General features: G+C 44.7%; 90 protein-coding genes, 3 tRNA genes and 2 pseudogenes. 29 read left to right on the top strand and 66 right to left on the bottom strand.

Features of this window, described 5'->3' with window-relative positions:
- Positions 1 to 348: 348 nt before the first annotated feature.
- Positions 349 to 1,152, bottom strand: a complete 804-nt coding sequence (gene pssA, locus KUL49_RS14400) for a CDP-diacylglycerol--serine O-phosphatidyltransferase (protein ID WP_014950059.1) — start codon at positions 1,150 to 1,152, stop codon at positions 349 to 351.
- A gap of 375 nt (positions 1,153 to 1,527) precedes the next feature.
- Between pssA and xdp1 (KUL49_RS14395) the strand changes: the two genes are divergently transcribed.
- The 3 genes from xdp1 (KUL49_RS14395) to prsT all read left to right on the top strand — a co-directional run bounded on the left by xdp1 (KUL49_RS14395) (position 1,528) and on the right by prsT (position 6,400).
- Positions 1,528 to 2,463, top strand: a complete 936-nt coding sequence (gene xdp1, locus KUL49_RS14395) for an exosortase-dependent surface protein XDP1 (protein WP_131137739.1) — start codon at positions 1,528 to 1,530, stop codon at positions 2,461 to 2,463.
- A gap of 187 nt (positions 2,464 to 2,650) precedes the next feature.
- On the top strand, positions 2,651 to 3,481 hold the full coding sequence (gene xdp1 / locus KUL49_RS14390; protein ID WP_131137738.1) for an exosortase-dependent surface protein XDP1: 831 nt from the start codon (positions 2,651 to 2,653) through the stop codon (positions 3,479 to 3,481).
- Between the two features lie 105 nt (positions 3,482 to 3,586).
- Complete coding sequence (prsT, locus tag KUL49_RS14385) at positions 3,587 to 6,400, top strand: XrtA/PEP-CTERM system TPR-repeat protein PrsT (protein WP_131137737.1); 2,814 nt, start codon at positions 3,587 to 3,589, stop codon at positions 6,398 to 6,400.
- A gap of 18 nt (positions 6,401 to 6,418) precedes the next feature.
- On the opposite strand, the gene dld is transcribed toward prsT, so the two are convergent.
- Together dld and KUL49_RS14375 are read right to left on the bottom strand one after the other, a co-directional pair.
- Positions 6,419 to 8,122, bottom strand: a complete 1,704-nt coding sequence (gene dld, locus KUL49_RS14380) for a D-lactate dehydrogenase (RefSeq protein WP_131137736.1) — start codon at positions 8,120 to 8,122, stop codon at positions 6,419 to 6,421.
- Between the two features lie 37 nt (positions 8,123 to 8,159).
- The gene (locus KUL49_RS14375; protein WP_131137735.1) at positions 8,160 to 9,869 is read right to left on the bottom strand and encodes an L-lactate permease; all 1,710 of its coding nucleotides are present in this window, start codon (positions 9,867 to 9,869) and stop codon (positions 8,160 to 8,162) included.
- Positions 9,870 to 10,029: 160 nt separating this feature from the next.
- Between KUL49_RS14375 and KUL49_RS14370 the strand changes: the two genes are divergently transcribed.
- Positions 10,030 to 10,935: a LysR family transcriptional regulator gene (locus tag KUL49_RS14370; protein WP_110289192.1), complete on the top strand. Its 906-nt coding sequence runs from the start codon at positions 10,030 to 10,032 to the stop codon at positions 10,933 to 10,935.
- A 62-nt stretch (positions 10,936 to 10,997) separates the two neighbouring features.
- Here KUL49_RS14370 and KUL49_RS14365 read toward each other — a convergent pair whose 3' ends face one another.
- The 5 genes from KUL49_RS14365 to rluD all read right to left on the bottom strand — a co-directional run bounded on the left by KUL49_RS14365 (position 10,998) and on the right by rluD (position 17,441).
- Entirely contained in the window at positions 10,998 to 12,125 is a 1,128-nt protein-coding gene (locus KUL49_RS14365; RefSeq protein WP_131137734.1) for a DcaP family trimeric outer membrane transporter, read from the bottom strand.
- 180 nt (positions 12,126 to 12,305) lie between these two features.
- Positions 12,306 to 12,626 (bottom strand): hypothetical protein, encoded by a 321-nt coding sequence (locus KUL49_RS14360; RefSeq protein WP_014950067.1) that lies wholly within the window; start codon positions 12,624 to 12,626, stop codon positions 12,306 to 12,308.
- 231 nt (positions 12,627 to 12,857) lie between these two features.
- The gene (clpB, locus tag KUL49_RS14355) at positions 12,858 to 15,434 is read right to left on the bottom strand and encodes an ATP-dependent chaperone ClpB (protein WP_131137733.1); all 2,577 of its coding nucleotides are present in this window, start codon (positions 15,432 to 15,434) and stop codon (positions 12,858 to 12,860) included.
- Between the two features lie 251 nt (positions 15,435 to 15,685).
- Positions 15,686 to 16,441 (bottom strand): peptidoglycan editing factor PgeF, encoded by a 756-nt coding sequence (gene pgeF, locus KUL49_RS14350; protein WP_131137732.1) that lies wholly within the window; start codon positions 16,439 to 16,441, stop codon positions 15,686 to 15,688.
- Positions 16,442 to 16,457: 16 nt separating this feature from the next.
- Complete coding sequence (rluD, locus tag KUL49_RS14345; protein WP_131137731.1) at positions 16,458 to 17,441, bottom strand: 23S rRNA pseudouridine(1911/1915/1917) synthase RluD; 984 nt, start codon at positions 17,439 to 17,441, stop codon at positions 16,458 to 16,460.
- A gap of 186 nt (positions 17,442 to 17,627) precedes the next feature.
- On the opposite strand from rluD, the gene KUL49_RS14340 reads away from it, so the two are divergent.
- Entirely contained in the window at positions 17,628 to 18,392 is a 765-nt protein-coding gene (locus KUL49_RS14340) for an outer membrane protein assembly factor BamD (protein ID WP_014950072.1), read from the top strand.
- A gap of 110 nt (positions 18,393 to 18,502) precedes the next feature.
- Here the strand turns inward: KUL49_RS14340 and KUL49_RS14335 are convergent, their stop codons facing one another.
- The 3 genes from KUL49_RS14335 to KUL49_RS14325 all read right to left on the bottom strand — a co-directional run bounded on the left by KUL49_RS14335 (position 18,503) and on the right by KUL49_RS14325 (position 20,544).
- The gene (locus tag KUL49_RS14335) at positions 18,503 to 19,246 is read right to left on the bottom strand and encodes a ChrR family anti-sigma-E factor (protein ID WP_131137730.1); all 744 of its coding nucleotides are present in this window, start codon (positions 19,244 to 19,246) and stop codon (positions 18,503 to 18,505) included.
- The gene (locus KUL49_RS14330) at positions 19,239 to 19,850 is read right to left on the bottom strand and encodes a sigma-70 family RNA polymerase sigma factor (protein ID WP_014950074.1); all 612 of its coding nucleotides are present in this window, start codon (positions 19,848 to 19,850) and stop codon (positions 19,239 to 19,241) included. The genes KUL49_RS14335 and KUL49_RS14330 overlap by 8 nt, the downstream gene beginning before the upstream one ends.
- Before the next feature lie 118 nt (positions 19,851 to 19,968).
- Positions 19,969 to 20,544 carry an LON peptidase substrate-binding domain-containing protein gene (locus tag KUL49_RS14325; RefSeq protein WP_014950075.1) on the bottom strand — a complete coding sequence of 192 codons (576 nt, stop codon included), beginning with the start codon at positions 20,542 to 20,544 and terminating at the stop codon, positions 19,969 to 19,971.
- Between the two features lie 255 nt (positions 20,545 to 20,799).
- Between KUL49_RS14325 and KUL49_RS14320 the strand changes: the two genes are divergently transcribed.
- From KUL49_RS14320 to KUL49_RS14300, 5 genes are read left to right on the top strand one after another with little or no spacing between them, the layout of a single operon-like run.
- The gene (locus tag KUL49_RS14320; protein ID WP_131137729.1) at positions 20,800 to 21,255 is read left to right on the top strand and encodes a nuclear transport factor 2 family protein; all 456 of its coding nucleotides are present in this window, start codon (positions 20,800 to 20,802) and stop codon (positions 21,253 to 21,255) included.
- Positions 21,252 to 21,971, top strand: coding sequence for an SDR family NAD(P)-dependent oxidoreductase (locus KUL49_RS14315; RefSeq protein WP_014950077.1), 720 nt, complete (start codon positions 21,252 to 21,254; stop codon positions 21,969 to 21,971). Before KUL49_RS14320 ends, KUL49_RS14315 begins: the two co-directional genes overlap by 4 nt.
- Positions 21,972 to 21,981: 10 nt before the next feature.
- Positions 21,982 to 23,247, top strand: a complete 1,266-nt coding sequence (locus tag KUL49_RS14310) for an NAD(P)/FAD-dependent oxidoreductase (protein ID WP_014950078.1) — start codon at positions 21,982 to 21,984, stop codon at positions 23,245 to 23,247.
- The gene (locus KUL49_RS14305) at positions 23,244 to 23,987 is read left to right on the top strand and encodes a DUF1365 domain-containing protein (protein WP_131137728.1); all 744 of its coding nucleotides are present in this window, start codon (positions 23,244 to 23,246) and stop codon (positions 23,985 to 23,987) included. Before KUL49_RS14310 ends, KUL49_RS14305 begins: the two co-directional genes overlap by 4 nt.
- A 2-nt stretch (positions 23,988 to 23,989) precedes the next feature.
- A complete protein-coding gene (locus KUL49_RS14300; RefSeq protein ID WP_014976979.1) occupies positions 23,990 to 25,246 on the top strand; it encodes a cyclopropane-fatty-acyl-phospholipid synthase family protein in 1,257 nt (418 codons plus the stop codon).
- 87 nt (positions 25,247 to 25,333) lie between these two features.
- Here the strand turns inward: KUL49_RS14300 and KUL49_RS14295 are convergent, their stop codons facing one another.
- On the bottom strand, positions 25,334 to 26,263 hold the full coding sequence (locus tag KUL49_RS14295) for a flagellar motor protein MotB (RefSeq protein ID WP_014976980.1): 930 nt from the start codon (positions 26,261 to 26,263) through the stop codon (positions 25,334 to 25,336).
- Positions 26,263 to 27,024 (bottom strand): flagellar motor protein PomA, encoded by a 762-nt coding sequence (gene pomA, locus KUL49_RS14290; protein WP_014950082.1) that lies wholly within the window; start codon positions 27,022 to 27,024, stop codon positions 26,263 to 26,265. The genes KUL49_RS14295 and pomA overlap by 1 nt, the downstream gene beginning before the upstream one ends.
- Positions 27,025 to 27,434: 410 nt before the next feature.
- Between pomA and xseB the strand changes: the two genes are divergently transcribed.
- From xseB to dxs, 3 genes are read left to right on the top strand one after another with little or no spacing between them, the layout of a single operon-like run.
- Positions 27,435 to 27,677, top strand: coding sequence for an exodeoxyribonuclease VII small subunit (gene xseB, locus KUL49_RS14285; RefSeq protein WP_014976981.1), 243 nt, complete (start codon positions 27,435 to 27,437; stop codon positions 27,675 to 27,677).
- Between the two features lie 29 nt (positions 27,678 to 27,706).
- Entirely contained in the window at positions 27,707 to 28,597 is an 891-nt protein-coding gene (locus KUL49_RS14280) for a farnesyl diphosphate synthase (RefSeq protein ID WP_014950084.1), read from the top strand.
- 32 nt (positions 28,598 to 28,629) lie between these two features.
- Positions 28,630 to 30,510: a 1-deoxy-D-xylulose-5-phosphate synthase gene (gene dxs / locus KUL49_RS14275; protein ID WP_014976982.1), complete on the top strand. Its 1,881-nt coding sequence runs from the start codon at positions 28,630 to 28,632 to the stop codon at positions 30,508 to 30,510.
- Positions 30,511 to 30,645: 135 nt separating this feature from the next.
- On the opposite strand, the gene KUL49_RS14270 is transcribed toward dxs, so the two are convergent.
- The 10 genes from KUL49_RS14270 to lpxD all read right to left on the bottom strand — a co-directional run bounded on the left by KUL49_RS14270 (position 30,646) and on the right by lpxD (position 39,335).
- Positions 30,646 to 31,146, bottom strand: coding sequence for a phosphatidylglycerophosphatase A (locus KUL49_RS14270; RefSeq protein ID WP_014950085.1), 501 nt, complete (start codon positions 31,144 to 31,146; stop codon positions 30,646 to 30,648).
- 41 nt (positions 31,147 to 31,187) lie between these two features.
- Positions 31,188 to 32,153 (bottom strand): thiamine-phosphate kinase, encoded by a 966-nt coding sequence (gene thiL / locus KUL49_RS14265; protein ID WP_131137727.1) that lies wholly within the window; start codon positions 32,151 to 32,153, stop codon positions 31,188 to 31,190.
- A gap of 48 nt (positions 32,154 to 32,201) precedes the next feature.
- On the bottom strand, positions 32,202 to 32,624 hold the full coding sequence (gene nusB, locus KUL49_RS14260) for a transcription antitermination factor NusB (protein WP_012518940.1): 423 nt from the start codon (positions 32,622 to 32,624) through the stop codon (positions 32,202 to 32,204).
- A gap of 12 nt (positions 32,625 to 32,636) precedes the next feature.
- Positions 32,637 to 33,110: a 6,7-dimethyl-8-ribityllumazine synthase gene (gene ribE / locus KUL49_RS14255; protein ID WP_014950088.1), complete on the bottom strand. Its 474-nt coding sequence runs from the start codon at positions 33,108 to 33,110 to the stop codon at positions 32,637 to 32,639.
- Positions 33,111 to 33,353: 243 nt separating this feature from the next.
- A complete protein-coding gene (gene ribBA, locus KUL49_RS14250) occupies positions 33,354 to 34,454 on the bottom strand; it encodes a bifunctional 3,4-dihydroxy-2-butanone-4-phosphate synthase/GTP cyclohydrolase II (RefSeq protein ID WP_014950089.1) in 1,101 nt (366 codons plus the stop codon).
- Positions 34,455 to 34,474: 20 nt separating this feature from the next.
- Positions 34,475 to 35,137 (bottom strand): riboflavin synthase, encoded by a 663-nt coding sequence (locus KUL49_RS14245; RefSeq protein ID WP_014950090.1) that lies wholly within the window; start codon positions 35,135 to 35,137, stop codon positions 34,475 to 34,477.
- A 20-nt stretch (positions 35,138 to 35,157) separates the two neighbouring features.
- Positions 35,158 to 36,297 (bottom strand): bifunctional diaminohydroxyphosphoribosylaminopyrimidine deaminase/5-amino-6-(5-phosphoribosylamino)uracil reductase RibD, encoded by a 1,140-nt coding sequence (gene ribD / locus KUL49_RS14240; protein ID WP_131137726.1) that lies wholly within the window; start codon positions 36,295 to 36,297, stop codon positions 35,158 to 35,160.
- Positions 36,298 to 36,347: 50 nt separating this feature from the next.
- Complete coding sequence (nrdR, locus tag KUL49_RS14235; RefSeq protein ID WP_131137725.1) at positions 36,348 to 36,797, bottom strand: transcriptional regulator NrdR; 450 nt, start codon at positions 36,795 to 36,797, stop codon at positions 36,348 to 36,350.
- A gap of 98 nt (positions 36,798 to 36,895) precedes the next feature.
- Positions 36,896 to 38,152, bottom strand: coding sequence for a serine hydroxymethyltransferase (gene glyA / locus KUL49_RS14230; RefSeq protein ID WP_014950092.1), 1,257 nt, complete (start codon positions 38,150 to 38,152; stop codon positions 36,896 to 36,898).
- A gap of 154 nt (positions 38,153 to 38,306) precedes the next feature.
- Entirely contained in the window at positions 38,307 to 39,335 is a 1,029-nt protein-coding gene (gene lpxD, locus KUL49_RS14225) for a UDP-3-O-(3-hydroxymyristoyl)glucosamine N-acyltransferase (protein ID WP_014950093.1), read from the bottom strand.
- Between the two features lie 355 nt (positions 39,336 to 39,690).
- Between lpxD and ettA the strand changes: the two genes are divergently transcribed.
- A complete protein-coding gene (gene ettA, locus KUL49_RS14220) occupies positions 39,691 to 41,358 on the top strand; it encodes an energy-dependent translational throttle protein EttA (RefSeq protein ID WP_014950094.1) in 1,668 nt (555 codons plus the stop codon).
- A 210-nt stretch (positions 41,359 to 41,568) separates the two neighbouring features.
- Positions 41,569 to 41,976 (top strand): PilZ domain-containing protein, encoded by a 408-nt coding sequence (locus tag KUL49_RS14215; protein ID WP_131137724.1) that lies wholly within the window; start codon positions 41,569 to 41,571, stop codon positions 41,974 to 41,976.
- A gap of 108 nt (positions 41,977 to 42,084) precedes the next feature.
- On the opposite strand, the gene radA is transcribed toward KUL49_RS14215, so the two are convergent.
- Entirely contained in the window at positions 42,085 to 43,452 is a 1,368-nt protein-coding gene (radA, locus tag KUL49_RS14210) for a DNA repair protein RadA (protein WP_014950096.1), read from the bottom strand.
- Positions 43,453 to 43,642: 190 nt separating this feature from the next.
- Here radA and KUL49_RS14205 point away from each other — a divergent pair, with 190 nt between their 5' ends.
- Positions 43,643 to 46,168, top strand: coding sequence for a PilZ domain-containing protein (locus tag KUL49_RS14205; RefSeq protein ID WP_131137723.1), 2,526 nt, complete (start codon positions 43,643 to 43,645; stop codon positions 46,166 to 46,168).
- Positions 46,169 to 46,339: 171 nt separating this feature from the next.
- Here KUL49_RS14205 and serB read toward each other — a convergent pair whose 3' ends face one another.
- Positions 46,340 to 47,323 (bottom strand): phosphoserine phosphatase SerB, encoded by a 984-nt coding sequence (serB, locus tag KUL49_RS14200; RefSeq protein WP_131137722.1) that lies wholly within the window; start codon positions 47,321 to 47,323, stop codon positions 46,340 to 46,342.
- 118 nt (positions 47,324 to 47,441) lie between these two features.
- On the opposite strand from serB, the gene KUL49_RS14195 reads away from it, so the two are divergent.
- Positions 47,442 to 48,158: a hypothetical protein gene (locus KUL49_RS14195; protein WP_014976990.1), complete on the top strand. Its 717-nt coding sequence runs from the start codon at positions 47,442 to 47,444 to the stop codon at positions 48,156 to 48,158.
- A 17-nt stretch (positions 48,159 to 48,175) separates the two neighbouring features.
- On the opposite strand, the gene KUL49_RS14190 is transcribed toward KUL49_RS14195, so the two are convergent.
- The 10 genes from KUL49_RS14190 to rpoE form a co-directional block, all read right to left on the bottom strand.
- Complete coding sequence (locus KUL49_RS14190; protein ID WP_131137721.1) at positions 48,176 to 48,997, bottom strand: TatD family hydrolase; 822 nt, start codon at positions 48,995 to 48,997, stop codon at positions 48,176 to 48,178.
- A 115-nt stretch (positions 48,998 to 49,112) separates the two neighbouring features.
- Positions 49,113 to 49,751 carry a pyridoxamine 5'-phosphate oxidase gene (gene pdxH / locus KUL49_RS14185; protein ID WP_014979782.1) on the bottom strand — a complete coding sequence of 213 codons (639 nt, stop codon included), beginning with the start codon at positions 49,749 to 49,751 and terminating at the stop codon, positions 49,113 to 49,115.
- Positions 49,752 to 49,990: 239 nt separating this feature from the next.
- Positions 49,991 to 50,902 (bottom strand): GTPase Era, encoded by a 912-nt coding sequence (gene era / locus KUL49_RS14180; protein ID WP_131137742.1) that lies wholly within the window; start codon positions 50,900 to 50,902, stop codon positions 49,991 to 49,993.
- Positions 50,903 to 50,921: 19 nt separating this feature from the next.
- Complete coding sequence (rnc, locus tag KUL49_RS14175; RefSeq protein ID WP_014950103.1) at positions 50,922 to 51,608, bottom strand: ribonuclease III; 687 nt, start codon at positions 51,606 to 51,608, stop codon at positions 50,922 to 50,924.
- The gene (gene lepB, locus KUL49_RS14170; RefSeq protein WP_131137720.1) at positions 51,608 to 52,510 is read right to left on the bottom strand and encodes a signal peptidase I; all 903 of its coding nucleotides are present in this window, start codon (positions 52,508 to 52,510) and stop codon (positions 51,608 to 51,610) included. The genes rnc and lepB overlap by 1 nt, the downstream gene beginning before the upstream one ends.
- Positions 52,510 to 54,306, bottom strand: coding sequence for a translation elongation factor 4 (gene lepA / locus KUL49_RS14165; protein WP_101565230.1), 1,797 nt, complete (start codon positions 54,304 to 54,306; stop codon positions 52,510 to 52,512). The genes lepB and lepA overlap by 1 nt, the downstream gene beginning before the upstream one ends.
- A gap of 354 nt (positions 54,307 to 54,660) precedes the next feature.
- The gene (locus KUL49_RS14160; protein ID WP_131137719.1) at positions 54,661 to 55,122 is read right to left on the bottom strand and encodes a SoxR reducing system RseC family protein; all 462 of its coding nucleotides are present in this window, start codon (positions 55,120 to 55,122) and stop codon (positions 54,661 to 54,663) included.
- An 18-nt stretch (positions 55,123 to 55,140) separates the two neighbouring features.
- Positions 55,141 to 56,325 carry a MucB/RseB C-terminal domain-containing protein gene (locus KUL49_RS14155; RefSeq protein WP_131137718.1) on the bottom strand — a complete coding sequence of 395 codons (1,185 nt, stop codon included), beginning with the start codon at positions 56,323 to 56,325 and terminating at the stop codon, positions 55,141 to 55,143.
- Positions 56,326 to 56,449: 124 nt separating this feature from the next.
- Entirely contained in the window at positions 56,450 to 57,031 is a 582-nt protein-coding gene (locus KUL49_RS14150) for a sigma-E factor negative regulatory protein (protein WP_014976995.1), read from the bottom strand.
- A gap of 99 nt (positions 57,032 to 57,130) precedes the next feature.
- Positions 57,131 to 57,709 (bottom strand): RNA polymerase sigma factor RpoE, encoded by a 579-nt coding sequence (gene rpoE, locus KUL49_RS14145; protein WP_012518957.1) that lies wholly within the window; start codon positions 57,707 to 57,709, stop codon positions 57,131 to 57,133.
- Between the two features lie 197 nt (positions 57,710 to 57,906).
- On the opposite strand from rpoE, the gene nadB reads away from it, so the two are divergent.
- Complete coding sequence (gene nadB, locus KUL49_RS14140) at positions 57,907 to 59,559, top strand: L-aspartate oxidase (protein ID WP_131137717.1); 1,653 nt, start codon at positions 57,907 to 57,909, stop codon at positions 59,557 to 59,559.
- 275 nt (positions 59,560 to 59,834) lie between these two features.
- Here nadB and KUL49_RS14135 read toward each other — a convergent pair whose 3' ends face one another.
- The 3 genes from KUL49_RS14135 to KUL49_RS14125 form a co-directional block, all read right to left on the bottom strand.
- Complete coding sequence (locus tag KUL49_RS14135) at positions 59,835 to 60,707, bottom strand: MaoC/PaaZ C-terminal domain-containing protein (RefSeq protein WP_131137716.1); 873 nt, start codon at positions 60,705 to 60,707, stop codon at positions 59,835 to 59,837.
- A 13-nt stretch (positions 60,708 to 60,720) separates the two neighbouring features.
- Positions 60,721 to 61,116, bottom strand: coding sequence for a hypothetical protein (locus KUL49_RS14130; protein ID WP_131137715.1), 396 nt, complete (start codon positions 61,114 to 61,116; stop codon positions 60,721 to 60,723).
- 121 nt (positions 61,117 to 61,237) lie between these two features.
- A complete protein-coding gene (locus KUL49_RS14125) occupies positions 61,238 to 61,489 on the bottom strand; it encodes a succinate dehydrogenase assembly factor 2 (protein WP_014950112.1) in 252 nt (83 codons plus the stop codon).
- Positions 61,490 to 61,676: 187 nt separating this feature from the next.
- On the opposite strand from KUL49_RS14125, the gene KUL49_RS14120 reads away from it, so the two are divergent.
- Together KUL49_RS14120 and KUL49_RS14115 are read left to right on the top strand one after the other, a co-directional pair.
- Positions 61,677 to 62,723 carry a folate-binding protein YgfZ gene (locus tag KUL49_RS14120; RefSeq protein ID WP_049586589.1) on the top strand — a complete coding sequence of 349 codons (1,047 nt, stop codon included), beginning with the start codon at positions 61,677 to 61,679 and terminating at the stop codon, positions 62,721 to 62,723.
- Positions 62,724 to 62,782: 59 nt separating this feature from the next.
- The gene (locus KUL49_RS14115; RefSeq protein WP_014979789.1) at positions 62,783 to 63,298 is read left to right on the top strand and encodes a peptidylprolyl isomerase; all 516 of its coding nucleotides are present in this window, start codon (positions 62,783 to 62,785) and stop codon (positions 63,296 to 63,298) included.
- A gap of 67 nt (positions 63,299 to 63,365) precedes the next feature.
- Here the strand turns inward: KUL49_RS14115 and KUL49_RS14110 are convergent, their stop codons facing one another.
- Both KUL49_RS14110 and nadE read right to left on the bottom strand, forming a co-directional pair.
- A complete protein-coding gene (locus KUL49_RS14110) occupies positions 63,366 to 63,704 on the bottom strand; it encodes a P-II family nitrogen regulator (protein ID WP_014950115.1) in 339 nt (112 codons plus the stop codon).
- A 2-nt stretch (positions 63,705 to 63,706) separates the two neighbouring features.
- Complete coding sequence (nadE, locus tag KUL49_RS14105; RefSeq protein WP_131137741.1) at positions 63,707 to 64,543, bottom strand: ammonia-dependent NAD(+) synthetase; 837 nt, start codon at positions 64,541 to 64,543, stop codon at positions 63,707 to 63,709.
- A 413-nt stretch (positions 64,544 to 64,956) separates the two neighbouring features.
- Between nadE and KUL49_RS14100 the strand changes: the two genes are divergently transcribed.
- Positions 64,957 to 65,502: a GspH/FimT family pseudopilin gene (locus tag KUL49_RS14100; protein ID WP_131137714.1), complete on the top strand. Its 546-nt coding sequence runs from the start codon at positions 64,957 to 64,959 to the stop codon at positions 65,500 to 65,502.
- Between the two features lie 38 nt (positions 65,503 to 65,540).
- On the opposite strand, the gene KUL49_RS14095 is transcribed toward KUL49_RS14100, so the two are convergent.
- Positions 65,541 to 65,933, bottom strand: coding sequence for a type IV pilin protein (locus KUL49_RS14095; protein WP_131137713.1), 393 nt, complete (start codon positions 65,931 to 65,933; stop codon positions 65,541 to 65,543).
- Positions 65,934 to 66,011: 78 nt separating this feature from the next.
- Here KUL49_RS14095 and KUL49_RS14090 point away from each other — a divergent pair, with 78 nt between their 5' ends.
- Genes KUL49_RS14090 through KUL49_RS14075 form a run of 4 tightly spaced genes read left to right on the top strand, consistent with a single transcriptional unit; the run spans position 66,012 to position 68,464 of the window.
- Positions 66,012 to 66,566: a prepilin-type N-terminal cleavage/methylation domain-containing protein gene (locus KUL49_RS14090; RefSeq protein WP_131137712.1), complete on the top strand. Its 555-nt coding sequence runs from the start codon at positions 66,012 to 66,014 to the stop codon at positions 66,564 to 66,566.
- The gene (locus KUL49_RS14085; RefSeq protein WP_131137711.1) at positions 66,560 to 67,198 is read left to right on the top strand and encodes a potassium:proton antiporter; all 639 of its coding nucleotides are present in this window, start codon (positions 66,560 to 66,562) and stop codon (positions 67,196 to 67,198) included. Before KUL49_RS14090 ends, KUL49_RS14085 begins: the two co-directional genes overlap by 7 nt.
- Positions 67,185 to 68,156 carry a hypothetical protein gene (locus tag KUL49_RS14080; RefSeq protein ID WP_131137710.1) on the top strand — a complete coding sequence of 324 codons (972 nt, stop codon included), beginning with the start codon at positions 67,185 to 67,187 and terminating at the stop codon, positions 68,154 to 68,156. Before KUL49_RS14085 ends, KUL49_RS14080 begins: the two co-directional genes overlap by 14 nt.
- A gap of 47 nt (positions 68,157 to 68,203) precedes the next feature.
- Complete coding sequence (locus KUL49_RS14075) at positions 68,204 to 68,464, top strand: hypothetical protein (RefSeq protein ID WP_061486156.1); 261 nt, start codon at positions 68,204 to 68,206, stop codon at positions 68,462 to 68,464.
- 81 nt (positions 68,465 to 68,545) lie between these two features.
- On the opposite strand, the gene KUL49_RS14070 is transcribed toward KUL49_RS14075, so the two are convergent.
- The 11 genes and pseudogenes from KUL49_RS14070 to murJ form a co-directional block, all read right to left on the bottom strand.
- The gene (locus KUL49_RS14070) at positions 68,546 to 69,010 is read right to left on the bottom strand and encodes a type IV pilin protein (protein WP_014950123.1); all 465 of its coding nucleotides are present in this window, start codon (positions 69,008 to 69,010) and stop codon (positions 68,546 to 68,548) included.
- 2 nt (positions 69,011 to 69,012) lie between these two features.
- Positions 69,013 to 73,083, bottom strand: coding sequence for a PilC/PilY family type IV pilus protein (locus tag KUL49_RS14065; RefSeq protein WP_131137709.1), 4,071 nt, complete (start codon positions 73,081 to 73,083; stop codon positions 69,013 to 69,015).
- Positions 73,084 to 73,091: 8 nt separating this feature from the next.
- Positions 73,092 to 73,655 carry a PilX N-terminal domain-containing pilus assembly protein gene (locus tag KUL49_RS14060; protein WP_014950125.1) on the bottom strand — a complete coding sequence of 188 codons (564 nt, stop codon included), beginning with the start codon at positions 73,653 to 73,655 and terminating at the stop codon, positions 73,092 to 73,094.
- Positions 73,652 to 74,509, bottom strand: a complete 858-nt coding sequence (locus tag KUL49_RS14055) for a PilW family protein (RefSeq protein WP_131137708.1) — start codon at positions 74,507 to 74,509, stop codon at positions 73,652 to 73,654. Before KUL49_RS14055 ends, KUL49_RS14060 begins: the two co-directional genes overlap by 4 nt.
- On the bottom strand, positions 74,506 to 75,156 hold the full coding sequence (locus KUL49_RS14050; protein WP_131137707.1) for a pilus assembly protein PilV: 651 nt from the start codon (positions 75,154 to 75,156) through the stop codon (positions 74,506 to 74,508). Before KUL49_RS14050 ends, KUL49_RS14055 begins: the two co-directional genes overlap by 4 nt.
- A 394-nt stretch (positions 75,157 to 75,550) precedes the next feature.
- The gene (gene ispH / locus KUL49_RS14045) at positions 75,551 to 76,495 is read right to left on the bottom strand and encodes a 4-hydroxy-3-methylbut-2-enyl diphosphate reductase (RefSeq protein WP_014977011.1); all 945 of its coding nucleotides are present in this window, start codon (positions 76,493 to 76,495) and stop codon (positions 75,551 to 75,553) included.
- A 2-nt stretch (positions 76,496 to 76,497) separates the two neighbouring features.
- On the bottom strand, positions 76,498 to 76,965 hold the full coding sequence (gene fkpB, locus KUL49_RS14040) for an FKBP-type peptidyl-prolyl cis-trans isomerase (RefSeq protein WP_014950129.1): 468 nt from the start codon (positions 76,963 to 76,965) through the stop codon (positions 76,498 to 76,500).
- A gap of 14 nt (positions 76,966 to 76,979) precedes the next feature.
- The gene (gene lspA / locus KUL49_RS14035; RefSeq protein ID WP_049586575.1) at positions 76,980 to 77,528 is read right to left on the bottom strand and encodes a signal peptidase II; all 549 of its coding nucleotides are present in this window, start codon (positions 77,526 to 77,528) and stop codon (positions 76,980 to 76,982) included.
- Complete coding sequence (ileS, locus tag KUL49_RS14030; protein WP_131137706.1) at positions 77,521 to 80,340, bottom strand: isoleucine--tRNA ligase; 2,820 nt, start codon at positions 80,338 to 80,340, stop codon at positions 77,521 to 77,523. Before ileS ends, lspA begins: the two co-directional genes overlap by 8 nt.
- Before the next feature lie 270 nt (positions 80,341 to 80,610).
- Positions 80,611 to 81,531 carry a bifunctional riboflavin kinase/FAD synthetase gene (gene ribF / locus KUL49_RS14025; RefSeq protein ID WP_014950132.1) on the bottom strand — a complete coding sequence of 307 codons (921 nt, stop codon included), beginning with the start codon at positions 81,529 to 81,531 and terminating at the stop codon, positions 80,611 to 80,613.
- A 121-nt stretch (positions 81,532 to 81,652) separates the two neighbouring features.
- Positions 81,653 to 83,213, bottom strand: a pseudogene (murJ, locus tag KUL49_RS14020) (murein biosynthesis integral membrane protein MurJ).
- 450 nt (positions 83,214 to 83,663) lie between these two features.
- On the opposite strand from murJ, the gene rpsT reads away from it, so the two are divergent.
- The gene (rpsT, locus tag KUL49_RS14015) at positions 83,664 to 83,927 is read left to right on the top strand and encodes a 30S ribosomal protein S20 (protein WP_014950134.1); all 264 of its coding nucleotides are present in this window, start codon (positions 83,664 to 83,666) and stop codon (positions 83,925 to 83,927) included.
- A 173-nt stretch (positions 83,928 to 84,100) separates the two neighbouring features.
- On the opposite strand, the gene KUL49_RS14010 is transcribed toward rpsT, so the two are convergent.
- The 4 genes from KUL49_RS14010 to KUL49_RS13995 all read right to left on the bottom strand — a co-directional run bounded on the left by KUL49_RS14010 (position 84,101) and on the right by KUL49_RS13995 (position 88,024).
- A complete protein-coding gene (locus KUL49_RS14010; protein WP_039216949.1) occupies positions 84,101 to 84,853 on the bottom strand; it encodes an SDR family oxidoreductase in 753 nt (250 codons plus the stop codon).
- Positions 84,853 to 85,983: a phosphotransferase family protein gene (locus tag KUL49_RS14005; RefSeq protein ID WP_131137705.1), complete on the bottom strand. Its 1,131-nt coding sequence runs from the start codon at positions 85,981 to 85,983 to the stop codon at positions 84,853 to 84,855. Before KUL49_RS14005 ends, KUL49_RS14010 begins: the two co-directional genes overlap by 1 nt.
- Positions 85,984 to 86,166: 183 nt before the next feature.
- Positions 86,167 to 86,997 carry an SDR family oxidoreductase gene (locus KUL49_RS14000; RefSeq protein WP_131137704.1) on the bottom strand — a complete coding sequence of 277 codons (831 nt, stop codon included), beginning with the start codon at positions 86,995 to 86,997 and terminating at the stop codon, positions 86,167 to 86,169.
- A gap of 127 nt (positions 86,998 to 87,124) precedes the next feature.
- Positions 87,125 to 88,024, bottom strand: a complete 900-nt coding sequence (locus KUL49_RS13995) for a bile acid:sodium symporter family protein (protein WP_075177073.1) — start codon at positions 88,022 to 88,024, stop codon at positions 87,125 to 87,127.
- A gap of 119 nt (positions 88,025 to 88,143) precedes the next feature.
- Between KUL49_RS13995 and KUL49_RS13990 the strand changes: the two genes are divergently transcribed.
- The 3 genes from KUL49_RS13990 (at position 88,144) to KUL49_RS13980 (ending at position 91,902) form a co-directional block, all read left to right on the top strand.
- Positions 88,144 to 89,049, top strand: coding sequence for a LysR family transcriptional regulator (locus KUL49_RS13990; protein ID WP_131137703.1), 906 nt, complete (start codon positions 88,144 to 88,146; stop codon positions 89,047 to 89,049).
- A 103-nt stretch (positions 89,050 to 89,152) separates the two neighbouring features.
- Positions 89,153 to 89,950 carry a UDP-2,3-diacylglucosamine diphosphatase gene (locus KUL49_RS13985; protein WP_014979808.1) on the top strand — a complete coding sequence of 266 codons (798 nt, stop codon included), beginning with the start codon at positions 89,153 to 89,155 and terminating at the stop codon, positions 89,948 to 89,950.
- A 164-nt stretch (positions 89,951 to 90,114) separates the two neighbouring features.
- On the top strand, positions 90,115 to 91,902 hold the full coding sequence (locus KUL49_RS13980; protein ID WP_278186894.1) for a lysophospholipid acyltransferase family protein: 1,788 nt from the start codon (positions 90,115 to 90,117) through the stop codon (positions 91,900 to 91,902).
- 79 nt (positions 91,903 to 91,981) lie between these two features.
- Here the strand turns inward: KUL49_RS13980 and dapE are convergent, their stop codons facing one another.
- From dapE to KUL49_RS13930, 10 genes and pseudogenes are all read right to left on the bottom strand, one after another.
- Entirely contained in the window at positions 91,982 to 93,154 is a 1,173-nt protein-coding gene (gene dapE, locus KUL49_RS13975; RefSeq protein WP_131137702.1) for a succinyl-diaminopimelate desuccinylase, read from the bottom strand.
- 533 nt (positions 93,155 to 93,687) lie between these two features.
- Complete coding sequence (locus KUL49_RS13970; protein ID WP_131137701.1) at positions 93,688 to 95,580, bottom strand: SurA N-terminal domain-containing protein; 1,893 nt, start codon at positions 95,578 to 95,580, stop codon at positions 93,688 to 93,690.
- A 313-nt stretch (positions 95,581 to 95,893) separates the two neighbouring features.
- A complete protein-coding gene (gene hupB / locus KUL49_RS13965; protein ID WP_012518978.1) occupies positions 95,894 to 96,166 on the bottom strand; it encodes a nucleoid-associated protein HU-beta in 273 nt (90 codons plus the stop codon).
- 322 nt (positions 96,167 to 96,488) lie between these two features.
- Positions 96,489 to 98,839: pseudogene (gene lon / locus KUL49_RS13960) on the bottom strand (endopeptidase La).
- 340 nt (positions 98,840 to 99,179) lie between these two features.
- Positions 99,180 to 100,454, bottom strand: a complete 1,275-nt coding sequence (clpX, locus tag KUL49_RS13955; protein WP_014950146.1) for an ATP-dependent protease ATP-binding subunit ClpX — start codon at positions 100,452 to 100,454, stop codon at positions 99,180 to 99,182.
- Between the two features lie 75 nt (positions 100,455 to 100,529).
- Positions 100,530 to 101,159 carry an ATP-dependent Clp endopeptidase proteolytic subunit ClpP gene (gene clpP / locus KUL49_RS13950; protein ID WP_014950147.1) on the bottom strand — a complete coding sequence of 210 codons (630 nt, stop codon included), beginning with the start codon at positions 101,157 to 101,159 and terminating at the stop codon, positions 100,530 to 100,532.
- 98 nt (positions 101,160 to 101,257) lie between these two features.
- The gene (gene tig / locus KUL49_RS13945; protein WP_131137700.1) at positions 101,258 to 102,562 is read right to left on the bottom strand and encodes a trigger factor; all 1,305 of its coding nucleotides are present in this window, start codon (positions 102,560 to 102,562) and stop codon (positions 101,258 to 101,260) included.
- A gap of 347 nt (positions 102,563 to 102,909) precedes the next feature.
- Positions 102,910 to 102,986, bottom strand: a tRNA-Pro gene (locus KUL49_RS13940).
- A 41-nt stretch (positions 102,987 to 103,027) separates the two neighbouring features.
- Positions 103,028 to 103,112 (bottom strand) — tRNA-Leu (locus tag KUL49_RS13935).
- 7 nt (positions 103,113 to 103,119) lie between these two features.
- Positions 103,120 to 103,195, bottom strand: a tRNA-His gene (locus KUL49_RS13930).
- Positions 103,196 to 103,345: the final 150 nt, after the last annotated feature.

Raw genomic sequence — 103,345 nt, 5'->3', positions numbered from 1 at the left:
GTTACTAGCTTTTGCTAGCTGCCTCTCCCGAAGCGGATGCGTATCTTACAGCGCATCTTTTTTTTGTCAACAACTTTTGTTTATTTATTTTTAAACTTGGTTTTTGACATCCTCATCAGTTGTTAGCGTTTTGCTGTTCCCTGTTGAGGAGGCGCGCATTCTACGCATTCCTGCAGCATCGTCAACACCCTTTTTTTAAAATAAATACAAAAAAAGCGACCGTTCGGTCGCTTTTTTGATCTATTAGTACATTAAGCATGCGTTTACGCTTGTATATCCTTATTCTATCAGCTCAAAAAGGCATATCCTCTTTATATTGAGCGAAGACATTTGATTATTGCTACGTAATCATTCCTGCTTATTGTCTACACTTTCATTGCTTTTCTTTTTATCGGCATTGAAGTCTGCATCTTCTTCATGATCGCCCACTACATCGTCTAACGTTACTTTCTCAACGGTACGGAAAGTATTGATAGGCCCAGCTAACGCATATAGTGCAAAAACAAGGAACAATACTAAAGCGGGTTCTGTTGCAACAACAACGAATATCAAGAGAACTAAAAGAAGACCTACAAATGGAACCTTACCGTGCCAATTAACTTCTTTGAAAGAATTGTACTTAAAGTTACTCACCATCAGCAAACCTGCCAAGCCAGTTACTGCAGCAACGATTAAACCATAGTCGGTACCAACAGCGTCATACTCAACTCCAACCCATACAAGACCAGAGACAACTGCAGCTGCTGCCGGACTAGCAAGACCTTGGAAGAAACGCTTATCGGCAATACCAACTTGCGTATTGAAGCGAGCTAAACGAAGAGCTGCACCCGCTACATATATAAAGGCCGCTAACCAGCCTAACTTGCCCAGCTCAGTTAACCCCCAATTATAAGCAACAAGTGCAGGTGCCATTCCAAATGAAACCATATCTGCCATTGAGTCATACTCAGCACCAAAGTCGCTTTGCGTGTTCGTCATTCTTGCCACACGCCCATCTAAGCCATCAAAAATCATAGCAACAAAGATAGCCACTGCCGCGGCTTCGAACCTGCCGTTCATTGACGAAACCACAGCAAAGAAACCCGAAAACAACCCTGCTGTTGTTAATAAGTTGGGAAGTAAGTATATCCCTTTACGTTTTTGATCAGACATATGTCCTCATACTTCTACATATACAATTGCGTTAATTATTTCACAGATATCTAGGAACGCATAGCAAAGTAAAAAGACTGCCTCGTTCCTTTACATAACGCCGTTGCAAAACGTTATTAGCTTTGCATTGATTACACGTACTCCTACCACAATGCCGGCGCTTGGCTTCTATTTATTCAGGCCGCGTATGCTCACGATTAAACAAACAACTAATAACTAGGTATACGGTTACATACCTTAAATAGCTCACCGTTCATATATCATACAAGTCCATGTTGAAATTAGGTACTACCAAGTTTGTGTTCGCATAATGTGCGCACACATCACTCGGCTTGTACTTGAAGTGCTTTGCGCTTCATATATAGGAAAGCAATTATGCGAACGCTACAAAAAACGTTTTCTTTGCAAACTGTACTATTACTTTCCACAGCTTTGCTATCTACCCTGAGTGCGAATTCAGCATTCGCTACCTACTATAAAAAGCAAAGTTATTCTCACTGTGGGTCATCGAGCCAAAGCAACGAACAAAGCAATGTATGTAACTCTCCGTTGGGAGAATACACCTACGATCTAGTCGATGACAAAGTGACACAAACCAATCAGACGAATAATTCCTTTGTTCAAATAGACGGATTAAATATTAGTATGTCCGCCTTTTCTGACACACAAGGAGTTACCGGCGAAACAGTCGTTGGCGCCAAGTTAGAAAAAATCTCAGATAAATGGGCTTACGGCATAACAAACAATGATGAAGCGTACTATCGCGGCGGTGCCGATCACGCTATTGATAACCTCAATTACTTCTCTAGCGGCAGCGATAACTCGAAAAACTACCGCTTCACAAATGTAGAAAGAGATTATGATTTTATATTGCTCTCATTTGATTATGCGGTAACACTAACTGGCGCCAGTTTTTCTTGGCTTTATGACAGTAGAGATAGTCAAGTGTCTGTGGCTGCGCTTAGTAACACCTCTAAACTAACGTCTGGCGTTAACACATGGAGTCATATCGTTGAAGATGCACTAACGTCAGCTTCATTCGACATTGAGAGTTGTGAATATTTAGATCACCGTGCAGATTTCACGTTTACTGAGTCAGCACAATATTGGCTTGTAGGGGCATACAATACAGTATTTGGAAATATTGGTGGAGAATTTAACAATGACGCTTTCAAACTCGCCAACATTGGGTTTTCAATTACAGAAACTGCGGGTACACCAGATCCAACCGAAGTCTCTGAGCCTGGCACTATTGGGCTACTTATGGCATGTTCACTTTTCGTAATGTGGCGCCGTAAAAAAACCATTTGAAGAAATTAGACTTTAGATCACTGACAGGTGGTACAACCTGTCAGTTTTTTTTACTCACTTCCTTTCCCTCGCACCTTAATACAACAAAAAACCCATAAAAACAAACACTTGAAAAATTGGCACAATTCCAGCTTGGAGAAAAAATAATTTGCCTCTTTGTTGAATTTAAGCTGTAAGGCCAATAACTATGAACAAGCTGTTAAAATTTTCATTTTCGTCGTTGCTTTTAATCTGTACGTCAGCGTCTTACGCTGGTGATTCAATGCTCGAATACTACAACTACGATATGATTGCTCAGAAAGTTAGCAAAGGATTTGAGCCTACAACTAACTCAATTAAAATCGATAATTCTGATATCTACGTTTCTTATACGACTTGGGCGGACACAGAATATTCTGACACCGACGGTGATGACCGTGTAGTGAGACAAAACGGCCTTAGTTATTCGAAGACATACGGCTTGTCAATGCGCAATAGAGACCATGGTGGCAACCTTACTGATTGGCATACTATTGATAACAACCAAGGTGACTGGAAATACGATTTCGACATGGTGCTTTTCTCATTTAGTGAAGAAGTAGCACTTACTAATACGAAGTTCAACTATCTTACTGGTGCCGGGAACGAACAACAGTTAACCGTTGTTGGATTCAATGATATCGACATATTTAAAAACGCATCGAACACTGTAACTACATGGGAAAATATTGCTTCATCAAGTGCCATCACTTCGGTCACACATAAGAATATTTCTAGAACACCGCAAGGGCTTGGGAAGTATGAAGTAACCTATCCTACTTTGACCGAAGCAAAATATTGGCTTATCGGCGCATACAATACTTATTTTGATCCAAACGGTAGTATGGATGACTTCACTGGTTCAGGCTTTAAACTAGCCTCGCTAGGTATTTCTAGACAAGGCGAAAACACGACAACCGACGTCAATGAGCCTGGTGCTATGGCACTAATGCTAATGGGTATCGGACTGATGCTTTATCGCCGCAAGCGTCTCGTTTAATGGTTTAAAAACACGTAGAAAACACGTATCTTTAGAAGGTGGCTTAAGCCACCTTTTTTTATGCTATTTTTAAGCCAGCAGTTAGGCTAATTTTCGAAGGTATATATGGATTTTTGTAATAATAAAAAGGGTGTTGTACGTCGTGCACTTATTTCTGCAGTTGCCACTTCTTTTCTCTCATTTAGCAGCCACGCTACAACATCTGAAGACTATGAAAAAGCGCTAACTGCGTTTAATCAAAATGCCTACGATGAAGCCTATATCCATCTTAAAAACAGCTTGCAAAAAGACCCAGAAAACCTAGCAGCAAAAATACTGATGGGTGAAATTTTGCTTATTAATGGCTACTTAACTGCCGCTGAAATGGAGTTCGTAGAAGCGCTTGAAATGGGTGCCGATATCAACCTTTTGGCAGAGCCGCTTGGCAACACATGGTTGTTCTTAAACAAATACAAAGAGATTGTAGACTTTTCTGATTCAAACAAACTGTCGGGCGATGCAGAACGTGAGTGGCTTTTAATTCGCGCAACGGCGTGTATTAGACTGGAGGATGAGTCATGCGCCTTACGTGACTACAACACTATCGTTTCACGTACACCTAACTTCGTACCAGCAATAAACGGGTTGGCGTCCATTGCTCTTCAAAATGAAGATTTATCCAAAGCGACCTCGCTTATCAATAAAGCTATGTCGTTAGAACCAGAAAATGCAATAACATGGCGATTGAAGGGGCAACTCGCATACCGACAGGGTGATACAGACGCTGCAACCGCACATTTACAGAAAGCGCTGACTTTTAATCGAGAAGATCCCATTGCATTAAGGAATCTTGTTGATTTGTATTTAGAAGCGAAAGACTACGACACGGCAAAACTGTTCGTAGATGAGATAATCCAAGATACACCCAATGATCCGCTGGCCATTTTACTTAATAGCTGGTTACAAAGCAGAGACAACCAGCAAGCTATCGATAACGAAAAACTAAAAGAACTTAACGACTTCATGGCTCAACTGGATCCTGAGCTTATTACCTCACAGCCCATGTTGCTTTACATAAGTGGTTTAACTAACTTCTTTAATAACAACATGGAGACAGCCGCGAAAGATTTTAACGCTTATCTGCAACAAGAGCCTGATGACTTACAGGCGGTATTGATGTTGAGCCAAGTTTACATGGCGACTCAACAAGATAAACAGGCCCTTGCCCTGCTTGAACGTCATCAGGATGCGTTAATGGAAGACCCAGACTCAGCACTGCTTTTAGGTGACTTATTTATTCGCCAAAACAAAGCCTTTAAAGCCGAGCGACTTTTGCAAAATCTTGAATATAAATACCCGAATGAAAACAAGCTCCAGCTATTTAAGATTAAATTAATGGCTGCCAGAGGTAAGCAAGATGAAGCGCTATCGATTCTTGAAAATAACTTATCTACCTACAAGGATAATGCCGGCTTTCTTTTCACTTATTCATTGATGAATTTACAAGCTCAGCAGTTTAAGAATGCATTAAAAGGCGCTGACTTACTAAGCGCATTGTTTCCAAACGAAGCAGAAGTTTTCAATCTTAAAGCCGGTATCTTGATTAGACAGGGTCGATTAGAAGAAGCCAAGATCAACATAGAAAAAGCGCTAGCGCAAAACCCGACGCTTTTCCCTGCGAAATTCAATTTAGCAGCAACGGAAAGCCGTTTAGGAAATGTCGATAAATCTAACCTGCTAGTAGAAGAGTTACTTGCTCTGTCTCCCCAACATAATGAAACGCTGATGCTGAAAGCGTTCAATTTAAGCAAAGCAGGAAATCTAGAAGAAGCTAAGCAAATTTATCTCGATATATTGACGCTCACGCCTTCAAATACTGGAGCGAGAGAGCGCGTTTCATCTTTGTATCAACAACAAGGCGACACAAAAAATGCGCTCTATCACTTAGACCTCTTAATCAAAGACGATTTCGACAACGCCGATTATCTCCTTCGAAAAGCAGCGCTTCAGTTAGAAGCAGGTCAACGTGCCGATGCAGAAAAAACGCTAAGTATTGTGAGGAATTTTATCAATGACGATGCCGGCAAGCTTATCGCATATGCTGATCAAGCTCGAAGTGTTGATAATGATGAAAACGCCTTAGACGCCATGGCCCGAGCGTATGAAATAGCGAATACAAGTACGTTTGTCACGTTGCGTTATGTGAGCCTACTGCTCGACATGCAAAACAACGACAAAGCACAATCATTGCTAACAACCATTCCCGCAAACCAACAACAAAATCCGGTTTATTATTTTTTGAAAGGCCGACTGGCAGCAAATAAGGGAAACAGTGAACAAGCTATCAAAGAGTTTGAAAAAGCGTTAGACGTAGACGCTACTTTTGCACAGGCTTTTGTTGCCATTTACAACTACGCACTGAACGATCAGTTTGTCGATGTATTCTTGAATACGGCAAGAAAACTGGTGGGCGAGAATGAAAACAATCTGCTGGCAAAAAACCTGTTGGCGCAATACTTATTCTTCATTCAAGAGTTCGAAGAGTCGATAGCGCTTTACAAGGAACTTGTTGAGCAACCAAACTTACTCAACCCTGCTGAGGCTTACAATCGCCTAGCGATCATGCATATCGAGGAATCGCTAGTCACTGCAAAAAACTATGCACGTCAGGCCTACGAGCTTCAACCAAACTCAGCAAAAATATTGGATACCTACGGTCACATCAAAGCGCTACAAGGAGACTATGAAGGCAGCCTTAAAATGCTGAGGGATGCGTTCGCCAGAGACGCCAACGACCCAAATATTCGCTATCATCTGGGCTACACGCTAGCCAAGCTCAATAGAATTGAAGAGGCGAAAAAAGAGTTAGAATATGCAGTAAAAGTGGAACGCCCTTTCTTTAAGCGTCCTCAAGCAAGAACGCTATTAGAGAGCCTATAAGGCTCTCTTCGCATGCAGCTATAGGCAGCACGAACAATTGCGTTTGTGCTTTTCCATTTTGCCAATACCAGGGTTAAACGTATTGGTTGGATCTAAGTCTTTGTAAAATTTCTGCAAGTTACTTTCGGCTTCATACAAATGACCTACATTGTGTTCAGCCGGATACTTAGCGCCACGACTGTCTAATAGTGCCAACATATCTGCTTTTACTTTTTTGGCGTCGCTGCCTTTTTTAAGTATGTAATCTTGATGGAAGACATGGCAGAAGAAATGTCCATAATAAAGTGACTTTTCAACGTGTTTGGCGATGTGCTCAGGCAGGTTCTCTACCCATAAATCATCGTTGCGGCGCAATGCGATGTCCAATGCTAAGATGTCTCCTACTTGCTTATGGTGTAACGTTTGATAGCGAACCGCGGCGCCAGCTGCAGCAAAACGTAATAAAAACGCCTTAGACGCTTCTTCTTCATTACAAGTAATGAAGTCACCATCTAGCTTCTCTTCGTTAAACAGCTTGGCCAAAAGCGTTTTAACCTCTTCGATGCCACCATCGCTCATTTTAAGGATTAGATGATGCTCGTACTTGTCGCGGTAAGTTCTTATACTCGAGGGTATTTGGTCAGAAAAGAACTTACTACCGAACTGCATCAATCTATCGCTTAGGTAAGGAGGAAGCAGAGGTAACTTGTTGAGCACGGCATCCACCCGCCCTTTGAGTGCAAACATTTTAGGTAGCGAGTCAGTTCCCAAACGCTGAATACTTATGATGGTATCTTTTCCGTAAACATCTGCAATATCGAACATTTCTCTATGAAGATATTCACCCACCTCAGGAACGTTTTTACATTGAGTCAGTATGTCTCTGCGAATACGAGTAAGTACAGAGGCATCATTCGTACCGATATAAAACGTTTGTTCTTCATTAGGCACTTCGAATGTATCTAAACGCACCGCGAACACAGCAATTTTACCTGCGCATCCACTGGCTTCGTAAAGCCGTGTTGGATCGGCATTAAAGCGGCTCGGCGTATCAGCATTTACGTCTCTAACGATGTGTTCATAATCACTTGCCGACGCTTTCATACTGGTTTCAGGTAGAGATTTTGGAAAGTTGCCAGAAGAAAGGTTTCCGATAATTTCTTCTGGCGTGTCGCCTAAATCTATCCCTAGGTGATTAACAAGCTTTAGCTCTCCGCTTTTATCCACCTGAGCGAACAGCGATAACTCAGTATAGGCAGGTCCCCTTTTGACAAGTGCCCCTCCTGAGTTGTTTGCAACACCACCGACAGTAGACGCACCTAGGCATGACGAACCAATTACAGAGTGAGGCGCACGCCCGAGTGGCTTTAGTGCCTTTTCAAGTTTGAACAGTGTTGCTCCCGGAAAGCTCAATACTTGCGTTCCGTCGTTAACCAGAACAATATCGTCCATTGCTAACGTATTTATAACCACCACTGGTCTATCGTAGTCGCTTCCACTTGGTGTTGAGCCTTCGGTCAAGCCGGTTTTCGCGGCCTGCATAATAATGATGCAGTTATATTCAACGCAAACCTTTAGCACTTCCCAATATTGCATTAGCGTATGTGGAAAAAGTACAGCCAATGCTTCGCCCTCGCCTGACCGCCATCCCTTGCGATAGTGCTCAGTTTGACGCGTTCCTACGGCAAGGTTGCTTTCCCCTAGCACGCGTTTAAAAGCGTCAATAATTGGGGTTGTTTGCATGTATAACTCCTTAGAACAGTGCAATGCGTATTAAAAATTAGTTTGTGCCGACTAATGGACCGCCGACTTCAAACACATAAACCCCCAACCATACTAAAATACCTGCAAATGCAACGTAATATATAGTTGGGATAACAGTCTTTCTTAAAGTAGCTCCCTCTTGCCCCATTAATCCTACCGTTGCCGACGCAGCTACAACATTGTGTATTGCAATCATGTTTCCGGCAGCCGCCCCAACGGCTTGCGCTGCGATAATTAGTGCAGGTGACAATTGAAGGCTTAGTGCTGCTTCGAACTGAAACTGGCTGAACATCATATTTGATACTGTATTCGAGCCTGCGATAAATGCACCTAATGCACCAATAGTAGGGCTAATTAATGGGAAAGCTTCGCCAAACATATTGGCGAACAATTGCGCGCCAGCTATCGGCATACTGACGATGTCGGCGCCATTCACACCTGAGTTTATAAAAAGCCTAACCATAGGAATTGTGAACATCAATACAAAACCAGCACTTAGCAACGTTTTGCTGGAATCATTGAAAGCCTTAAACAACACTTCTCCCTTGGATACCTTTTTACTTTGAATGATTACTGCAACCAATGCGCCTATTAACAACAACCCACCAGGAAGATATAGCGGACTGATTGATGCACTTAAACCGGTTTCACCCAGCATGTTGTCAAATGAGAGTGTCAGCGACGTAGTAAATTCTTTTATTGTTGGAAACACTCTGGATATAACGAGCAAAAGTGCAACAACTAAATAAGGGACCCAAGCAGTAACCCAATGCATGGCCTTTTGTGACGTTATGTCGTCTGCTTTTATTTCCAAATTACCCAGCCAACCTTTGTCCCATGACGCTTTCGGCGGGAAATCCCATGTTGTTTTAGGCATCAAGAAACCATTTTTAGCTGCAGTAACAACCACTGCCAAGCTCACCAATCCTCCAATCAACGATGGAAATTCAGGGCCTAATACGATGCCGGTAAATACGTAAGGAATGGTAAAGCTGACGCCCGCGAATAAGGCGAAAGGTAGAATTTGTAACCCTTCGCGCCAAGATTTGTTGGAGCCAAAAAAGCGAGTGAGCATTACAGCCATTAAAACTGGCATAAATGAGCCAATAATTCCGTGGATAACTGCCACTTCAGAGGTGATTAGTTGAATAAACTGCTCCCATTGCCAGCCTTGAGCCTGCAAAGTCTGACTGATCGCTTGGCCGTCTAAGCCTTTGTTTACACCAATGACAATAGGCGTTCCCACCGCGCCGAAAGAGACGGGTGTGCTTTGGATCATCATACCAATAAGTACGGCAGCCAATGCTGGAAAACCGATGGCAACAAGCAAAGGAGCCGCTATAGCGGCCGGCGTGCCAAAACCAGAAGCACCTTCAATAAAAGTTCCGAAGCACCAAGCAATGATTATTGCCTGGACTCTTCTATCAGGTGAAATGTTGGTGAAACCCTGGCGGATAACATCAATTGCTCCAGTATATTTCAATGTGTTGAGCAGAAAAATTGCACCAAATACAATCCACAAAACAGATACTGTAATCACTAAGCCTTGTAGAATTGAAGCGCCCACCCGTACTGCCGACATATCCCATGCTAAAAGTGCCATAAGTGCTGTACTTGCTAATACAACTGGCATTGCTCTTTTCGCAGACCACTGTAAACCCAATAGCAGCACTGCTGAAAGCGTTATAGGTAGCAATGCTAATAATCCAAGGGTTATCTCATTCATGAGTTTTCCTCTTATTATAATTAGTTAATTATTCGAGTTTCTAACGTTAGAAAATCGATGTTAATGCAGGGTTAAAATTTAGGTATGCGACTGTACTAATTTCTCACGTGTTGATATATATGCATTAAAGACAAAGTTTATTTCCATTTTTGGACTAATAGTGGCAAAAGCAGACGATATTATCCTTTTTGTGAACGTAGTTGATGAAGGCTCTTTTTCAAAGGTCGCTCAAAAACTCAACCTAACTAATTCTGTAGTAAGTAAGCGTATCGCACGATTAGAGTCAGATTTGAACGTTCAATTGCTTTACCGCTCTACACGAAAGCTCAATTTAACTGATGCAGGAAGAACACTGTACAATAAGGCGAGAATCGCCAATTTAGCCATTCAAGACGCAGAAGATGCCGTCAGTGGTTACAGTGATGAAGTGCGTGGAAAAATCCGAATTACTATGCCCAATGTATCGGCAAAACTGGTCTTAAATCGCGCAATTGCCGAGTTTTGCAATTTACACGAAGAGGTGGATGTAGAGCTTGCAATTACCAATCGCGTTACCAATATCATTGAAGAAGGTTACGATCTCGCCATTCGTACAGCACATCTTGAGGACTCCTCTCTTATTGCAAAACGCCTTATAGATTCAAAATGGATAGTATGCGCAAGCCCAACATATCTTAAAAACAAAAGCCGCCCAAATCATCCTGACGACTTAACTGAACATAATTGTTTAATTTACAAGTACGATAGCACTGGCCCAGACTTCTGGCCGTTTCATATTGAAGGAGAGCTTCATAACGTTCAAATTGGCGGGCGAATACAGTCAAATAACTTGGATGCGTTAAGGCAAGCCGCTATTGCAGGTGTGGGGGTAGCATTTCTTCCCAAGGCATTAGTGCATGAAGATATCGAAGATGGGGCGCTTTCGCCTCTACTTGCCGAGTACGTAACTAAGACTATGGGTATTTATGCCGTTTATCCTCGTTCGCGTCAGCCTGACAAAAAGCTAAAGCTACTGGTCAACTACCTTCAAGAGGCATTTAGCAATAGAAGCGCCTATTTTTATTGATAAACATTGAAGTAATCTCATTTTACATCAAAAACATGGCGCTAAACATAATTGAAGCGATCTTAAAACGCGAACTTAGCTGACGCTTGGATGTAATTCGAGTCAATGCTGTCTATGTTGTCATCATTGATAGAATAAGCACCAAACTCTAGGCCAACATCAAGGCGCGGTGCTACCGTACCAATAACATTCACCGCCCAGTGCGAACGTTTGCGCTCCAAAATATCTGTTTTTGCTGCTCCATAAAATACAGTGCTGCGGAGGGTTTCGGTCCAAAAATGGCGATACGCTACGGTATAAGCCAGCGTACTTTCCGTTTCCAATGTTTGAGATGCAGGATCCTCAACAACATCAGCGGTCATGCCGGCCGCAGCATACCGACCTGGCTTACCCGCGGTTAATTGAAAACGTAGATCGTCTTTTGTAAAAAGAGGTATTTTGCCTGCGATATTTACTGCTGCTGTAACTTCTTCAACCCCTCCTTGATCGACAAGCCGTATTACAGAGCCGAAAGCATATTGCCCATATTGACTATCTAAATTGTATCGTACAACAAAGTCGGGTGTAGACTCATCAGGGTCAGCGGCTACACCTGTAAGCCCTACGGCATTGGCAGGTGCGTCGGTATCACCATCCCCAATGGTCTCTGGGCTTTCGATGGCAAATTGCCAGTTTCCTGAGGTGTATCTAACCTGAACTTGCCTTGCAAACACTTCTCCTACATGAGGACCACCAAAATCTAACGACTCAGGAATAACGTGAAGCGGCATAAAGGTGCTCCAGTTTTGCCCCGCACTCCAGTTCTTATAGGTGATGAAGAAGTGGCGTAATCGCAAGTTGGTAGAGTTACTTACCGCTTCGTTGCCCCCTCCGCCATACATATCGACCTCTATAAAAGTACTCACCTCCCCTATAGAAACGCCCATATTCAAGCGTGACTCTCCTACATTGAAACCGGTATGTGACGTCTCTATTGCTTCCCCGCCAGGAAAATTACCAATCCAATAATCTTGATAAGCAATATCCCCTTCAACATGCCTGACATCTACTTTGGCATAACCTCCAACACTAACCTTAACGTGTTCGTTACCGACCTTCCCGTTGAACAACTCTATGCCGTGAGAAGGGTTAAGAACTAGCGCTAATGCACAAGCAGATAAGCGTAGGGTGTATTTGTTGTTTGTTTTCATTATTCGTCCTAATAGCTGAAACTATTTAACATGTTGTTAACGGGCGGATAATGTATTCGTTCGTGCTTAGAGGATAAACCGAGTTTAGAATATTAACTTTTTCCTAAATTCGCATAATCAGAGGTTTACTTTTTGAATGTTAATTGTGTAAAGAGATGAAGAATATTGAGCATAAATCGCTCAATAGAAAAATAATAAAAGGCTACTTGTTGCTAACACGATAAGTGAAAGTAATGATATTGATTGAAGTGTCTTACCCCAACTTTGCGAAAACCAACTTAAACACAAAGACAGAGAAAACACGGTAAGTGCAGACATTATAGTATCTGCAGGCGAGAATGTCGCTTGATTTACACTCAATGCAAATACGGCAAAACCAGTACCTATGGCACCGACTGCGCTCACAATCATGCATAATATGAAATGCGCACAAAGCTTAGCTATATCTCGGGGCATTGAGCGCGCAGAAACTACCGCTTCGTTTGAATTATATAACTGCATCGCAACCTCTTAACCCTCTCAACAATAAGTTAATGATAATCGTTATCATTATTAAATCAAGAAAATTAATTAGCTGTATTAAGAAAATTCATTAAACAAGAAAGCGTAATCTGTCGCTATTCGACCAGTGGCTTTTTAGTAAATCGTTTTTTGTTATGAAGCTGCCAATTAATGGTCTTTCGCGGAATCTACTGGCAATAAAAAAGGCACTGTCTGAAGTGCCTTTTGGTTTTAATTGCTGACAACGAAAAGTCCGCTGTCATCTACATCAATACGAATGGTTGATTCCGGTATTAATTCGCCAGCAAGTAATTGATGCGCGAGTGGGTTTTCCACCTGCACTTGTATCGCTCGCTTAAGCGGACGTGCGCCAAACACTGGATCGAAACCCGCGTCCGCCAATTTATCCATAGCCGCAGCAGATAGAGTAAGCTTATATCCTTTTTCTGCGAGCCTAGCGCGAAGCGAGGCAAGCTGAATTTTAGCAATAGATTTTATTTGCTCCTTCCCTAATGGATGGAATACCACAATATCATCGACGCGGTTGATGAACTCCGGTCTGAAGTGTTGCCCTACAACACTCATTACCGACGCTTTCATATCGTCATACTGACTTTCGTTGTGCTTATCTTGAATGATATCTGAACCTAAGTTGGACGTCATGATCACAACGGTATTTTTAAAATCTACAGTACGTCCTTGTCCGTCAGTCAACCGGCCGTCATCCAATACTTGAAGCAGAATATTGAACACATCTGGATGTGCCTTTTCAACCTCGTCCAACAAAATGACCGAGTATGGCTTGCGACGCACCGCTTCGGTTAAGTAGCCACCTTCCTCGTAACCAACATAGCCAGGAGGTGCACCCACTAAGCGTGCTACCGAGTGTTTTTCCATAAACTCTGACATATCGATACGCACCATGGCATCTTCAGTATCGAACATAAAGCCTGCCAAGGCTTTGCAGAGCTCAGTTTTGCCCACGCCAGTTGGCCCTAAAAATAAGAATGAGCCAATAGGTCGATTTGGATCCGCAAGCCCAGCACGTGAACGGCGAATTGCGTTTGAAACAGCTTCAACCGCTTCTTCTTGTCCAACAACCCGTTTGTGAAGTACGTCTTCCATACGCAACAACTTCTCACGCTCGCCCTCAAGCATTCGCGCTACAGGTATACCCGTCCATCGCGAAAGCACATCTGCAATTTCAACGTCCGTCACTTTATTTTTGAGTAACGTCGTCTCGCGAGTTTCGTTTTCAGCCGCTTGCTCTAACTTTGCTTCAAGCTCTGGAATACGGCCGTACTGAAGTTCCGACATACGATTCAAATCAGATGCACGTCGCGCTATCTCCAAGTCAAGTTTAGCCTGCTCAAGCTCCCCTTTAATGGTTTGAGTGCCCTGCATGGCGTCTTTCTCATCCAGCCACACTTTCTCAAGCTCTGCGTACTTGGTTTCCGCTTGCTCACGCTCTAGCTCAATCATCTCAAGTCGCTTATGACTCACATCATCTGTTTCTTTGGCCAGAGCTTGCTCTTCCAATTTTAGCTGGATGATACGACGCTCAAGACGATCCATCTCTTCGGGCTTGGAGTCTATTTGCAATCGAATGCTAGACGCAGCCTCGTCTATAAGATCAATGGCTTTGTCTGGCAATTGGCGGTCGCTAATATAACGATGCGACAAACTTGCCGCTGCAACGATAGCGGGATCAGTAATATCTACCGAGTGATGGAGCTCATAGCGCTCTTTTAAGCCACGCAGAATAGCAATAGTGTCTTCAACGCTTGGTTCTTCAACTAATACCTTTTGGAAACGACGTTCAAGTGCTGCGTCTTTTTCAATGTACTGACGATATTCATCCAGTGTTGTAGCACCAACGCAGTGAAGTTCACCACGGGCTAACGCAGGTTTAAGCATATTACCTGCATCCATCGCTCCATCGCCCTTCCCTGCACCTACCATGGTGTGCAGTTCGTCAACGAATAAGATCACGCGGCCTTCTTCTTTAGCCAGCTCATTAAGCACTGCTTTAAGGCGTTCTTCAAACTCACCGCGATATTTAGCTCCCGCCACTAACGCGCCCATATCAAGGGCAAGAACACGCTTGTTCTTTAAGCCCTCAGGCACTTCGCCATTAATGATGCGCTGAGCCAACCCTTCAACAATAGCGGTTTTACCCACACCCGGCTCACCAATGAGTACTGGGTTGTTTTTGGTTCGACGCTGCAGTACTTGAACAGTTCGGCGAATCTCATCGTCTCGACCAATGACCGGGTCGAGCTTGCCTTGTTCTGCTCGCTCGGTTAAATCTGTCGTGTATTTTTCAAGCGCCTGACGTACATCTTCAGCATTAGGATCCGTGACCTTCTGGCCACCACGCATGTCGTCTATTGCGCTTTCAATAGCTTCTTTAGTGATATTCAGGCTTTTGAGTATTTCCCCCAAGCGCCCTTTATCTTGTAGCGCCGCTAGAACAAAGATTTCTGAAGTGATGTATTCGTCTTTTCGCTGCTGCGCTATCTTGTCACAAAGATTTAGCAAAATGCCGCTGTCTTTACTTAATTGAACATCTCCCCCAATGCCTTCAATACGAGGTAGGCGCTCAATAGCTTGGCTCAGTGCTGAGCGTAGCGCATTTACATTGATGTTTGCTTGGTCAAGCAAAGGGCGTACTGACCCGCCTTGCTGATTTAGCATGGCAGTCATTAAATGGACAGGTTCAATGTATTGATGATCTCGCCCCAATGCGAGTGATTGAGCATCGGATATTGCGAGCTGAAATTTACTGGTAAATCTATCTAGTCTCATAATCTCAACCTAATTAATGAACAACTATACCTGCGTTAACACGCCGCGATTACGAACATTTTAACTCTCGCTGAGTGGGTAATGATCTATGCGGAATGGTATTCTTTATGTTCTAGTTATGTAGGCTGCTCAATTGCGATTCAAGTATGAGATTAAAAAGTTAGCCAAAAAGATAACAAATAATGTATGAAGTTTGATCTAGCGCAAACCTTTGATGAGACTAAAAACGGCTGTCCATGTTTCCAAACAATCTAAAGCAGGCCTATCACGCTAACCATTCGCCCAGTCGTGCGTTTGTTTTGATGAGTTGCCCTTCGATGTGAGTAAAAGCGCTGCTCGTCAGTGTAGGTACACAAGTTACTTTGCGTAATTGAATCAACACCCGCTTGTTGCAACTGCATTTGTGCGATTAAAGGCAAGTCTAGCAGGTATTTTCCTTTATTATAGCTATTAGCGATTGCACCCTTTATATGACGAAATTTACTTGCCAGTTGAGCATCCACTTCATAGCAAGAGCCGCTGATTGCAGGCCCTATCCAAGCTATAAGCTTATTTGCATCACAGCTAAAGTGTCTAACGGTGTTGGCGATAATGTTTGTCTCAAGACCTTTCCAACCTGCATGTACTGCTGCGACTTCTTGACCACTTTCATCACATAATAAGATGGGTACACAGTCTGCTGTCATTACGGCGCAAAAGTGTGAAGCTGAAGAAGAGTGCGCCGCATCAGCGGTAGTGTCCGCACTTGGCAGAGACACTACGCGATTGCTGTGCACTTGCTCTAACCACGTAATTTTATTGCTATGTGGTATTGCGCTTCTATTGGCTTTGACGAATAAGAGATCATCCCCCACGTGAGCCCCAACGTTCAAGCCTGCGAAATCGCCTAAGCTCGTGCCTCCTTTTCTTGTCGTTGTGTAAGCGACAACATTAGAGGGGCATGACCACGCTGGCGTAATCAAATCCAGCGTGGATGAAAGAGGTGAATTTGAAGCTGACCACGTCATAAGCCCTGCTCCATGCCTAAAGCATATCCTGAGGATTGTCCGTGGTGTCCTTTTTCACGGCTTTAAGCAAGTCCTGCATATCTTGAGGTAGGGGAGCTTTCCACGTCATCCACTCTTCAGTTTCAGGGTGAAACAGCGAGAGCTGTGCGGCGTGCAACGCCTGACGTTGGAATCCGCGAAGCGCAGCGATAAATTCTTCTGACGCCCCTTTAGGAAGACGAGGACGCCCGCCATAAACTTGGTCGCCAAGTAAAGGATGCTTAATGTGGGCCATGTGTACGCGGATTTGGTGCGTACGGCCAGTTTCAAGCTTCAAACGCAGGTGCGTGTATGCGCGAAATTTTTCGATAACACGAAAATGAGTGACCGCTGGCTTGCCCATTTCACGTACTGCCATATGCGTACGTTTTGTTGCGTGTCTACCAATAGGCGCATCTACAATACCACCAGCGACCATCGTACCTAAGGCAACGGCTTCATATTCACGACTCATTTCTCGACGTTGAAGTTGGTCAACAAGATGCGTTTGAGCAGGAATTGTTTTTGCTACTACCATTAACCCCGTCGTGTCTTTGTCAAGGCGATGGACAATGCCCGCACGTGGAACTTTGTCTATCTCTGGACAATGATTTAACAAGGCATTTAGCACGGTACCGCTTGGGTTTCCTGCACCTGGATGCACAACCAAGTCAGCAGGTTTGTTTATGACTAGGATGTGTTCATCTTCATAAACAATGTTTAACGCGATGTCTTGCGCTTCGCTCGTTACTTGTACATCCATTTCGGCCTGTACAGTAACAAGTTCATCCATTTGCATTTTGTGGCGAGGCACGGTGATTACTTCACCGTTTACAGCAACATTCCCATCTTGGATCCAAGTTTTTAGCTTAGAACGAGAATATTCAGGGAACAAATCAGCCAAAACCTGATCTAACCGTAAACCAAAATGCGCAGCTTCCGTTGAAGCTTCTAATTGTATTGTGTTCGGCGACTGTGTCATAACACCATTGATTACGTCTAAAAAAGGGTATTATAACAAGTATTCACGCTTTACACTGCCTTGTTTACGTTTATGTATGGTTTTTCTCATCGTTAGTACGTTAGAATGCAATTAAAGTGTTGTTGTTTAACACATGAGCTTAGACAGCGAAGTATTAAAACTGTTTAGCAGGAAAATAGAATTATTATGAAATCATTTCGTCTACTGGCCCCCGTTTTATTGGGTGCTATGGTATCTGTCGCAGGATGTAGCTCTTCAGATAATGAAGAAAAAGCCGTATTAGCTAACATGGGTGCGCAGCAACTGTACGACAGAGCAAAGCAGAGCATGGAAGTAGGTAACTTCAGCGCTGCAGCACAAACGTTAAGCGCGCTAGATTCGCGCTACCCGTTCGGTCCCCTATCCCATCAGGTACAGCTAGACCTTATTTATAGCTATTATAAGTCAGGTAAAAACGAAGAAACGCTTGCCACCATCGACAGATTTATTCGTCTGAATCCAAACCATTCAGATGTTGATTACGCGTATTACATGCGTGGATTAACTAACATGGAATCAGATAGCAACCTTTTCCAAGAGTTAATGAATATTGACCGTACGGATAGAGACCCGTCGAAGTCTCGTGCTGCGTTTGAAGATTTCCGTAGACTGATTCAACAATATCCAGATAGCAAATATGCCGCAGATGCGAAACAGCGCATGGTTCATATTAAAGACCGTTTGGCTCGCTATGAAATCGCTATTGCACGTTTCTACATGAGACGCCAGGCTTATGTCGCTGCAGCAAACCGTGGTCGCTATGTTATAGAGCACTTCCCGAATACCACTCAAGTGCAACAAGCACTCGAAATCATGGTTTCAAGTTATGAGCAGCTTGGCCTAGATGAATTGCGTAACAATGCGATGAAGACACTAAAGCTTAACTACCCTGACAGCGAATTTATTAGCTAGATTTGGCTATTCTGTTTTGCTAGAGCTTTATGCAACCAATAAAAAAACGCACATTTGTGCGTTTTTTGTATCTGGATGTCACATATTGACTGCGTTCGCTTGATAGATTACTAGCGGAAAAACAAGTGACTAAAAGGGTTTAACAATCTTGCAAGGCCCGAAGTAAAGTGCAATGGCTGATCGACAATGCTAAATACAAGGCAGCCTTCTTTACCTTCGGATTTTGGCGTGTGCGTTTTATCACCATCCATGAAAATAAAGTCGCCGGTATCATAACGACTTAGCCCATCACTGAACTCACCATCAATGACTAATGTATATTCCGTTCCACGGTGCGTATGCTCAGGTACACTACCGCCACTTCCCATAAAGATAAAATTAGCTACACCTTGGTTTCCAAGGTCAACTGGCGCCTGCCACAGCTTCCCGACCAAACTTGACCAGTTACCTGTCTTATCGATGTAGCGGTGAAGCGTTCTGGGTAAAGTGAATACCCTTCCATCTAACTCGATGGTATTTGCACTAGCCTGCGCCTGCAAGGCCGCCCGCTTCTTTACGGGCTCACGATACGCTGTGGGCTGTTCCATCAAAGCATTATTTTGTTTCGATGATGGGAGCTGCGTAATTTGGGATAGCATGTCACCAAACTGAAGCGACATTTCAGCTCTGTCGCTTGCCGATGAATTGGCGTTCGAAACCATTTGAGCAGCAAGACTTTCCGTTTCAATTTCAACAAAACGCTGACATTTCTCACACATGTCACAATGTGCAGAGACCATCAGTGATATAGCAGGTGACAATGTGCCCTCAACAAAATCTTTAAGTTGCTGGGCACTTGGGTGAAACCTAATCATTATCGTTTAACATGACCTTTAATCGTTGAAGTGCCAAACGTGTCCGCGACTTTACTGTACCTAGTGGAATTGAAAGCTCATCGGCAACTTCTTGTTGTGACTTGCCATCAATATAGATAGCTTCAACCACTGCTTTCTGTTTTACAGGTAGTGATTCGAACAAATAGCCAATCTGCTCTAAAGTAACTTGTTCGTCAAGTGGCGCCTCGTTTGCATCGGCTGTTTGTTCGCATAAAACTGGCCATAGATCGTCAGAACAAACATCCTCTTTTCTATTCTGCAGCTTTCGAAGCATATCAAAGCGAATGTTGCGTGCGATTGTGAAAATCCACGTTGACGGAGAACCTTTTTCTGCATTGAACAGGTGCGCTTTCTGCCATACATTCGACATAGTATCTTGTACCAGTTCCATGGCCAGTGCCTCATTACCCATCTGTTTCAGTGCATAAGAACGCAGCCGAGGCGCGAAGTAGTTAAACACTCTCGCAAATGAACGTTTGCATCGGGTGTCTGCAACCGCGACAAGGTAATCAGACATTTCAGTTGCACACTCTTTAGGCTTGATTGTGCTGTTACTTTGTTCCAAAGGAATTCCAACTAACATAAGATTCGTCCGCTTTTCCGTTTTGGTTGTATCATTCTACGGCGTTATGACTTAAAACGTTTGCGAAAATCGCTAATATTGGATTACGAATTTGTAATGTCTTTATCCGACTCAACGACTAAGCGATTAGTGCAGAGAGATAGTTCAGTAAACTGGTACATTCTCTTTGCGCTAAAAAGTGCTGTTTTTGCGAGCCGTCTACTGGCAATAATTCTAACCACCGATTTAATACCCAATTAGGGCAATCAAACTTTGGTGATTCATAAAGCGATGCCAACTCTTCGTAATTTCCAAATATTTCTTTAAGTCGCTCGTCCATAGGCGCTATTTGTTGAGGAGCCAAATCGCACTGCCAAGGTTCTAACACCTTGCAACTACCGGTACGAAGACCATCTTTTTCAACTTCTATGCTACTTACCTCAACTAAATGAGAACCAGCAACCTTTATGCCAAGCAACCCATCATCGAGCATGTCGAAGTCAACAACCTGCGCATAAGTACCTATTTTATGAATATGCTCATTCAAATTTTTGTCACCGTTAGCATTAAGCATACACATCACAAAGCCTTTATTTTCGGCACATGCCTGCTTAACCATTCGCACGTATCGTGGCTCAAAAATGCGCAAAGCCATTCTACCTTCCGGCAAAAGGTGCGCAGATAAAGGAAATAAAGGAAAACGTTCTACACTCATACTCAGCACTTCCGAAAACACGAAAATAATTACGCAAGTGAGAACAATTAGGATCGAATGGGAAAATTTTTCACATATAAATGGAAAAACATGATCTTTAGCACGACGATTAATGTAATTTAGTTTTTAAATAAAACATTAACAGATTTCATATCAGAGACTTGCAATTTGAACGTGAAAATAACCGCGATTTTTTTAAGCGTCGACATTACCGATATGCAAATCTGATTTTGAATTATGAGTTAAGGAAAGGCCATGGACGTCATTGGACGCTTTTGTAAAATTTACACAGACATATGTCAAATTTCTCCAGACGACCTAGAACATATCTATGCCGACGACATACTGTTTATCGACCCAATCACTACACACCATGGCATTGATGAAGTAAAACGCTATTTTTCCAACTTATTGACGCAAGCCGAAAGCTGTAAGTTCGACATTGCGGACATTTTTACTTGCTCGCCCAATGGCACAAAAGAGCATCCATCAAGTCGTTCAAAGGTTACCCATATCGCAAACTGGACGATGACCCTTACGCTGAAAGATAGTGATAAGCAAATTACGCTAGATGGCACCACGCAACTTGGTGTCAGCGATGACAGCATTATTTACCACAAAGATTATTACGACTTGGGCGAAATGGTCTATAAGCACGTACCCATCCTAGGTTTTGTCGTTAAAAAAATTAAAGGGAAGCTAGCAAAGTGAAAAGTATTCTAATTACTGGCGCCACATCGGGTATTGGTAAAGCATTAGCAATAAAGGCTGCAAACAGCGGTTATCAAGTGATTGCCTGTGGTCGAAATGAAGACACACTCAACGAGCTAAGTAAGTACAATAATATTAGCGCATGCCAGTTCGATGTCACTGATCTTGACGATACTCGACGGGCGCTAGCAACGGTTAAATTTGACATTGCTGTACTCAACGCTGGTACCTGCGAATACGTAGATATCGACGACTTCGAGCCAGACATGTTTCGCCGCGTATTCGAACCTAATTTCTTTGGCGTTGTTCATTGTGTAGACGCTCTTCTTCCTCGACTTAAGCAAGGCGACAAGCTTGTGATTGTTGACAGCATGGCTCGCCTACTCCCTTTCACACGAACGCAAGCGTACGGTGCGAGCAAAGCTGCCCTACATTATTTTACTAAATCATTAGAAGTAGACCTTCACCACAAAGGCGTGAAAGTGCAAGCGGTGTCTCCTGGATTTGTAGAAACGCCCCTCACAGATAAAAACGATTTTGAAATGCCAATGAAAATTAGCGCTGAAGAAGCCGCTGACGCTATGCTTAAAGGAATAGAGGGCAACAAACAAACAGTTTTCTTCCCTCGGTTCTTTGGTTTTATTCTGCGCTTTATGCATATACTGCCAACCCCACTGCAAAAGCGATTGTCGTTGGCAATGAGAGAAAAACAATAAGAGAAGATGAATGAACAATAAGATTGCCATCATTGGCACAGGTATTTCTGGTTTGACCTGCGCGCACCTTCTAAATAGGCAGCACGATATCACAGTGTACGAAGCAAATGACTATATAGGTGGTCATACTGCAACGAAGAAAATAAGCGACAATGGGGAAACTCACCATATCGATACAGGTTTTATCGTTTTTAATGATTGGACCTACCCTAACTTTATAAAGCTCATTAATCAGTTAAATGTTGAGTATCAACCAACAGAGATGAGCTTCTCTGTAATGAGTAAAAAGGCAAACCTAGAATACAACGGCAATAACTTAAACAGTTTATTTGCACAGCGGCGTAATATTCTGAGGCCTAAATTCTGGCGTATCGTGAAGGACATATTGACGTTTAACAAGGCGTGTAAAGCGATGGTCGCAGAAAACCGTGATACTTCTTCACTTACGTTAGAAGACGTCATTAGAGAATTAAAACTAAGCGATGACTTTGCACGTTATTATATTTTGCCTATGTGCGCCGCAATTTGGTCCAGCAGCTTAGAGCAAACGAGAAAGTTTCCACTCACGTTCTTTTTGCAGTTTTTCAACAACCATGGCTTGCTCAATATTACCGACCGTCCTCAGTGGTACACAATTAAAGGTGGGTCAAGCCAATACATTCCGCCTTTAATCGCACCATTTGAGTCTAAGATAAAACTATCGACGGCCGTTCTGTCGGTAGCGAAAAGCGATGATAAGTGGCAGGTTACCGACTCTTCAGGCAACGCTGCGATGTATGATCATGTGGTATTTGCGTGCCACAGTGACCAAGCGTTAAAAATGATTCACTCACCGACTTCGCTGCATCGAGATATCCTTGGAAATATCCCTTACGCAGAAAACGACGTGGTGATGCACAAAGATATTTCACAGCTGCCTAAAAGAAAATTAGCTTGGGCGAGTTGGAATTACAGCTTAAAAGAAGACGCAAGTGAGGAAGCCCGCCCCGCTTCTGTCACTTATAACATGAATATTCTTCAACGCCTTGAAGCACAAAGCACCTACTGTGTAACGTTAAATAATACTGCGGAAATAGACCAAAAGAGTATTCTTCGAAGCTATCAGTACGCACATCCGCAATACAGTGCCAGCATGGTCAACGCCCAAGCAAGAAGAAATGAAATTTGTGGCGTAGACAACTTACATTTTTGTGGAGCCTACTGGTATAACGGTTTTCATGAAGACGGTGTAACTAGCGCACTTGATGTTTGTTCTCGCTTTGGTGAAGCCCTGTGATAGAAAGTGCCATCTACAAGGGTAAGGTTTATCACCAACGGTTTAAGCCTACCCAGCATAAATTTGACTATGACATTTATTTATTTTGGCTAAAGCTTGAGAGCAACGAACTCGAAATCTTGTCCAGCTCGTTAAAACGCTTCTCTGCATACGACAAGGCTAGAGTGCGTTTCAAGCGTGAAGACTACTTAGGTGATCCCTCTTTACCTTTAGATCAGGCAGTAATAGACAGAATGACAGAGTTAAATGGAGGGAAGACGCTTCAAGGCGATGTCTTTATGCTGGGACAACTTCGTATGTGGGGGCTGTATTTCAGCCCGGTGAATTTCTATTACCTACGCAATGCCGAAGGTAAGTATACACATATGCTTGCCGAAGTAAGTAACACGCCGTGGAATGAGCGTCATCACTACCTTGTAAATCTAGATACTCAAGACGATACGCCAAAAGCTTTTCATGTTTCCCCGTTTAATCCAATGGATATGACCTACAAATGGTCGATATCGCAGCCGTCGGCTAGACTGTCACTTGCGATGGATTGTGTAAGAGACGACAAAGAGTTCAGTGCAGGGATTAATTTGACTAAATTTACTTTAGATAATGCGAATCTATCTGCGGCACTTAAACGTATACCCAGTATGACAATAAAAACTGTGGCTGGAATTTATTGGCACGCGCTTAAACTATTGCTTAAACGAACGCCACTGTATACACACCCAGAAAAAAGTCAGGAACAATAACAATGTCTTTTGGTGAATCTGTACTACTGACCACCTCAGAGGTCTCCTTTGTAGATAAAGCGTGTAGAACTCTATTCCTACAATGCTTAAAACAACTGCCTTTTGGCAGTTTAACCATTCAAGAAAACGGCGATGTCGTTGCGCGTTTCGGCACAGACGAAAGCGATTTGCGAGCAACGGTAAATATCAAGGATGTACAAGCCTATCGACGCTTATTGCTTGGCGGAAGTGTGGGCGCCGGAGAAGCATTCATGGATGGGTTATGGGACAGTGACGACGTAACAGCCGTGGTAAGAGTGTTTGCTAGGAATTTATCTACCCTTGACGAATGGGAGAATAAATTTAAATGGGTGACTATGCCCATCAACAAGATTCAACACTTTGCACGTCGAAATACAAAGGACCAAGCCAAGAAAAATATCGAGGCGCATTACGATCTGGGTAATAAGCTTTATACCCGCTTCCTTGACCCAACAATGATGTATTCGTCAGCCATATACCCAGATCCGAATGCAACTCTCAATGATGCACAAAATTACAAGCTCAAAGCCATTTGCGACAAGTTACAGCTTAGCGAAACCGATCATCTTCTAGAGATTGGCACGGGCTGGGGCGGGCTAGCCGTCTATGCTGCTAAGCATTATGGTTGCCGCGTAACGACCACTACCATTTCAGAAGAGCAGCATGCATGGGCAAAAGAATGGATTGCCCGAGAAGGACTTGAAAGCAAAATCACTTTGCTGAAAAAGGATTATCGCCTACTTGAAGGCAAGTACGATAAGCTCGTGTCTATCGAGATGATTGAAGCTGTAGGCAAACAATTTTTAGGAAATTTCTTTGAGAAATGCTCGTCACTTTTAAAAGACGACGGCCTAATGCTGCTTCAGTCAATAACCATTGATGACAGACGTTACGACAGCTATTCAAATAGTGTCGACTTTATTCAGAAATATATCTTTCCGGGTGGATTTTTACCTTCTCAGCACCAGCTTAACGCTCACCTGAAAAAGTATACTAATATGATGATTCGTGACTTACACGACATCGGGATTGACTATGCGAAAACATTGAATCATTGGTATGAAGCATTTATTTCTGCAAAAGATGAGCTTTTAAACGACGGTTATGACGAGCGTTTTATGCGAATGTGGACCTACTACCTGAAATATTGTGAAGGTGGTTTTTTAGAAAGAACAATCAGTACCGTTCAGCTTGTGATTTCAAAGCCTCATTACAGACTTGATTTGGCTCGTGTTTAACAACGCTAATTATCGATAGTAGTGACAAAAAAAGCGGCGCCCTTTTGGCGCCGCTTTCTTGTTTGAAGCTGACTCTTGGTCGAAGCACTACTCATCTACAACTGATATAGGCTTCGACAGCATTGGCTTACCCTGATTGATATTAATTTCAACACGACGATTTTGCGCTCGGTCTGAAGGTGTAGTGGCATTTTCTACAATTGGATCGGTATCTGCCTTACCCACTACCGACATACGACTTTCGTCAAACCCTGGCGCGGTACGCATGGCTTCAGCGACCGCGACAGCGCGCTGCGCTGACAAGTCCCAATTAGAACGATAGAGTTCATTAGCAATATGCTGGCCGTCACTGTGCCCTGAAATTTCGATTTCTCCAGGCACATCCGCCAACAGCGTACCTATTTTTCTCAACACCGGTTGGAATTGGGGCTGCAAAAAGGCCGAGCCCGCCGAGAAGGAACCGTTTTCACGGATTCGAATGGTTAACTGCTGACCCAACGATTCCATTTCCACCGAACCATCTAGAATTTGTTTTTCTAATTGCTGCGCTACTTTTTTCATCAGTTCAGCCATTTGCGACTGATCGGTGCTTTGTTCAGCCGATGAAGACGATTCTGTAGCAGTTTGTTGAGATTGTCCGCCACGCTGCTCGCCGCGCTGCTTCTGCCTTCCGCCGGCAGAATCCTCATTACCAGCCTGAAATTCCAGCATTTGCTGGGTCATTTCGTTAGTTTGCTGCTGAATGGATTCAATGGGCGTAGGGTCAGGTTTACCCGGACGAAATTCCATAGCAATAACACTGGTGCCCTTTGGAATATCTTTTACTTCAATTTTATTTTGCACACCAAAAGCAAACTTCATAGAGCCTGCAATTTGTTTAAACTTCAGTACGTCCATTTCCGAAAACGAAAGTAGCAGCACAAAGAAGCACATAAGCAACGACATCAGGTCTGCGAAGGTTCCCATCCAGGCTGGAAGCCCCTCGGGGGGACATTTTGGGCATTCTTCTTCGGCCATTACTCTTCCTCTGCGCTTCCGCGTTTACTCGCCGCAAGGTAGTTCTTTAATACCCCTTCGATAACACGTGGGTTCTGGCCGTCGGCTATACCCACAATACCGTCAAGAACAAGACTCTGGTTTAACTTCTCTTCTCCAGCTCTTACCGCCAGTTTAAAGGCGATTGGCAAACACACGACGTTGGCAAAAAAGGCACCATAAAGCGTGGTTAATAGCGCTACCGCCATGGCAGGGCCGATGGCTTTAGGGTCATCCATGTTTGAAAGCATGGCAACCAGACCGATCAAAGTACCAATCATACCCATCGCTGGTGCTACGTCACCCATTCCTTTAAATATAGAAGCGCCGAACTCATGCCTTTCCGTTGTCATAGAAATATCTTTAGCTAACGTTTCTCTCACCACTTCAATGTCGTGGCCGTCAACCAGCATGTCCACACCTTTTTGCATGAACTCATTTGAAATTTCCGCTTCTTCTAGTGCCAGAAACCCGCCTTTTCGCGCAGCGTCTGCCATTTCAACAATCTTCTCGATAAGCTCTTCAGGCGTTTCAATTTTGAACATGAATGCTTTGCCAGCAACTTTACCCGCACTGAAGAATTGGCCCAACGTAAACTGAGATAGGACAACAAATAGTGTTCCCCCGAATACAATAAGTATTGATTGCACGTCGATGAACATGCCCAAGCTGCCGCCCAGAATCATAGCCATAACTATGAAACCAATGGCGCCCAACATACCTATGACGGTTGCTAAATCCACTCACTCTTCCCCATTTATGCGCAGTCAGTGCTGTTAGTGTACAAATACCCTATCGGCAAAAGATAGAAATACTAAAACGACATTATTGAAAAATATCACATTTATTTGTTTATTATGAAGTAGGTTCTATGCAAAAGCGCAGCTTTGTCTTTTTTCTAAACTAAAATACCTAGCGCTTTTTCAGCTCCTTACTTTTTCCTTCACAGTAAATAACACGGTTACTTCTGAAAGGTTACTGAACCCTGCATCGAATATAGCACAATTTGCTTGTATGTTGCCTTTTGAACTGGATGAAAAAAAAGCTATGTTACTGTGATATAGGCGATATACGGACAAACCATTTGACCCTTGTGCAACCCTCGGTTAATGTGCGCGGTATACGTATTTTGGCCACTATATTGAGTGTTTTTATGACGACAGAAAAAGCATCAGCGTCTTTTGAAGAAACTTTATCAGAACTAGAAGCTATCGTTAACGAAATGGAAAGCGGTGATCTGCCTCTTAATAAAGCACTAGAAAAATTTGAGCGCGGTATAGCACTTTCCCGCCAGGGCCAACAATCTCTTGAAAACGCCGAGCAAAAAGTAAAGATACTGCTCAGTGAACAAGGCGAAGAAACGCTCCACCCTCTTCCTGAAAGTGAACAGCCATAAATCGTTCATTTTTAACTAACAGGCAATCTATGAATTTTTCTGCTTTGCATCAGCAAGTTAAACAGCAAACTGATGCATCTCTTCTTACATTAATTGACGAATTACCCGATTACGCGCCGCGCTTGAAAGACGCAATGCGTCACGCCTTACTTGCTGGCGGTAAACGGATGCGGCCACTACTTGTTCAAGTAGTAGGTAACACCCTAGACGTGCCCAAAAAAGACCAAATGGCTATTAGTATGGCCATTGAATGTGTGCATGCCTACTCGTTAGTCCACGACGATTTACCAGCCATGGACGACGACGACTTGCGCCGCGGTATGCCAACCTGCCATATCGCCTTTGATGAGGCTACCGCTATTTTAGCTGGCGATGCACTGCAGGCACTTGCATTTACAGTGTTAGCTGATGCGCCATTAAGCACGTATGCTGAAACAAAGCGTAGCCAGTTACTGTCTGTACTTGCGAAAAGTGCGGGTTACATAGGTATGTGCGGTGGGCAAGCTATCGATTTAGCCAGCACCGGCAAAACCATCTCGCTAGAAGAACTAAAACAGCTGCATAGATTGAAAACCGGTGCATTGTTAAAAGCCTGCGTAGAAATGGTCGCCATTGTTAGTGAAGGCTTACTGCCTCAAACTAAAATTGACTTAATGGCTTATGCCGCGGATATTGGGCTAGCTTTCCAAGTTCAAGACGATATTTTAGATGTGGAAGGCAGTAGCGAAAAATTAGGTAAGCCCGCGGGGTCAGACGAAGCGTTAGGGAAAAATACCTTTCCAGCCAAACTTGGTATTACAGGCGCTAAACAAGAATTAGAAATGCTTCACGATAATGCACTTCAAGCATTGGCGCGTTTACCCTACAATACTGACAGTTTAATTGCGTTTAGCGAGCTTTTGGTAAAACGCGACCATTAGCCACGCGCCATGTTGAAAAAGATAATAAGTACATGAGTTTAGATCTCCAACATTACCCAACGCTTGCGCTTGCGCAAACACCCGATAAATTGAGGCAGTTGCCCCAAGACAAATTACGCGAGCTTGCCGATGAGTTGCGTGAGTACTTACTTAACAGCGTAAGCCAAACCAGTGGGCACTTTGCATCTGGATTAGGCACAGTGGAACTGACCGTCGCTTTGCACTATGTGTACGACACCCCCTTCGATCGACTGCTGTGGGATGTAGGTCACCAAGCTTATCCGCACAAAATCCTTACAGGCCGTGCAGAGCGCATGAGTACCATTCGCCAAAAGAATGGTCTGCACCCTTTCCCATGGCCGCCTGAGAGCGACTACGACACCTTTGCAGTCGGTCATTCGTCTACATCGATTAGTGCAGGGCTGGGCATGGCTGTGGCTGCCGAAAAAGAAGGCAAAAACAGAAAGGTTGTAGCGGTAATTGGCGACGGTGCAATGACCGCTGGTATGGCGTTTGAAGCCCTTAATCACGCTGGTGATATCAAGAAAGACATGGTAGTTGTACTTAACGACAACGAAATGTCTATTTCTGAAAACGTAGGGGCGTTGAACAGTCACTTAGCTCGCTTGCTTACAGGCAACTTTTTCAACTCTATACGCGATGGCGGCAAAAAGCTGCTAAGCAATGTACCTCCTATTAAGGAGTTTGCCAGCCGTGCAGAAGAACACATTAAAGGCATGGTTGTCCCGGGCACGATATTTGAAGAGCTTGGCTTTAACTACATTGGCCCTATCGATGGCCACGACGTAAATGGTGTTGTCGATACGCTACGCAATATGCGCAAGTTTGACGGCCCGCAGCTACTTCACGTAGTCACCAAGAAAGGTAAAGGTTACGCGGTTGCTGAAGAAGACCCTATCAAGTTCCACGCGGTACCAAAATTCAATCCGGCTGACAACGCTTTGCCAAAATCTAAGCCTTCAGCCCCTACCTACTCTGCAATCTTTGGGAAATGGCTGTGTGATATGGCGGCACAAGACCCTAAGCTAATGGCGGTAACGCCAGCCATGCGCGAAGGTTCAGGCATGGTTGAGTTTTCTCAGCGTTTTCCAGAGCAGTATTTCGATGTTGCGATTGCTGAACAGCACGCGGTAACCTTTGGCGCAGGCCTTGCCAAAGACGGTATGAATGCGGTTGTTGCTATTTATTCGTCGTTCCTGCAGCGCGCCTATGACCAGCTCATTCACGATGTGGCGATTCAAGACTTACCCGTATTGTTTGCCATTGATAGAGCCGGTATTGTTGGCGCAGATGGCCCTACTCACCAGGGGGCGTTTGATATCGCTTTCCTTCGCTGTATTCCGAATATGGTGGTTATGGCGCCTTCAGATGAAAATGAATGTCGTCAAATGCTCTACACGGGTCACAAGCTACAAAAACCAGCTGCTGTTCGTTACCCTCGCGGTGCTGGCATGGGTGTCACGCCTGACGAAGCTATGACAGAGCTTGAGATTGGTAAATCTCGTACGTGTCGAGAATCATCAAAAGGCAAGTCTGAAAGTATCGCCATTTTAAACTTTGGCTGCCTACTGCCCTACGCGCTTGAAGCTGCAGAGGCGATTGACGCTACCGTTATCGACATGCGTTTCATTAAGCCGTTAGACGGCGACGCAGTATTAAAAGCTGCCAGTGAGCACAGTGCACTTATTACGTTGGAAGACGGCTGTATTATGGGTGGAGCTGGTAGTGCCGTACTAGAACACTTGCAGCAAAATGGCGTATTAAAAGCGGTGAAGATGTTAGGGCTGCCTGATAGTTTCATACTGCAAGGCACACAGCAAGAAATGTACAAAGAGCACGGTTTAGATGCAGAAGGTATTATTGCGGCGGCTAGCAGTTTAAGTGCTAACTAATTAAGCTTTAAAATCATTACTAAGACATTAAAAAGCCCGCTATTTTGCGGGCTTTTTCGTAAATAGTTTGCTCACCGTCAACTGGCTTTCCTTTGAGGTAAGTCTAACAAAATGGCGGCGAATATTCGTAATGAATTAAAACAAAGCCAATGCGGCAGGCCAAAACGCTATTAGTAAATGTAGACAACCGCATGCCATGGCGCCAGCGATAAGATCATCAAGCATAATGCCTGTACCGCCGTGTAAGCGCTTATCTATGATACCTATTGGCCAAGGCTTCAAGATATCGAAAAGCCTGAATAGAACAAAGCCTACAAGTAAAGAGGACGCTGAAATAGGTACAAACAGAAAGGTCACAAACATGCCCGCTATTTCATCCCACACTATAGAGCCATGATCGTGAACCTGCATATCGTCAGCAGTCTTGCCACACAGGTAAATGCCTACAACTGAGAATATCAGCGTAAGCGCGATAAAGGAAATTAGGGAAATCTGGCTACAGGCAATAAGTAGGGGCAACGCAGCAAGTGAGCCAAAGGTTCCCGGCATGAAAGGAATAAGTCCACTGCCAAAACCTAGTGCAAGAAAATGCACGGGATTTTTCATACTCACTCTAGCGCGAAACTCAGCCTGCATGCTTTTTCCTTTTTATCGCTTTTGTCGGACAAATAGGCCGCCTAAAAGGCGTGCTCGTAACCTGACACGTTAACAGGTGTGTACTTTTCGTTGTCTTTGAGCAATGAAAGTGTGCCGTTATGACCGGTTAATTGGCCAATACATGTGGCTTTCACGTTTGTGCTTGCCAACGAGGTTTCAAGACTTCCGCGCTGCTCTTCACTTACAGTGAAAATAAGCTCATAGTCATCGCCTGCAGACAGCGCGTATTCGATAGCTTGCTCAGGTGTAACCGCGCTTGTTAATGCTCGTGACAACGGTAAACGCTCTACATGAACATTTGCACCGCAATTAGACGCTTTTAGGATATGACCTAAATCTGAAATTAAACCATCAGAGATATCAATGCACGACGTTGCAATACGTCGGATAGCTGTGCCCACCGCTACGCGAGGAGTTGGGAAGTAATGACGATTTACCAAGACACCTTTCGCTTCACCGCTTACACTCAGCTTATTTTGCAGGATGTCTAAACCTGCACCTGCGTCACCAAGCGTTCCCGTGACATAAAGCCAATCACCTGGCTTAGCGCCGCTACGCGTTAGCTCAGAACCCGGCGGTATAAAGCCTTGAGCTGTAATCGTGAACGCCATTGGGCCTTTAACCGTATCGCCACCGATAAGCTGTACAGAATAGTACTGAGTTAGCTCATAAAGGCCCGAAACAAAGTCATCTAGCCAAGCTTCGTCCACTTCCGGTAATGACAGAGATAAGCTAATCCACGCTGGCTCTGCGCCCATTGCGGCAAGATCGCTTAAGTTTACCGCCACTGTTTTATACGCAACAGACTTCGCCGGTGCGTCTTTCAAAAAGTGCACACCTGCAACCAGGGTATCTGTGGTAACGGCAAGCTGTTGGTTTTCAGGAACCGTTGTTACAGCACAGTCATCACCAATACCAATAACAACGTCTTTGCGTTTGTGGCCGCTGTTTGAAAAGTAGCGGCCGATAAGATCAAATTCTTTCACGGTAATTTTTAAACCCTTTTAGCGGCAGTCCATGCCGCCACGGTAAGGTTAGTCGCGCTCGTCTTTGCGCAATGTGCGCACTGCTTTGTCCAGTGCACCATTAATGAACTTGTGACTTTCTTCAGCACCAAATGCTTTAGCAAGCTCAATCGCCTCATTAATAATTACGCGGTAAGGGACGTCAATGCGCTCGGTCAGTTCCAGCGTCGCAATGCGCAAGATTGCTTTTTCAATAGCGTCTAACTCTTCAGGCAAACGGCCAAGGTAAGGCTTGATGGTCGCATCAAGTTTGCTTGCGTTGTGTGCAACACCGCGAAGCAAGGCTTGAAAATAGGCCATATCTACCTTTTGCATGTCGTTACTGGTGGCTAGCGCCAGTTCAACCTGCTGAATATCGTTGTGACTCATTTGCCATGAATACACACCTTGCAGGGCGAGTTCACGGGCTTTACGACGAGCTGAAACTTTCACTTAATGTTTACCTTAAAGCTTTTCAACAGCATCGATCACGTTAACCATTTCCAGCGCGCCAAGTGCAGCTTCTGCACCTTTGTTGCCCGCTTTGGTTCCTGAACGCTCGATTGCTTGTTCAATTGAATCTGTTGTAATTACGCCAAATGATACGGGCACACCGTATTCAAGTGAGACTTGCGCAAGACCTTTGTTACACTCGCCTGCTACAAAATCAAAGTGTGGCGTACCACCACGAATAACCGCACCTAGTGCGATTATGGCGTCAAATGACTTTTTCTCAGCTAATTTCTTAGCTACTACAGGTAACTCGTAAGCACCGGGTACACGCACTAGCGTGATATCGTCATCACTCACTTCACCGTGACGCTCTAGTGTATCTAGTGCACCTTCAAGTAAGCTTTCAACTACAAAGCTATTAAAGCGTGATACAACGATAGCAAATTTCTTACCGGTTGCTCTGATATTACCTTCAATTACCTGCATGGATTCATTCCTCGAGAAAAAACGGCGCGAAGTATACCACAACTGCGCCCAAACTAAATCGATTGTTTCTTTAACTTCAACTATTCGTAAACGGGTACATTAGCTTGACTCAATGGGGGAAGGGAGTGCTCGTCGCAAACCCTCTACCGCATGGATTCGGTGGCGGAGCGTACAAGGGTGTATTCACCGCGTGATTGCGACAAGCACGCCCTCTCCACTTTAGTTCCGCCCTACAGCTAAGTACTAGTCGTGCACGTACTCCACTACTTCAAGGCCGTAACCTGAAAGTGCGTGATATTTAATTGGCTTACTAAGAAGACGCATTTTGTGTACGCCCATTGATGCTAGAATTTGACTGCCTACACCAATAGTGCGTGACGATCCCTGCCAGTCAGCGCCAGTCGGGCGCTCGCCTCGGTCTTCTGCGGCAAAGCGGCGTACCTGACTTTCAATATGCTCTTCTTTACCTAATAGCACCAATACGCCACCGTCTTCTGAAATTTTGCGCATGCCATCTGCAAGCGTCATCGAGCGATGAATACCGCGGGTAGACCCAAGAAGATCACTAAACGTATTGTGAAGATGTACACGTACAAGTGTCGGCTCATCTTCTTTAATTTCGCCTTTTTTAAGTGCGAAATGAAGTTGGTTGTCGATGCTGTCTTTAAACGTGTGAAGCTCGAAGTCACCATACTCGGTTGGCATATTGCATTGAGCGACCTTTTGAATGGTGGTTTCGTTGAGATTGCGATATTCAATTAAATCAGCAATGGTGCCGATTTTAAGATTATGTTTTTCAGCAAACTTTTCTAGTTCTGGACGACGGGCCATCGTGCCGTCTTCATTGAGGATTTCTACAATAACCCCAGCAGGCTCTAACCCTGCCAAACGCGGTAAATCTACACCGGCTTCTGTGTGACCTGCGCGGTTTAACACGCCACCGTCTTTAGCAATTAGCGGAAAAATATGACCCGGCTGTACAATGTCTGTCGCTTTCGCGTCTTTCGCTACAGCAGCTTTAATGGTCGTTGCGCGATCTGCCGCCGAAATGCCTGTGGTCACGCCGGTTGCCGCTTCAATAGACACAGTGAAGTTGGTAGAAAACTGTGCTTCGTTTTTATCCACCATAAGCGGAAGATTCAGGGTGCGACAGCGCTCTTGGGTCATGGGTAAACACACTAAACCGCGAGCGTGGGTTACCATAAAGTTAATGGCTTCAGGCGTCACATGCTCTGCCGCCATTATCAGATCGCCTTCATTTTCCCTATCTTCGTCATCCATCAAGATAACCATTTTACCTTGGCGAATGTCTTCAATAATTTCTTGTGTAGTGTTAAATGCCATGTTGTGTGCTTCTTGTAGGGTTATTTTCTTAAAAATCCGTTCTCGGCAAGAAATGCCATGTCAATGCCTTTGCTTTTTGGCTCGGCGGCTTTGTCGCCCAACATCAATCGCTCTAAATAGCGCGCAATAACATCAACCTCTAAGTTCACCGCTGTGCCCACCTTATAGCTCCCCATAATGGTTTCTTGCAACGTATGAGGAATGATCCAAAGCATAAATTCTGCACCGTTAACTTCATTAACTGTCAAGCTGATACCATCAACGGTGATACTGCCTTTATGCGCAATATATTTAGCCAAGGCTTCTGGCGCTTTTACCCAGAACTCTACGTAGTCTGAGTGCTTAATGATTTGTGTAACCTCGCCTACACCATCAACGTGACCGGAAACGATATGACCACCTAAACGGTCGCTTGGACGCATCGCTTTCTCAAGATTCACCGTAGAGCCTGCGCTGTAATGTGCAAACCCCGTTAATTTGATGGTCTCTGCCGACACATCTGCACAATAATAATCGGGGCCCATATCAGTAACGGTTAAGCAAACACCATTGGTCGCAATACTGTCGCCGAGTGCGACATCAGACATATCAAGCGTAGGCGATGAAACGGTAAGTCGAATATCGTTGCCTCGGTTATCAAGCTTTTTAATTGTACCTAGCGCTTGAATAATTCCAGTAAACATAAAGTTCCTCTTTAATCGCGTTAACCACGGGTGTTGCTAACATCAGGACGGAAGATAAGCTTAATATCGTTACCCACTTGACGATTTTCAATAAGCGAAAGCGAAATACATTCATTTAGCGACGTGAACGCGGGTAAATTAACCATACTGACTCCCTTATCACCTAAAAGCTTAGGCGCTTGGTAGCAAATAAGTTCATCCACCAGCCCTTCTTGCAATAATGCACCGGCAAGGCCAGGGCCTGCTTCCACCCAGACTTCATTGTATTGCTTGTCACCCAATGCTGACATTAGCGCATGTAAGTCGAGCTTACCGTCTTTTTCGTCCAGTTGGAGATAGTGCTGAGTAGCGGTGTCTGGGTGAGCCTGTAACGTCGCCGTGAACGTAATATTGCCGTCGTTAAAAAGTGTGTAGTCTCTAGTAAGCTTACTTTTGCTATCTACAACCACACGGGCTGGCTGGCGGATATGATCTAGTGGATAGTTTTCAAACTGAGCCTCTTTTTCACGAACTAAGAGGCTAGGGTTATCGGCTTTCACCGTACCTGAGCCTGTGAGCACCACGCAACTTTGTGCACGATACTGTTGCACATCCCGCCTTGCTTCTGCACCAGTAATCCACTGACTCACCCCATTTTGAAGGGCTATTTTTCCATCTAGGCTAATGCCTAATTTCACGCGAACAAAGGGCTTACCAGTAAGCATGCGTTTAATAAACCCGGGGTTTAGCGCTGCGGCCTCAGCAGCCATCACTTCGCTTACCACCTCGATGCCTGCTTCCTGCAGAATGCTAATACCGTTACCGCATACGTTTGGATTCGGGTCGGTCATAGCAATAACAACGCGCGCTACCTTTGCTTCTACCAAGGCAACAGCACAAGGCGGTGTGCGCCCAAAATGACTACAAGGTTCAAGTGTAACGTATGCCGTCGCGCCCTTTGCGCCCTGCGGACGTGCGTTAGATGCATGTCTTAATGCATGCACTTCGGCATGGGGTGTACCAGCTTGAATGTGATATCCCTGACCGAGCAATTGATTGTTTTCGCCAACAATTACACAGCCTACGCGAGGGTTAGGAGAAGTGGTAAAACGCCCTTGTTGGGCAAGCTGAATGGCTTTTGCCATCCAAAAATAATCGTTTTTAACCGTATCGTGGTTCACTTGGATTCCTGTTGTAGCCCTAAGTGTCTGATGTTTGAGAGGTCGCCGACTTAATCTCCTAATCGCGCAATCTCTTCTCCGAATTCACGAATATCTTCGAAAGAGCGATAAACGGAGGCGAACCGGACATAAGCAACTTTGTCGAGTTCTTTGAGGGCTTTCATAATTAGGTTGCCGAGCAGTTCACTGCTCACTTCACGTTCACCGGTTGCGCGCAACTGTGACTTAAGTGAAAGGATACATTGTTCAACTTTTTCTGTGCTCACAGGGCGCTTTTCGAGTGCGCGTTGCAAGCCTGCACGAAGTTTATCTTCGTTAAACGGCTCACGAGAACCATCGCGTTTAATAACGCGAGGCATCACGAGCTCGGCATTTTCAAAGGTCGTGAAGCGCTCGTGACACACCATACATTCACGGCGTCTACGCACCTGTTGCCCTTCTGCAACCAAACGAGAATCAATGACTTTTGTTTCTTGTTCTGAACAAAACGGGCAAAACATGAATAATCCTTAAATATTGCGTACTTAGGTATCTAAATTGAACCTAGACTAGTTAGTCCAGCATTAGTACCAAAGTACGCAATAAAACACAAACCTATTTATTTATAAACAGGGAATTGTGCGCAAAGTGCTACCACTTCGTCTTGAACGCGTTTGATAACAGACTCATCGCCCATGTTATCTAGAATGTCGCAAATCCATGTTGCAACTTGCTTAGCTTGTTCTTCTTTGAAACCACGGCGAGTAATCGCTGGGCTACCAATACGAAGACCGCTGGTTACAAACGGTGAACGCGGGTCATTTGGCACTGAGTTTTTGTTTACCGTAATATTTGCGGCACCAAGTGCTGCGTCAGCATCTTTACCGGTAATGTCCTTGTCGATAAGGTCAAGAAGGAACAAGTGGTTGTCAGTACCGCCAGAAACGATGTTATAACCGCGCTCTTGCATTACAGAAACCATAGCTTTCGCATTTGCAACAACCTGCTGCTGATACACTTTAAATTCTGGCTGTAGGGCTTCTTTGAATGCAACCGCTTTAGCTGCGATCACGTGGCAAAGAGGGCCACCTTGGTTGCCTGGGAATACAGAGCTGTTTAGCTTTTTGTAAATCGCTTCATCCCCGCATGAAGAAAGGATTAAACCACTACGTGGGCCAGCAAGGGTTTTATGAGTAGTCGTTGTTACCACGTGAGCGTGAGGAAGCGGGTTTGGATAAACGCCCGCAGCTACAAGACCTGCTACGTGCGCCATATCTACGAGCAAGTAAGCGCCAACGCTATCAGCGATTTCACGGAATTTTGCCCAATCAACAATGCCAGAATACGCAGAGAAACCACCGATAATCATTTTCGGCTTGTGCTCTTTAGCAAGTGCCTCAACCTGAGCGTAATCGATTTCACCGGTTTCTTTGTTCAGACCATACTGAACAGCATTGTAGGTTTTACCAGAGAAGTTTACGTGTGAACCGTGAGTAAGGTGACCACCTTCAGAAAGGCTCATTCCTAATACCGTATCGCCTGCGTCAAGTAGTGCCATGAATACGGCAGAGTTAGCTTGTGAACCAGCGTGCGGTTGAACGTTCGCGTAGTCTGCACCGAATAGTGCTTTTGCACGATCGATAGCAAGTTGTTCAACAACGTCTACGTGCTCACAACCACCATAGTAACGCTTGCCTGGGTAGCCTTCCGCGTACTTGTTAGTAAGCTGCGAACCCTGTGCTTCCATTACACGTGGGCTACAGTAGTTCTCAGAGGCAATTAGCTCTATGTGATGTTCTTGACGCTCAACCTCTTTAGACATTGCATCGGCTAATTCAGGATCGAAGTCAGCTATATTCATTTCGCGAGAAAACATGGGGGCTCCTTAACTGCGGTTTTTATATGGCGTTACGCACTGATTGCTCAAATTCGAGCCATATTCTAGTCATTTTCGGGGGCTTGTATACCGCTTTGTGACCAAATTAATATAAATGGCGCAGGTTTAACGAAATACCTGCGCCAGCGCGAGATCAGACCTGTTTTTCCAGGGCTTTAACACGGTCAAATAAACTACCAATTTTGGCAAGGCGAACCGTATTTTTGCGCCAGTCACGGTTGGTTTGTGCTGGCTGGCCAGAAGAATAAACACCCGGTTCAGTGATATCTTGTACAATCATGGTATAGCCAGTCACCTGAACATTATCGCAAATGCTAATGTGACCATTAATGCCCACTCCACCACCGATAATAACGTGCTTGCCGATATGACAGCTACCAGCAATTCCTGTAGCGCCGCAAATACAAGAGTGATCACCAATAATACAGTTGTGGCCAATTTGTACTTGGTTATCGATAATAACGTTAGTGCCTAAAATCGTATCTTCCATGGCGCCGCGGTCAATGCTGCTGCTTGCGCCAATCTGACTGTCGTCACCAATGCGAACCGACCCTGTTTGTGGAATAGGGATCCAAACGCCTTTATCATTTGCGTAACCAAAGCCTGCCGCACCAATAACTGTTTGGCTATGAATTGTCACGCGCTTACCAATCACAACGTCATGATAGATAGTTACGTTCGGGTGAATGGTACAGCCTTCACCAATATGGGTACCTCTACGAATAACCGTATTCGCGCCTACAGTAACTCTATCGCCTAAAACCACGTTCTCTTCAATGATTACATTGTGGCCTAGCGATACATCACTGCCGATGCGGGCAGATGGCGCAATAACCGCTGTCTCAGCAATACCTGTCGCTACCGCTGGAGTAGTATCAAACAACTGAGCGATAAGGGCGAACGCTGCATGAGGGTTTGCCACAACCAACGCTGGAACTGGGCTATCATCTTTTAAGTTTTTGTGCAGAATTACCGCACCAGCCTGAGTATCTTTTAACTGCGGCTTGTATTTAGGATTTGTTAGAAACGAAATTTGGTGCGATGCTGCACCGGATAACGTACCTACTGCAGAGATAGTAATGTTTCCATCGCCCTGCACTTCCCCACTTACATGTTTGGCAAGCTCTTCCAGACTGTATGTGCGTTTACTCATAGCGGTCATCATAATTACCTGTTCAGAGATATGAATAGTATTGAGTCTATCGCTCTGGGCTCTTTTGATTTGCTTACAAACTCACCCAGGAGCACAAGTTTACTCGTTCTTATAAATTACTTATTTTTATAAAACTAAGTTTACCTTAAATCGCCTCGTCAACCGACGCATAAATCAATCTTTTTGGCATGAGCGCTCAAAATATCACCAGCCATGAAAACACCAAGCGTAAGTGACATTGGGCTGTTGACCTTTTCTGTACATCAAAGGTCAACAGCCCCTAGCATAAACTACCCTGTTACGAGTAGAATACGCCCAATTAGGACTTTATTATTTTTCACCGCTTTTTCAGCGAGGATAGAGCATGGCTCAATACGTTTACAGTATGCATCGCGTGGGCAAAATCGTCCCACCAAACAGACACATTTTAAAAAATATCTCTCTTAGCTTTTTCCCTGGTGCCAAAATTGGTGTGCTAGGTCTAAACGGTGCGGGTAAATCAACCCTACTTCGCATTATGGCTGGCGTAGATACCGATATTGAAGGTGAAGCGCGCCCTCAGCCGGGATTAAAAGTGGGCTACCTTCCGCAGGAACCTCAGCTTGATGAAACAAAAGACGTTCGCGGCAATATTGAAGAAGCCGTAGCTGACGTAAAACACGCATTGACTCGCCTAGATGAAGTGTACGCAGCCTATGCAGAAGCGGATGCTGATTTTGACGCCCTTGCAAAAGAGCAAGGTGAGCTTGAAGCCATTATTCAAGCCAAAGACGGTCACAACCTAGAAAACGCTCTAGAGCGTGCCGCTGATGCACTTCGCCTTCCAGCGTGGGATGCAGATGTAAGTAAACTATCAGGTGGTGAACGACGCCGCGTGGCGCTGTGTCGCCTGCTTCTAGAGAAGCCTGAAATGTTGCTTCTAGACGAACCAACTAACCACTTGGACGCAGAATCAGTTGCATGGCTAGAGCGCTTCCTTCACGATTATGAAGGCACCGTGGTCGCTATTACCCACGATAGATACTTCCTTGATAACGTTGCAGGTTGGATTTTAGAACTTGACCGTGGTGAAGGTATTCCGTGGGAAGGTAACTACTCTTCTTGGTTGGAGCAAAAAGAAAACCGACTTGAGCAAGAAGAGCGTACCGAAACGGCGCGTATGAAGAGCATGAAACAGGAACTTGAGTGGGTACGCTCAAACCCGAAAGGTCGTCATGCTAAAAGTAAAGCTCGTATGGCCCGCTTTGAAGAACTATCTACCAGCGATTACCAAAAGCGTAATGAAACCAATGAGCTTTTCATTCCACCAGGTGAACGCTTGGGTGACAAGGTTATTGAAGTAAGCAACCTTAAAAAGTCGTATGGCGATCGCGTACTTATCGACGACTTAACGTTTAAAGTACCAAAGGGTGCCATTGTAGGTATCGTAGGCCCTAACGGCGCGGGTAAATCAACCTTGTTCAGAATGCTTACCGGTGCTGAGCAACCTGATTCAGGCACCATCGATTTAGGTGAAACCGTTCAAATTGCTGCGGTAGAACAGTTCCGCGACCACATGAACGAAAATAACACCGTGTGGAAAGAAATTTCTGACGAACAAGACATTATTCGCATTGGTAACTTTGAAATTAACAGCCGCGCCTACTGCAGCCGTTTTAACTTTAAAGGCACCGACCAGCAGAAGTTCATCAAAGACTTGTCAGGTGGTGAGCGTAACCGTGTTCACCTTGCGAAACTACTTAAAGCAGGCGGTAACGTATTGCTACTGGATGAGCCAACCAACGACCTAGACGTAGAAACACTTCGCGCCTTGGAAAACGCGTTGTTGGAGTTCCCAGGCTGTGCCATGGTTATCTCGCACGACCGTTGGTTCCTAGACCGTGTAGCAACACACATCATGGATTACCGCGATGAAGGTAACATCAACTTCTTCGAAGGTAACTACTCAGACTACGAAAGCTGGTTGAAGCAAGAATTTGGACAAGATGTGGTTGAACCGCACCGCCTTAAATATAAGCGTATGTCTAAATAACACAAATTCAGAGATGTAAGATCTGTATCTCTGCTTTACGCCTAAAGCCGCTATCGCTGATAGCGGCTTTTTTATTTGTTCGCTTTTCATTGCGAACCCACGCAAATTAGCCAATACTAATACCAGTCCGCATAGGTCATTACCCACTCAGTGGGCAATTATCTACGCGGACTGGTATAACAGCGTTAATGATAACTGGGTATTTGAAAAATGACGGATAAGCGCCAATTTCAACGGGTGTCACTGAATGTAAATGGCACACTGGCACACAATGACATTAGTATTGATGTGGTAGTCAGCGACGTATCGCTTCAAGGCATTAAACTTCAAGCTACCGAAACGGCGTTGTCACACTTACCCTTCGACAGTCACGACCCTTACACTGCTACCTTCCAAGCAAATGAAGACAGTCCTGTAATAACCCTTTCTATTTCGCAGTTGTATCGTCATGCCGACAGTAGAAAAGAACGGGTTTCATTAGGCTGTAAAGTTGAACGAATGGATGTAGACAGCATTAGCGCCCTTCGTCGTTTAATTACTTTAAACAGCGACGACGCCAGTATTGAAGAGAAAGACCTGAATGCGTTAGTTAATGCGGTTTATCAGGCGCCACATTAACCTCTAAAAAACGCGTTTCACTCGTTTAATGCAGGAAAGGCCCATTTAATAGGCCTTTCAATTTAACAGGCACCGTCAACACTTTACTTAAATGTTGAGCCTTTCTCATTACTCAAGCGCGTCTAACGCCTCAGATAAGCGCGCTACCGGTACCACTTTCATACCATTGATGGCTTGCTTAGGCGCATTGGCTTTTGGCACGATCGCCCGCTTAAAACCATGTTTCGCTGCCTCGATAATGCGTTCCGTTCCGTTAGGAACCGGGCGAATCTCGCCGGCTAGCCCGACTTCGCCGAATACAATTAAATCTCTGGGCAGCGAGCGATTTCTAAAACTTGAAATCATGGCCAATAATAAGGCTAAGTCTGCACTGGTCTCTGATACTCTTACACCGCCTACCACGTTGACAAAAACGTCTTGATCGTTCATTTGCACATTGCCATGGCGATGCAAAACCGCGAGCAGCATCGACAAACGGTTCTGATCCAACCCTACAGCGATTCGCCTTGGGTTCGACATCTGCGAATAGTCTACCAACGCCTGTATTTCTACAAGTAACGGGCGGGTGCCCTCCCAGATAACCATAACGCTAGACCCTGGCGTTTCATTGTCACCTCGACTTAAGAATATGGCCGATGGGTTGCTTACCTCTTTAAGGCCTTTTTCTGTCATGGCAAACACGCCGAGCTCATTTACCGCACCAAAGCGGTTTTTATGGCTTCGAAGCGTACGGTAGCGACCATCACTTTCTCCTTCCAGCATCATAGAGCTGTCGATACAGTGCTCAAGAACTTTCGGACCCGCCAAGTTACCGTCTTTCGTTACATGGCCAACAATGAACATAGCAATATGATTTTGCTTGGCAAAGCGCGTTAAATACGCCGCGCTTTCTCGTACTTGCGACACACTGCCTGGCGCAGACTGAACGTCTGACACGTGCATCACCTGAATAGAGTCGATAACCATAATTTTAGGCTTTTTCGTAAGGGCTAAATCGCAGATAGTTTCCACGTTTGTTTCGGCTAACATCATCAGCTTGTCGTCAGGTAGATTTAAGCGCTTTGCTCGCATGGCGACTTGCTGAAGCGACTCTTCCCCCGTGACATAAAGCGCGGTTTCACTTTTTGCCATCTGACACATTACTTGAAGCAGAAGCGTACTCTTGCCTGCACCTGGCGATCCACCAATTAACATAGCTGCCCCAGGGACTATCCCGCCCCCTAGCACTCTATCTAGCTCTTTAAATGTTGACGAGAATCGCGGTAGTGATTCGAGATCTATTGCATTTAATGTCTCAATTTTGGCAGCGGTTTGCCCAGCATAGCCTGACGTGGTTTGGCGTGCGACACTTTTGGCACTTGCAACCACAAACTCACTTATCGTATTCCACGCTTTACACTCCGAACATTGACCTTGCCAGCGAGGGAACTCTGCACCGCAGTCAGAACACACATAAGCAGTTTTACGTTTTGCCATATTCCAGTTTTATCCATTGCTTAAAAAGAGTATTCTAACACTTAACAACGGTGAAATAAGCACAAACCTAAGGTCAGTTCTCCTTCAGTAAAACTGGTACAAAAGTATAACGACTTTACGGGTTAATGAGTTTTGCTGATTTGCCGATAACAACTAAAATAATGATACTAAACAACAAAGTTGCGCATTCATGAGTCAAGATTTAAAGCAATATGCTGATATTATTGAACAGCTAAAGCCCATGGTTAATGAGCCTGAGTTTAACCAGGTATTGCTTCAAACTGCATCTGATGTGCCGAAAGAAAAGCGCTTCCTCATCAAAATGGAAGTGAAACGCCTAGCCAAACCCTGTATGCGCACCATAGACTTGCGTGGTCATGTTGACGGAAAGTGCAATAAATATGTACACGAAGGACGTAGCCATTACATGGATGACGTCGCTGTTGACAAGTTTGAAGAGCAGTTGAGGGTATTTGGCCGATATACTTACGGTGTTTACGAAGCGGTACAAAACACCGAAAACAACTTTCGCTTAATGCGCGAAAAAGAACTCGCACAAGAACGCGCTGATAAAGAAAATCCTGAACTCAAAAAGCGCTCAGCAGTATTGGAGCAGTTTAAAGTTCCTACCGTAAACCTGCTTGATTACAGACAGCGCAACACTGAACGCATGAACTTCGCTGTGGCGGTAGAATTATTTAATAGCGCCAATCAATCAATGCGCGGTTTGAGTGTTGATATATCTCTTGAAGGCTTGCAGGTAAAACTCTCTAAAGACGCGTTTTTCAAAAAAGGAGAAACGCTGTTTATATTCTTTAGGGGCTTAGAGAATGAATTTGCCATGGACAAAAAGAATGGCATTGCATATAAGCTCGTAAAGATAATAACTAAAAACGATGTTAACTATCTTGCCTTGCAACGAGATAAAGAAAAGCCAAGCCCCGCATTCGACAAATTCTTAGAAAGCTTTATACACGGCAATAAACGCCGATATAAAGTTAATATGAGCAATACGATTGAGGCGATTACCAGTAAGATTTGTGAGCAGTACTTTTCGCCGCGTAGCCCCACGCTGCCGGTGTATATAGACGTCATTAATAAAACGCTGGTTCCCCGGTTTGCTATGGTTAACGAAGTGAACCGCGAAACCGTGCAGTATTGGCAAGACGAAGACGATAACTGTCGATTGAACTTCTTACTCACCCAGGAAAGGCTTATGCGCTTATTGCAGAAGTCAGAAGAAGTAAGAGAGATTTTCGTATTTAGTTTTACTCATTTGCAGAACGACAAGGTCTACTTTTACTCAGCGTCTTACGAGGAACTCTTGCAAAAAGACGTACTAACCCGAGTATTTTTAGGGTTTGGCTCTAAAAAAGCGAGTTGGCGGGTATTTAAAATAACCTTAACAGAGGTTGACCCTGAGCAGGCCCATATCCCGCTTTCCATTCCGGATTCTGTAGGTAATAAAGTTAAAAAACTAAACACTCCGCCATCAGCTCGACTAATGTCAAAGCTGAAAAACCTGCGATTCTTGGCACACGTAACCGATGTAACCTCAGTAACAGGGCAAGAGACCTACAACGAGTTTAAGTTTAATCGAGAAAACCTCTCTCATCTGCGAAATTTTGGGCATCCGCGCAATCGCGCTCCTTCGAATGTTCAGGTTGTCAGGTTTAAATATGAAGAGCAACGCATTGAAAGTCGCTATCAGCTGAGAACCCAAATTGAAGCTCGCTTCAATGATGAAGAACTGGTGCACAAAGGGATCAGCGAAGATATTTCGGTGCATGGACTTGGACTTCGTATAGAGTTGAGAAAAGAATATAAAGGTAATTTAGAGGGCAAAGTAGAAGTCGCCTTCCCTCGTCTGCAAGAAATTGCCAGTTCCTTTGATGTCATGCATTTGCAATACGAAATCATTTATCACAACGTCGACAAGAACATTCTTCATTTAAAAACTATGCCGGGCGACGAAGGCAAAAGTGCTAGAAACTTCTTTGAAGAACTGATTAAAAAGAACAAAGGCAGCCTTAAAGTAGAGAACGACGAAGAAGAAGTACCAGGCATGGGACAGGCGCTTCGTTGTATTAATGCGCGAAACGCTACTTCCCTATCCTTCTTAATGAGTAAGGAAGGTGTTCGCTACACTCCACAGGCTTGTATTGTCGGAAAGCAGGACGAACGCATAACCACGCTAACCACGCAATACGCCGAACGTGGGCAAGTGAATTTAGAGTTTCTCTTTAGAGACAGAAAACAAGATATACCTTTTGTACAAAGTGGCATTAAGGCCGTTAAGCTTGAAAATATGCCGTTGCGACAGGAATTATTTATCTCATTCGATGCATCACAAAAAGAGCCGCGAATGGCGATCATTCCTCGCTATTCCGATAAATTCGAAAATAACGAGCAGCGCCGAGCATTTATTAGAGAAGCTATGGTTCGCGGCCAGTTCGTGGCCATTCATATCATGCTAACCACAACCGGCAAGCCAGACATGACCATGCTGCAAACGGAAATCAATTACGTCACCATGTACGCCATGCACCGGGCCCGTGAGCTAGAGAAGAAAATGTGGAGTATTGCAGCGTGCTCTCACCTAGTCGATGTCACAGATGAAGTACTTATAAGATACGGCTTTACAGTGGAAGACATCACGGCAAATAAAACGTTAAAAAGTGCGGTTCAACCTAAAGCTATTGCGCGCAACGCGTAGTGAAATAGCAAAGCCTATCAATTTAAATGAGCCCGTAGGTTAAGACCCATCACGGGAGGATTTTAATCACAAGATTTTGGAAACTTGTGGCTGGTGAAAGGTAACCGATAAAGTGTGAAGCGCTAGTTTTATTGCCCCAAAACTAACGCTTGTATTACAGACTCTCGCTAACTACTTGTCTAGAAAATACAGAAGGCTATGTAAACTGCCAATGCGGATTGCCACATCCGCCTTTTCATTAACCAGTGGCTTACCGTGACACGCCACGCCTAGCGCTGATTCAGCCATCATTACCAAATCGTTAGCTCCATCACCCATAGCAACGGTTTGTTTGGCTGAAATTTGCCACTTCTCGGCAAGGGCGTTTACGGTTCGCGCCTTAACGTCTGCATTGACAATTTCACCCTCTACTTTTCCAGTCAGCTGCTCGTTTTTCACCGCAAGCGTGTTAGAAATGGCAAAATCGAGTCCAAGCCTTGCTTTTAGGTGGTCAGCGAAAAAGGTGAATCCACCTGAGGCGATCGCTAATTTCCAATTATGCTGTTTCAAGTGAGTAAGCAAGGCTTGAATGCCGGGCATGATAGGTATGCTGTCACGAATTTGATTAAGGTGACTAACTGGCACGCCTTCCAAGCAGGCCACTCTATGCGTTAAGCTATCATTAAACGCAATTTCTCCTCGCATTGCCTTAGCGGTAACTTCTGCCACCTGCTCGCCAACACCCGCCAATTTAGCTATTTCATCGATACATTCAATCGAGATGACAGTGCTATCCATGTCCATGACCAGTAGTCCTGGCTCAGACAATGAGGGGCGAGAGCCCTGCAAACCAACATCAACATTATATGCCTTGGATACGTCGCCCAGCAGTGGCTTAATCTGCTCAAGTTCAGTGTTTTGCAAAGCACCTCTAATTTCTATTACATCATCCCCCATTTGCTTGTGTAAATGATGGAAAGCAGCGCTAGAAGGAGTAAACACATCGTTGAGTTTAATTAAAACGCTGTGCAGTAGATAAGGTGTTACAGCTTGACCAATAACGGTTAACGTATGTGAATACGCACTGTCGTTGTGACTATTGCTAACTACATGAGACAAAAAAGAAGCTAAATGGATATCGTCATTATCGATATTATTAAGAAGAGTGTCTTTCATAACGCACACAGAAACTGCGGTGATTGGCAAATGGTGCTCTAATGCTAACCAATTAGGCTAACTAATAAAATATCTCCTTTTAAATTATTTCGAATTATCCTACTGTTAGGCAACCCTCGTGACTTTATGGAAAAGCGAATTGGTAGACGGGCTAAGCAAAGCAGCTTCACAAACAAAGAATGACTCGCATTCGTTGTACACAGTTCTAAAGCGATTGTTCCACACAATAGTAGTGAGTGCGGTGTTTGCTTTGATAGTGGTATTGCTTCTGTTATTCCAACAATACCAAAACGACTGGCTTACCGTTCAAACTCGCTTCTCTGGTGAGAGCATAGCAAGGCAGTATGCAAAACTGCTACAACCTGCCTTTATCGCTGACGCACTTTCGAATCAGGAAACTGAGAACAATGTAGATTCCGCGCTATCTGATACTCTCACTCAACGGGAGTTTATTGAAAGTGTCGCCTCTATTTTGGTCGACGAGCCACACATTCTTGCCTTGTCTGTGTTTGATAAGGACGGGAGGTATATTGCTCCTTTGCCTCAAATTGCCAGTGTGGTGTCGATGAGTCAGTCGCAAAGTGTAACGCCGCTAACCTATGTTGGCGTTATCACTGACGATAATGAAAATTTACTAGGTTATGTGAATATTCACATGAACACGCAGGCTGTCCTCGAGAGTCCACTGACATTGCGTTACCAGCTTGCTCTTATTGCGTGCATTCTCGTCTTTTTAGCGCTCATGCTAGGTATTTACCTAACCCGGGCCTTTTATAAATCTCGCCCATGGTTTATTCAGGTAATCGAATCAAAAAGAAATAAAGAGAAGCGCTAGATAGCTAATTTGGAAGTCTATGCTTCACTTCCAGCATCAATATTGAATAGTCGAGTGTAGTTCGCTGTGGTGGTGGACACTATTTCTTTATGTGACACGTCATAGCGGTCGCTTATAACATCAACGACATCTGATAAATAACGAGGTTCGTTTGCTTCTCCTTGTCTACCGCACATGGGCATATCAGGGGCATCCGTTTCTAAAAGCAATTTATCAATATGGTGTTCTAACAAAAACCCAAGGGTGTTTCGTGTTTTTTGAGCACGCTCATAGGTAATCGTACCGCCTATACCTAGGTAAAACCCTCTTTCAATATACCCTTTGGCCGCTTCAATACTTCCTGAAAAAGCATGTACAACGCCTATACCTTGGTATTTGGTTTGCTTCAATGCTTCAACTAGCAGATGATGACTTTTTCTGTGATGTAAAATTACGGGTAACGATACTTTATCGGCAAGTTTCAAATGGTTATGTAGCGCTTCCTTTTGAAGCGCTAATGGCACGCTTATATGCCCATCGATACCTGTTTCCCCCACGGCTTTTACCGAAGGGTGCAAGTTAGCCGTAGCGTCCTCAAGTTGACGAAGACTCTTCTTGAGTGTTTGCTCTGGCTTTTCAAGCTCACTGCCAGTTAAAAAATAAGGATGGAGTCCAAGCGCAGTATCAATAGATAAAAGGCTTTCATAGCGTTCATTGAGCGCTTGTAACGCCTGCCAAGATTCGGGGGTAATGCTAGGCGCCATGATGCGGGTAAGCCCTGCGGCTTTGGCGCTTTCTAATGCAACTCTAAGATCTTTCTTTTGTGCAAGTAAGTCGAGATGGCAATGACTATCAATCACGGCTTAGATGCCTCCTTGTTACCTATCTCGCCGCACGCTATCTACAAGCTCAATAGTTAAACGGGCTCACATTCTAGAGAAGTGCTTTAGCGAGAACGAAAGGTGAACGTATTCCCTACGGCATTAGGCGCTGTGTTACCCATGCGCCATCTTCAGTTTTGTTGTATTCAAAGCGGTCATGTAGCCTATCTTCTCCACCTTGCCAAAACTCAATTTGATGAGGCACGATTCTGAAACCGCCCCAAAAGTCCGGCACGGGAAGCTCTTTGTTAGCAAACTTATCTTTTAACTGCTTAAACTGGGTCAGTAGAAGCTCCCTGCTGCCAATAGGTTTGCTTTGTTTTGACGCGTACGCTGCTAGCTGACTGTCTTTCGGTCGCGAAAAGAAATAAGCAGCATTCTCAGAAACAGAAAGCTTTTCAACGCTGCCACATACGCGAACCTGACGTTCCATAAAAAACCAGGGAAAGTGGCACGACACTTTAGGGTTTACCGCTAACTCTTGTGCCTTACGGCTGCCTAAGTTAGTGAAAAACACAAAGCCCTTTTCACTGACATCTTTTAACAAAACGATACGCTGAGAGGGTTGGCCGCTGGCATCGACGGTGGCAACCGTCATTGCAGTAGGATCAGGAATTCCGGCGTCTATGGCGTCTTTTAACCATTTATCGAACATGATAAATGGACTTGAAGTAATATCTGACTCACTCAAACTGCCCTTTGAGTACTGCCTGCGCATATCTGAAATTGCCATATACCGATCCTAAAAAGAAGTTGTTGTGCCTGCTAGAGATGTTAAAACCGAGTAAATAAACCACCGTGTAAATGCTCACATAAGCGCATCTAACTGAGGTAGTTGCCCACAAGCCATCAGCTACACCACTTGGCGAGGATGCTGACTCACTATCTTTGCTAATATAACGTGCTAATATAACGTGCTAATATAACGCCAGTTACAGCTAACTAGCGTTATAAGGATAATATTAGCGTGAACTAGAAGTTACTGTCGTCACCGTAACCTAGAGAGCGCAGAGCACGTTCATCGTCTGCCCAGCCTTGTTTCACTTTCACCCAAAGTTCTAGAAATACTTTGTTGTCGAACAAGTTTTCCATATCTTTACGCGCTTGCTCACCAATGGTTTTCAAATGCTTTCCGCCTTTGCCGATGATCATGCGTTTTTGGGTTTCACGCTCTACCAAAATCAGACCGCTGATACGATAAACACCATTGTCTGCCATTTTGAATTGCTCAATTTCCACAGTAGTAGAGTAAGGCAGTTCATCGCCGGTAAAGCGCATAAGCTTTTCGCGAATGATTTCAGCAGCCATAAAGCGGCTTGAGCGGTCAGTAATGTAATCTTCCGGGAAGAAAAACTCACTTTTAGGTAGCGACTTGGCCACTAACTCTCTAATTTCGTCAACCATTCGGCCCTGTTTAGCACTGATAGGGATCATGTGCTCAAACGGGTGCTTTTCGCCAAGCTTTTTAAGGTGAACCATAAAGTTTTCTTTGTCTTCAACCTTATCCATCTTGTTTACGATGAGATAGCAAGGAAGGTTTGCTTGTTTAACCTTACTTAATACCATTTCATCTTCGGCGTTGAATCGATCGCCTTCAACAACGAAAAGCACAAGACCAACCTCAGCCAAAGAGCTTGATGCCGCGCGGTTCATGTAGCGATTAATCGCGCGCTTTTCATCTTGGTGAAGCCCAGGGGTATCAACGTAAATCGCTTGATAGTCACCATCGGTATCTATACCGAGAATGCGGTGGCGCGTGGTTTGCGGCTTACGCGACGTGATGCTTACTTTTTGACCTAGCAAGCGATTGAGCAAGGTCGATTTACCCACATTAGGGCGACCTACTATGGCAACTAGGCCACAGCGAGTTTGAATATCACGCATTTCTGGCAAATTCGATTCGTCATGCGTTGTCATCAAGCTTCTCCAATGTTAAACGAGCAGCTTCTTGTTCTGCTTTTCGACGGCTATTGCCAGACGCCACTACCGCTTCTGGTAGACTTTCTACCTGACAGCTAACTTCAAAAGTCTGAGCATGATCTTTCCCTGAAATAGACAGCACTTCATAGGTTGGTAGCGCTTGTTTACGACCTTGTAAAAACTCCTGAAGACGAGTTTTGCTGTCTTTAGGGTGGGCATTAGGGTCTAGTTTGTTAATGCGGGTTTCCCATAAACGGTCTATAACACCTCGTACCTCGTCCATACCGGAATCGAGGTAAATAGCCCCTAAAATAGCTTCAACTGCATCGGCTAAAATCGAACTTCTGCGATGACCACCGCTTTTGAGCTCACCGGGCCCTAAGTTAAGTAGTTCACCCACACTGGCTTCCTTTGCAAGTTCTGCCAGTGTGTCTCCTTTAACCAAAGTAGAGCGCATTCGTGTGAGTTTGCCTTCTGGCACAGTTGGGAATCGCTTAAACAGCGTTTCCCCAACAATCATGCCTAAAATAGCGTCACCCAGAAATTCTAGTCGCTCATTGTGCTGTTTAGCCGCACTGCGATGAGTAAGTGCTTGTTCCAATAAAGCTTCATTGGTAAATGTGTAGCCTATCGCCTTGTACAGACGACGATATTTATCAATTCCCTGCATTAATGAATGCCACCTGCTCGCTCAAATCGAACACCTGTTGGTACCCAAGTTGGAAGGAAGTCTGACGGACTGCGCTCAAATTCAAATGAAATCCAAACCGCCACCGCTTTTCCAACCAAGTTTGCATCTGGCACAAAACCCCAAAAACGGCTGTCGCGGCTGTTGTCACGGTTATCGCCTAGCACGAAATACTGACCTTCTGGCACAATCCACTCATTGCTGCGCGTTCCAGGCTGGGTATAAAAATTAACCGGCGAAATCTCGCGTACTGGGTGGCGCAAAATGTCGTGCTCTACTGTGCCTAAATCTTCGGTGTAACGCATAAGCTGCGCCATGTCCTGTACGAACTCACCACGCTCTTGGAACGTCAGCGGTACGGCTTTCAATTTAGGACAGTTGTTGCCAGTCTCACACTTCGGTTTGATATAAACCTGTTTATTTTGATAAACCACAGTATCGCCCGGTAAACCGATCACGCGCTTAATGTAGTCAATTGAAGGCTCTTCAGGGTACTTGAAAACCACCACATCGCCACGCTCTGGAACGCCAGTTTCAATAAGCTTACTTCTGAAAACCGGGTCTTTCACGCCATAGGCAAACTTTTCAACCAAGATGAAGTCACCAACCAGTAAGGTAGGCATCATAGAACCTGATGGAATTTGAAATGGTTCATATAAAAACGAACGCAATACCAACACGAAAGCAATAACAGGAAAAATCTGTTGCGAAGTATCAACAAGGTACGGCAGTTGAGGATCTTCTCCGTAGCCCGCCCCTTCTGCGGTTGCCGCAGCCTGTAAGCGTGCTTTTCGTTTTGGTGCAAACACTAGGCTATCCACTAGCCAGATTAATCCTGTTATTAAGGTGAGTGCCACCAAAATCAAGGAGAAGTAATTCGCCATTATTTGCCCACCTTCAATACTGCAAGGAACGCATCTTGTGGCAATTCAACATTACCCACTTGCTTCATTCGCTTTTTACCTTCTTTCTGCTTTTGAAGTAGTTTCTTCTTACGACTTACGTCACCGCCGTAACACTTCGCGATTACGTTTTTACGTAGCTGTTTAACTGTACTTCTTGCAACAATATGGTTACCGATAGCCGCCTGAATAGCGATATCGAACATTTGTCGTGGAATAAGCTCGCGAAGCTTTTCGACTAGCTCACGACCACGGCCTTGAGAGTTTTCTCTATGCGTAATTACTGCTAACGCGTCTACACGTTCACCGTTAATAAGAATATCAACACGCACCATGTCTGATGCCTGGAAACGCTTAAAGTTGTAATCAAGCGATGCAAAACCACGGCTCGTAGATTTCAAACGGTCGAAGAAATCGAGCACCACTTCTGCCATTGGCAGTTCGTAGGTCACCGCCACTTGCTTACCGTGGTACGTCATGTTGGTTTGCATACCGCGCTTTTCAACGCAAAGTGTAATTACGTTGCCTAGATACTCTTGTGGCACAAGAATATTGGCTTCAACCATAGGCTCACGAATTTCAGCGATATCATTTACCGGAGGTAGCTTAGCCGGGCTATCTACAGTAAGGGTTTCGCCTTTGGTCGTTTCTACTTCGTATATTACCGTTGGCGCAGTAGTGATAAGACCCAAGTCATATTCACGCTCTAAACGCTCTTGAATGATTTCCATGTGCAGCATGCCAAGGAAACCAATACGGAATCCAAAACCTAGCGCTGCAGAGCTTTCTGGCTCATAAAACAGTGAAGCGTCATTTAGGCTTAATTTCGCAAGGGCATCACGGAAATCTTCATAATCGTCTGAGCTTATTGGGAAAATACCGGCATAAACCTGAGGTTTAACCTTTTTAAAGCCCGGCAGCATTGCATCAGCTGGCTCGCGAGCCAAGGTAATGGTGTCGCCCACAGGCGCGCCTTGGATATCTTTAATCCCTGCAATGATAAAGCCTACTTCACCGGCTCTTAATGTGCCTGTATCGAGTGGCTTAGGCGTAAATACACCAATTTTGTCAACCTGATGCGTTTGACCGTTTGACATAATTTGAATTTTGTCTTTCTTGGTCAACTGGCCTTCGACAATACGTACCAGTGAAACAACGCCTTGATAGTTGTCAAACCAAGAGTCGATAATCAACGCCTTAAGTGGCGCTTCGCGGTCACCTTCTGGCGGCGGAATTTTATTTACAATAACTTCAAGTACATCTTCAATACCGATACCGGTTTTTGCTGAGCAGCGCACAGCGTCCAGTGCATCGATACCAACAATATCTTCAATTTCTTCTGCAACGCGGTCTGGTTCAGCCTGAGGCAGGTCGATTTTATTTAGTACAGGCACCACTTCCATATCCATCTCGATGGCGGTATAGCAGTTTGCCAAAGTCTGTGCTTCTACGCCCTGACCTGCATCAACAACCAAAAGCGCACCTTCACAGGCAGCAAGAGAACGAGATACTTCATAGGTAAAATCAACGTGTCCGGGAGTGTCGATGAAGTTAAGCTGATAAGTTTCACCGTCGCGCGCTTCGTAGTTCAGCGTTACGCTTTGCGCTTTGATAGTAATACCGCGTTCTTTTTCCAGGTCCATTGAGTCGAGAACCTGTTCAGCCATTTCACGGTCTGTTAGCCCTCCACAATGCTGGATTAGACGGTCTGACAGCGTAGACTTACCGTGGTCAATGTGGGCGATAATACTGAAGTTACGAATGTGCGATTGTTGCATAATGCTGGAAATTACCTGCAGAAAAATTCATTAAACAAAAAATGCTGCTTGCCTTGCTTCAAGGCTTATACGCAGCGCGTGCGGATTTTACCCATTTCTTGCGCGAAAAGCGAATTGGCGTGGTGGAAAATTTATTACTTTCAAGAAACATAACGAATGGAAGTGGCAACCTGACGTGACTTCCTCGTCTTATCTCAAAACTTGGCTACATTGATGAGCGTGAGTTAACGCTATAATCTCGTATAAATTGGCCTCGTACAAAATGGCCTCTTATAAATTGGCCTCGTATAAGCCGGCCTCGTATTAGACAGTCCCGTATTAAACCATTGAGCAGCGCAAAGCCCTTCAAAAAGATCAATGTTCTACTGCACTGTGGTCTTGTTGACCTAATAGGACAGGTTGATATTTTGTACGTTCTACACGACGCAACTTGTAAGCAATTAACTTATAGGTAAAGAAGGTTACTAACCCACTTGGCAACATGGCCCATAACTCATGAGTAAAGCCGTTACTACTAAGTAATGATATAGACACCGAATATGCCCCGATAAACGCTATGAGCGGTAGCAAATACAACCAAGCCGATGCACTTAAAATACCTGCTTCCGGTATGCCTACAGTCACTTCTTGGCCAACCCGCACAGGCATGGGAGTGCGCAGCGTCAACTGCTGCGTTTTCGGTGCAAGCGCACGAGAAATAACGCCGGTACCACAATCACTTTGTGCTTGGCATGCGTTACAGGTCGATTTAATCGCTGCTTCTACGGTGACCGTATCCCCATTAACGGCAACTACGGTGGCGGTTTCTCTTATCATTGTTACTCAATTGCGCGGTTATTCACTTACACTGCTGACGGGGCGTAAAGACGTAGCAATAGCGTTAGCGGTTTGCAAAGGTATTTCTCCCACCACTGTCACTTGAGCCTTGCCGTCTGTTAACGTTAAAAACGTACTCACTTCATTACGCAGCGCCAGCGTCTCACCTAACGCATCTTCTGCTGGCTGAACATACACAGATACATCCACCAATCCGTCTGAAAAGAGTTTATATTCTACAATTTGCCCTGTTAAGGCCAATCGTCTTGTGTCTTGCTTTATTTCTCGCATGCCAGCCGGCAAATAGGTGACGTCCCATTTGTGTGCACGATTTGGCGTGTTGCTTAGCGCCATGGGCGCGGGTAACGACGCCGAATTTATGCGTGAGAAATATTCTGCAGGCTCTGCAGATATCGCAAATGCCGTGACCTGAATTTGTTCTAATAGCGCCCCTTGCAAATCAAGCATGTTCAGTTTGAGCAACATGCCTGATGACTCATCCAGCCAAAGCTGGTAGCCAAATCGCGTATTATCTCGGCTGACTATTCGTATCTGCTGCGCTGAACGCCCTGCCACCCGGGCTCGGCCCACCGCTACAAACTCATAAGCTTCAGCTAGCTGTTCAGGGTGATAAAGTAGTGCGCTAGGAATAGGCCCGTTAATGTGCTTCGAGCGCAAACTATAGGGTTGTACATCTGGCTCAAATACACTCACCACATCGTTCACACGAATAAGCTCGCGGCCTGGTCCATTTTGAAGATTTAACTGCTCTAATTCAGAGCCATCTTCCATAATCCCGTGGCGCCATAAATATGGAACGGTTTCCTTTCCTGCAATAGTTTGCACAAAAGACACTTGGAAATTGGCATTGGTTATAATGTTTTGAAGTTCAGCTAACCACTGGTTGGCCGATTGAGGCTCTCGTGTGCGAGAAGCAGATGCATTTTGCTCGCTTCGACTTTGTTCAAGTTGCTCTTGAATCACGTCTTCTCGCACTGCTTCTTCTTGATCGGCTTCATCTAGTCGGCCAGCCCTCGTGTTTGATTCTGAGTAAGCGTCTAATTCAACGTCGCCATCATTCACGTTTTGGACTGGGGCAATAGGAGCTTTCGTTTCTTCGCTCAGCGAAGTAGTTTGGGCAATAGTGGGCTGAATAGCCGCGCCCGAAATGAAAAAAAGTGCAAGGATAGAACTACAGCGCATTTTTTCCCGCCTTAAAACAAACATACCAGCAGTATATGCTGGTATGATTAAAATATGAAATGCATGTCAGTCGCAATTTACTTGCGAAAGCACATTCCAACTAATGTTGACTGGCTGCGATAACTTATGGGCGCTCTGGTCCACTTGTTTCGCTTTCACCTTCGTCCTCTTGCGCTTGCTTAAGCTTTATTTGCTGCTCATGATCAGCAATCAATGCATTAATTTTGCGCTTTTTCTCAAGCATTTCATTCATGTCGTTACGTGGTAACGTTCTGGTTTGTTCCAAACTCACTGGAGACAATCCACCTTGAGGAGCAATCGTTGGCGCTGTCATAAATGGCTCGGTAGGCGCTTCTTGATTAGTGTATTGAACACCAAAGATAACTGCCACTGCCACCGACGCGGCTACTGCAAACTGGCCTGACTGCTTCGCAAAAGGAACAACATTGCCAATCAATGGTATCGACTGCCAGCGCGAGCGTTTAGGTGCGACTATAGCAGGCTCGTTTTCAAGCGCAGCTGCTACGCTTGCGGTGATGTCCAACTGTGGAGCAACACTTGCTTCTTTTCGCATTGCACCGCGATACACATGGTAACGTTGCCATTTGGCCTGAAGCGCTTCATCTTGCTTAATCGCATCAATGATGTCATTGCCTTCTATCTCACCATCCATGAATGCGGACAATTTTTCTTGCTGTTGCGTCATATATTCATTTCCAGATCAAAGTGATCGTTAACTACCCTAACACAGCTGTTAGTCATCGTGGAAAAAAGAAAGTTCATCTTTTTTTGATTTTATTTCTTTTTAATTTTCTAACAACGGTTGAATAACTTTATCAATCGCCTCGCGAGCCCTAAAAATACGGGATCTCACCGTACCCACAGGACACGACATTACGTTCGCGATTTCTTCATAGCTCAACCCTTCAATTTCACGCAGCGTTATCGCCATACGTAAATCGTCCGGCAGCTTCTCAACTACCTTAAACAGGGTTTCTTCAATTTCCTCAGATAACAGGCTTCGCTCGGGTGTAGATTGCTCTTTTAATGCATCACTACCCTCGTAGAAATCTGCTTCGTCAGCATCGACATCGCTTGCAGGCGGCTTGCGACCTTGAGATACAAGATAGTTCTTGGCACTGTTTACCGCAATGCGATAAAGCCAAGTATAAAATGCACTGTCGCCACGAAAATTAGGTAAGGCACGGTATGCTTTGATAAACGCTTCTTGCGTTACATCAGCAACGTCACCGGTATTTTTCACATAGCGAGAAACGAGATGCATCACTTTATGTTGATAACGAGTTACCAACAAGTTGAACGCATTTTTATCGCCACGCTGTACTTTTTCGACCAGTTGTTGGTCGGTTATCTGCTCGCTCATTCGAGCCATTACTCCCTACTTCAACTACACAATAGCTCTAACAAGCATGTGTATAGACGCGTTCTTTTTACAAAAGTTCTGTAAAAGCATTAAATATTTTAAAAAATGCTTAGGCCAGGGGGCAAGAATGATTGTGTTTTGCTACTCATCCTTTAGACTTGCCGAACCTTTGCTCGTTTGAATTGATATAAAAATACATGAAATCTGTATCGTCTTCACTAACTTCCACATCAAATGCAATAGAACACCGTTGTGACGTATTGATTATTGGGAGTGGCGCGGCAGGATTGAGCTTAGCGCTTAAGCTTGCCGACCATTGTCAGGTTATTGTACTTAGTAAAAGTGACCGCAATGAAGGCTCTACCCGCTATGCACAAGGTGGTATTGCCGCAGTATTCGATGAACAAGACTCCATAGACGCACACGTAAAAGACACGCTTGCTGCAGGTGCTGGGCTTTGCGAAGAGCCAGCCGTAAGATTTACTGCAGAACGAGCAAAGGCGTCACTTGAGTGGCTTATCAGTTACGGTGTACCGTTTGATACAGAAAAAAGTGAATCTGGTGAGGAGCGCTTTCATCTTACCCGCGAGGGCGGACACAGCCACCGGCGAATTCTTCACGCTGCAGATGCCACAGGCGAAGCGCTTCAAATTACATTAAACGACGCGGTATCGACTCACCCAAACATTCACGTGTTTGAGCGTTATAACGCCATTGACCTCATTCCTTCTAAAGAAGAGAAAAACAGCGTTGTGGGCGCCTATGTTTGGAATAGGCAACAGGAACACGTTGAAGTAATTCGCGCCCCTTTTGTTGCCTTAGCAACTGGCGGCGGTAGCAAAGTATACCAGTATACATCGAATCCCGATGTGTCGAGCGGTGATGGCATTGCCATGGCATGGCGCGCAGGCTGTCGCGTAGCGAATATGGAATTCAATCAGTTCCACCCTACTTGCTTATTCCACCCGCAGGCACGCAATTTCTTAATTACCGAAGCGCTGCGCGGCGAAGGCGCAAACCTCTGCCACGCCGACGGTACCCGCTTTATGCACAAATTTGATGAGCGTGGTGATCTTGCGCCGCGCGACGTCGTTGCTCGCGCAATCGACTATGAAATGAAGCGATTGGGCGCTGACTGCATGTACTTGGATATCAGTCATAAGCCTGCTGACTTTATCGTTAAACACTTCCCTAATATTTATCGAAAGTGCCGCTCGCTTGGTATCGATATAACCCGTGAACCTATCCCTGTCGTGCCCGCGGCGCACTACAGCTGCGGCGGCGTAATGACCGACTTTAATGCCAAAACCGATCTGAATAACGTGTATGCAATCGGTGAAGTAGCTTACACAGGTCTACATGGTGCTAACCGTATGGCGTCTAACTCTTTACTTGAATGCGTGGTCTTTGCGAGCGCTGCAGCCGAAGATATTATAAAAAATCTTCCCAGTGCAGACTGTGAAGAGCCTATTGCGCCTTGGGATGAGAGCCAGGTTTCTAACTCGGATGAGGAAGTCATCATTCAACATAACTGGCATGAACTTAGGCTGTTTATGTGGGATTACGTAGGTATTGTACGCACGGATAAGCGACTTGAACGTGCCATGCGCCGAATTAAGTTACTAGAGCAAGAGATTACTGAATATTACTCACACTTCAGAGTGAGTAATAACCTGCTAGAGCTTCGAAACCTGGTTACGGTTGCAGAACTCATAGTACGATGCGCGATGGAGCGAAAAGAAAGCAGAGGGTTACACTTTAATTTGGATCACCCTGAGCAATTAAACAACCCTTTGCCAACAGTTCTTATTCCAAAAAACAACTCTCTGGTGCTGATGTTGGCTCGCTAATTACTCGAGACAGCTTCGCTGATGCCGACTAGTATAAAGATAATGGTCTATATCGGATTGAAGAAAAATTAGAGCATTCACGTAGTTTCATTTAGCGCGCTGAGTTAAATGAAACTGCGGAACATGGCCGCTAAACCAAAATGGATGAAGGCCAAAAGTTCTGATTAGCGCTCAATAGAAAGCATCAAATAAAGAGAGAGCTAAAATCGCATGCTCTCTTTTCACGATTCACTAAACATCAATCTCAACTAATTGGCTGCTTTTACCTTACCTATTCAAGCCTGATTAAACGCTAAACTAGCAGATAAGTGCACAAGGCTGTCATTACTATCGGTAACGTCTATAAGCACACTACTATCTGTTTTACAGTGTTGTTGAATGTGAATGTCACAAGGCAAAAACACGGGCTTTCTAAAGCGGCAGTTTACTTCTTTTACGCTCATAGATTGTCTAGAGTCTTGATGACTTACAAACGCCGACACAGCGCGTGACAATGTCCACATGCCGTGTGCTATAGGCTGTTTAAACCCAAACACTTTGGCAGATATTGCAGACAAGTGAATAGGGTTATAGTCACCAGAAAGCTTTGCATAGCGGCGACCTGTATTAGCCGAAGCACCAATTTCACCGATGAGCGCCCTATTCTCTAGTTCACAATCGTCATGTAAGTCATTTTTAGCACCAAGTGGAGCTACATGCACGGCTTTCACCTTCACTAAGTAACTACTTATCGCTCTATAAACCAGGTTCCCTGCCTGCAGCGCTTCTAACATCACATCCACTTCCCAACCTCGGTTATGCGGTCTCACATCGTGAAAGCGCACGCGACATTCAAAGGGTTCGCTTAAGTCGCAATGGTCTATTACCGATACTTTGTTAGCGGCGTGGATAAGGCCAAGCAAAGGAAATGGGCTTTGTTTGTCCAGCAAGCACTGCATTTGCAATGGTAAGGAAAGCATTTGTAAATAAAGTGGATGGGCATGCTCATTTGCCGGCCAGTCAACTTCCTGACAAAAAGAAGCGTAGTGCACATTGTCGACATTGAGCGTTTTGGTATAGATGCGCTGAGGCAACGTAGGCGGTTTAAACTGCATAAGCTGCCTGGCGTCAACGCGTTTAAATAACGCTTTTATATACTCACGAAACATCTTTTAAATTCCTTTAAGGCGTTGCTTTTCGGGCCAAGATAATGGCTCTAGCCAACCGGCGATAGTCTGCTTCGCAGCACTCACCTTTTAAGATCCAAGCGAGATGGCTATGATCTTTTTCAAACCATCTGCGTTTTTGGCGCAGCACATTGATACACAGCCCCCAAGTAAAGAGCTGGGAAGAATGATGAATATTCATTGATGTGCCGTCGGCCTGAGCATCAACTAACAAGCTACCTTTTGGCATGCTTTGCAAATCCAGTGAGAGCATAGTGTCGTCAACAACCCGGATAATACCATCGCTGGTCAAAGAGAGAGCGTATTGAGTAGCAGAAATTTTGTTACTAAACGCGTCATAAAGACGCCAGAAAATAACTAACGTGGTTGCAACAGCAACAAGCGCTATCAATTTTGAGAAGCTCAGCCAAGACCACAAGTATTGAGGAAGGCTGCACAATGCTGCGAAAAGACAAACAGCAACGCATACTTCCCCAAATAACCTTCTAAACCTATTGTGCGTAATGCAAATTCTATACTTTGACACGGTTGACGATAGTCGCCACCATGGCGGCTAGTTCAGGGTCTTCGCACTTTTGGTGTCCCATGATCCATGCAAACAAATCAGGGTCATCACTGGTAAGTAAACGTTCAAATGTTTCTTGATCTTCATAACTTAAAGAATCGAAGGCTTCTTCCACGAAAGGAAGTAAAAGTACGTCTAATTCTAGCATGCCTCTGCGACACGCCCACTTTAATCGCGCTAATCTTTTTGGTTCAAACATATGTCTTTCATACCGTTTTTTATTCGCTAACAATAATACCATGCCCTATGCGTGGGGATCACTGCTCTTTTGGTCAGATAGGCAAACTAAATAGAACTTAATCTGCGCACATTCCCATGTATTGCCCTTGAATATTGGTGGTTTTACCATACCTTGAGTACATACAGCGAATTTTACAGTGGTGAATATGACATCTATCGCATCATTACAAAGTCTTCCAAGTGAATTTGTGGTCAAGCTTTCAAATGCCATGATAATTTCTTTGGAAGGAGAACAGGCCGACAGTTACCTGCAAGGGCAAATTACGGTCAACATTAATAAGCTAACCGAGAATACTGCCAGGCATTTCGCCCATTGTGATAATAAAGGCAAAACGTGGTCTACCGGGTACGTAACTCGCCACCAAAACAAATTATTGTTGGTTACCAATGAAGATGCGGGTAGTCATTCATTAGCACAGCTTAATAAGTATGGTGTGTTCTCTAAGGTTGATATTCTCGACGACACACAAACATACAGCGCTTATTTTATTTCGCTTGATGCAGTGAAAACTAACGAAGTAAAGGCAGCGTTAAGCCAGCTTTTCTCCGAAAACGAAGTGGAACGCCTTCTTGAGAGCGATACTCCTGACAATGGTTCTCTTGAAAAGGTCGAGAGCGAACACGGCGTCGCCTATTTTGCCAATACTAGCTGCAAAGGAATTATTGTTCTTTTAGATGATAATGGCGCAAAGCAAATAAATTCGTTAATAGAGGCGCAAACCCTTTCTTGCTATCCCCAAACCGTGTTTGACGCTATACAAATTCAAAGCGTACACGCTTTAGTGCAAGGCGACGCAGTGGCGGAATATGTGCCCCAGATGATTAATGTGCAGGCGCTCAACGGTATCGACTTTGATAAAGGCTGCTATATGGGGCAAGAGGTGGTTGCGCGAACCCGCTTTCTGGGTAAAAACAAACGCGCCGCCTACAGCTTTAAGCTTGAAGGTAACGTAAATATTAAACCTGGCGATGCATTAGAAAAGCAGTTGGGCGAAAATTGGCGTATAGCGGGCAAAATACTCAATGTTGCATCGCTTGATAATGAAACCTGGTTTATTGCAGTGCTCAACAACGATACCACCAGCGAAGATTTACACAGATTGGCTGATAATAACGCCATTACCTGTTACCCTAATACTTTGCCGTACAGTATTGAGCAGAAAGCTAGCAATATTGTGAAAAAACGTCGATAAGCAGTTTTTACTGCATTACATTTATTGCCCTTTATTAAAGGGCCAAGATAGGATTTGTTATGACAATTACTTCTGACAGCGTTGTAACGCTACACTACACCGTATCTACCGAAGACGGCACAACGCTAGACTCTTCAGAAGGGAAATCGCCACTAGTAGTACTACTAGGCCGTCGCTTCTTAATTGAAGGACTAGAAGATGCACTTATTGGTAAATCGAAGGAAGATAGCTTCAACGTTTCAGTAAACCCTGAAAAAGCATACGGTGAACGTGCTGACGAACTTGTACAAACTGTACCACGCTCAATGTTTGACGGTATGGATGTTGAAGTGGGTATGTCTTTCCGCGCAACTACGCCACAAGGTGAGCAATCGGTCATTATCATTGAAACAACTGACGAAGAGGTTGTTGTTGACGGTAACCACCCTCTTGCCGGTATTCCGCTAACTTTTGACGTGACTGTTGTTGACGTACGAGAAGCAACGAAAGAAGAGCTTGAGCACGGTCATGTGCACCAAGCAGAAAGCAGCTGCTGTGATCCTAAAACAGGTGAATGCTCTGACGATAAACACTAACGTGTGATAATCATCCAAAAAAGGGAGCCAGCGGCTCCCTTTTTTATGCTTGATAAACACCGATTAATTAAATCGCGTCTTCGTTTTGTTCACCGGTACGAATTCGTACGGCGGTCTCAACGTTGTAAACGAAGATTTTCCCGTCGCCAATTTTGCCTGTCTTAGCTGACGTTTGAATAGCTTCAACCGCTTGCTCAACGCGGTCATCGTCCAATACAAGCTCAATTTTGATCTTGGGTAGGAAGTCAACTTGGTACTCAGCACCGCGATAAAGTTCAGTATGGCCTTTTTGACGACCAAACCCTTTCACTTCTGACACTGTCATCCCTGCGATACCGACTTCAGCTAGCGCTTCCCTAACATCGTCCATTTTGAACGGTTTAATGATAGCTTCAATTTTTTTCATGACTACAACTCATCGTAAATTGTTGGAATTGGCACACGTTTATGCTGTGTACGCTCATAAATATAGAGCAATTTCTCTTCCACTTCCGCAGAAACTGGCTTTCCTTCCAAAAAGTCATCAATTTGGTCGTAAGACATGCCCAATGCTTGCTCATCGGCTTTTTGCGGAGACAGGCTTTCCAAGTCAGCAGTTGGCGCTTTAGTGATGACGTTATGTGGTGCACCCAAATGGGCTGCCACTGCACGTACTTGGCGCTTACTGAGACCAAACAACGGCGCAAGGTCACATGCACCATCACCATACTTGGTATAAAACCCTGTAATATTTTCAGCCGAATGATCGGTACCTAAAACGAGGCCATCAACCATCCCAGCAATTTCATACTGGATAACCATACGGGTACGTGCTTTAACATTTCCTTTCACAAAGTCTTGTTTCGCTTCACTGTCGGGAAGAAGATTAGCACTGGCAAGCGCTTGTGAAGTAGACGCATGAATAGCATCTGCGCCAGGTTTTACATTCACTGCAAGAGAATGAGAGGGCTGGATAAAGTCGATAGATTTCTGTGCATCGTCTTCATCGGCTTGGGTATCATAAGGTAAACGAACCGCGATAAATTGGTATTTTTCGTGGTGCTCATCGTTTAACTCATTTACTGCTAATTGAGCTAACCGACCCAATGTGCATGAATCAATGCCGCCACTAATACCCAGTACCAGCGAATTTAAACCAGAAGTAAGTAACTGCTTTTTTATGAACGAGACTCGACGTGCGACTTCGTACTCTACGTCAATTTCAGGCAGCACTTTCATTTCATCAATAACTGCTTGTTTTTGCATCATTATATCCACGTATTTTTGGGGCGTCCTGGAACTTGATTCTACGACAATCTGACCGCAGATGTTAGTGGTATCCGCGCATCTATTTGGATTTACTCTTCTGGTATTGCAGTTGTGCAGCACTTAAGGTCAGCAATTTATTTATTATTAAGTTGAGATTCAAGCACAGCAGAACGACAAGCCATTAAACGTAAGGCGTATGGCCAAATATGCGGTTGCGCGGTAAAACATACCTTTGCCAACTCAAATTAGTTTACCCTAAAATGTGAGTAAGTAGCGTAAAATTATGGCGCTACAACATTACATTGGAGAAAGGCGGCGCAAAAGCAAACCCTCCTGTTTCTCTTTATAGCAACGCGTGGAATCGAATACCGTTTATGACAAACACTAGGCTTACAGCACGACTATCCATAATGTCGAGACAGCAAGGACTAACCCTTCTAGAAATGCTTGTTGCCGTCGCTATTCTTGCCATTATTCTCACCACAGTTGCGCCTGGCATTCAAAATATCGTAATCAAAAACAGAATTACCTCTGACTTAAACAATTTAAGTGCAGTGATTCAACTCGCTCGCTTTTCTGCGGTAGACGAACAAACGAACGTAGTGCTGTGCCCTACGCAAAACTATACAGCCTGCACGTCGAGTTGGCGCAATGCAAAAATGGTGTTTATAGATGCAAATGGAAACGGCGGCCGAGATAACAATGAGGTCTTAATTTTAGCAAGCGATCCACTTAGTAATGCCAATACCATCTCCGGTATAACCGGCAGCCTTATCTTCGACGAGCAAGGCGGAATAGACCGCGCCGCAACCATCACTTTATGTCCCAATAACAACGATGCAAACTATGCGTCAGCACTTTTATTATCGCTTTACGGAAGAATATCTGTTGCCGTAGACAGTGATGACAACGGCAAAAAAGAAGACCTAGAAGGTAATGAGTTAAGCTGTAGCTAACCGTTCACTTTTCGTATCGTTAAGTTTCGAGGATTTTCTTACCAACACTCTGTGGGCGTCAGTGCGTCTTCACGTATTTTTATTACTCTACAACTGTCCGTAGATGCTCTAGACGTCAGTGTAGCACTAATTTCATACATTCCCGTGTCGCTGATGGTTTGTGAGATGCGTACGCTGGCTATTCCAAAGGGTGGCAACGCATCGTGCGTTACGTACTCGCCTGTAAGTAGCCAACTTCGCGACTGAATTGCTTGGGCAGACAGAAGGTACGCTTTAACCTTGTTGAGCTGACTTAGTTGTTCGCTAGCGGTAATTGCCGACGTAGTCGCAACGCACAATATGCCTGCTATAGCCGTTGCAACCAGTATTTCTACAAGCGAAAAACCTTTAGTCAGATGATGTTGTATGTACGCTTTATAATTCCCTTCCATGGTACAGCTATCTCTCTAATTGAATTTCAGTACATTGAGATTACCAATATGAATTAAGCAGGGTAACTGGACTTACGCATGGCTTTTCACGCTTACACATCCAACAACAAGCTAAGCATTTCACAACGGAGATTGAATGGGTTTACGCTTTTAGAAATGTTAGTTGTACTGGCAGTAATCAGTCTCCTATCGTTAATTGCTATTCCTTCATTTGATGCATGGAATGAGCGAAAGGCCTTTAAACATGCTGCCACCGGAATAGCCTCACTCGCAAAACAGGCGAGAATGAAAGCATTAATAAACAAAAAGAACATGTTCCTGATTGCGCAAATTGAACACAATAGCTGTGTACTCGTGAGCGAAGAAAACTCGTGCTCTTGCGCCACCCGCCAAAGCTGTGCCTTGACTGAGTCGAGTTTCTTGTCACTGCCTTCGCGGTGGAATACAGAATTGAGCACAACCAATAATGAGGACAAGATTGTCGCGTTCAATAAAAACGGTACCCTCAATTTTGCGAGTAATACGACGCTAACGCTTTCAAGCCAGCGCTTCAGGGCAAAGTTAGTTATTAATACATTGGGCCGAATAAAGCTATGTAGCGTTCAGTCTATTTCTGGAATAGCGCCATGCTAAAACATGTAATGCGTCGTGGCGCAATCAAGCCGTATTGTGGATATAGTCTCACCGAACTGCTGGTGGCCTGTGGCTTGGCAAGTATAGTGATTTCAGCCGTTGCAACTCAAGCGGCGCGGTCGCACATTGCACACTCATCAATTCAACACGCTACCAGCTTAGAAGACGACATACGTGCGCTACAAAGTACAATTACACAACACCTAAGCAAAGCGGGTTTTGTTTACTCCCCTAACACCCTATCACCTTTCGGTGCGACCACAATCGAAAATACGGTATTCGAAGTAACCACTGGCCACCGCGCAAATGAACCTGAAAATAGCTGTGTTACCTTTTCTTATGATAAGAACAAGGACGGCGTGGTATCGCAGGCTCAGGGGGAGTTTTTTGGATACCGATTGCACGACAATGCCATCGAGTACCGAGTAGCAGGACATTCCTGTATACAAAGCGGTTGGTACGACTTAACCGATACGCAAACTACCGTTGCCACCAAATTCACGGTTAACCGAAGGCACAGCAGTAGCTGGGGAAGTGCCTATGAAATTGAAATAGAGTTGCACAGTAAAGTTGATCCTACCGTCAAAAGCGCCAGAACGTTCATAGTTGAGGCTGTCAATGCCTACGACTAATACCGAAATGCAGTGGCCTCAAAGAGGCAACAGAAAAACTGAGTTCAAAACAAGCCATGGAGGGGTTGTACCTACACGCCCTACTGCACCGCTTCGTTTTCAGCAAGGCATCGCCGTGTTGGGAATTGTGGCCATATTATTAAGCGCTATTACCTTCTCAGCTATAAGTACATCACAGCAGGTTCAACAATTTTATACGATTGAAAAGACAAAGCGGGATACCGAGAAGGCGCATGTTACACACATGCAGCAAGTCAAAGAAATCGCCAAGTTGTTACGAAGTCATTCGGCCTCGCAAACGTTGAATAGGATAGACACATCCAATGCAACGATACTTATTGAGCAGACCGATTTAGTTGGTGAAGAACAGCAGCCTTTGCAACACTTTGACGTGCGGGTTTCCCAAGACGAAAGTAATATGATTTACACAGCTAAATTTCTGCGCTATCCGTCACTGTTAAGGCTACCTACTTCAACTCAACAATTATCATGGGACAATCAGCTTACCGAATGGCTTTTTAATCGAAGCATAGAGCACCTGAGCGCGACGTATTTTCCTCAAAGCGTTGCTAAACAGGATTGTGTGAACCTTCCGCCTGCCAGTATTTTCTGGATAGAGGGAGATTGCCAATTGGATAACGAAGATATAGCACACTCAGACGAAAACCAGCCTTTAATGCTACTGATAGTGGATGGCGACCTTTCACTTCACGCCGATACGCAATTCCATGGTTTGATAGTTATGCTTTCCACCACGCCATATACGCACACTTTGCATGTTTCGCCTGAGGCATCTATAAAAGGCGCTTACGTTTCCAACCAGCCCTTGAACACGAGTCTTGATGGGTCATTAACACCGTCCACCACGGTGCTAAAAAACCTTCAATCGCACACTACACTCGCTAAAATTATCCCTATCCCGGGTTCATGGTATAGGAATAGCTCAACAAACGATTGAGCTGAATATTAGGTAAACGAAAAACCAGAAATAGAGGATCCTCAAAGATGCCTAAATTGAAAAATACAGGAAGTATTTTGATTGAAGTGTTGCTGGCACTGCTTATTTTAACAAGCACTACCACCTATCTACTTGCCACTCGCATTGATTCTAGGCTTCTCTTTCAAGTGACTTTGGATGAAAACGCTGAGCACAATGGCTCATTGAATTCGGTTCGACTCGCCCTGGTTAACGACCCGGTTGACCAACGTTGGGATGACATCGCAATATTTGGTGAACCGTCATTACTGGTAATTTCAGCCCAATAGCACATCAACGCCACGTTTTTTTAAGGCGTCAAAAGGACCTGTGGCATTAATCGCTTAACGAATATCTACCAGTATTAATAATTAGCATGACCAGCAATATTCATCGGACTCAAGGGATCCATTGTTATTTTTATCCCAACCCTTTCTCCCATCACTGAAGTAAAACAACGTGCCATCTGATGCTTGACCTGTGCCGCTGACTGGCGTTGCCCTCAACTCATAAGCTGTTGCGCTGGCCGCTTGTATAGTTAAATTATAACGGCGATTTGCTTGGGGCTCAGAAGACGGAGAATAAGTAGAAAAAACGGCTGGCGCGCCGGTGTTTGCGCCACCACTTGCCGCACCTTCATAACTGAAAGAACCACTGTGATGACGTTCCATTGCAGATGCGAACCCCAACAAGTCAGCCTGCCCTGTGCCGCGGTATCCATCGGCAATAACACCTTGGTAAGAAGGGTATGCAATGGCGGCAATAATGCCCACTATCGCCACAACTATCATAAGCTCAATTAATGAAAATCCGCTCTCTGTTTTTTTATGCTTCACAATTATTCCCTCTCTGTTTCTGAGTGCCAACTACCACGCTGAATTCGCTCGAATCTTCCGTAAATATTTTCAGCTAAACACTCAAATGCGTTAGTACATGCCTCGTCGTTGCCATCTTCATCAACGTCAATCACTGCTGAGACACATTCAGTACCCAAGCAAACCACTGGACTCACAATATCTTCTATAAGAATTTTGGTCTCTGGTGCGATGCCAGTTTGTTTTAATTCTGCTGAGCGGTCAGCGTCGTTAACTTCTCCGTCATTATTTACATCTGTGACGGCGTTGCCATTAAACATACTGACTAAATAAGCGCGACTATTACCCGTGGGCGGAGCACATGCACTGGTACTACTCACCGCCGGAACATAGGTCGTAAAGAACACCTTGTAATCGATAATTAGCGGAGAAGACAGTACCTTTTCACCGTTAGTGGTTAAATTCAAATACCACCCAGCCTTGTTAGCAAAGTCCTGTGAAGCCAACTCGCGCTCCCCCTCGTCACTACTATTTAAGGCATGACTCGTGGCGTTGTACATTCCACTCTCATAAACCGTTTGCATAAATGTGTAATTCCCATTTACATCACGGTTAAATACGCCGCTGTCTTTAAGCATATAAAAGTTGTCTTCAACTACGGTATCTAGCGGAGATGCACGCCACCCACTGCCAAGGGCTATGCCATAATACAACTCATCGCCTAGCGCTATCTCTGTTACGTCTGGCCCATAGTAGAAATGTCGGTTGGCTTCTGCTGTGTCGCCACCGAAGTCGGCAATGCGCGCGCCTTTTATAAAATTCGTACCTGAATTTCCATTATAGATGTCTAACCTGAATAACTGGCCGCCCATATCGGCCACATACATATGGTCCGCAAACCCATCGTTATCCCTATCAATAACTGAAATTCGCCCTGGAACGCTGTATGTCATATTCGTTAAGTTTAAATCCGCATCTTCATTACTTGCATGCCACAAGAGGCTGCCAGTATCAGCGTCGAACATAAACACAGCATTTCCAACGACATCATTTGCTCGAATAGCACGATCATCTTGTGCGTCATCGTAGCCACCGCCAACAATCATGACATTTTTAACTTGTCCGCCCATGTTCACTTTAGTGATTGTTGGTCTCGACCACGTCTGGCCCAACTTTGCCAGCGTCCCCGCCCCGCCTTCAATTTTGAATTTCAGCGTGGGTGAGGTCTTTTGCGTCACATCAAAGACATAATAATTACGTCCCCCCCTGCGCATACCAACATAAAGGTACTTGTTGTCTCCAACTGTTCTTAGAATCATGTCACCATCTAAGCCATATTTGTGCTCTAGCGATGATGTGTCTTTATAAAAATGATGTAGATTCTGCAGCAATGTTTTAGGCATGATGGCAAAGTTCTCTTCGCCTGTTGAAGTGTCGAATGAATGCAACATTCCTTGGTTGGTGGCGACAAAAATGGCCGAGTCGTCAGTACCGTAGTTAACAATTATAGGCTGAGAGTGAATGGGATCGCCCATTTGAGAGCGATAGTCAGTTGTACTTCCATCGCCGTTACTGTCTTTTACGTCCACGCCTCGAGTCCACTTTAAGATGGCATCTCTTAGCGCATTCGCGTCAGTTTCATCCTGAATGGCAAGGTCAGCATTCGTTATATTCGTATTGCTTTCGTGTAATTCATTGGCACTTCTTACAATGCTACCCGTATCATTGAACACGTATATATTTCGGTTCCCGCCCAAGCGACTGGCTGCTCCACCTTCACTCACCTCGCTGCCGTCAGCAAGGGTTGACCAATAGCTGTGTGCATTTTCAGCGAAGAATCCCGTAACGCTATCCACCGCATTTAGGCTGTTTTTATCGAGAATTTCATCACCACTTAAGCGATAACGTTTAAGGTTCCCAGGCCAAATCGCCCCTTCGCTCGGCTTAAACAATGCGAAGTATAATTCATCTCTATGGGTTAGACGGTTTAGCTGGTTAACCGCCACACCAGGCGACACAAAGGTTGCATTAATATCTTTTACAGAACGCAAAATAGTATTAAACGCCTCGAGCAAATCCGTACTGTTATCTGCCTGATAGAAACCACCACCACTTTGCAAAGCAAGCTGATTAAGGAAGTTGTTGGCGTTATTGTTCGCCGCAAACCCGATGGTGTGTGTAATAACCCTTGGGCCTATTACTGACGTTGACGCTTCACTGATATTTCTCACTAAATCTAGGCCGCACTTCTCACCGCTACTTCCGGTACAGCTTTTACCAAGTAACGTCTGAATTTTCGAAACACTGTGGTTGTTGTTCGCTTCGCCGTCGGACAATAAAACAATGTGATTGTTTGTTTGGCACTGTAGGTCAGACACCGGTGAAATGTAACTTGCCGGTGTTGGGATCTGCTCAGTGATACAGTCGCTGTCTGACAAGTTGTCTTCCGAGCAGCCCGAAGGCAAAATTGAATCTGCACCTAGGTAAGAGCTTCTGTGGCTCACACGAGTACTTCTTCGCACAGAGCTGCTAACGTCACTTTCCCCACGTTTTCGCCCATAATCTACGTCTCTACCGCCATAATAGTTAGCCGCTTCCAACAATGTGTCTACTATAGGGGTTAGACCGTTGGCGCTAAGCTCATCTATTTTACTGATTAAATGTTCACGGACCGTTGCTGAAGCGCCAGGTGTCGCCGAGCCGTTAAACTTCACAATAAGCTTCGGTGCTTTAGATGGCGAGTTGTTATACGTATGCGCACCGCGGTACGACACAAAATCATCAAGAACAAAAGCCATATCGTTACCTGACCGCCACCCTGAACGATCCACAATTTGCTTAACAATGTTGCTCACGTCAGGCGTACGGTAGGTATAATTGTTGTAAAAATCAGGCATGGACCAGGTAATACCCGATGTTTTAGGCAAATTTCGTAAGCGGTTACGACGGTCTGGATGAAAATCAGACGCATCATCATCAGCTACGCCCCTAATACGCATGCTCGGGTTACCATAGGTCACCGTACTGTAAGCAGTAAACTCAAGATACGCTTCTGTTACTACAGCCCCTTGAGGAATGTTCACATTGCGAAATCGAACGCCTATATAATCATTGTAAGATGGGTGGAAGGTCAGTTCACTGCCGGTATTCGGGTAGCCGTTTACGTTCTCTTCCAAGTTATCTCGTGAACTGGCTACTTGATAAATTGCTTCGCCTTGAACACAGCCCGTAGCGGTAGAGTCATCATAAGTTACCACCAACTGTGGCGCACCACTTTGGCCTACGTCACTGGCTCTTACCTCACGAGAGCTTGCTGAATCGGTGCTAGAGCCTTCTATTAAAATATTAAGGTTCTTGCCGCCACACCATGCCGATAAATCAACGACTTCTTGAATGACCGCACTTATGTCAGGTGTGGTTATCACCTCGCCTGAGGCGGGAAAGCTATTATCGGTTGCCCACTCAACGTTAGCCGCGGTCTTCGTTCGCGCACTCAAATTGTTCGAAGACGAAGCAAAGGCTGTACTTGATGCCGATGCTTCAGCTGATATGACAAGGGATGTACCCGCCACATTGAATTTTTCTGAAGTAAACCTAATACTGGCATTAACGATTGTCGCGCCTTGAGGTATGTTTAACTCGGTAAAACGCAGACCAGAGGTTACGGTTTGGGTACCGCTGCTTAATACAAGGTCATTGCTGTCAGTGGTAACGCTACCGTCTATTTCATGTGCGTCGTGATCGTCTTCGTTGGTTGAAATGATAATTTCAGGTCTTACCGCTTCATCTATATTGCGAACCGGATAGAGGATTGGGCCACCGTAATCCGAAAAACGCATCAAACCTGCGTTAATATTGGTCGCCGAACCGAGCGCTTCTTTTAGTGCATTCTGTACGCGCAACATTCGAGTTTGGCTGGTGTTATCGTAAGATCCCATACTTCCCGATGAGTCCATGATAAACAGCACATTCGGGTTATAGGTTACAGCGTTATTTGCGTTGCCTAGGTAAATATCAAGGTCGTCACCAAACGCAGAGAAACCGATACAGCTAAATAGTGTAATAGAGGCAAGGTAAGTCGAGAGTTTCTTCATATTAATACCTATTGAGACGCAGGGCCAAATACAGAGGCAGCCAAGCTGTTCGCCACAACAGAAGATTTACCCGCCACTTTCCCACATCCTCTGATAATGAATACATGGCAATTGACGTTACTTCCACCAATCACGTTACTCGAGCCTCGACAAGCCTGCTCTCTGATAAACGCAGTGCGCGACCAACTCTTTGACGAGGCCTCACTTTGATACGTGCCATCCACCACATGTCTGTCACCAACAGCAAGGCCGCCTTCAGTCATATACCTGTCAGTCCACTCCCCGTCATCGAAACAGCTCATTGAATCTGCTTCAGGGTCAAACACGTTACCCTGCCGAGCTTCCGAGAGCGGGTCTGTCTTATTCGGGTCGGTAAGTAGGGTTTCATCTTCAGATTCAAAGAAAACGCCCGCGATCGCTGCTTCAGCAGCATCAAAAGCCAAACCACTTTGCTGCATAGACACTGCCATTTTAGACTGAGACAAGCTACTGGTTACCGCGCTTACCCCTAAAACAGTGATTGAAAGCAACACAAGAAGTGCGAATACCATCACTAAGCCTTGTTGTTTCATCGCGAACTCCTGACAAAATTTTTCATATTTCGAAGTGCCAACGTTTTTGAGAACACTTGATAATAATGGGCCGTGTCCATCGTTTTAGGTGCTTCGTTTAACAGCGCATATTTCTGAGACTGTGTTTGTCTCACTTCATTTTGATAGCTTTTAAGCATTAGCGCCCAGCGCAGTGACACAACTTGTTGATTAAGCGCCCTTAAATCTTCAATTTCATCTGCGGTTACGTACGAAACAGCTTGCCCTTGAGAATTGGTAATGCTGCTTGAAACGCCGAACTGCACTTGGAAACTTTCGACGTTATCGAGCAATGTTACGGTAAGGGGCGACACTGTCTGCACTTTTAGGCCACGAAGTACCCGACCATCATATCCTGTGCACTTAAGTGTACTGCCGCTTACAAAGTAGTGATTAACAACGTGAAACTCGAGACCGCCATAGCCGTGCTGGTTTCCAGTACAATCTTCGTCACTTAGTAGGCTCACAACCAGCTTATCACTGCTGCCACTAGAGGTTTGTATACTGCCTAGTGTCGCGTTAGTAGCGAAATCCCCTGCTACAGCGATGGGGTGATTTTCCACATAGGCCGCTTCGGCAACGATATCAACGGATGTATCCACATCCGCGACTATCTGATCATAACGGCCGACTTCATAGAATTCTGCAGAGAGGCGAGCCATGATAAAACGGCCTGACTCTTGTACTTGAGCCACGGCTTGATTGAGCTTATTCGTCACGCTACTACTGACGAGCACTTGAATAATCGCGCCTGATATCACTAACCCCAACGTTAACGTAATCATTAACTCGACAAGGGAGAAACCCTGCTGTGGGCGGTGGCGACGTGCATTCATAATGTAATATCCTTAAACACACATGCGTTACTGTCACCTTCAGATTCGTTACATCGCGCATTAAGGGTATAGGTCTGATTTCCCGAAGAAGCGACAGGCCACGTCAACAACACTTCTACACGAGAACCTGCACTACAGCTGTAAATATCTGCCGTATTGTTGTCGTCACACGATACCGACACTTTAGTTTGAGGATTGGTTTGTACCGCTGAACACGATAGCGCCCAACCATCGTACTCAGCCATCTGTGCTTCAGTACAGGCCTGGCCTTCGCAATTTGGGATCCCTGCCGGCCTTGCCAGACAGTAGCAGTGATAAGGGTGAGACGAGCCAGAACAACTTAACGTGGCAAAATTATAGATATCGCTAGAGAAGTACGCATTGTTGACTACCATGCCGTCTCCCACTGTTGCTGGGCGAGCGGCGGCTCTCAATCGTTCTGCAACTTGTGCTGCCACCATCTCGGCCTGAGTTCGGCTTATTGCGTCTTTATTGGCAAAAGAGCCCGTAAACTGGAGCGCAGCAACACCCAATAAGCCCACAGCTAATATAAATAAGGTGATTAAGATCTCTATAAGACCTGCACCGCGTTGTGCGCGAATATGACTTCCCTTCACTCGCTTCATTATCACCTTTTCAGCAATCATCTTTTTTTGCCATATACCTAACATTCAAATTGGTGTTATCACCAATGTAGTATAGTAAGACAAAAGCGTATAACACTGGGTATCAATGGTTATTAAAACGTATAATTTTCTGTGGCCTGTTCTAGCAAGCAAGTACAAGGCAGACTGTTCAACCATTTTATCTTTAAAGTAAAAGGCTCTAAATGGTAAGCGTGCTATAACACTGCTATACAATGTACGTTTACGGCATAAAAGGTGTTACCTAAGGCCGAACCGTGTAGCCTGTTCATGTTAAAATACCCTGTTCTAAAGGTATTATTATCCATTCGCAACTTGTTGAATTTCCAGTAGACAAAAGCATAAAAAAACACCGCAACTAAGTGCGGTGTTTTTTTATTTTGATAGTGCGGTTAAATTAAACGACCTGTTTAACACGCAGCTCTTTAGGTACAGCAAATTCCACATTCTCTTCGCGTCCAGCACGCTCAGAAGCTGAAACAGCACCCCACGCTTTGAGCTTGTTTACCACACCTTGCACTAACACTTCCGGTGCAGACGCGCCTGCAGTAACGCCAATATGCTCTACACCTTCTAGCCATTCCTCTTGAATGCAATTAGCGTCAGCAATCAAATACGCTTTTGCGCCAATTTTTTCAGCCAACTCGCGAAGACGGTTCGAGTTTGAGCTATTCTGTGCCCCAACAACCAGTAAAACCTGACAATCTTGAGCTAGGTCACGCACCGCGTCTTGGCGATTCTGCGTGGCATAGCAAATGTCGTCTTTTCTCGGACCATTGATTTTGGGGAACTTAGCGCGAAGTGCGTCAATAACATCGGCGGTATCATCAACAGACAGCGTAGTTTGGCTGCAATAATAAAGATTGGTCGGATCTTTAACTTCAAGCGTTGCCACATCAGCTTCAGATTCAACTAAATAAATACCGCCATCTTCGTTGCTGTACTGACCCATGGTGCCCTCTACTTCAGGGTGACCAGCATGACCAATCAAGATACATTCAGTGCCCGTTTTGCTAGCGCGGGTAACTTCCATATGTACTTTCGTCACTAAGGGGCACGTGGCATCAAAGACCTTTAAACCGCGATTTTCCGCTTCTTTTCTTACCGCTTGCGATACGCCATGGGCAGAAAATATTACTATGCTGTCGTCTGGTACTTCGTGAAGCTCATCAACAAATAGCGCACCACGCTCACGTAGCCCATCTACCACAAATTTATTGTGTACCACTTCGTGGCGTACATAGATGGGCGGCTCGAACATTTCAAGCGCGCGTTCAACGATGGTGATAGCTCTATCAACGCCCGCGCAGAAACCACGAGGGTTAGCTAAATGAATTTGCATAACTAGTTTCCACCTTGTGCTGACACGCCAGGTTTAACATCAATAATTTCAACGTCAAAGATAACCGTTTGCCCTGCTAGCGGGTGATTGAAGTCTACCGTAACAGAGTCTCCAGCAGCACTTCGAATAATCCCCGGAATCTCTGAACCGTCAGGCTGAGCAAACGCTAAAATCATGCCTTCCTCAACCTGTAAATCTGCACCAAAGCGGCTTCTATCCATATAGTGAATATTATTCGGATCGGACTGGCCGAATGCATCTTCAGGGCCTAATTTAAATGACTTTTTGTCACCTTTTTTAAGCCCAAGTAAACACGCTTCAAAATTCGGCGTAAGGCTACCGTCACCCATCACCATTTTGGCAGGTTTGTTGTTTACACGAGTACTGTCAGCGGCAGAGCCATCTTCTAGCTTTAAATCAAAGTGAAGAATAACTTCGTTGTCAGCACCAATTATCAATGAGTCTGTCATAACCTTTCCGAATACTACTTAATGGTTTCGCTATTGTCCGCGGCACTGGCTCGCGCGTCTGCACCGTTCCCTTCACTTTTTTTGTCGCCATTTTTAAACATGTCGATAATAAGTAAGGCAGCGCCTATAAATATTGCGCTGTCAGCAATGTTAAACGCTGGCCAGTGGTAGTTGTTTACGTAAAAATCTAAGAAGTCGATGACATAACCATGGACTAAACGGTCGTAAACGTTACCTAGTGCACCACCTAGAATAAAGGCAAACGCAACGGGCAGCATTTTTTGCGAACGGGGTGACTGCTTCAGCCACCACAAAATCACTACACTTACCACGACAGCAATGGCAGTGAAGAACCAGCGCTGCCAGCCACCTGCATTTTCTAAAAAGCTAAATGCGGCGCCGTAATTGTGTACGTAAGTAAAGTTAAAAAACGGCAATACCTGAATCGACTGATACAAGGACATGCTGTCGATAACCGTGTACTTACTCCATTGGTCGAGGATAAACGCAATTGCGCTTATCCACAAAAAACGCAAGCCTGTATCGCGAAAAAGCTTAAGCATAGTGGCGTTCTTCTCCATCACCGTCAATGTTTGTCACACAGCGACCACAAAGCTCTTCGTGGCCTTCATGTGAGCCTACATCTTCACGGTGATGCCAGCAGCGAACACACTTTTCACCGCTTGCTTTATCAACGCTCAACCATAAACCTTCAACGTCTGTAGCTTTCGCATCAGACGGTGCACTGTCAACTTTCGTTAGCGTAACGCCTGATGTAATAAGTACGAAGCGTAGCTCGTCTTCAAGCTTTGCAAGTACGTTGTACAACGACTCGGTAGCATAAAGCGAAATGCTCGCTTCTAGTGAGCCACCTAGCTCGCCATCTTTACGCGCCTGCTCCATCGCCTGGTTTGCGGCGTCTTTTACACTTAACACTTGATGCCATAGGGCATCGTTAAACGTATCGCTTTGCGTGAAGTTATTAAACCCTTCATACCAGGTTTCAGTAAAAACAAACTCGCTGCGCTCACCTGGTAGCGTTTCCCAAATTTCTTGAGCGGTAAAGCTGGTAATAGGCGCCATCCAGCGAACTAATGCTTCAATGATATGATACATGGCCGTTTGACATGAACGACGGGCTAGCCCATCTGCCTTAGCCGTGTACTGGCGGTCTTTAATCACGTCTAAATAGAATGAGCCCAGCTCAATTGAACAGAAGTGCGTAAGCTTCTGTGACACTACCAGCAAGTCGTAGTTGCCATACGCTTCGATAAGCTCCTCTTGAAGTGCCTTAGCACGAGCAACAATCCAGCGGTCGAGCGCGACCATATCTTCTTCTGCAACCGCATCTTCAACTGCGAAACCATTCAGGTTCGCAAGCAAGAAACGTGCGGTGTTACGTACGCGGCGATAGCCATCTGCAGCACGCTTTAAAATTTCATCCGATACCGCAATCTCGCCGCGATAGTCAGTAGATGCTACCCATAGACGAAGGATGTCTGCGCCTAATTTGTTAGTCACTTCCTGAGGTGCCACAACGTTACCTACCGACTTCGACATTTTTCTGCCGTGGGCATCTACCGTAAAGCCGTGTGTTAGCACTTCTTTATAAGGCGCGTGACCGTGCATGGCAGTTGATGACATAAGCGAAGACATAAACCAACCGCGGTGCTGGTCTGAACCTTCAAGATATAAATCGGCAGAGGCCGGAATGTCATCGCGACGATCGACAACGAAGTAATGCGTTACGCCTGAGTCAAACCAAACGTCTAGTGTATCTGTCACTTTTTCATAGTTGTCTAATTCGCTACCAAGCAGGGCTGCATCATCAAGATCCCACCACGCTTGAATGCCTTTTGCTTCAACTTCCAGTGCCACCTTTTCCATTAACGCCGCAGAATCTGGGTGGATTTCACCGGTAAGTTTGTGCACATACAAAGGAATAGGCACGCCCCACGTACGTTGACGAGAGATACACCAATCTGGACGACCTTCAACCATTTTCTCAATGCGGTTTTGGCCCCAGTCTGGGATCCATTTGGTTTGCTTAATTTGTTCAAGTGATTCAGCGCGAAGGCCTTTTTTATCCATGCTTACAAACCACTGAGGCGTAGCGCGGAAGATGATTGGCGTTTTGTGGCGCCAGCAATGCGGGTAGCTGTGCTCGTATTTTACGTTTAGGACAAGGTTACCCTTCTCTTTAACCGTTTCTATAATTTCATCGTTGGCCTTAAATACAAACTGACCTGCAAACAGCGGTGTGTTTTCAAGGTACACGCCATTGTTGCCTACCGGATTGTACACTTCGATATCGTATTGCTTGCCCACGTTAAAGTCGTCAACACCATGGGCTGGCGCTGTGTGTACACAACCTGTACCAGACTCAGTCGTAACGTGGTCGCCTAGAATTAACGGTACTTCAAGGTCTAAGAATGGGTGATTAACTTTAAGCTTATCAAGCGCGGCACCAGTACAGGTTGCCACTTCGCGGAATTCCTCAACGCCGTAGCGGCTCATGCAGCTTTCAAGCAGGTCCTGCGCTACCACTAGCCATTCGTTTGAAGGCTGAACTTCAACAATTGCATAGGTAAGCTCTGGGTGTAAGCTGATTGCACGGTTGGCTGGCAGTGTCCACGGTGTGGTAGTCCAAATAACTACACCTGCTTTGTGTGTGGTTAAATCACCTTCAGACACACCAAACGCTTCTGCAATAGCAGCCACATCAGCTACTGGGAACTTAACGTCGATTGCCGGTGATACTTTGTCTTTGTATTCAACTTCTGCTTCAGCAAGTGCTGAACCACAATCTGTACACCAATGAACAGGTTTGAAGCCCTTTTCTAAGTGACCAGAGTCTACAATTTTACTTAATGCACGAATGATGTCGGCTTCAGATTTGAAGTCCATGGTTTTGTATGGGTTATCCCATTCACCAAACACACCTAAGCGTTTAAAGTCAGCCATTTGGCCGTCAATTTGCTTTTGTGCGTATTCGCGACACTTCTGGCGAAATTCAGCCGCAGTAACTTTCTTACCTGGCTTACCAACTTTCTTTTCTACCATCAATTCAATCGGCAAACCGTGACAGTCCCATCCAGGAACGTACGGAGAATCGAAGTCAGAAAGGTTTTTCGACTTTACAATAATGTCTTTGAGAATTTTGTTAACCGCGTGACCAATGTGAATATCGCCATTTGCATAAGGAGGGCCATCGTGAAGAATAAATGGCTTTTTGCCTTTTTTCGCTTCACGAATTTTGCTGTATACCCCTTTTTCCTGCCAGTCTTTAAGCATTTTCGGCTCGCGCTGAGCAAGGTTACCGCGCATAGGAAACGCAGTTTCTGGAAGGTTCAGTGTGGCTTTGTAATCACTCATAAAATTGTATTATCCGGTTACCTTAATTTTCACCCAATGCACTAACACATTGTGAAGGCGATATTCATTTTGCGATGTTCAAATTAAAACGCTGAATGTAAAAGGTTCAACGTAAAACTGTGTGTCGTTCTTACTAGCGCAAGGCTGACGTTATATGTTCTAGCACAGTGACTTACTTACGCGTTTCGCGAACAAGGATCCACGTTTAAAAAAATCGAGCTCAATAAAACTGATACGCGCAAAAACTTTTCGTGACTTTATCACGTTTAACTATGCTAATAACAGACGCGCTTGTGCTGCATCTGCTTGAATTTGATCTTTCAACGCCTCAAAAGAATCAAATTTAATTTCATCTCTTATTTTTGCCATCGGAAACACCGTAATGGGCTTGCCGTAAAGGTCAGATGACAAATCAAAAATATGGACTTCTAACTGGTTTCTTACCCCGTTAACAGTAGGACGGGTACCAATGTTCGCAACGCCGTTATAGTGTTTACCATCTACGTCGACACGAACTGCGAACACGCCGTGAATTGGCGTTTTTTGACGTTTTAGCATGACATTCGCGGTGGGAAAACCAATGGTGCGACCTTTTTTCTCGCCGTGAACCACCCTACCGTGAATAGCAAACGGGCGCCCTAGCATTTCGGTAGACAAACCGAAGTCGCTGTCAGCCAACGCTTCTCGCACCGCGGTAGAGCTTATTCGATGGGCATGCATGGTAAAACTGTGGGTGCTTACCACTTCGAAACCGTATTGGCGACCTGCCGCCTCGAGCATTTCGAAATCCCCTTTGCGGCCATTGCCAAAACGGAAATCGTCGCCAACAACAAGAAATTTAACACCCAGTTTGTCCACCAATAAATCGTGAACGAAGGTATCGGCACTTTGCTTAGCAAACTCCGCGTTAAATCGCACAGCAAGCAGTCTGTCGACACCTTGTTGGCGCAGCAACTCGTACTTTTCGCGAAGAGGGCTTATACGCGCTGGTGCTTTATCAGGCATAAAGACTTCTTCAGGCTGCGGTTCGAACACCATTACGGTGGCAGGAAGTGATAGCGATTTCGCTTTTTCAAGCACGTTAGCCAACACAGCTTGATGACCACGGTGTACGCCGTCGAACTTGCCAATAGTGAGCACACACCCTTTATGGTGCGGTTTTACATTGTTTAGCCCGCGGATAAATTCCACTGTTAGCCACTACCTTTTTAACTGCTAGAAAATCAAAGCTCGCGATTATAGCCGACCGCGAGCACAATACCAAGCGCACGGGCCATTCTGGCTCCATGCGCTATTTCGCATCTATTGAATACTAATCGCCGCCGCTTCTGAAATGCCTAGGCCGCATGCCCAGCACCACCATGGTGCTAACGAACAATATAACCGACAGCGAAATGGTTATTCCTACCTCTAACATTTGGGCGGGAAGAGACAATTCAAAGAAAGCTAAGCCTTGATCGCGATAATAAATAAGCCCGCCCATGGCAGCACTTGCAATAACCACACGGGCAATAAACAAAACCGATGTGCGGCTTAACGCAAATACACCTTGTCTGTGCAGTGTTATATAAAGCAAAGCGGCGTTAAGCGTAGCTGACATACTGGTAGCGACAGCAAGCCCTACATAACCAAACGGAATCGCTAAAATAAGGTTAAACACCATGTTTGCGACCATACACCAAATACCAAATTTCACTGGCGTCTTGGTGTCTTGGCGGGAATAAAACCCTGGTGCAAGAATTTTTACCAGCATAAAGCTGAGCAAGCCAAACGAGTACGCGGTAAGCGAGTAAGACGCCATAATGGCGGTTTCTGCAGTAAACGCGCCCCGCTGAAAAATAACGGTCAAAATAGGCCTTGCCATCACGCCAAGCCCCACTGCAGCAGGTATGCCTAATAAACACACCATGCGAAACGCCCAATCAATGTTGGCAGCAAACGCTTTGGGATTGTTACTAACGTGATTCCGGGAAAGCGTCGGTAAAATGACCGTAGCGATAGCGATACCGAACAGCCCTAAGGGAAATTCAAGCAGCCTGTCAGAATAGTACAACCAGCTTATTGAGCCGGTAACTAAAAAGCTGGCGATAAACGTGTCAAACAACAAATTGATTTGCCCTACTGACACACCGAATAAGGCGGGGATCATCAAGGTGCGCACTTTCACCACGTTTTCGTCATGCCAGCCCCACTTTGGCTTTACCAAGAGCCCTGCCCTGAACAAAAACGGTAGTTGAAACAAGAAACTGTACAATACCGCCGATAAACACGCCCCACGCTAGAGCGTATGCGGGTTGCTCCAGCGCAGGTGCTAAGTATATTGCGCATGCAATTATGCATACATTAAGTAAAACCGGCGTGAAAGCGGCAACCGCAAACTTATTGAGCGTATTGAGTATCGCCCCTGCCAACCCAGTCAGAGAGATAAACGCCAAATAAGGAAAGGTAATTTTTAACATGGTCGACGCGAGCACAAACTTATCTCCGGCCTCGTCCCCTTCGAGCCACGCCACAAACCAGCCTGTACCAAATAACGCCGCCAAAACAGGAGATGCTATTACCCCTATGATAGAAACTACAAAAACAATAGCGCCCAACGTACCGCTGACTTTTGCAACGAACTCTCTGAGTTGCTTTTTATCGTCGTTCTCGTGAACTTCGGTTAATACCGGAATAAACGCTTGCGCAAATGCACCTTCGGCGAATAGACGGCGAAGAAAATTAGGGATTTTGTTAGCAAAGAAAAATACGTCAGCGGCTGCCCCATCCCCCATAAGCTTGGCAACAACAACATCACGTACCAAGCCTAATACTCGCGAGACCAAGGTCATAATACTGACGATAAGACCAGATTTTATTAACTTCCGTGACACGTCACACTTCCAATAAGAGGTAAAGAATAGGCTGAATTGCATCAGCCATTTGAAAGATAGTCAAAGGCGTCTGCCAAGCGCAAAGCGGCAACGCTAGGTTGCAAGCGAGCCATAATAACTAAAGGCTATCGCAGGTGAAACGATTTCTTCAAAATAGTTGTGCATCTTTAACAACTTTCTTGTTATAATCCGCGCCCGGTATGGGGTGCTGTCGTTTATGCATGTCTATCGCTAAAATGTCTTGAAAGGATATCACTACGAATCTCTTTCAAAAAATGTCGCAGAGAAATGTCGCAAAGAATGTGCAACGTGTTGAGCATACTTTGTGTTCAATAGCTTGCGCGTTTTAACGCGGAACGATTTAAGTTTTAAATCGTTTGACATTTGGGCGTTTGGTAGGCACAATCCGCACCCTCGTTTTTGACATGAATTTATTTTGGGAGTTACACCTTGGCTAACATTAAGTCTGCTAAGAAGCGTGCAATCCAAGCCGAAAAGCGTCGTCAGCACAACGCTAGCCGTCGTTCAATGACTCGTACAAGCATCAAGAAAGTTATCGCTGCAATTGCAAGCGGTGACAAAGAAGCGGCACAAGCTGCACTTACTGCTGCTACTCCAGTACTTGACAGAATGGCTACTAAAGGCTTGATTCACAAGAACAAAGCTGCTCGTCATAAGAGCCGTCTAGCTGCACAAATCAAAGCACTAGGTTAATCTTTACGATTAGTAGTTAAAAAAGCGCCCTTCGGCGCTTTTTTTGTATCTGTAATCGACGCTAATTAGCATGGGTTACTGATTTCAAATTTAGACTTAAAAGCATAAAGCCCACCACTAGGCGAGCTCTGTTACAGTCTTTGCGGTGTGTTCACATCCCAGCTATCCGCTTATCAGCTCATTTTTCTTATTGAGCTTGCCGGTGCAATACGCATGATCCAGTGAAGGATGGCCCAAGGCCAGCTTGGCACAAACGCATTCGCTTTTTCTTTATTGATTGCATTGACCATCGCACGACAGCCCACATCGGTATCAACAATAAACGGTACTTTCTCTACTTTTTCGTTTATTTCGCTGCGAATAAAACCGGGGTGAATACAGGTGACGTTAATTGGCGTATTCATTACATCCATTCGAATGCCTTCGGTCATTGATGTAAGCCCTGCTTTTGTTGCCGCGTATACAGTCATGGCGCGTCTAAACCCGCGCACCGCGCTTATAGATGAAATCGTCACAAGATGACCACTATTTTGTGCCCTAAAGATAGCCATTGCCGCTTCACATTGTGCTAGCGCCGACACAAAGTTAGTCACCGCCGTTTGCTTGTTAGCGTGGAAATACCCAGTGCCAATAGACGCGCCCTTGCCCATGCCTGCGTTTACAATGACTCTATCAAGGGTTCCCATGTCGGCTTTGAATGCGTCGAATACTTCAAAAACCGCATCGTGATCATTGACATCCAGCGAGCGAATATACACATCAATGTTTGGGTTAATTGAATGCAATTCGTCTTTCAATTTTTCTAAATTCTCAAAGCGTCTTGCGCATAGGGCTAGGTTACAACCCTGTTTGGCAAACTCAATCGCCATTCCCTTGCCTAGGCCTGAACTCGCGCCTGTGATCAGAATATTGCGTCTTGTTGTCATTATCGTTTTCCTGATGCTTTTATGGCCTTATTACAACGCCACATTAAGTAATGAATGAAGATCCAAAAGTTTTTGAACGCTGGATTATTGGTTTGCTTGTGGTGGTATCGATAGTAGATTTGCTGGGCAATACCGGCTAAACGGAAAAGCCCGTATACCTCGTAAAAGGTAAAATCATCTACATCTATTTCCATCTCTTTGCAGTAGTACGCAACCACCTGCTTTCGAGTTAGCATACCGGGTAAGTGAGTAGGCTGGCGGCGTGTTGATTGGGCCAAAAAGTCATCATCCGCTTGTACCCAATACGCCAAGGTATTACCCAAGTCCATAAGCGGGTCCCCCAAGGTCGCCAGTTCCCAGTCCAACACACCGATAATTTGCGTATAGTTATCTGGCTTTAACACCACGTTGTCGAATCGGAAGTCATTGTGGGTAATACAAATGCGTTCATTAGCGGGCATGTGGTTTTCTAGCCAGCGCATTATTTTTTTACCCGAGGGGACATTCCAGGTTTTTGCTTTACTATAGCGTTCACTCCACCCGCTTATTTGGCGTTCTATGTAGCCAGCACCTTTACCTAAGTGCTCAAGCCCCGCTTTCTTATAATCCACTTTATGAAGCTCGATTAAGCTATCAAGTACATTAGTGCAAAGCTGTTTGGTTTGCTGCTCAGACGTGTTTAAGCCTTTGGGTAAGTTCTTACGTGGTATCACGCCGGTAAACTTCTCCATTACGTAAAACTCTGTGCCTATAACGCTCTCGTCTTCACAAAGTCCAAGCATCTCTGGCACATAGCGATAAACAGGCTTTAACGCATGCTGTAATCGAAACTCCCGCCCCATATCGTGAGCACCTTTCGCTTTAGTACCTGCTGGTGCCCGACGCAAAATTAACGACGTTTTTTCGCTCTGGTTTTGTTTACTGCCTTGATAGTCCAAGCAGTACGTCCAATTAGACGCGCCCCCAGAATACTGGGTGACTTGAGGCAAGCTATCGCTACTTTGTATCGTGGCCTTCAATGATGGACTCGAGGCACTAATATTTTCCTTAAGCCAATTGTGTACAGCGCTCACGTCTAGCTCTTCGCCTGCACGTACGCTGTCAGCTTTATCTACGACCTGTTGTTGCATATCTCATTCTTCTTGTATTTCTGTTTCAAAGGGCCTATTCAAAGTGCTAACTCACAATCTTTGGCTAGAAGATACTTCTGTTTGTGCCTGTACAAGAGCAGCTCGACAATTATCTTCAGATAGCTTGGCGACAAACAAAGGTGAGCGCGTTTCCGTTTTACCTAATTTTGCTTTAAATTTGCTTTAAATTTGCTTTTCCATTGCACGCTTCATCATCTTCGTTTGATTGAGCATATTTTTGATATAACGCTGGGTTGGCAGCAGCTTCTTTAACAGGAAAGCGCGTTTACCCAGTTTATGGGTAAGAATAAGAAACTGCTTTTTATCGACTTGCTGAAATATGGACTCAGCCACGTCTTCTTTCGTCATGTCTGCTTTGGCAAAGAACTTATTGAGCATTTTGTGCGACGCTGGGTTGCTGCTTCGCATCGACTCATCTAAATTCGTTTTGAAGAAGCTTGGACAAACTACACTAACGTCAATATTGTCAGGTGCTAATTCCAACTTCATGGTTTCAGAAAACGACACGACTGCAGCTTTAACCGCGTTATAACTTCCCATATAAGGAATAGGCGTTAGCCCCGCTTGCGATGCAATATTAATGAAATAGCCACCGCCTTGCTCTCGCATTAACGGTAAGAGTGCACGACTGACTCTCACCATGCCTAACACATTAATATCAAACACCCACTGCCACTGCTCAATGCTCTCATCTAAAAGGCTGCCACCAGAAGCAACACCCGCATTGTTAAACACAGTGTCAACACCGCCCCAGCGAGTTTCCAAGGTGTTCGCTAACGTTTGAACATCATTTTCAGAGGTTATATCGCAATGGATGTAAAACGCATTGGCGCCTTGGGCGGATAGCGTATTTACTGTTTCTTCACCTCTTTCTTGGTTAATGTCGGCAATGCAAATATCTAAGCCCTCGTCTTTGCCTGCCCACTTTTCCGCCCACTTAAGGGCAATGGCCTGACCTAAGCCGGTAGCGCCACCGGTAATCAATACGCGCATGATGTGTTTCCTAACTGTTCTTGTTTCATTATTCTTGTATCGGCGTTTATGTTTAATTGCGCTTTATTGTGTTGAGCGCTAATCAGTACTTCACTATTCTCTCTAATTGACCGCCTTATCAATCCAATCAAACTGATTCCGTCTTTTGCAGTGGCACTGATGGCTGTTCGTTACGCATTTTTCGCTTTGCCCACAGGGCCAATAGTGCGGGCCCGATGTACATTGCTATGCCATATACACCAGGTGCAATCGCGTAATCAGGCGCATCTAAAAAGGTAATACATATCAGCATTGCAAGCGCCGCGTTTTGCACGCCTATTTCAATGGCCAGCGTGAGCGAGTCTTTAAATGCTAGGTTTGAAAGTTTAGCAAGCCCGAGTCCTAACAATACCGATGATAAATTTAACGTTAAGCAAACCAAAAACGCGCTTTCAAAGGACGCGGCTAAATTGTTTCTTTCTGAAACCAGCACGCCCACAATCATAAGCAACATGAAGTACATAGAAAACTGCCGGAAGAAGCTTTCAGTTTTAGTGGCAAACCTGCTGTTAAAGCGACGAATGGTCATGCCTAAAATGACCGGTACAATTGATATACCAACCAGCCCGATCACTGTTTGAATAATAGAAAAGTCTGGCGCGTTTTCTTTTACAAAGTAATCAAGCGCAAATTGAATGATAAAGGGCGTTGAGAAAACGCAAGCGATGGTAGAAATAGCGGTTAAGCTTACTGAAAGGGCCAGATTTGCTTTTGCGATGTGGCTGATTAAATTACTGGTCGTGCCGCCTGGGCATGCCGCTAAAACCATGACACCAACCGCAATATAATCGGGTAGACCAAAAACAAAGCACAGTCCTAGCGCCAACATAGGCAGCAATATAATTTGCCCTATAAAACCCGTTATTACTGCTTTAGGTGCTTTAAGTAGTCGGGCAAAGTCTGCAAGGGTTAGCGTTAGCCCCATACCAAACATAACAAATGCCAACGCTAGAGGTAACAACACCTCGGTAAGTACAGATGCCTGCATGCACACGCCCCTTACAAAAGAAGCCTCTATAAAAGAAACCTTTTATTAACATTTAAGCCAGTGTACTCTGTTTAATAATAAATAAAAATGATGCCTTATTATGGAAACCCATAAATGATATGCATGGAAAATTAGACCTAAATTTGTTTGTTGTGCTGCGCGCGGTCTACGATCAGGGCAGCATTACGAAAGCCGCCAACGCACTGCATATCACTCAGCCTGCGGTGAGTCACGCCTTAGGCCGTCTGCGAGAGAAATTTGATGATCCGCTGTTTATTCGTCATGGACGACAAGTCGTGCCTACCCCATTTTGCCAAGGCATTATTGCATCGGTTGTGAAATCAATAGAAACCCTTGAAAGTACGTTAAAAGGTAAAGTGGGCTTTGATATAAGTGATAAACCCCGTCAGGTGAACCTTGGCTTGAGAGATATTTTAGAATCTATATTTTTTCCCGTGCTTATTCCTCAGCTAGTTAAACATACTCCCAATATCACGGTGAATAGCAGACAGGTTACCTGGCCCGAGCTTGCTCCCTCGTTAGCCGCCAAAGAGCTTGATATCGTAATTGACGCATTAGTTCCCACCAGCCGTGACATTCGTTCACAGTTTATCTGCGAAGAAACGTTTGTCGTGGTATGCGCGCCTAGCAATAGCTACGTAGATAACCCGAGTATCAAGAGCTACTCAGTTGCACAGCATGCGCTTGTATCTTTAAAAGACTCTAAATTAGATACGGTAGATCTAGCCCTTGCTCAGCACAATTTACATCGCAACATCGCATTGCAGTGTGAACACTACTTTGCCGCCGTTAACGTAGTTAGCCAATGCGATCTTTTGCTGACCATGCCAACGCGATTCGCCCAACAATTCAGTAATAAATTCGATATCGAAATTCTGCCCCTTCCATTTGACGTCCCCCCACTCCCCGTACACATGTACTGGCACAAACACGCCGATGAAGACTTAGTGAATGTATGGATGAGAGAGAAGCTTTTAGACGTGGCGAATAAGTTGGGGTTGTAGCGCGTATTTGTGTTGCTGTAACACAATGGTCAAGCAAGCGTCACGGTAGTGTCAATTTGCAAACCTATAGTGACGATCCAAGGCATCGCTTTGGGAAACCGCTATGAAAAAGACACACTATCGAACACTTTGGCTTTCTGATATCCATTTAGGAAATCGCGACTGCAAAGCTGAATACTTACTTTCCTTTCTTAATAGCATCACTGTAGACACCCTCTATTTGGTGGGAGATATCGTTGACATGTGGCAAATGACCAAGCAATTTCGCTGGCCACAGGCGCACAATCAAGTGATGCACAAATTCATGCAAATGAGCCAAGACGGCACGCGCGTGGTGTACTTACCCGGCAACCACGATGAACCAATTCAGTCATATTCTGGCATGGCATTCGGTGATATAGAAATAGAGCGAGAGTTGGTTCACACCACAGCACAAGGGAAGCGTTATTTAGTCTTACATGGCGATCAGTTCGATGGCGATGTAACTATGGGCAAATTCCATGCGTGGATTGGCGATAAAGGTTACGACCTTTTGCTTTTTCTAAATAGAGAGTTTAATCGCCTACGCGCGTGGCGCAAGCGAGAATATTGGTCACTTGCGGGCTATATTAAAAAACACATTAAGGGAGCGAATGAAGCCATCGCCCGTTATCGAGAAGCATGCTGCAGGCGCGCCGATGAAATGGGGCTCGACGGTGTTGTGTGTGGCCATATTCATCACCCTGAAAGCAGCTTTGAAAACGGCATTCACTACATTAATGATGGGGACTGGATAGAAAACTGCAGTGCACTGTCAGAAGACGTGAACGGTAACTTATCTCTTATTCATTACCTTGATTCATTAGAGTCAGCCACCGTAACACCAATTACAACCAAAACCTCTCGCTCAGAAGCAGCATAGCTAGCATTACACAAATGGGGCTGTAACGGCCCCTGACCTCTTCTATTTAGCAAGCGATAAGTTTATTTCAAATTCATCTGTAAAGACGATGCCCCATCGAACCTGCTGCACATCGAAGCTAACAGACCTTAGTTACAATATTTTAACACTGTCAAATAACTGCCATGAAACTGTGTGAAAAACGTCACATTGCCCTGCTATTGTTCGCCAAAACCGGAAGAGAAACAGGTTCTATGTTTACTGTAAACGACGTACTGAACAAGCATTACCCTCAAGTAGCGAACAACCCCATTCTATTTAAGTCGCTGTCTTTCGTGTTAAGGCACCTACTCCATGAACGTGAAATTACCGAATTTGGTGAAACCTATCCACACTATGAGGACATCGATTTCGTAGAGCAAGTGCTTGAATATTTTAATATCAGCTACTCCACCCGCGATGTAGAAAAAGAACGTATTCCAAGTGAAGGGAGAGTGGTGATCATTGCGAATCACCCTATTGGCTCACTCGACGCACTTGCGCTTATAAAGCTGGTTAGTGAAGTACGTCACGACTTGAAAGTGGTCGCCAATGAAATGCTTATGGCCATTGAACCGCTTCACGATATGCTGTTACCTGTAAACAATATGCAGGGAGGCACACCAAAACAGCATTTATCGGCAATTCAAAAACACCTTAACAGCGACGGCGCCATACTGATTTTTCCTGCCGGTGAAGTTTCTCGATTACGCCCACAAGGTGTTCGCGACACCAGATGGCACACAGGTTTTTTACGCATTGCAAAGCAAGCAAAAGCACCCATATTGCCGGTTTATATAGACGCGAAAAATAGCCCGCTTTTTTACGGCGTGTCCATGGTGTACAAGCCATTAGCCACCGCGCTGCTCGTCAAAGAGATGTTCAAACAGCGTAAGAAGCATTTACCTATGCGCATTGGCGAACTTATTCCATTTGAAGCGTACCAGCAAACCAACATACCGTTAAAAGAGCAGGTAAAGCTGTTTAAGCGCCACTTGTATCGCATTGGCAGTAACAAGAAAGGCGTATTTGAAACCCAGGCTTCCATTGCCATGCCAGAAGACAGAAAAGAACTGGCCCGCGCTATGCGAGACTGCGAACATTTAGGTGAAACTGGCGACGGAAAATCTATTTACCTATACCAACACAAAAGCTGTTCACCGATTATGCGAGAGATTGGCCGCCTGCGCGAAGTGGCGTTTCGAGCCGTGGGCGAAGGTACCAACAAGCGTAGAGACATCGATCAATACGACTCCCACTATTATCACCTTGTACTTTGGGATGACAACGATTTAGAAATTGTGGGTGCCTACCGCTTTGGCGATGCTGAGCTTTTGACAGCGCCAGACCACCCTACCGGGCTCTACTCTGCCACCTTATTTAATTACGGTAAGGACAACGATAAACTCTTCAAAGAAGGCTTAGAGCTAGGGCGAAGCTTTGTCCAGCCTCGCTATTGGGGAAAGCGTAGTTTAGATTATTTGTGGTTTGGTATCGGGGCATTTTTAAGCCGCTACCCAAAGTATCGCTATCTGTTTGGTGCGGTGTCACTCAGTAATGCCTACCCTGAACCCGCTAAAGATTTATTGGTACAATTCTATTCCACGTACTTCCCTGCCAAGTTTGGCAAAGCGACCTGCAAGCGACCTTATCAAATGGCGAACGACGCGTTACATCAATTTACAGGTAACGATTACAAGGCAGAATTTACGCAGCTAAAGCATTTACTGGCTAACATGGGCGTAAACGTACCAACGCTGTATAAGCAGTATTCTGAAGTGGCTAAAGACGGCGGGGTGGCATTTTTAGGCTTTAATGTCGACCCAGATTTTAACGACTGTATCGACGGACTGGTGGTGGTTGATATGCAAACACTTACTGAGAAAAAGCGCAAACGCTATCTAACCGATATTCAGCTTAAAGCCACAGCCTAAGCGAAGAGGGAGCTTCTGACAAACGCTCCCTTTCTCATTCTACGGCCTTCCGCTTTACTGAAAATTTCAGAACTCGTTATCACTCGCCAACATACTTAAGAATGTCGGTATAAATATCTTCAAGAGTGAGCAAATCAGACACATGAATGTGTTCGTTTATTTGATGAATGGTGGTATTTGGCACACCCACTTCAACCACTTGTGTGTGCTCACTAGCAAAGAAACGCCCGTCAGAGGTACCACCAGATGTACTGATAACAGGGTAACGCCCTGTAGCGCCCTTTATCGCTTTTTCTACGCAGGCAATTAAGCAGTGCTCCGCATTACTCTTAGGCTTGCTCAAGTAAGCTTCACAAGGTCTTGAAAAGCTAACTTCGGCTTCTGTATCAATACTATTGATAATACTGCGCAGCAATACCGATAAACTGTTTTGATTAAACTGCCACGAATATCTGACATTAAACTCTATACGAACAGCACTAGACACTATGTTATCAGTGAAGCTTCCCGTGTCCATATGTGTTATTTGAAGCGAAGTACCAGGGAAATCATCACTCCCCTTGTCAAATGGGTACTGTGTTAGCGCATTAATCACGTTACTCGCTTTGTGGATAGCATTTACCGCTGTCTTTGGATAAGCCACGTGACCTTGCTTTCCTGCAATATGGATAGTGCCGGAAAGTGAGCCTCTGCGTCCAATCTTAATCGTATCGCCGGTTGTTGCAGATGCAGAAGGTTCACCGACTAGGCACATATCAAGCTGGACATTTTTAGATGCCAAATACTCAGCTATCCACTTAGAGCCCCACTCCGCCTCCCCTTCTTCATCACTGGTGATTAGCCACCAGAAAGAGACCTTTTCCTTATCTAACGAGGCAATGGTTCGCTCTGTGGCCGCTAGCATGGCTGCGATGCCTGTTTTCATATCGGCAGCACCACGTCCATATAATTTATTTTTGCTAATTACGGGACTAAAAGGCGGTGACTTCCACTTATCAAGAGGACCTGGGGGCACTACATCAGTATGGCCGCTAAATGCAAAGTGATTCGGGCCCTGCCCCCACCTTGCGACGAGGTTGCTCACACCATTAATTGTGTATTTTTCACAAAAAAAACCGAGCTTTTCGAGCTTGTATATCAGGTAACTTTGGCAACCAGCGTCCTGTGGGGTAATCGACGCTCTTGCCATAAGCACTTCGGCAAAATAAATACTGCGAGCTGGCGCTATGGAAGGTAAAGGCTGAATTGACATGCATAAGAAACCTTTATGAAACGTGAGTCTATTACACAAATGTAAAGTGACACGGCAATAACAGATTTACGACAATGCCATGACAGCGGACAAAGTAACCTGAAGCTAAAAATAATAAAGGGTGATAACAAGGAAGGCTACAATGGGTGAGTTGGCGACTAGGACTGGCTCGTTAAGATTTGTCTAAATCAACGCGCGTTGTTATAACTAGAACATAACTTAAAGAAAGGCATTACTGTGTTAAAAATCATTGTTTTAATACCCCTTATTTTGTCACTACTCTGGTTTGGCTATTTACAAGCCAACAAATACACTCTGGAGCAAGGCAAGCAAGGGTTTCTGTACATATTCGTGTTATCTGGTGTTATTGCGGCATTTTATACACTGATGCTGTTCTTAACGAACTAACGCACTTCAAACAAACACCCAATCACTGTGTTGTATAAAAAAGCCAGCATCTATGAAAGAGGCTGGCTTTTTAGTAATTACCGGTGTCACTGCTAGTCGCAGCGACAGCTTTTACGCAGCAGTGCTTATAGCGTCTGTGAGATAGTCACTTCTGCATTTGCGCGAAGCGCATCAATATATTGTTGATAAACGCGCTGGCCTTGTACCTGAGCAAGGCGCTGCTTCAGGCTTTCACCCAACTCATTCTCAAGCTCTGGTGCTGCGTTAACGTTTTCAAGCATAACAACAGCAACGTCACCGTTTACCGTTGTTGCAACATCAACTTTATCTTCGCCTTCAAGGGCAAGAGAGAAAAGCGTGTCAACGAGTGCACGTGCAAGTGTACCGCCCGCTCTCGGAACAGCAGCTGCTGTCTCCCAAGACACAGACTTTTCAGCTAGCTCGCTTTCAACGCTTTCTCCAGCACGCACTTTTTGTGCGATATCAAACGCCCAAGCTTCTGCAGCTTCTTTTGACTTTTCAGCCTTAACAGAGGCTTCGATGCCTTCGCGTACTTCTTCAAGAGATTGAGTACGCTGAGGCTGATGCTCAATAACACGCGCAACAACAACGGTTTCGTCGTCTAGTTCTATAATATCGCTATTAAGCCCTTCATCAATAAGTTCAGAAGAGAAAGCAACGTCCAGTAAACCAGGGAAGCTTAGATCAGCAGGTGCGGTGTTGCGACTAAATACCACTGACTCTTGCACAGGCAAATCAACCGCGTTCGCTGCATCTTCTAGCGTATCAGGTACTTCAAACGCAATTTCAGCTAACGTATTTTGAAGCTCAAAGTACTTTTCCATAGCCGCGTCATAAAGAAGCGTATCGCGAATCTCACCCGCTACTTCATCGAAAGATTTAACTTGTGCTTCTTTTAAGTCTGTTAACTTGATGATGTGAAAACCAAACTCGGTTTCAACTACGTCGGATACATCGCCAACATTTTGTAAAGCAAAAGCTGCTTCATCAAACGCTGGGTCCATCATTTCTGGTGTAATGAAGTCTAAGTCACCACCGTTTTCGGCAGAGAATGTGTCATCAGAGTTTGCTTCTGCAAGAGCCGCAAAGTCTGCACCGTTGTCGAGTTCTGCTTTTAATGATTCTGCTTTTGCTTTCGCTGCATCGGCATCATCGCCAGCTTCGATAAGAATATGAGAAACACGGCGCTCTTCTTCTTTACCGTAGCTTCCCAGATTATTTTCGTAGTAAGTGCGCACCGCTTCTTCATCAACAGAAACGCGACCTTTTAAGTCTTCAACACTTAGTTTTACATAGGCAAGCTTTACCTGCTCTTCAGTATCGAAAGAGGCGATGTTGTTATTATAAAAAGCTTCAACATCCGCATCTGTCACTTCGATTGAGCCGGCAAACTCATCAGAGCTCACTAGCACGTATTTCGCATCACGAGTTTGGCGCTGTAGCGCATTCGCTTGCTGTACTTCACCGTCCAACGCAAATGAAGAATTCGTTAGCGCTGCAGCCAACTGGTTTTGTGTCATTTGAACGCGCAGATAATCGCGGAAATCGGCTGCTTGGAAACCGTTTTGACGAAGAATGGCTTGGAAACGTTCGTTATCGAACTGACCACCAAACTGGAACTCAGGCATTTGTGTTATGGTTTCGCGAATTTGTTTATCACTTACGCGCAATCCCATGTTTTCAGCTTGTTGCTGAATTAGTTTTTCAGCAATCAGTCTGTCCAATACATTTCTTCTGAAATCTGCGAGGTATTGCTCACTAGAGAAAAGCTGCGCGATGCTTTCGCCGTATTGTGACTCCATTTGTGCACGCTGATTTTGGTATGCACGCTCTAGTTCTTGTGCCGAAATTTCTTCGCCGTTTACAGTAGCTACTGCTGTAGTACCTGATGATGTAAGGTAACTTCCCACACCTGCGAATACGAAACTTAAAACGATTAGCGCGATAATCGCCATCGCCCATGGGCCTTGAGAACCTTCTCTGATTCTTTCTAGCATGATTGTTCTTCAACTCCGTTGCTTACTACAGTTACCTCAAAACATCACAAATCCGTGAGTGCGAGGTAAAATAAGCGCTGATTATAACCCAATGCCGCCGAATATAAACGACCAAAACGCACTATTTGTGCCGTCTTTCGTTAAGTTCGAACGTTCCGAGGACATGTATAAAACTCATCAAGCCTCGAAGGGTTATTTCTACTCTTAAAATATTGGGGTCAGAGTCATTACTCTGACCCCAATATTAATTTCTTTTCTTTAGAAATAAAAAAGGCGATGGACTAGCCATCGCCTTTTTCTATAATTTTTGTGCTTAGTTACAAGCGTCTTTCAGTGCTTTACCAGCTTTGAAAGATGGAACTTTCGCCGCTGAAATCTGAATAGTCTCACCAGTTTGTGGGTTACGGCCACTGCGAGCTGAACGTTCGCGAACTGAGAAAGTACCAAAGCCTACTAGTGCAACTTGGTCGCCGTCTTTAAGCGCAGCAGTTACTGAGTCAGTGAATGCGTCAAGAGCGCGGCCAGCAGCTGCTTTAGAAATGTCTGCACCAGCAGCGATTTGGTCGATAAGTTGAGACTTGTTCACAATTATGATCCCCTTCGATTGTTATTATACTGTTTGTCCAAAACGATTTTGCTTGAACGTTATAGCAAGCTTGATTGTTAACATCAAGCTTCAGTCACAAATAATTAACTTTATTAATGAATCGCTGCAATCCCTTTTGTGGCAAGGCTTCAAGCGAATACCACTTAAAGGTAACACAACTTTTGCGACTTGAAAGCCCTATTTTTAAAAAAATCAGCTTTTCTTTCGCTCAATGCACATTTTTTGTTCAATTATTGCAATTTTATAGAAATAAAACGGCTACACGCCTTTAAAAACAAAGGATTGTAGCCAATCGATTAAGTTACTTTTTAACCACCTTGAAGCTTTCTACAGGTTCCTGCAGTGCAATATCAAGGACTTCATCAATCCACTTAACCGGATGGATAGATAAATCTTTCTTCACATTATCTGGAATTTCTTCCAAATCACGTTCGTTATCCTTTGGAATAACTACTGTTTTAATGCCGCCGCGATGCGCTGCTAGAAGCTTTTCTTTAAGCCCACCAATAGCGAGTACTTCGCCGCGCAGGGTGATTTCACCGGTCATAGCCACGTCACACTTTACAGGGTTACCCGTTAGTGAAGAAACTAGCGCGGTACACATCGCTATACCTGCACTCGGACCATCTTTCGGCGTAGCACCTTCAGGCACGTGCACGTGAATATCACGTTTTTCATAAAAGTCATCGTTTATACGAAGCTTTTCAGCACGACTTCTTACCACTGTCATAGCAGCCTTAATCGACTCCTGCATGACATCGCCCAAAGAGCCTGTCGACGTCATTTTACCCTTACCAGGAACCGACGTGGTTTCAATGGTCAGTAAGTCACCACCTACTTGCGTCCAAGCAAGTCCTGTAACTTGGCCAATTTGATTGTCTTTATCGGCTTTACCGTAGTCAAAGCGTTGAACGCCAAGATAATCTTTAAGGTTATCCTGCGTTACTACTACCTTGTCCTTACTTTTCTTAAGTAAGATGTCTTTCACCGCTTTACGGCATACCTTCGATACTTCGCGCTCTAAGCTACGAACCCCGGCTTCACGGGTATAGTATCGAATCATACCGATAACGGCAGAATCGGTAATTTCCAACTCCTTCGCTTTAAGCCCATTGCGTTCCATTTGCTTACCAATTAAATGGTTCTTTGCAATGTTGAGTTTTTCATCTTCTGTGTAACCAGAGAGACGAATCACTTCCATACGGTCAAGTAATGGACCTGGAATATTCATGCTGTTAGAGGTGGCTACGAACATAACGTCTGACAGGTCGTAGTCGACTTCCAGATAATGATCACTAAAGCTATTGTTTTGCTCTGGGTCTAGCACTTCAAGAAGCGCCGAAGCTGGGTCACCACGCATGTCTGATGACATCTTATCGATTTCATCTAACAGGAACAGTGGGTTTTTAACTCCAACTTTAGCCATTTTTTGCACTAGCTTACCTGGCAGTGAACCAATGTAAGTACGGCGGTGACCACGGATTTCTGCTTCGTCACGCACGCCACCTAGCGCCATACGCACATATTTGCGGCCTGTCGCTTTAGCAATAGATTGACCTAACGAAGTTTTACCTACACCAGGAGGACCAACAAGACAAAGTATCGGGCCTTTTAGCTTTTTAACACGCTGCTGAACGGCCAAATACTCAAGAATGCGCTCTTTCACCTTCTCAAGACCATAGTGGTCTTCATTGAGCACGCTCTCTGCGCGGGAAAGGTCTTTCTTAACCGGCGAGCGCTTATTCCAAGGTACGTTAGTGAGCCATTCAATGTAGCTTCGAAGCACGGTAGCTTCTGCAGACATTGGTGACATCATCTTAAGCTTTTGAAGTTCAGCTTTCGCCTTATCTTCTGCCTCTTTAGGCATTTTAGCGTCAGCTATTTTTTTAGACAGTGCTTCAAATTCATCAGGCGCGTCATCTAGCTCACCTAACTCTTTCTGAATAGCCTTCATCTGCTCATTCAAATAGTACTCGCGCTGGCTCTTTTCCATTTGCTTTTTAACGCGGGTACGAATTTTCTTTTCGACCTGCAGCAAATCAATTTCGCCTTCCATCAGTGCCATGAGGTATTCAAGACGCTCATTGACGCCCTGCATCTCTAACACTTTTTGCTTTTCAGTAAGCTTAAGAGGCATATGTGCAGCCATGGTGTCGGCTAAACGAGGCGCATCTTCAATGCCATTTAGTGATGTCAGTACTTCTGGTGGAATTTTTTGTTTAGCTTTACATAGCCTTCAAACTGAGAAACCGCAGAGCGAATAAGCACTTCTTGTTCGCTCTCATCAATCTCTTCATCAGTTAGTTTGTCTACATTAGCAACAAAGAACGGCTCTGATTGCTTATAGCTTTCAATTTCACCGCGTACACTACCTTCTACCAGCACTTTAACCGTACCGTCGGGTAGCTTTAGAAGTTGTAGGATAGTAGCAATAGTACCGACGGTATAGATGTCGTCCGCTTCAGGCTCATCTACGCCAGCGTCTTTTTGTGCTACTAGAAAAATTTGTTTGTCATTATCCATTGCCGCTTCTAGACAACGAATTGATTTCTCACGCCCAACAAATAGGGGTATGACCATATGCGGGTAAACAACCACGTCCCGCAAGGCAAGCACAGGAATTTCAATGCGATTTTCACGCTCAACTGTCATACTTGTTCTCAATTAGTTTGAAATGTCATTTTTATATGGGGATGCAAGAGCAAAGTTCAATCGAAACTTATTAAAGTGCGTTAATTCCTTAACCTTACCTTCCCTGCTCTAGGGCCTGTTGACCTTAGTATAACCATTATCGATTTTGCCTCGAATGGCAATACTAAACTCAAAAATCTAGTAGAAAGGATAGCGAGATTTGTTTTAACCGCTCAAATATCACCCACTTTCAAGGTATACCCTTTGGTTAAACGTAGATCAGATTAGACAGCGAGATCTGAAACCTTGGCTGTTAAAAACAAAAAAGGCCCTAAAGGGCCTTTTTTCACAAAACCAGCATCTATTCAGAGGCGGCTTTCTTTTCGTTGCTGTCGTAAATCAAAATAGGCTTTGATTCACCGCGAATAACGGTTTCATCAATAACCACTTTGCTTACGTCTTCCATTGAAGGAAGGTCGTACATGGTATCAAGCAGAACAGCTTCAACAATTGAACGCAAACCACGAGCACCTGTTTTGCGATCCATTGCCTTTTTAGCAATCGCGTTTAGTGCATCGTCGCGGAACTCAAGTTCTACATCTTCCATTGAGAACAATGCACCATATTGCTTGGTAATTGCATTCTTTGGCTCGCGCAGAATTTGAATTAACGCTTCTTCATTCAATTCTTCAAGACTTGTCACTACCGGTAAACGACCAATGAATTCTGGTATCAAACCATATTTCACTAAGTCTTCAGGCTCAACTTGCTTGAATAGCTCGCTAATTTGCTTGCTGTTATCTTTCGACTTAACCGTGGCACCAAATCCAATACCCGTGTCTTTTTGTGCGCGTTGCTCAATGACTTTGTCAAGACCAGCGAACGCACCACCACAGATGAACAATATCTTGGACGTGTCAACCTGCAGGAATTCCTGCTGTGGGTGCTTACGCCCACCTTGCGGAGGAACAGACGCAACGGTACCTTCAATCAACTTAAGCAGTGCTTGCTGAACACCTTCACCCGATACATCACGAGTGATTGATGGGTTGTCTGATTTGCGAGAAATTTTATCGATTTCGTCTATGTAAACGATACCGCGCTGCGCTTTCTCAACGTCATAATCACACTTCTGCAGTAGTTTTTGAATGATGTTTTCAACATCTTCACCTACATAACCCGCTTCTGTTAGCGTGGTTGCGTCCGCCATGGTAAATGGAACATCGAGTAGACGCGCTAGGGTTTCAGCTAGCAGTGTTTTACCACTACCAGTAGGCCCTATTAGCAAAATATTACTTTTGCCAAGTTCAACGCCTTCGTGAACATCGCCATTGCGCAAACGCTTGTAGTGGTTATAAACCGCTACTGATAATACCTTCTTTGCATGTTCTTGCCCGATAACGTAATCGTCTAGGTGAGCATGAATTTCACTTGGTTTAGGTAAAGCGTCCTGCTTTTGCTTAGGCGCGATTTCCTTAATTTCTTCGCGAATGATATCGTTACATAACTCAACACACTCGTCGCAAATGAATACCGACGGGCCTGCTATTAACTTTCTTACTTCGTGTTGGCTTTTGCCACAAAACGAACAGTACAGTAGCTTGTTATCACCGTCACCGCTTTGCTTATCACTCATTACTTTTGCCTCTGCCTTACCCGAGCCGAAAACCAAAAACGTGCTGTGCACTGGCTCGGGTCATCTATAACTATACTACTTAGTTGCGGCTACGTCAGATCGATTTGCTAAAACTTGGTCAACAAGGCCATATTCTTTCGCCTCAGTTGCACTCAAGAAGTTATCTCGGTCTGTGTCTCGCGCTACTTTTTCATAGTCTTGACCGGTATGGTCTGCCATTAGGCGATTCAACTTCTCTTTGATAGACAGGATTTCTTTCGCATGTATTTCAAAATCAGATGCCTGACCTTGGAAACCACCAAGCGGTTGGTGAATCATTACGCGCGAATTAGGTAGACAATAACGCTTACCTTTAGCTCCTGCAGAGAGTAGAAATGCGCCCATGCTTGCAGCTTGTCCCATACATACAGTGCTCACGTCAGGCTTAATAAACTTCATTGTGTCGTAAATCGCCATACCAGCAGTAACAGAACCACCGGGAGAGTTAATATATAGGAAAATATCTTTTTCTGGATTTTCAGCTTCTAAGAACAACATTTGAGCAACGATGAGGTTGGCCATGTGATCTTCAACTTGTCCTACTAAGAAAATTACGTTTTCTTTCAATAGGCGAGAATAAATGTCGTAAGAGCGTTCACCTTTAGAGGTTTGCTCAACAACCATAGGAACAAGTGCATTCATTGGGTCAAACGGGGTATTAGTCATAGCTACCTTGATTATCTAGCGTTAAAAACAAAAATGCTCGGAAGGCTCCGAGCATTTAAGCAGTTGCTGACAAGTAATGTCAATCAGACAGTAAAAAATTACGCCTGTTTGTTCATAACCTCGTCAAAAGCTTTAGTTACTTCTGTAACTTTTGCTTGCTCAAGAACCCACTCAATAGCTTGTTCTTCTAGTGCAACGTTTTGCATTTGCTGCATAAGCTCTTGGTTGTTGTTGTAGTAATCAACAACTTCCTGTGGATCTTCATACGCTGAAGCAGCAGTTTCGATCATCTCATTAACTTTAGCTTCATCAGCTTTAAGTTCATTTTGCTTGATCACTTCACCTAGAAGAAGGCCAATAGATACGCGACGTTTAGCGTTGTCAGTAAACAATTCAGCAGGTAGGTCTGGAAGGTTCTGACCGCCGCCTTGTTGGCTGAAACGCTGTTTAGCTTGCTCGCGTAGTGCATTTACTTCTTGATCGATAAGCGCTTGAGGAATATCAATCTCGTTAGCAGCAACTAGCTTAGCAATAACGTCTTCTTTAACTTGTGCTTTAAGCGTTTGGTTTAGTTCACGCTGCATGTTCTTGCGAACTTCTGCTTTAAGCGCGTCTACACCGCCTTCTTCAACACCAAATAGCTTAGCAAACTCTTCGTCTACTTTTGGAAGGTCTAGACCTTCTACTTTCTTAACAGTAGTCTGGAAAACTGCATCTTTACCTTTTAGGTTTTCAGCGTGGTAATCTTCAGGGAAAGTTACTTCAATAGTCACTTCTTCACCCGCTTTCGCGCCAACTAGTGGCTTTTCGAAACCAGGGATCATGCGCTCTTTACCAAGCTCAAGTGCGAAATCTTCTGCTTTACCGCCTTCGAACTCTTCACCGTCGATAGAACCAACGAAGTCGATGATAACTTTGTCGTCTTTCTTCGCTTTACGCTTAACTTCTTTCCAAGTTGCGTGCTGCTTCTGAAGCGTTTCCATCATGTTATCAAGATCTTTGTCAGTAATTTCAACTACTGGCTTTTCGATTTCGATATCGCTAACACCTTTCACTTCTACTTCTGGGTATACTTCGAAAGATGCTGTGAATTCTAGGTCCTGACCATCTTCGTCTTTAGTCAGTTCAAACTTCGGCATACCAGCAGGCTGAATTTTTTCTTGAATCACTGCTTGGTAGAAGTTTTGCTGCATAACATCGCCAGCAACTTCTTGGCGAACAGCTTGGCCGAAACGCTTTTTGATTACGTTTACAGGAACTTTACCTGGACGGAAGCCGTTGATGCGTTGTGTTTTCGCCAATTGCTGTAGACGTGACTTAACTGCTGAATCAACCGTGTCAGCTGGAACGGTGATAGTAAGACGGCGTTCTAAACCCTGGGTCGTCTCGACTGAAACTTGCATTATGTTACCTCAACTATACGCCTCTACAGGCGTTTTGTTCTCAATCCCCTCTCCCGTCATGCAGTATTTGCATATCACTCCGGGGTAGAGGTCGTTATTCGACGTTTATAACATCAAAGTTAGGACACGAATTTGTGCCAAAAAACCAACCTGAAACAAACGTACTGGTTAAAAAAAGACGCGGTAGTATACAGCCGCATACCACAAGAGTCGAGAGGCAAACACAAGTTTGTAACATCCATTTGAACGCATTTTGACCAAATAATGAAACTGCTGGCTCAAATGAGGGAAAACACGGGTTTTAAATGGATTTATCGAACAAGGAAAAGAAAGAAGAGAAAAGATAATGGTCGGTGAGACAGGATTTGAACCTGCGACCCCTTGTACCCAAAACAAGTGCGCTACCAAGCTGCGCCACTCACCGAAAGAGAATCTTTTAGAAAAGCCCTGTGAGAACTTTAAATATGGTGCGGAAGGAGAGACTTGAACTCTCACGCCGTGAAGCACTGGAACCTAAATCCAGCGTGTCTACCAATTCCACCACTTCCGCAAAAAAGTGGGGTGGACGATGGGACTTGAACCCACGACAACCGGAATCACAATCCGGGGCTCTACCAACTGAGCTACGCCCACCACTGTAGTCCTGAATCTGTTTATGTGTGAATTGAAAACACATAAACGCCTATCAAGCGGTCAGGACCTAGCTAGGTCGCTTGATAGTGCTCTTTACTTCGATTCGCATACCGAACGTTCAAGACAATAAATCACTGAACTAGGAATAGC

This window comes from Alteromonas sp. KUL17, from assembly GCF_006538305.1.
Classification (GTDB): domain Bacteria; phylum Pseudomonadota; class Gammaproteobacteria; order Enterobacterales; family Alteromonadaceae; genus Alteromonas; species Alteromonas macleodii.
This window is presented reverse-complemented; position numbering and strand designations above follow the sequence as displayed.

Excerpts from the sequence above, each read along its gene's own strand:
- ribE (WP_014950088.1), bottom strand. The coding sequence starts at position 33,110 with ATGCAGGTAATTGAAGGTAATATCAGAGCAACCGGTAAGAAATTTGCT.
- KUL49_RS14065 (WP_131137709.1), bottom strand. The coding sequence starts at position 73,083 with ATGAAGAAACTCTCGACTTACCTTGCCTCTATTACACTATTTAGCTGT.
- KUL49_RS14055 (WP_131137708.1), bottom strand. The coding sequence starts at position 74,509 with ATGAATGCACGTCGCCACCGCCCACAGCAGGGTTTCTCCCTTGTCGAG.
- fkpB (WP_014950129.1), bottom strand. The coding sequence starts at position 76,965 with ATGACAGACTCATTGATAATTGGTGCTGACAACGAAGTTATTCTTCAC.
- KUL49_RS14160 (WP_131137719.1), bottom strand. The coding sequence starts at position 55,122 with ATGATAAGAGAAACCGCCACCGTAGTTGCCGTTAATGGGGATACGGTC.
- KUL49_RS14050 (WP_131137707.1), bottom strand. The coding sequence starts at position 75,156 with ATGATTGCTGAAAAGGTGATAATGAAGCGAGTGAAGGGAAGTCATATT.
- lspA (WP_049586575.1), bottom strand. The coding sequence starts at position 77,528 with ATGCTTAAGCTTTTTCGCGATACAGGCTTGCGTTTTTTGTGGATAAGC.
- ileS (WP_131137706.1), bottom strand. The coding sequence starts at position 80,340 with ATGAGTGATTACAAAGCCACACTGAACCTTCCAGAAACTGCGTTTCCT.
- ribBA (WP_014950089.1), bottom strand. The coding sequence starts at position 34,454 with ATGGCATTTAACACTACACAAGAAATTATTGAAGACATTCGCCAAGGT.
- KUL49_RS14150 (WP_014976995.1), bottom strand. The coding sequence starts at position 57,031 with ATGACGCAACAGCAAGAAAAATTGTCCGCATTCATGGATGGTGAGATA.
- clpB (WP_131137733.1), bottom strand. The coding sequence starts at position 15,434 with ATGAGACTAGATAGATTTACCAGTAAATTTCAGCTCGCAATATCCGAT.
- clpP (WP_014950147.1), bottom strand. The coding sequence starts at position 101,159 with ATGACTAATACCCCGTTTGACCCAATGAATGCACTTGTTCCTATGGTT.
- KUL49_RS14205 (WP_131137723.1), top strand. The coding sequence starts at position 43,643 with ATGAGTCAAGATTTAAAGCAATATGCTGATATTATTGAACAGCTAAAG.
- KUL49_RS14295 (WP_014976980.1), bottom strand. The coding sequence starts at position 26,263 with ATGGCCGAAGAAGAATGCCCAAAATGTCCCCCCGAGGGGCTTCCAGCC.
- lepB (WP_131137720.1), bottom strand. The coding sequence starts at position 52,510 with ATGGCGAATTACTTCTCCTTGATTTTGGTGGCACTCACCTTAATAACA.
- KUL49_RS14010 (WP_039216949.1), bottom strand. The coding sequence starts at position 84,853 with ATGACAACAAGACGCAATATTCTGATCACAGGCGCGAGTTCAGGCCTA.
- KUL49_RS14115 (WP_014979789.1), top strand. The coding sequence starts at position 62,783 with ATGACAATTACTTCTGACAGCGTTGTAACGCTACACTACACCGTATCT.
- lepA (WP_101565230.1), bottom strand. The coding sequence starts at position 54,306 with ATGCAACAATCGCACATTCGTAACTTCAGTATTATCGCCCACATTGAC.
- KUL49_RS14100 (WP_131137714.1), top strand. The coding sequence starts at position 64,957 with ATGTCGAGACAGCAAGGACTAACCCTTCTAGAAATGCTTGTTGCCGTC.
- ettA (WP_014950094.1), top strand. The coding sequence starts at position 39,691 with ATGGCTCAATACGTTTACAGTATGCATCGCGTGGGCAAAATCGTCCCA.
- radA (WP_014950096.1), bottom strand. The coding sequence starts at position 43,452 with ATGGCAAAACGTAAAACTGCTTATGTGTGTTCTGACTGCGGTGCAGAG.
- KUL49_RS13990 (WP_131137703.1), top strand. The coding sequence starts at position 88,144 with ATGCATGGAAAATTAGACCTAAATTTGTTTGTTGTGCTGCGCGCGGTC.
- dxs (WP_014976982.1), top strand. The coding sequence starts at position 28,630 with ATGAGTTTAGATCTCCAACATTACCCAACGCTTGCGCTTGCGCAAACA.
- KUL49_RS13985 (WP_014979808.1), top strand. The coding sequence starts at position 89,153 with ATGAAAAAGACACACTATCGAACACTTTGGCTTTCTGATATCCATTTA.
- KUL49_RS14375 (WP_131137735.1), bottom strand. The coding sequence starts at position 9,869 with ATGAATGAGATAACCCTTGGATTATTAGCATTGCTACCTATAACGCTT.
- nadE (WP_131137741.1), bottom strand. The coding sequence starts at position 64,543 with ATGCAAAAACAAGCAGTTATTGATGAAATGAAAGTGCTGCCTGAAATT.
- xdp1 (WP_131137739.1), top strand. The coding sequence starts at position 1,528 with ATGCGAACGCTACAAAAAACGTTTTCTTTGCAAACTGTACTATTACTT.
- lpxD (WP_014950093.1), bottom strand. The coding sequence starts at position 39,335 with ATGACCGCTATGAGTAAACGCACATACAGTCTGGAAGAGCTTGCCAAA.
- KUL49_RS14340 (WP_014950072.1), top strand. The coding sequence starts at position 17,628 with ATGAAATCATTTCGTCTACTGGCCCCCGTTTTATTGGGTGCTATGGTA.
- clpX (WP_014950146.1), bottom strand. The coding sequence starts at position 100,454 with ATGAGTGATAAGCAAAGCGGTGACGGTGATAACAAGCTACTGTACTGT.
- nadB (WP_131137717.1), top strand. The coding sequence starts at position 57,907 with ATGAAATCTGTATCGTCTTCACTAACTTCCACATCAAATGCAATAGAA.
- pssA (WP_014950059.1), bottom strand. The coding sequence starts at position 1,152 with ATGTCTGATCAAAAACGTAAAGGGATATACTTACTTCCCAACTTATTA.
- nrdR (WP_131137725.1), bottom strand. The coding sequence starts at position 36,797 with ATGTTTTGCCCGTTTTGTTCAGAACAAGAAACAAAAGTCATTGATTCT.
- rnc (WP_014950103.1), bottom strand. The coding sequence starts at position 51,608 with ATGCAGGGAATTGATAAATATCGTCGTCTGTACAAGGCGATAGGCTAC.
- rluD (WP_131137731.1), bottom strand. The coding sequence starts at position 17,441 with ATGACACAGTCGCCGAACACAATACAATTAGAAGCTTCAACGGAAGCT.
- KUL49_RS14125 (WP_014950112.1), bottom strand. The coding sequence starts at position 61,489 with ATGTTTGAACCAAAAAGATTAGCGCGATTAAAGTGGGCGTGTCGCAGA.
- KUL49_RS14120 (WP_049586589.1), top strand. The coding sequence starts at position 61,677 with ATGACATCTATCGCATCATTACAAAGTCTTCCAAGTGAATTTGTGGTC.
- ispH (WP_014977011.1), bottom strand. The coding sequence starts at position 76,495 with ATGCAAATTCATTTAGCTAACCCTCGTGGTTTCTGCGCGGGCGTTGAT.
- KUL49_RS14095 (WP_131137713.1), bottom strand. The coding sequence starts at position 65,933 with ATGGAAGGGAATTATAAAGCGTACATACAACATCATCTGACTAAAGGT.
- xdp1 (WP_131137738.1), top strand. The coding sequence starts at position 2,651 with ATGAACAAGCTGTTAAAATTTTCATTTTCGTCGTTGCTTTTAATCTGT.
- KUL49_RS14270 (WP_014950085.1), bottom strand. The coding sequence starts at position 31,146 with ATGCAGGCTGAGTTTCGCGCTAGAGTGAGTATGAAAAATCCCGTGCAT.
- KUL49_RS13995 (WP_075177073.1), bottom strand. The coding sequence starts at position 88,024 with ATGCAGGCATCTGTACTTACCGAGGTGTTGTTACCTCTAGCGTTGGCA.
- tig (WP_131137700.1), bottom strand. The coding sequence starts at position 102,562 with ATGCAAGTTTCAGTCGAGACGACCCAGGGTTTAGAACGCCGTCTTACT.
- dld (WP_131137736.1), bottom strand. The coding sequence starts at position 8,122 with ATGCAAACAACCCCAATTATTGACGCTTTTAAACGCGTGCTAGGGGAA.
- KUL49_RS14005 (WP_131137705.1), bottom strand. The coding sequence starts at position 85,983 with ATGCAACAACAGGTCGTAGATAAAGCTGACAGCGTACGTGCAGGCGAA.
- KUL49_RS14245 (WP_014950090.1), bottom strand. The coding sequence starts at position 35,137 with ATGTTTACTGGAATTATTCAAGCGCTAGGTACAATTAAAAAGCTTGAT.
- rpoE (WP_012518957.1), bottom strand. The coding sequence starts at position 57,709 with ATGAGCGAGCAGATAACCGACCAACAACTGGTCGAAAAAGTACAGCGT.
- dapE (WP_131137702.1), bottom strand. The coding sequence starts at position 93,154 with ATGTCAATTCAGCCTTTACCTTCCATAGCGCCAGCTCGCAGTATTTAT.
- KUL49_RS14090 (WP_131137712.1), top strand. The coding sequence starts at position 66,012 with ATGGCTTTTCACGCTTACACATCCAACAACAAGCTAAGCATTTCACAA.
- KUL49_RS14215 (WP_131137724.1), top strand. The coding sequence starts at position 41,569 with ATGACGGATAAGCGCCAATTTCAACGGGTGTCACTGAATGTAAATGGC.
- pgeF (WP_131137732.1), bottom strand. The coding sequence starts at position 16,441 with ATGACGTGGTCAGCTTCAAATTCACCTCTTTCATCCACGCTGGATTTG.
- KUL49_RS14135 (WP_131137716.1), bottom strand. The coding sequence starts at position 60,707 with ATGTTTCGTGAGTATATAAAAGCGTTATTTAAACGCGTTGACGCCAGG.
- KUL49_RS14325 (WP_014950075.1), bottom strand. The coding sequence starts at position 20,544 with ATGAGTGTAGAACGTTTTCCTTTATTTCCTTTATCTGCGCACCTTTTG.
- serB (WP_131137722.1), bottom strand. The coding sequence starts at position 47,323 with ATGAAAGACACTCTTCTTAATAATATCGATAATGACGATATCCATTTA.
- KUL49_RS14365 (WP_131137734.1), bottom strand. The coding sequence starts at position 12,125 with ATGAAAACAAACAACAAATACACCCTACGCTTATCTGCTTGTGCATTA.
- era (WP_131137742.1), bottom strand. The coding sequence starts at position 50,902 with ATGCGTGATATTCAAACTCGCTGTGGCCTAGTTGCCATAGTAGGTCGC.
- KUL49_RS14330 (WP_014950074.1), bottom strand. The coding sequence starts at position 19,850 with ATGTTAGTTGGAATTCCTTTGGAACAAAGTAACAGCACAATCAAGCCT.
- KUL49_RS14075 (WP_061486156.1), top strand. The coding sequence starts at position 68,204 with ATGCCTAAATTGAAAAATACAGGAAGTATTTTGATTGAAGTGTTGCTG.
- KUL49_RS14000 (WP_131137704.1), bottom strand. The coding sequence starts at position 86,997 with ATGCGCGTATTGATTACCGGTGGCGCTACCGGCTTAGGTCAGGCCATT.
- prsT (WP_131137737.1), top strand. The coding sequence starts at position 3,587 with ATGGATTTTTGTAATAATAAAAAGGGTGTTGTACGTCGTGCACTTATT.
- KUL49_RS14060 (WP_014950125.1), bottom strand. The coding sequence starts at position 73,655 with ATGAAACAACAAGGCTTAGTGATGGTATTCGCACTTCTTGTGTTGCTT.
- KUL49_RS14085 (WP_131137711.1), top strand. The coding sequence starts at position 66,560 with ATGCTAAAACATGTAATGCGTCGTGGCGCAATCAAGCCGTATTGTGGA.
- pdxH (WP_014979782.1), bottom strand. The coding sequence starts at position 49,751 with ATGGCAATTTCAGATATGCGCAGGCAGTACTCAAAGGGCAGTTTGAGT.
- KUL49_RS14110 (WP_014950115.1), bottom strand. The coding sequence starts at position 63,704 with ATGAAAAAAATTGAAGCTATCATTAAACCGTTCAAAATGGACGATGTT.
- KUL49_RS14280 (WP_014950084.1), top strand. The coding sequence starts at position 27,707 with ATGAATTTTTCTGCTTTGCATCAGCAAGTTAAACAGCAAACTGATGCA.
- KUL49_RS14300 (WP_014976979.1), top strand. The coding sequence starts at position 23,990 with ATGTCTTTTGGTGAATCTGTACTACTGACCACCTCAGAGGTCTCCTTT.
- KUL49_RS14310 (WP_014950078.1), top strand. The coding sequence starts at position 21,982 with ATGAACAATAAGATTGCCATCATTGGCACAGGTATTTCTGGTTTGACC.
- KUL49_RS14155 (WP_131137718.1), bottom strand. The coding sequence starts at position 56,325 with ATGCGCTGTAGTTCTATCCTTGCACTTTTTTTCATTTCGGGCGCGGCT.
- KUL49_RS13970 (WP_131137701.1), bottom strand. The coding sequence starts at position 95,580 with ATGCTAGAAAGAATCAGAGAAGGTTCTCAAGGCCCATGGGCGATGGCG.
- glyA (WP_014950092.1), bottom strand. The coding sequence starts at position 38,152 with ATGTTTTCTCGCGAAATGAATATAGCTGACTTCGATCCTGAATTAGCC.
- KUL49_RS14335 (WP_131137730.1), bottom strand. The coding sequence starts at position 19,246 with ATGATTAGGTTTCACCCAAGTGCCCAGCAACTTAAAGATTTTGTTGAG.
- KUL49_RS14080 (WP_131137710.1), top strand. The coding sequence starts at position 67,185 with ATGCCTACGACTAATACCGAAATGCAGTGGCCTCAAAGAGGCAACAGA.
- KUL49_RS14360 (WP_014950067.1), bottom strand. The coding sequence starts at position 12,626 with ATGCAGTTATATAATTCAAACGAAGCGGTAGTTTCTGCGCGCTCAATG.
- KUL49_RS13980 (WP_278186894.1), top strand. The coding sequence starts at position 90,115 with ATGAAACTGTGTGAAAAACGTCACATTGCCCTGCTATTGTTCGCCAAA.
- KUL49_RS14320 (WP_131137729.1), top strand. The coding sequence starts at position 20,800 with ATGGACGTCATTGGACGCTTTTGTAAAATTTACACAGACATATGTCAA.
- xseB (WP_014976981.1), top strand. The coding sequence starts at position 27,435 with ATGACGACAGAAAAAGCATCAGCGTCTTTTGAAGAAACTTTATCAGAA.